We start from the raw sequence: 115019 nt of genomic DNA on the forward strand, positions 1-115019 counted from the left end.
CCGCCGTGCGCTGGTTCATCGGGCCGAGCACCTGCATGGCGGCCTGGCCCCAGCGCAGCATGTTGTCGCGTGTGCGTCCGGTGAAGCCGATCAGGTCCGCGACGACCTCCAGGGGGAAGGCACGGGCGAGGGCGTCGACGGCCTCGAAGGACCCCTTCGCGACGAGATCGGCGACCAGCGCGTCCGCCTTCGCCTCGATCCGGCCCTTCAGGCCGCGCAGGGCGCGCGGTGAGAGGTTCTCGGTGAGCGTGGCACGCAGCCGGGTGTGCACCGGCGGGTCGGAGGCGAGCGAGGTACCGGTCAGCGCCTGGTTGGCCGCCGGGTTGAACGCGATCGACGCCGAGGAGAACGACTCCCAGTCCGCGAGCGCGCGGCGGATGACGTCGTACCGCGTCAGCGCGTAGACGTCGTTCCTCGGCAGGTGGACGACGGGGCCCAGGTCCCGCAGCTCGGCGTGGGCAGGACACGGGTCCAGGACGACCTCGTCGGCGAAGAGGTCGACGTCTGAGGTGGGCGGTGTGCTCATGGCCCCAGTGAAGTGGCCGAGTTTACATCCATCAAGTGAATGATTTACATGGCGTTACATGCACGGCATTCATGCGACATCCCGCTGTGCCTCCGTGCTCTGATCTTCGGCCTGGACGCAACCCTCAGTGCATTGTTTTTTCGTGGTGTTCGTTTCATTGACGTTGTGTAAACCGAATGGTTAGCGTGACGGCAGCCACAGGGTGCGCCGTCGCACCCCACACCGGACACGTGAGGCAGTCATGAGCGTGAACAGCAACACCGTGAACACCGTCCTCGGCCCGGTGCCGGCCGAGGAGTTGGGCGTCGTCTCGGTCCACGAGGCCCTGCTGTCGGTGCTCCCCGGTGCGGAGCACGCCTTCGACATCACCTTCGACCGGGCCGAGATCTTCGAGACACTGGCCGCGAAGCTGCGGGACTTCCGCGCCCACGGCGGCGGCACGATCGTCGACAGCACCGGCATGTTCCACGGACGGGACGTCCGGCTCTACGAAGCCCTGTCCCGTACGACCGGCGTCCACATCGTCGCCTCGACCGGCCAGGGCCCCGAGGAACTCCTCGGCGGGTACTTCCTCACGCCGCAGACCAACCCGCCGACGCCGTGGCCGGCCGACAGGTTCGCCGACCTCTTCACCCGGGAGATCACCGAGGGCATGGTGGTCCCGCGTGTGGAGCGCCGCGCCCCCGCAGGGCTGGTGGCCACCGCGGTGACGCCGACCGGCATGACCGCGACCGACGAGAGCCTCCTGCGCGGCGCGGCCCGCACCGCCCTCGCCACCGGCGTCGCGGTCTCCGTCCACCACGGCGGCGACGCGGTCCACGACCTCGGCACCGTGCTCGACGAGAGACTGCCGGCCGACCGGGTCGTCGTCGGCGGGCTGGACCGCAAGGACGCCGTCGCCGCCGGCGCGCCCGCGAAGGTCGCCGGCCTGGGTGCCTACGTCGCGCTCGACCACGTCGGCACCGAGGACGCCGAGCACATCACCGACGCCGAACGCGCCGGCCTGGTCGCCGACCTCGTGCGGGCCGGCTTCGCCGACCGGATCCTGCTCTCCGCCGGCGCGACCGGAGTGGCGAAGGGCCACCCCGCGAACGACCTCCCGTACAGCCACGTCCTGACCGCCTTCGTGCCGCTGCTGAAGGCACGGGGCCTCGGCGACGACGTGCGGCGGATTCTCGTGGCCAATCCGCGCGACCTGCTCGCGACGCGCTGAACGACCGTCAAGTCTCTTCTCAAAGGTGAGTGTTGTGTCGAGAGTGAACACCGTCCTGGGGCCGATCCCCGCCGACGAGCTGGGGCTCGTGGCGATCCACGAGCACATCGGGTACGGCATGCCCGGCTCGGAGCTGGACACGAAGTGGTGGAAGACGCCCGAGCAGCGCTACGAGGAGACCGTCCCCAAGCTGCGCAGGTTCCACGAACTGGGCGGCGGCACCTTCGTCGACGCGACCGGCATCTGCAACGGCCGCGACGTGGACCACTACAAGTCCCTGTCCGCGAAGACCGGCGTCCACATCGTCGCCTGCACCGGCTTCGTCGGCGGCGACACCGCGCTGCCGCACTTCGCCCGAGCCGACGTCGACTACCTGACCCGGCAGTTCGTCCACGAGATCACCGTCGGCATCGGTACCACCGGCAGCCTCGCCGGCGTCATCAAGGTCGGCGTGAGCCGCGGCGGCCGTATGACGGACCTGGACAAGCGCATCTACCGCGCCGCGGCCCGCGCCTCGCTCACCACGGGCGTGCCGATCCTCACCCACCTCGCGATCGACGCCGAGAACGCGATCGCGATCTTCGAAGAGGAGGGACTGCCCCTCGACCGCGTGCTGTTCGGGCACGTCGACGACGGCGTGAACGCCGACAGGACGCGCGACGTCTGGATCGCGGAACAGGGCGGCCGCATCGGCTTCGACACCTTCGGCTACGAGACCGAGCTGCCGGACCCGCCCTTCTGGGCCCGCCCCCGCAAGGAGCGGCTGGACCACTTCCTGCGGTTCATCGGCGAAGGCCGGCTCGGCCGGGTCCTCGCCTCCGCCGACGCCAACTGCAGCCCCCTGGGCTGGCCCGGCGTCGAAGGACACACCGTCAACTACATCTTCGACGACCTGATCCCCGACCTGCGCGCCGCCGGCCTGGACGAGGCCGCCATCAAGACGATCTTCGTCGACAACCCCGCCGACTTCCTGACCATCCAGAAGTAAGAGAGAACCACCATGCAGTCCTCGGACCTGAGAAACCTGAAGATCGCCGTGGTCGGAGCCGGATACGGCGGCGCCGCGGCAGCCAAGGCCCTGAGCCTGCTCGGCGCCGACGTGAACGTCTACGAGCAGGCGAACCGGATCCGTGAGGTCGGCGCCGGCATCGGTCTGCGTCCCGCCACGATCAACCGGTTCCGCCAGTGGGGCATCTTCGACGCGATCGCGAAGGTCAGTTCCCCCAGCGAGTACTTCGAGATCCTCACCGCCACCGGTGAACCGATCATGAAGGAGGGGTGGCCCGCCGCCGGGGACCAGACCCACACCCATCTGATCCACCGCGGCGACTTCATCGACGCCCTGCTGGGCGTGCTGCCCGAGGGCATGGTGCACCTGGGCCACAGGCTGCGCACCGCCGAGGACAAGGGCGACAGTGCCGTCCTCACCTTCGAGAACGGCAGGACCGTCGAGGCGGACCTGGTCGTCGGCGCCGACGGCATCAAGTCGGTCGTGCGGCACCAGCTGTTCAGCGACAAGGGCCCCGTCTTCTCCGGCGAGCACGCCTACCGCGCCGTCATCTCCGTCGCCGACGCCCATGGCATGGTCGCCGACGACAACCTCCGGATGTACATCGGCAAGGGCACCAAGGTCTACCTGCTGCCGCTGCGGCACCGGGGCCAGGTGTCGTTCGACATCACCGCCCTGTGCCCGGACGACACCTGGACGCCGCGGATCACCAAGGACGACCTGCTGGCGACGGTGCGGGGCTTCGACGAGCGACTCGTCGCCATCACACGCGACCTCGACATGGACAGCGTGAACATCCGCGCGGTGTACGACATCGACCCCGTCGACACCTGGCACTCCCGCTCCGTCGTCCTCGTCGGCGATGCCGCCCACTCGATGCTGCACCACCAGGGCCAGGGCGCGAACTCGGCCATCGAGGACGCCGGGGCGCTCGCCGACGCCCTGCGCGAAGCCGACTCCCCGCAGGAGGCGCTGGCGCTGTACCAGGCCACCCGCAAGCCGGTGACCGACACCTTGCAGGCCGTCTCGCGCCAGGGCTGGACGGAGGACGAGATCAACGACGTCTTCCCCGGCCAGAAGCCCGCGACCGCCGCCGCACCGAAGGAGTGACGTCATGCCGCTGCATCCCGAGATCGCCGAGTTCCTCGCCGGCCTGCCCACCCCGCCCGAGGGCCCGCTCGACCCGGCCGCCCTGCGCGCCGCCGACGAGGCGCACGTCGCGCCCGTCGAGGAACGCCTGCCGCTGCACGCGGTGCGGGACGTCACGGCGCGGACCGCGTCCGGCGACGTCCCGGTGCGGATCTACACGCCGACCGAGGCCGAACGGCACGGCCTGCTGGTGTACTTCCACGGCGGTGCCTTCTTCCTCGGCAGCCTGGAGACGCACGACCACGTCGCGCGCTCGCTGGCCGCGGAGACCGGGCTGAAGGTCGTCTCCGTCGGCTACCGCCTCGCGCCCGAGGCCGCCTTCCCCGCCGGACTCGACGACTGCCACGCCGTCGTACGGTGGGCCGCCGAGGAGGGGGAGGACCTGGGCTGGGACGGTACGACCCTCGCCGTCGCCGGCGACAGCTCCGGCGGCAACCTCGCCGCCGCGGTCGTGGCCCGCGCGCACGACGAGGGCTTCGACCGGATCACCCACCAGATCCTCTACTACCCCTCGCTGGACCTGGACTTCGAGGTCGACCGCTACCCGTCGCTGCGGGAGAACGCGGTCGGCTACGGCCTGGAGACGGCGGGCCTGAAGCCCTTCAACGCCTTCTACCTCGACAGCGGCGCCGACCCCGCGGACCCGCTCGTCTCGCCGGTCAAGCGAGCCGACCTCGCCGGGCTGCCGCCGGCGCTCGTCGTCACCGCCGAGTTCGACCCGATGCGCGACGAGGGCGAACTCTACGGCCGGCGGCTCCAGGAAGCCGGCGTGGCGGCGACGGTGCGCCGCTACGAGGGCGCGAACCACGGATTCGTGCAGCACTTCTCCTGGACCGCGGAGTACCACGAGGTCTTCGCCCTGACCCGCGACTTCCTCGGCCGGCACTGAGCCCACCCAGGTACGAGTTCGAAGAGAGAGCCATGACGCACGCAGTCGACGTCCATCCCCTGGTCTCGCCATGGGGCCGGTTCGGTCTGTACAGCTTCTTCCTCGACGCACCCGAGCCGGCGATCGTGGACACGGGCATCGCCTCGTCGCCCGCCGAAGGGATGGCTCCGGCGCTGGAGGCGATCGGCCGCCGCATCGAGGACGTCCGCTGGATTTTGCTGACGCACGGTCACATCGACCACATCGGCGGGGCGTACGCCCTGTGGGAGCTCACCGGCCGGCGCGCACAGGTGGTCATCCACGAGGCCGACGCACCGCTGCTCCGCTCCAGGAGGGCCCATGTGGAGGAGTACCGCGCGGGCCGCGGCCGCTACCTGCGCGACCCCGAGGGCGAGGCCAGGGTGGCGGCGGCCGCGGAAGCCGTCATCTCCGGCGAGATGGAACCCACCCTGCTCGTCAGGGGCGGCGAGCGGCTCTCCCTGGGCGGCGACGTCACCGTGTCGGTGCACTCGCTCCCCGGCCACACGCCCGGCTCGGTGGCCTACGCCGTCGACGGCCGGCGGTCGGTGTTCGCCGGCGACGCCGTGCAGGTCCACGGTGCCGCCAACGGCTTCCCCGGCTACACGGACCCGGCCGCGTACCGTGCGGGGCTGCGGCACCTGCGCGACGAGGTCGGTCCGCGGAACCTGTACCTCGGGCACCCGTACCGCCGCGCCGACGGCACGCCGTACGGCGTCGAACTCGACGAGGCGCAGGCCCGGGAGGCCCTCACCCAGAGCCTCGCCGCCGAACATCGCGTCGCGACGGCCGCCTGCGCCTGCCTGGAGGCCGGGCTGCGGGAGACGGACTCGCCGTACTCACCCTTCGCCCCCGTCGCCGACGCGCTCGGCTACACCGGCGACCCGGCGCTGGAGCCGTCGCCGTTCTTCACCTCGCTGCACGGCTACCGCGCGCAGCACCACCCGACCGTGTAGTACAGGAGCTTCTCACCATGACCGACCTTCCCACGATCCGGGCGGGCGAGCAGACCATCGCCGTCCGCAAGGACCTGCGCGTGCCGATGCGGGACGGCGTCGAACTCGCCGTGGACGCCTACCACGGCGTGGACGACACGCCGCGGCCGGCGCTGATCGCGATGAGCGCCTACGGAAAGGAACTGCAGGCCCTCGCCCTCACCACACCGCCGCAGCGTCGGCCCAGCCCGATGTGGGACGGCTGCATCGAGGCCGGCGACATCGCCCGCGTCGTCCGCGAGGGCTACGTCCACGTCATCGGCGACATGCGCGGCACCGGCGACTCCGGCGGCGTCATGATCGGCAACTACAACTTCGGCGGAGTGCCCCAGGGACAGGACCTCTACGACCTGATCGAATGGGTCGCCGCCCAGCCGTGGTGCGACGGCAACATCGGCATGATCGGCATCTCGTACTTCGGCTCGATGCAGGTGCTCGCCGCCGCCGAGCGTCCGCCGCACCTGAAGGCGATCTTCGTCAGCGGGGGCCACTACGACTTCTACGAGACGACGTACCACGGCGGGATCATGTGGTTCATGCCGCGCGCCGCCCGCGAGGGACGCGGCGGTGACTCCGGGATCGCCCACACGAACGTCACGTCCCGCATGCAGGCGGTCCACAGCCCCGAAGAGCTGCGAAAGCTCGTCGACGAGCGGCTGGACGACCCGGACGTGGCCGCCTGGCCCAACCTCGTCCACGTGCTCAAGTACCCCAGGAACCGCGAGTTCTGGTTCGACATCGTGATGAACCCCCTCGACGGCGACTGGTACGAGGAGCGCAACCCGGTCAACCTGGCCCGGAACATCGACATCCCCGTCTATCTGCAGATCGACCAGGGCCGGGGCTGGACGGTGGACGGACACATCGAGCTGTTCAACGTGCTCAAGGGCCCCAAGAAGCTGGACATCGGCTCCTACCCGCCGATGCAGTCGCGCCCCTGGATCGAGGAGCACGACAAGATGTTCCGCTGGTACGCGTACTGGCTCAAGGGCGTCGACAACGGGATCATGGACGAGCCGCCCGTGAGCGTCTTCGTGGAGGGCTCGCGCGAGGTGGTCACCGCGGCACAGTGGCCGCCGAAGGAGATCGAGCACCGGAGCCTGTACCTGCGCCCGCGCCACAGGCTCTCCTTCGAGCCGGAGTACATGGGCACCGAACACGCCGCACCCGACGGGTTCTACCAGGCGCCGCTCACCGTCACCGACAAGGTGGAGGTGCTGGGGTGGAGCACCGAGCCGTTCGAGGAGCCCACCGAGTTGATCGGCACCGGCGCGGCCCACCTGTTCGCCTCGATCGACCAGGACGACACCAACTTCATCCTGCGGCTCTGGGACGAGGCCCCCGGCGGCAAGCGGCAGCTGATCACCACCGGCTACCTCAAGGCGTCCCACCGGGAACTCGACGAGGAGCGCACCACCGAGGGCGACCCGTACCACCCGCACACCCGGGCGGTGCCGGTGGAGCCCGGGAAGATCGAGGAGTACGTGCTGCGGCTCTACCCGTTCGCCGCGACCTTCCGGCCGGGGCACCGCCTGGTGGCGGAACTGTCGAACGACGAGCCGTTGGCCGACGCGCACAACGCCCTGCTGCCGCCGGACGCCTTCCACCTGCCGGTGGGCCGCCCCGTCACCCACAAGATCTACCGCGACGCGGCACACCCCTCCCGTCTGGTCCTGCCGTTCACGACGGCCACGGCACCGGACGCGACGCGAGCGGGCGGCGCGTCCCTCCGGGACAGCTCCTGACGAGGCCGACACCGCCCGGGGGACCGCCGTACCCCCGGGCGGCCGGCCTCACCGCGGGGCGCCGGTCCATGGACAGCCGGGAAGAGCGCCCGGGACGGTGAGCGCGGATGCCCGGCCGACCCTAGGCTGAAGGCATGGACGGTGAAGAACACGTCTGCCCCGCCTGCGGGCGGTCCGTGGCGGAGGTCGTCCGGCGGTACAAGACCCTGGGCGTGTGGGTGCCCGTACGGGGACCCGGGCCGTGCCGGAACCCCGAGTGCAGGGATTTCGCCCGCCCTGCTCGGCGGCACCGGACGGAGCGCGTACGGCGGAAAGGCGCGCAGGTCCCGTAGACGTCGTACGGGCCGTGCCGCGGACCGGGTGCCTTCGGGCCCGGAGGCCGGATTCGGGAGGAACGAGGATGACCATCCCCCGGGATGCCGGAACGGTCCCGCACGGACGGCCCACGGCCGCCGGCGAACCGCCCCACGACGGGGCCACGCGGAAGCGGGCACCGGGATGACCTCCGGAGCGGACCCCGCGTCGCCCGGCCTCCTCGCGGCCCTGCCCCCGGAGCACCGGGAGCGGCTCATGAGCCTCGCGCACGAGGTCCGGTACGCCGATGGCGCCCGGGTGTTCGAGGAGGGCGGGGCGGCCGACCGCTTCTGGGTCATCCGCACGGGTACGGTCGCCCTCGACATCCACATTCCCGGACGCGGCCCCGCCGTCGTCGAGACGATCGGGGCGGGCGCACTCCTCGGCTGGTCCTGGTTGTGCCCACCGCGGCAGTGGCATCTCGGAGCCGGGACCCGGAGCCCCGTGACGGCCTGGGAGTTCGACGCCGCCGCGGTCGGTGAACTGTGCGCCGCGCACCCCGATCTCGGCCTCGCACTGGTCACCCTGGTCGCCGGAACGATCGGACACCGTCTGCGCGCGACCCGCACCCGCCTCCTCGACCTGTACGGACCACCACGGACCGGACCGAGGCCATGACCCTCGTGCCCCGGTCCCGCGCGGCCGGTCGTCCGGCGGTCCGGGCGCGCGCCGGACGGCTCCCACCGGGGCCGTTCGACCCCTGACGCCCGGGAAGGTCGACCCCTGCCACCCGGGAAGGAGCGGGTCGAGGCTGGTAGTCAGGGCTCATACCGACAGGAGGGCGTGGGAGTGGTCATCACACGAGTGCGGATGCCGCACCGGCATCCGACGCCGCCCGCCAAACCCGGGCCGTCGGACGAACCGCCCACACCTCCGTCCCGGCAGCCGCAGCCGGCCGGCGGACGGTGGATCTTCTGGTGGGTCCTGCTGACCCTCGTCGTCGTCCTGCTGCTCTCCCGCGCCCGCTCAGGGCCCCACACGACATCGCTCTCCTACAGCGACTTCGTCGGAAAGGTGGGCGCCAGCCAGGTGCAGATGGTCGACATCGACGACAAGGGCGCGATCAGCGGCACGCTGAAGGACGGCACGAAGTTCACCACCCAGATCCCCACCGCGTTGGGCACGGGGGCCCAGCTCCAGCAGCAGCTGACCTCGCACCACGTGCAGATCAAGGCCGGTCAGAGCAGCAGCGGCGGCGGCTCGGCATGGCTGTCCGTGCTGCTCACGTTCCTGCCGTTCCTGCTGCTGGTCGGGTTCTTCGTATGGATGGGACGCCGGGCCGCGGGATCGATGACCGGCGGCCTGAGTGCCATCGGACGCTCGCGCGCGAAGATCATCGAGGCGGAGCGGCCCACCACCGGCTTCGACGACATCGCGGGGTACGACGGGGTCAAGCAGGAGATCAGCGAGGTCGTCGACTTCCTGCGCAATCCCGCCCGGTACACCGCCGCGGGGGCCAAGGGACCCCGTGGCGTGATCATGGTGGGGCCGCCCGGCACCGGCAAGACGCTCTTCGCCCGCGCCGTCGCCGGCGAGGCGGATGTGCCGTTCCTGTCGGTGACCGGCTCCGCGTTCGTGGAGATGTTCGTCGGCGTCGGCGCCTCCCGCGTGCGCGACCTGTTCGAACAGGCCCGCAAACGCGCCCCGTCGATCATCTTCATCGACGAGATCGACGCGCTCGGATCACGGCGCTCCGGCGGATCACGGCTGGGCGGAAACGACGAACGCGAGCAGACACTCAACCAGCTGCTCTCCGAGATGGACGGCTTCGACCAGTCCAGCGGCATCGTCGTCCTCGCCGCCACCAACCGCCCCGACGCCCTCGACCCGGCCCTGCTGCGGCCCGGACGTTTCGACCGCCAGGTCACCGTGCCGCTGCCCAACCAGGCCGAGCGTGCCGCGATCCTCGCCGTCCACACCCGGGACAAGCACCTGGCCCCGGACGTCGACCTGGACGCCGTGGCCCGTGCCACGCCCGGCTTCTCCGGCGCCGACCTGGCCAACCTCGTCAACGAGGGCGCCATCAACGCCGTACGCAGCGACCGCACCCGGATCGAACCGCACGACCTGGACGCCGCCCGCGATCGCGTCCTGCTCGGACGCCGGGAGTCCTCCAACGCCCTGCTGCCCGAGGAACGCCGTTCCGTCGCCGTGCACGAATCGGGTCACGCCCTGGTCGCGGCCCTGTGCGAGCACGCCGACCCCGTGGCGAAGGTGACCATCCTGCCGGCGGGCGTCACCCTCGGTGTCACCGAGCAGCTTCCGGAAGCCGAACGCCACCTGTACAGCGAGAACTACCTGACCGACCTCCTGGCGGTACGCCTGGGCGGGCGCGCGGCCGAGCTCGTGGTCTTCGGCGAGGGATCGACCGGAGCCGCCAACGACCTGGCCGGAGCCACCCAGATCGCCACCCGCATGGTCCGCGAGTTCGGCCTCTCGCCCGAACTCGGACCCGTCGGCTACGCCACGGCCCCCTCGCACTTCCTCGGCGAGACCACCGACGAGCCCGGCCGGCCGCTGTACTCGGAGCAGACCCAACGCGTCGTCGACGAAGAGGTCACCCGGCTGCTGCGCCAGGCCGAACAACGCGCGATCACGCTGCTGCGCGACCACCGGGGCGCCCTGGAACGCCTGGCCGGACAACTGGTCACCCACGAGACCGTCGACGGCTCCGTCGTCCTCGACGCCCTCCGCCGGGAACGCGGCCGAGCGGACGGAAGCGACGACGCCCCCGCCGCCGACGCGACGCCGTCCCCGGGGAACCCGGTGCCGAAGGTGCACACTCCACCCTCATGACCGTCAGGTTCGTCTCCTCGACGAACGGTCTTGTTCAAGGGTCAGGCCGATCCAGCACGCCCAGCCGATCGGCTGGAGCGCCCAGTAGCTGACGACGCGATAGAGGAACGTCGCGGCGATCGCCTGACCGGGCGCCATGCCGTAGACGACGAGCAGCGCCGAGAGGGTCGCTTCGGCGATGCCCAGGTTCCCGGGCGTCAGACGCAGGCTGCCCGCCACCTGTGTGAGCGCGTAACAGAGAAGGAGACCGCGCCACGGCACCCCGATGCCCAGAGCCCACATCCCAGCGGCCAGGCATGCCGCGTCGAACGTCCAGTTGAGAAGGGCGAACAGGACCGGCCACAGCCACGGCAGCAGCCCGGGCTGCACACGGCGGGCCTGGCCGACCAGACGGCCCAGATCCGACTCCATCCGCCGGACCCGCCCGTACCGCGCGCCGCCGTACCTCCAGACACGCCGCAGCAGATGCCGGAAACGCGCCCAGCGCGAGAGGCCCAGGAGGACGAGCCCGACGGCGAAGGCCGCCAGGAGCACGGCGAGTACCGGGCGTACGAAGGCGGCAGGGCCGGCCGGTCCGGCCGTGACCAGGCCGAGGAACAGCAGGAGGAACAGGCTCAGGGCGGAGGCCGTCCCGGCGGCGACCAGGACAGCGAGCGCCAGCACCTGGCCCGCGCCGCGCCGGGACACGTACTGCGACAGCCATGCCGCCGAGAACGCCGCGCCACCCGGCAGCGTGCCCGCCAAGGCGTTGGCGGCCACCGTGGTGCAGGTCATCCTGCGCAGGCTCCACCACACCCCGCCCGTCCGCAGCAGCCAGCGCGGACCGGCGGCGAAACACAGGAGGGACGCCGCCTCAAGTGCCACCGCCGCCGCAAGACCCGGCAGGCGGACACGCGTGATCAGGTGATACGCCTCCGCGAGCTCGCGCCGCCGGAAGAGCGCGACCACAGCCGCGGCGACGAGGACCAGCCCCGAGCACAGCCACCAGAGCCGGCCCGGCCAGGAGCGGAACGCCGGTGACGGGTCGGCGCCCCCGATCCCGGACGTCGGCTCCGTCATCGGTCATCGCTTTCGAGAACAGCGGGGAGGACCGCGGCCCGGTCCCGGCGGCGGTCGTGGACTCCTCCGCGAGCCTTCACTTCTCCGAGCATATGAAACGGGCCCGAGCACTGCGCCTCGTCGCTTTCGCGGCGACCGGGTCCTCCCGGCCGTCCCCACCCCCGCGCCGACCCCTTCGCGCAGGTCCACATGCGCGGTGCGGAGGACCGGGGGATGCTCGAAGGGGAGTTCGTCGCGCCCGGTATACGGGTGACGTCCGGACCGTCCGCACGGTCGGGCTCGTCGCCCGTCGCTCGTTCACCGTCCCCTTCCCCTTCCGACGAGACGGAGGCCGCCGCCTTGCAACCAGCCGTCACCGTGGGCCTCCATGGCTCGCCCGGAAGCGTGGCCGCCGCACGTGCGGCCGAGGCCCAAGGGCGCGAACCTGTCGAGCGCGCCGACGTGGTGCGCGCCGCGCGCCTGGGGCAGGAGAGCCGCCGGCGTCGTACGGGTGCCACGCCCCGCCTCGGTCCGGTGGCGCGGGCCGCCGCCTCGCACGGGCGTCGTTCCTCATGACCGAGCCCGGCCTCCGCGAGCCCCGGGCCGGCGCCTCCGCTGCCGGGCAGGGTGCCCGGCACGACGGTGAGCCGCCGCTCGGCGCGGGCGTGTGCGAGACCCACACCGCGACGCTGTTCTTCGTCGGCGACCGGGCCTACAAGGCGAAGAAGCCGGTCTCTCTCGGATTCCTGGACTACACCACGGTCTCGGCGCGCCGGGCCGCGTGCGAGCGGGAGATCACCCTCAACCGCCGCTTCGCCCCCGACGTCTACGTGGGCCTGGGTGAATTCCACAGCCCGGAGGCGGAAACGCCCGAACCGTTCGTGGTGATGCGCCGCATGCCGGAGGAGCGCCGCCTTTCCCGCCTCGTCCGAGCGGGAGCCCCCGTGGACGACGTCCTGCGAACCGTCGCCCGGCAGCTGGCCGCCTGGCACGCGGTCGCGCCCCGCGGCCGCGACGTGGACGAACAAGGCACGCGAGATGCCCTGTCGGCACGGTGGGAGGCGAGCTTCGCGCAGGTCCACGCCCTGGCCGTGGAGGGCGCCCTCGCCGACGACCTGCCGCGGGTCGAGCAGCTGGTGCGCCGCTATCTCGCCGGTCGCGAGCGGCTGTTCGAGACCCGTATCGAGCAGGGGCGGGTGGTCGACGGCCACGGCGACCTCCTCGCCGAGGACGTCTTCTGCCTCGACGACGGCCCCCGGGTGCTGGACTGCCTGGAGTTCGACGACCGACTCCGCTACGTCGACGGCCTGGACGACGCCGCCTTCCTCGCCATGGACCTCGAACACCTCGGCGCCCCCGACGCCGCCGCGTATTTCCTCGCCCGGTACGGCGAGTATTCGGGGGACCCCGCGCCCCCTTCGCTCTGGCATCACTACGTCGCCTACCGCGCCTTCGTCCGCGCCAAGGTCTCGGTGATCCGGTCCCGTCAGGGCGCCCCCGACGCCGAGCCGGCGGCGCGGCGGCTCGTCTCCATGACGCTGCGCCACCTGCGTACCTCGGCGATCGGCCTCACCCTCGTCGGCGGGCTGCCGGGCAGCGGGAAGTCGACACTCTCCGGAGCCCTGGCCGACCGGCTGGGGGTCACCCTGCTCAGCAGCGACCGCGTCCGCAAGGAGCTGGCGGGGATACCGGCGGAGCAGTCCGCGGCGGCCGGCTACGGCGAGGGGCTGTACACGCCCGAGTGGACGGCCAGGACGTACGCCGCCCTGCTCGACCGCGCGGCCGCCCTGCTCGCCTCCGGCGAATCGGTCGTCCTCGACGCCACCTGGTCCGACGGCGCACAGCGGGACGCCGCGGTCCGTATGGCCGAGCGCGCCGGCGCGGACCTGGTCGCGCTCCACTGCCATGTGCCGGGCGACGTCTCGGCGGCCCGCCTGAGCACACGCGCCCCCGGCGCGTCCGACGCCGGCCCCGAGATCGCCGCCGCCATGGCCGACAGGGAACCGCCGTGGCCCGAAGCCGTCCCGGTCGACACCAGCGGTGCGCTGGACTCCGCCGTCGCCCAGGCGCTGGCCGCGGTACGCCCGTGGGGCACCGGCGAGGCCCCGGTCTTCCGCCGCCCCCGCACGGAACCGGACTGATCTTCGCGGACCCGGTGGGCGGGGTTCGCCCACGGGCGCCGCGGGCGACGGGACCGGTCCACGGCCGGACCGACCGGGTCCGCGGCCGCCGCTCGCCCGAGACGGTGACCGAGCGGACTCCCAGGAGGTGAATCCGCATGGTGCCCCGGCTCCGGCTCACGCTGCTCGGCGTGGGCGCCATGGCGTCGCCGCGCTTCGCACCGGCCGGGCTGCTGGTCGCCTGTGGTGTCCACCGGGTCGCCTTCGACGGCGGCCCCGGGGCGGAGCCGCCGGCGGGGCGGTTGGACGCCTGGCTCGTCACCGACGAGCGGGCCGAGCTGCGTTCCGCCCTGCGACGGCTCGCCGCCGAGCGCGGGCTGGTGCCGCGTATGGCGGACGCGGACGTGGGAGGCTTGCGCATCAGGGCGCTGCCGGTCGCGCACACCTCCCATCCGACGTGCGGTTACCGCATCGAGGCGGGGACGGGGGTGGCGGTGTGGGCCCCGGAGTTCCGGACCTTCCCCGCCTGGGCGGAGGGTGCGGACCTGATGTTCGCGGAAGCCTCGTGCTGGGACCGCCCCATCCGCTTCCGCGGCGGAGCGGGCGGGCACGCCCCCGTGCGGGAGGTCGGCGCGGAGGCGGTCGAACACCGGATCGGACGGCTGGTCTACGCGCACATCGGCCGCCCCTGCCTGCGGGCCATGGACGCCGGCCGGACGCCGGAGTACGGCGAGGGGGGCGGGAGGGGCACACGTACTCCCTCCCACCGCACGGCCGGGCGCGCTGATCGCCCGGGACCGGCGGACCCCGTGGGCGTGCCCGCGGCTCCGTCGGCGCGACGTGGTACGGGAAATGCTGCGATCGTGGGCTCGGGGGACGGCGGTGTTGTGCTGAAGGAGGCCGGTCATGAGTGCCGACGCCGATGTGAACGCCTCCCGGCGGTCCGGGCCCGACGGGCTCGTCATGGGCAAGGACGGACTGGCGGCGCTCGTGGATGTGCTGATCCGGCGCGGTTTCACCGTGGTGGGGCCCACGGCGCGGGACGGCGCGATCGTGCTCGCGGAACTGACCTCGGCCGACGAGCTGCCCTACGGATGGGGCGTCGAGCTGGAGGCGGGGCGGTACCGGCTGCGGGAGCGCTCGGACGGCGCGGCCTTCGCCCATGCGGCAGGCCCCCAGTCGTGGAAGTCGTTCCTGCATCCGTCGCGGGTACGGGAGTGGCGCGCCGACCGGGTGGAGGGCGAACTGGTTCTCACGGCCGACCGGGCCGCGCCGCCTCGGTACGCCTTTCTGGGGGTGCGCCCCTGCGATCTGCGGGCCATCGCGGTCCAGGACCGGGTGCTGACCGGCGGGGCGTACCGCGACCCCGGCTACGAAGGACGACGCTCCGGGGCCCTGCTGATCGTGGTCGAGTGCACCGAGCCCGGTGCCACCTGCTTCTGCGCCTCGATGGGCACCGGACCCGCGGCCGGTCCCGGCCACGACCTGGTGATGACCGAAGTGGTCGACGCGGGCGGCCACCGCTTCTGGGTGCGCGGCGGAAGCCGGGAAGGCGCGGAGATCCTGGCAGAGCTGCCCACTCGTCCGGCCGACCCGGAAACCCGGGAGACGGCTCGGGCGGGTGTCACGGCCGCCGCGGACCGCATGGGACGGTCCATGCCCGAGGCCGACCTGCGGGAGCTGATGGCCGGAACGCTCGACGCACCCCGCTGGGACGACGTCGCCGGGCGGTGCCTGACCTGCGGCAACTGCACCATGGTCTGCCCCACCTGCTTCTGCACCACCACCGAGGACGTCACCGACCTCACCGGCGACCACGCGGAGCGCTGGCGGCTGTGGGACTCCTGCTTCGACCTGGACTTCTCCAACCTCCACGGCGGGCCGGTCCGCGCCTCCACGCGCAGCCGCTACCGGCAGTGGATGACTCACAAACTCGGCACCTGGTACGACCAGTTCGGGTCGTCCGGCTGCGTGGGATGCGGACGCTGCATCGTGTGGTGCCCCGTCGGCATCGACATCACCGAGGAAGCGGCCGCCCTGCACGACTGGACCCGGCCCGAGCGGCCGGCGGCGGAGCCGTCATGAGCACCGTGGTGCCCCCGATGCCGTACCGCGTCGTGGACAGCTGGGCCGAGACCGGCGACACCCGCTCGATCGAGCTGGTACCGGCCGGAGAGGGACTCGCCCCCTTCTCGCCGGGTCAGTTCGCGATGATCTACGCGTTCGGGGTGGGCGACGTGCCCGTCTCGGTCAGTTCCCTGCGCGGCGGCCACGGAGGGCACGTGCACACCGTGCGCGCGGTGGGCGCGGTCTCGACCGCGCTGTACCGGCTGCGCCCCGGCGACACCGTCGGGCTCAGCGGGCCGTACGGCACCGGCTGGGACCTGGGGGCGGCGGTCGGCCACGACGTCCTGGTGATCGCCGGCGGTATCGGGCTGGCTCCGCTGCGGCCGGTCGTCCACGCGGTCCTGGAGCGGCGGGACGCGTACGGCCGGCTCGCGGTCCTGGTCGGCGCCCGTACCCCGGCCGATCTGCTCTACCGGGACGAGATCGGGGGTTGGCGCGACTCGGCGCGGGCGGAGGTGACCGTCGACCGGCCGGCGCCGGGCTGGCAGGGCGCGGTGGGTGTGGTCACCACCCTCCTGGACCACCTCGACCTGCGCCCCGGACGAACCTGTGCGCTGGTGTGCGGACCCGAGGTGATGATGCGTCACACCGCACGCGATCTCGTGGCACGGGGGCTGGCCCCGCACCGTGTCCAGGTGTCCTTGGAGCGGAACATGCACTGTGCCACCGGCCACTGCGGCCACTGCCAGCTCGGCCCGCTGCTGCTGTGCCGTGACGGGCCGGTGGTGGGCTACGACCGCGCGGCACACCTGCTCCTCGTGAGGGAGTTGTGACATGACCACCCAGCCCGTACCGGCCACCGACCCGCGGCCGACGCTCGCCGTGTGGAAGTTCGCCTCCTGCGACGGCTGCCAGCTGACGCTCCTGGACTGCGAGGACGAACTCCTCGGCCTCACCGAACGCGTACGGATCGACCACTTCCTGGAGATGACCCCGGTCGAGGGCGCCGACGGGGGACGCGCGCGGCTGGAGGGCCGGGGACCGTACGACCTCTCCCTGGTCGAAGGGTCGATCACCACCGCCGAGGACGCCGAGCGGATCCGGCACGTCCGCAGCGTCTCCCGGTACCTGGTCACCATCGGAGCCTGCGCCACCGCGGGCGGCATCCAGGCACTGCGCAACTTCGCCGACGTCGACGACTTCCTCGCCGCGGTCTACGCGCGGCCGGAGTACATCTCCACGCTGGCGACCTCGACACCGATCTCGGCCCATGTGCCGGTCGACTTCGAACTGCGCGGCTGTCCCATCGACCGCCGCCAGCTCATCGAGGTCATCACCGCCCACCTGGCCGGACGCAGACCCCGGATCCCCGGCCACAGCGTCTGCTTCGAGTGCAAGCGGCGTGGCACCACCTGCGTCACCGTCGCCCACGGCACCCCCTGCCTGGGCCCGGTCACGCACGCGGGGTGCGGTGCCCTCTGCCCCGCCTTCGGACGCGGCTGCTACGGCTGCTTCGGACCGTCCGACAAGCCCGACCTGCGCTCGATGGTCGCGCAGTTGCGCCGCGACGGGATGAGCGAGCGGGACATCCTGCGTGTCTTCCGCACCTTCAACGCCGCGTCACCGGACTATGCACCCGTACCCGACCTCGCGGCCGAGGAGCGCCGAAATCCTCCGGCCTGAAGGAACCTGACGGACACCCGCCCGGAGAGGCCCGCATGAACCGTCGCGCAACCCGCGTCCTGCGACTGGACGCGCTGGCCAGGGTGGAGGGCGAGGCCGCCCTCCACCTGCGCGTCGAGGGGGACCGGGTCACCGAGACGCGGCTGCGCATCTATGAACCGCCGCGCTTCTTCGAGGCATTCCTGGCCGGCCGGGGCCACGCCGAGCCTCCCGACATCACCGCCCGCATCTGCGGCATCTGCCCGGTCGCCTACCAGATGAGCGCCTGCCAGGCGATCGAGAACGCCTGCGGCGTCACGGTGGACGGCCCCCTCGCGGAACTGCGCCGCCTGCTGTACTGCGGTGAGTGGATCGAGAGTCACGCCCTCCACATCTATCTGCTGCACGCCCCGGACTTCCTCGGGTGCGCCGACGTCGTGGAGCTGGCCCGTGGCCGACGAGCCGCGGTCGAGCGCGGACTGAGACTCAAGCAGACCGGCAACGCGATCCTCGAACAGCTCGGCGGCCGTCCCATCCATCCGGTCAACGTCCGGATCGGCGGTTTCTACCGGACCCCGGCACCGGACGAACTCCGTCCGCTGGCGGAACGGCTGCGGCAGGCCCGGGACGACGCGCTGGAGACCGTCCGCTGGGTGGCGGCGTTCGAGTTTCCCGACGCGGTGTGCGACCACGACCTCTTCGCCCTGCGCGACCCGGGCCGCTACGCCATCGACTCGGGGACACCGGCGGTCATGGCAGCCCATGGCGACGGGCCGGTGCTCCGCCAGTTCCCGCCGTCCGACTTCGAACAGCACGTGCGGGAAGGGCAGGTGCCCCACTCCACCGCCCTGACGGCCCTGCTCGACGGCCGCCGCCACCTCACCGGCCCGCTGGCCCGCTACGCGCTCAACGGTCGATGGCTGCACCCGCCGGCCGCCGAGGCGGCGCGGGACGCCGGCCTCGGCGACCCGGCCACCGGCGCCCGCTGCGACAACCCCTTCCGCAGCATCGTCGTACGGGCCGTCGAAGTGGTGCAGGCCGTCGAGGAGAGCCTGCGGATCATCGACGGATACGAACGCCCTCCCCGGCCGGCCGTCGAGGTCCCGCCGCGCCGGGGCGTCGGTTTCGGAGCCACCGAGGCTCCCCGGGGCCTGCTGTACCACCGCTACGCGCTCACCGAGGACGGCACCGTCACCGAGGCCCGCATCGTCCCGCCCACGGCCCAGAACCAGACGGCCATCGAGGACGATGTGCGCAGGGCCGTGCAGGCCCGCCTGGACAGGGCCGGGCCCGCCGCCGACGACGAGGAGCTCACCCGGCTGTGCGAACGGGCCATCCGCAACCACGACCCCTGCATCTCCTGTGCCGCCCATTTCCTCGACCTGACCGTGGAACGCGCATGAGCGGACGGGTCGTGGTGATCGGTGTGGGGAACCCCCTGCGCGGTGACGACGGAGTCGGTCCGGCGGCGGTGGAGGCCCTGCGCGGCCGTGTCCCCGACGAAACCGTTCTCACGGTCAGCGACGGAGAGCCCGCGCGCGTGCTCGAACTGTGGCGCGGCGCGGACACGGTGGTCGTGGCGGAAGCCCTCCGGGCGAGCCCCGCCCGGCCAGGGAGGCTGCACACACTCACGGCGGCGGAGGCGGCCTCGCGAACGGTGGGCACGGCGAGTACGCACGCGTTCGGCCTGGGGGAGTGCCTCGCCCTGGCGGAGGCCCTGGACCGGTTGCCGCCGAGGCTCGTGGTGCACGCCGTGGAGGTGGCCGACACCGGACTCGGCGCGCGCATGAGCGAAGCGGTGCGATCGGCCCTGCCCGAGCTGATCGACCGGATCGCCGCTTCCGTACGGCAGGCACACGAACGGGACCACGGAGGGTGAGGGGACGGAACATCCCCGGCGCGGGCCGAAAGCCGTCATGGCCGATGGGCCCGGCGCCACGCGGTCCCGCGCCCGACCGCCGGCGGACGCGGCCTCGTCGGCGGCCGGCGCCAGTGCCGTCCGGTGGGCCGGGTCGGGACCGGCGCCCACCACGATCGGCCGGCGGTCACCGGGCCGGGACATCGTCTCCTTAGGTCACCAGATGCCTGATGTACGCGTCGGAGCCGGGGAAGTACAGGGTCACCCGTCCGTTGTCGAGCCAGCGCACGTCGTAGGGCGGGCTGCCGTCCGGACGATGGAGTCCGACGATCTCACCGTCCCGGGCGACGACCCCGGCCGAGGTCCCGCGCACGACGATCTCGTCGCCGACACGGGCGCGCATCGAACTGCCGATCGCTTCGGGTCCGGTTACGGCCCGGCTGCTCTTCCGTGCCGACGCGCGAGCGGACATCACCCCCGCCTCCTCCTGTGCGGCGCGGAGGGACGTCGCCGCCGCCTCCCTGGAAGGCGCCGGCCACCGGGACCTGCCAGGGGCCGCGGGTCCCCGCGCCGCGCCTGCGGCTCCTCCGCCGCGCGGAGCGGGTCGCCGGGCAGGGACCGCCGGCGCGGACGGCTGGTGCACCGGCCTGTCCGGGGGCGCGGCGCGGTGCTCGTGGCGCAGACGGGCTTCGATGTCGGCCCGCACCGAGGCGGTCAGCTCCACAAGGGCCTGGGACGGGACCGGTCGGACCGGCTCGGGATCCCGGATCCGGCGTACCGCGTCGGGCTGACGGGCGATGTCGTCACGGAATCGCTCCCGTGCGTCCTGCCAGTGGCCCGGCGAACAGGTCCGGCGCCCGTGCCGCATGACCGTGCACAGCAGCGGCCGCGCGGAGACCGGTGGCTCCTCCACCGCGAGGGCGATCACGTCGGGCTGTCCGGCGCGGCGGAAGACCTGCTTGCGACCCGGGGCCGTGACCTTGGCCGAGGACAGCTTCATCACCGGACGGCCGTCGTATTCGACGAGCTTGTACGCGGCGTCCAGATACGGGGCGTCCGCCGCCACACCCACCCGCGTCCCCACCGCGTACACATCGATCGGAGCACCTGCCCGTACCAGCCGGTCCACGCCGTACTCGTCCAGTCCGCCGCTCGCCACGATCCGCACGTCGGCCAGCCCGGCGCTGTCCAGGAGGGCGCGTGCCCGGCGCGAGAGTGCGTCGAGGTCGCCGCTGTCCAGGCGGATCGCGCAGCCGGGGCCGCGCCGGAGATCGTTCAGGACGCGGGAGGCGATGCGCACGCCCTCCTCGGTGTCGTAGGTGTCGACGAGGAAGGTGACCGGTCCGGGGTGACAGTGCGCGAAGGCGCGGAACGCCTGCTCCTCACTCGGGAAGGCCTCGACGTAGGAGTGGGCCATGGTGCCCGAGGCGGGAATGCCCAGGGAGGTGGCGGCGGCGACATTGCTGGTGCCGGCGAAGCCCACCATGGCGCCCAGCCGGGCGGCCTGGAGCCCGGCCCCCGGCCCGTGCGTGCGGCGCAGCGAGAAGTCGATGACCGGCTTGCCGGCGGCGGCCAGGACGCATCGTGCGGCCTTGGACGCCACGACCGTCTGGTGGCAGAGCTGGTTCAGCAGGTACGTCTCCACGAGCTGTGCCTGCGGCAACGGGGCGGTCACCTCCAGCAGCGGCTCACCGCCGAACACCACATGCCCTTCCGGAACCGCGCGCACCTCGCCCTCGAAGGCGAGGCCGAGGAGCGGTTCGAGATCCCGGACGGGGCGGTGCAGGGCCTCTGCGAACGCTACGACGTCCTCCCGCTCCACGCGGTAGTGGGCGAGGAACTCCAGCGCCGGCTCCAGACCCGCCGCCACCAGGAAGCCCCGGCCGGGCGGGAGCTCGCGGACGAAGAGGCTGAAGGTGGCCGGAGCCCCCATGTCCTCCCGGAGGTAGGACATGGCCATGGTCACTTCGTAGAGGTCGGTGGTCGTGACGTCGGACATGGTGATCGCCGCCGGATGTGGTGCTCCCTTGGTCTCAGTCTGACCGTGGCCGCACGGGACGGAAAGGACCACGTACTCCTGTCCACGGGCTGTTCGGCCTCGGCGCCACGGGTCCTCGCGTACCGAACGGAGAGGTCCGGGGCACCGCCCTGTGCCGACGGTACGAACCGAACACGGCGAGCAGGAGATCACCGGGCACCTCAGGGACGTCCGCTCGCGAAGCACGTGGAGATCCAGCATGGCACCTGACACCGGCCGGTGACACCGGGGGCCTCAGACCACCACGGGTCACCGCATGGTCGTGGGCCTGCCCAGGGCGGCGGCCGTGCCGGTGAGCCGAGTCTCGACGCCCACCACGCCCTCCACCGCGCGAGTGAGGCGCTCCGCGACCCAGATGAGCGAAGTGTCGTGCACGGGTCCGCGCAGGGTGACGATTCCGTCCCGTACGGACACATGGATGGCGTGGGCGAGGGCGGGGAACAGATAGGAGACCACGGTGCGGCGGACCTCCTCCTCGATGGCCTCGTCCGATCGCAGGAAGACCTTCAGCAGGTCGCCGCGGCTCACGATGCCCCGCAGCCGGTGCTCGTCGTCGACCACGGGAAGCCATGCGACGTGCTCCACGGACATGAGGCGAGCCGCCTGGGCGAGGGTGTCGTCCGGTCTCACCGTGACCACGGGCGTGGTCATCAGCTCCTCGGCCGTCAGCGCCGCTGCCCGCGCCAGGTCGGACCGACGCCTGATCCGTTCGAAGCGGGTGAGCCGGCGGCCGCCGAATTCCTGTTTGGGCAGCAGGTCGGCCTCGGAGACCACACCGACGACGTGCCCGTCATCCCCCAGGACGGGCAGGGCGCTCACGTGCCGCTGCTCCATGTCACGCACGATCTCCTTGAAGCGGGTGTCGCGCCCGACGGCCACCGCGGGCACGGTCATCACATCGCTCACGATGTGCGCAGCGTCAGCCATGTCCCGTTCCTCGCGCGAGCCGGCGGAGCTGGTTCCGCCGTATCGCCTCCAAGCATCACCGCAACCCGGCGCACCGCAATCCCGCCGGGAGCCGGCCCGGTAGGCGAACGTGGGAGAAGTGAGGAACGTGCCGTAGGGGTGCAGGTCCGCGGCCTCTTCATCCCCCTGTCGTACCTCCGGGTGGGCAGGTCGTCAGAATCAGGCGTGAACTGGTATGAGCCACGCACTTCGAGCGGCGAACAACGACGTCGGCATACCGGGAGAAGGCAATGACTGATCCGATCACGATCGGAGTCGACGGCTCCGGGCGAAGTCTGCGAGCCCTGCTGTGGGCCGCCCACGACGCGAAGCTGCGCCAGTGCCCCTTGCGTATCATTCACGTCCTGCCTCAGCTCCACTCGTACGCGACCACCGGAGAGGGACGTGCGTGGGAGGCGAGCAACTGGGACGAGGGCGTCACGACCGAGGCCACCGCCGTCGTGCGGGAAGCCCATCCGGACCTGGACGTCATATCCGCCCTCCCCACCGGCAACCCGGCGGCGGTACTGCTGGCCGAGGCGGAGCGCGCCCATACGATCGTGCTCGGCGCGAAGGGCATGGGCGGCTTCGGGAGTCTGTTCCTCGGTTCGGTCGCCTTGCAGGTGGTCGGGCACGCGGCCTGCCCGGTGGTGATCGTCAACCATCTCACCACCGGCCATGGCCGCGTCGTCGTCGGCGCCGACGGGTCGCCGCACTCCATGGCCGCCCTCGCGTACGCCTTCGAGGAGGCCGCGCTGCGCGGCGCGCAGGTGCAGGCCGTGCATGCCTGGAGCCATCCGGGCCCCCACGCGTACGTCAGCGCCGCCCAGGACGCCGTGGCCAAGGAGCACCTCCAGGCCCTCCAGGGATGGCTGGCACCCCTGCGCGAGGCGCACCCCCAGGTCGAGGTGGTGGAGCAGGTGCCCGACGAACCGCCGGTCGTCGCACTGGCACGGGCCTCGGACCGCGCCGATCTCCTGGTCGTCGGCTCGCGCGGAACGGGCGGCTTCCACGGCCTGGCCCTCGGTTCCGTCAGCCACCACCTCCTGCAGTTCTCCCAGTGCCCGCTGGCGGTCATCCGTCCACGGGAGTGAGATCACCGCTGGACGTCGCATGCCGACCGGGCGAGGTCATGGACCTGGACCGCCTGGAAGAAATCCGCAGGGCCGATTCAGCCGGCGGCGACGGGCGCCGGCGCAGAGAGGCGGACGCAATGCTTGAAAGAGCCCAGGACGTGCCCCCGAACGTCGACGTGGTCAAGGCGATCGGCACGGTGTCGAGGGACGACTACAAGGCGGTGATCGAGCCGCTCGTCGAGGACGCGCGCAGGCAGGGGCGCCGCATCAGGCTCCTGTGGGAGTGCGGCCCCGAGTTCCGGTCGTTCACCCCCGCGGCCGGCTGGGAGGACCTCAAGGTCGGGATCGGCGCGATGCGCCTGTTCGAGGGATGCGCCGTCGTCACCGACATCCGCTGGATCCGGGAGTGGACCCGGCTCGCGAGTTTCCTGATCCCCTGCCCCGTACGCGTCTTCGACGTGGACGATCGTGAGGAGGCCCTGAACTGGCTGGCCTCGCTCCCCGAAGGACCCGGTGTGTCCCACGACCTCCTCTCCGAGTCCGGGGTTCTGGTGGTCGACGTCGAACAGCCCCTGCGCGCCCAGGACTTCGACGCCCTGGCGCAGACCGTCGACAACTGGCTCGAAACCCACGACGCACTGGCCGGCGTCGTGGTGCACGCTCGTGAGTTCCCCGGATGGGAGAACATCGCGGGCCTGCTCGGGCACGTACGTTTCGTCCGTGACCACCACCGAAAGGTGGGGAAGGTCGCGCTGGTGGCCGACGCGAAGCTCGCCGAACTCGTGCCGCACGTCGCGAACCACTTCGTCCGGGCCGAGGTACGGCAGTTCCGGTACGCCGAACTCGACGAAGCCGTCGCCTGGGCCGGGAGCCCGCCGTCGACCCGAACCGACAGCCCATCAGGTCCGTCCGCGTCCTGACGGGAACCGGGTCCCCGACGCACCGAGGCGACCGCGGAAGGTCCCGCGGCTCACGCGGGGTGGTGCGCCCGACGTCTTCTGCGGCTGGGCATCAGCAGGAGGGCCGCCACCGCCACGACGAGCGGCAGGCCGCTCACGGTCAGCATGGTGAGCCGCAGACCGTCGGCGAAGTCGAGCCCGAGGTCCAGTCCCGAAGCCTGTCGGAGCAGGTTCGGGTCGTAGACGGCGCCTCCCGGGTTCTGGGCCATGCCGCTGCGCACGGCGTCCACGGCCTGGGCGGCCTGGGTCACCGTCAGCCCGCGGGTCTTCGCGTCCGCCAGCCACTCCCGCTGGAAGAACTGGTTGAGAAGCATGAGGTACACGGTGGGGCCGAACGCGGAGCCGCTCACCGCGAAGGCCATCTGGACGGAGGCCACCGTGCCGGACTGCCCCGCGGGTGCCTGGGAGAGCACCGTCTCGGACACCGATGCGGAGGCGACGACCGAGCCGAGGTTGCACAGCCACGTGGCGAGCACCAGCAGCCACACCGCCATGGTGGGGCTGGCCGTGCCCGCCGTCAGCAAGCCGCTCGCCGCCATCACGAGCAGGCCGGTGACCATGACCGGCCTCGGGGTGTACTTCCCGACCAGGTGGCCGGCCAGGATCACGGCACCGGCGATCAGCAGTGTCCCGGGCAGGTACAGCAGCCCGATGGCTTCGGGGGACATCGACAGCACGACGCTGCCGAACTGCCCCAGGACGATGCCGAGCCCCGCGATCAGGAAGTTCAGCGTCAGGGTCGCGGCCAGGGCCACGCTGAAGGGCGCGCTGCGGAACAGCGCCAGGTCCACAGCGGGTTCCGGAGCCCGGCGCGCATGGCGTACGAACAGCGCGGCGGCGAGCGCACTGATCGTCAGCGGCACCCAGGTCTCGGGCCGGGAGACACCGTTCTGCGCCGCCGCGAGCCCGACGACGAGGGCCAGCAGGGTCACCCCGACCAGAGCGACACCGGGCACGTCGACGTGACTGCCCCGGCGGACGGGAGACTCCGGGACGTGGCGGGTGGTCAACCAGAGCGAGACCAGGCACAGCAGGGGGGCGATCAGGAACAGGAACCGCCAGCCGACCGCCGTCACCGCCCAGCCCGTGAAGGCGGGTAGCAGCCCGCACAGGACCACGTCCACGGCCATCAGGACACCGATGGCCACCGGTCGTCTCTCCGCCGGCACGGACACCTTCAGCAGAGCCAGCGGCACGCCCAGCAGCGCCGTCATCCCCAGCCCGGCCAGGAAACGCATCGCCATCAGGAAGCCGTAACCGGGGGACAGGGCGGACAGCAGGTCGACGACCGTCACGACGACCAGCCCCAGCCGCAGCAGCCGTTTGAGTCCGACCGTGTCCCCGAGCCTGCCCGCGGCGAGGACGGAGGCGGCCATCACCAGGGTCGCCGCTCCGCCCAGCAGTCCGACCGCCTGCGGCGGCACATGGAGCGCCCGGCTCACCTGCGGCATGTTCAGGTTGAGCACCAGCGGGTCGATGACCGTGACCGTGAAGGCGAGGGCGAGGGCGAGGACGACCGGCAGGGGCACCGAGGCGGAGCGTGACCCTGCTGCCGCCATCACCAGACCTCCCGTACGCCCGCGTCCCGTGCCGTTCGACGGTAACCCGGCCGGCGCGTGGCGCCGTGTTTCCCCGTGCGGACGCGCGCGGAAGACAGACACTCGGCTCAGCGGCCGTTGCGCGCGCGCCGTGCGGGATCGTCACCGCCCCGCCTCCCGGGGGCTTCCACCGGCCCGGAACAGACGAGCAGGCGGCTCGGGGCGGGGCGGTCCACGGGCTGCCGGCGCGTGGCTGCCCGCCGCCCGCGGGCCGGAGCGGAAAGGGGCGCAGCCGCTCTTTCCATGATCAAGATATAGCGCGCCAGGGGGCTTGCGGCAAGCCCCCGGCGGTGCCGCAGAATCGCCCACCCGAGCCGGAAACACGAGACGGGGCCGTCGCCCCCGCCGGCGCGACCTGATCCGTACTCACCTCACTCCCCGAAGAAGGAGCAGCCCTTGCGCAAGCTGACCTACTACGTCGCCGCCACCCTGGACGGCTACATCGCCGGTCCCGACGGTCAGTACGACTTCTTCCCCTTCGGCGGCGAGGAAGCCGCCGCGATCCTGGCGGACTTCCCCGAGACCATGCCCACGCCCGCACGGGAGCCGCTGGGGATCGCCGACCGGGCCGCCCGGCGGTTCGACACGGTCGTCATGGGCCGCGCGACGTACGACCCGGGCCTGAAGGCCGGGCTCACCAGCCCGTACGCCCACCTCCGCCAATACGTCGTCTCCCGTACGCTCGTCAGCCCCGATCCGGCGGTGACCGTGGTCGACGACCCGGTCGCGCTCGTCCGCGAGCTCAAGGCGCAGGACGGCATGGACATCTGGCTGTGCGGCGGCGGCAAACTGGCGGCCGCGCTGCGCGACGAGATCGACGAACTGATCATCAAGCGCAACCCGATCGTGATCGGTTCCGGCATCCCGCTGTTCGACGGCCCCTTCGCCCCGACGGACTTCGCCGTGGCCGGCACGCGGACCTTCGACTCCGGCCTCACCATCACCACCTTCTCCAAGGTGGTGCGCTGAACGCCGCCATGACCGGCCCGGCGGCCCCCGGTCGCGGCAGCACCGGACCCGGCGCCCGGACCGTCGCCTCGTGAGCTCACGGGCGCCCCGCGGCCCCATGGCGCGTGCCCGAACCCGCCTGTGGCGGGCATGAGTCGGCGGGACGGACCGACGAGCCCTCAGCCTCGCTCGTGGCCCGGGGGCTACCGCGCGGGAGTCCGGGCGGCCGGTGCGGCGACCGTGCCGATCGGGCGGGACCGCCCGGCGCGTGATCCGCCACGCGCCGGGCGGTCCCGGTCGTCAGGACGGCGCGGTCGTCACTTCAGCTCGATCACCAGGCCGAAGTCGTTGCCCCGGTGCCAGCCGGTGCTGATCTTCGGGCTGCCGTGCGTGTCGTCGGCCCAGCCGTAGAAGTGCTGCCAGGTCACGTCGTCGCCGTACCAGTGGTTGTAGTCGGTCTCCGCGTACGCCTGCACGGCCTTGCCGTCGCGCTTGGTGTCCCACAGGTAGAAGGCCCCGGAGGCGTACGACGTGCCGTTGACCTTCTTCGTGCACTCCATGTACTTGGCGGCACCGCCCTTGATGTGGATCTCCTTCCAGCCGCTGCACTTGGTGGCGGTGGCGTGGACCTGGCCGGCGCCCGGGGCCGCGATCGCTGCCGAGGGCGCGATGAGCCCGGCTGCCAGAGCAAGTCCGGCGGCGGCGAGGGCGAGACGCTTGCGTGACATCACCTGAACCCTTTCCGTCGGCCGACGGATGACCCCCGAAGAGTCCTGCGAGTCCGTCGGCACGGCATTTCTCTCTCTACTCGTGACGTAAGGAGCAGACAGGTGGTTCCGGGCAAGTCTCCCGATTTCAGCCATGTTTGCTCAGAGTGTGGTGAATCGTTTCATCTCGGTGGCTCGCGTCGCATGGGCCGGGCCGACCCCGGCGGGACCCCGCCACCAGCGCCGATTACCGATCGGCTCGCAGGGGCACGGTACGAGGGGCAAAGGCCCTGGGGGCGCGGGCAGAAGTAGGGAACGGGGCGATATGGACGTCATCTCCACCCGGCCGGCGCGTCCAGCTGACCTGTCCCGGCTGTGCGGGCTTCTGACCGAATGGTGCGGGCCGTCCGCTGTGCCGTCGCCGACGCATCTGGCCCACGCCGTAACGCATGGGCTGGTCCAGGTGGCGGAGGCCGACGAAGCGCTGGTGGGCTGCGCGGCTGCCGAGATTCCCTCGGCCGCACATGTGCGGTTGTTCGTGATAGCGGTCCACCCCGGGAACCGGCGGCGGGGCCTCGCGTCCCGTCTGTTGCGGGAGATCCTGGAACGGGCTCCGGACAGGCCGCAGGAGCGGTCGCTCGTCTCCGCGGTCGCCGGAACCCGGGAACTGGAGGTGATGCGGTTCCTGCTGGCTCGCGGGTTCATAGGGACGCGGACCCTGAGAACGGGTACCGACGCCGAACTGCTCATCCATTACCAGTACAAGTTGCCCGTGGAGTACATCGATCCCGATGCCCGCCACCTCGTGCCGGTCGCGGCATCGGAGCAACTCGTGGACTCTCTCGCACCCGCCGACCAGGCGGTCACCGCGCTGGTGGAACTGGCCGGTCTCCCCGCCTTCGAGATCGCCCGGTTCGAACGCGACGACCCCGCCTCGCTTCAGTCCGGGGAGGCCGCCGCGGGTATCGCCTTCTCGGGATCACTGCTGGCGGCGATCACATTCATCCTGGGTTTCTCCTTCACGTCGAGCCGGTTCCCCGACGACGTGCGCCTCCTCCTCATCGGCGCGACCTTCAGCACCATGCTCTCGCTGATCGTCTACGCGAGCGCGTCCGGAGAACTCGCCCGCATTCGGGCGAACTCCTTCGGGAGGATCATGAAATGGGGAAACGTACTGTCCGAGTACGGCGGTGTACTCCCGTTCCTGATCTCGCTTCCCGTCACCTACGCCGAAGTCAGCCGGAATCCGTGGACGACCATGGTGCTGGCCGCCCTGCTCAGCGGCGCGATCATCGGCTACGAGCGATCCGAGTTCTCCATCGCCCACCGCTTCCGGCACAACAGGGCCGAGGTCGCGCTGATGGCGCTGACCGGGGTCTCCCCGAGCGTCGGCGCGGCCATGGTGGCCGTCGGGACGGTGACCTGGCCCTGGACCGCCGTCCTGGCCGCCACCCTGGCCCTGCGCACCTGGCTGTACCTTGCTCGCCAGGGCGCGGAGGCGGGGATCGCGGAGCACCGTCGACGGTGGCAGATCAGGGCGTGATCCCCATGGCTCGCCGGGCACGTCCCGCGGCCTCCCGCGCACACCCCCAGGAGAGGGTGATCCCGGCGCCGCCGTGACCGTAATTGTGCACGACGAGTGTGCCGCCCCGGGACTCCTCCGTGAAGCGGATCTCCGGGCGCACCGGGCGCAGCCCCACCCGGTGCTCGATCACCCGAGCGCCCGCCAACGCGGGTTCGACTTCGGCGCAGCGCAGCACGATCTGCCGGGCGGCGTCCTCGTCAGGCCTGACATCCCAGCTGCCCGGTTCGGCCGTCCCTCCCAGGACGACCGCGTCCCTGTGCGGATAGATGTACGTGAGGACGTCCGCGTCCGGGGTGTCGTCACAGAAGAACGACCGGACACCGGGGTTCTCCACCACGACCAACTGGCCGCGCACCGCGTCGACCAGGGGGTCGGCGGCAAGCGACCGGGCACCGGCGCCCGCACAGTTGACAACGACGTGGGCCGGCCCGTGCGTCGCCTCGTCGAGCGTCGCGTACCTCCGGTACCGAATGCACCCACCGGCCCGATCGAGCCGCCGGACGAGGTAGGCGAGGTATCGGGGCATGTCGATGACCGGCGCCCGATACCGCCACCCGGTGACGTAACCGGGCCGGAGTTCGTCGGCGGGACACGGGCGCGCCTTGACCAGACGTGTCCAGGCCGGGAGTTCGCGCGGCAGCCGGGACTCGTGCGTGCCCTCCACGAGGCTGACGCCCGTGTCCGTCTCGGCGCTCAACTCGCCCAGTACCGACAGGGTGTCCCGGCTCCAGCGCTCGACCAGCGCGGCGGGCTCCGCGAGATAGGGGTCCCACATGGCGCCGGCGGCGGCCGAGGTGGTCGACCCCGGCCGCCGGTCGCTGATCACCTGGACGTCGACACCGGTTTCCGCCAGGCACACGGCTGTCGTGAGCCCGATCACCCCGGCACCGATCACCACGACACCGCTCACGGCCGCACGTCCTCTCCGCGCGGGCGGGACGCCTTCTCGGGGCGGGGCCGGGCGAGTACGGAGGCCAGGACGGGCAGAGCGATGCCACGGCCGGAGACGACCGCCACCGTGCGGCCGAACGACGGCACTTTCCCTAGGCGCAGGGCGGCGACCGGGACGGCATCGGAGCCCTCGGTGACATGGCCTCGGCCGGCGGCGAGGCAGCGGAGTGCGTGACGGATCTCCGTCCCGGTGACGGTGACCAGCCCGTCGACGTACCGCGCGACCAGGCCGACGGTGGGCGGGCCCGGCTCGACGTCGTCGGCCGGTCCGCCGGCGACGGTGGCGCCGACATCGCCAGGCACCCGCCGACCCGCGGCGACCGGGCGGCGGCGGACCGGCCGCCGGCGTCGGCCCCTGGGCGGCGACCCTCCCGGTCGCGCGTCCGACCCGGTCGGCCGGAGGCACTCCAGCTTCACTGCCGGGTGCCGTGCCGTCCCCCCGCCCGCATCGAGCGGCGCGGGCGGCCGGGCGGCAGCTGCCGGGTCCTGTGTTCCCATGGCGTCGTCCGATCCCCCGGGTTCATCCGACGGTGGTGGTCCCGGGGAACTCAGGTTAGAGGCCACGTGTTCCTGCCTGAAAGAAGGCGGAAGGCCGGCTTCGAAGGCGGACGGCCGCTGCGCGGACACGACGAACAGGGCGATACGGCCGCCATGAGCCCGGGGCGGTGCCACGATGGTGCTCTTCGTCCAGGTACCGGGAGGGACTTGTGAGCGCCGACATCCGCCGAAGGCTGGCCGGGCTCGGGCTGCGACTGCCGGAGGTGAGCGCGCCCAAGGGGGCGTACGTTCCGGCCGTGCGCAGCGGCGCGTACGTCTTCGTCTCCGGCCAGATCCCGTTGACCGACGGGCAGATGACCGCGACCGGGAGGGTCGGGGCGGAGATCTCGCCGCAGCGGGCCCGGGAACTGAGCAGGCAGTGCGCGCTGGCGGCGCTGGCGGCCGCCGACTCGGTGGTACCCCTCGAAAGGGTGGTACAGGTGGTGAAGGTCGTGGGCTACGTGTCCTCGGCCCCCGGGTTCATCCGGCAGGCCGAGGTGGTGGACGGGGCGGGCGACCTGCTCGTCGAGGTGTTCGGCCGGTCGGGTCGGCACGCGCGCAGTGCCGTCGGCATGAACATCCTGCCGCTCGACTCGCCGGTGGAGATCGAGGTACTCCTCCAGGTGTCCGAGGACGACGCCCGGTAGCCGGGACCGTTCAGGAGATGGGGACCGCCGTGCCCGTCACCTCGATGCCGCTGGACGGGTCCGCCGGGATTCCCACCGTCAGGAGGCTCGGGCGGCCCATGTCCACGCCCTGGTGGACGGTCAGTACCGTGGGCGGCGCGACGAGTCCGTTGCCGCGGAGGTATCCGCCGAGGGCCGCGGCCGCCGCACCGGTGGCCGGGTCCTCGACGACGCCGCCCGGCGGGAAGGGGTTGCGGGCGTGGAAGACGGTGTCCGACTCGCGGTGCACGAGGGCGATCGTCGTCCAACCCCGGCGCGCCATGAGGGCGTTGAGCGCCGGCATGTCGTAGTCGAGGTCGGCCAGTCGCGCCCGGTCGGCGGCGGCGATGACCGGGTGCCAGGCGCCGGCGTAGGCGACCTGGGGCGGCAGAGCCGGGTCGAGGTCGGCCGCGGACCAGCGGAGGGCGGCGAGGAGCTCGGCGAGGTCGGCGTCGGAGAGGTCCGTCGTACGGGGCTCGACGCTGACCAGGGTGGCCGTGACGGAACCGTCGGGGGCGGTCGAGGTGGTCACGGGGACGGTGCCCGCCTTGGTGTGCAGCAGCAGGCGGCCGACGCCGTGCCGGGAGGCGTGTGCGACGGCCGTCGCGATGGTGGCGTGGCCGCAGAACGGGACCTCGGTCCGGGGGCTGAAATACCGGATGTCGAGAGACCCGTCGGGGCGCGGGACGGTGAAGGCCGTTTCCGAATAGCCGACTTCGGCCGCGGTGGCGGCCATCGTCGCTTCGTCGATACCGGCGGAGTCCAGCACCACGCCTGCCGGGTTCCCGCCCCGGGGGTCGCTGCTGAAGGCCACATAGCGCAGGATGTCCATCGGCCGAACGTAGTCGCTCCGTCATCGGTGCGTCAAAGCGCTCTGCCACAGCGCGGTCGATACGTCGTGCCGTGCGCCGGCCGTTGCCGGGCGGGCGCCCTCAGGCCCAGGTGACCAGTTGCCCGGACGAGGCGAGTCCCACCGCGAACCCCAGCGCCACCCGGCGGGCGCCCCGACTGGGGCGTACGGCGTGGAAGTAGCGGGGGTCGATCAGCAGGGCCTCACCGACGCACGGGGTGATCTCCAGGGATTCGGCGCCGCGCACGACCGCCTCGTCGTACCCGTAGGAGGCCGGCAGCCGGTACGCCTCGTCCTCCGGTTGCCAGCGGTGCCGCCACAGCACCGTCTCGCCGCCCGAAGGGGGGACGCTGAGATAGAGGTTGAAGGCGAACTGGCCGATCAGCGGAGTGTCGAGCAGGTCCTCGGTGTATTCGCGCGACGCGTCGTCGAAGTGGACGAGGAAGCCCTGGTTGGGTTCCCTGGCCACCCCGTCGCCGAGTTCGCGGCCGCCCCGCCGGCCGACCGCCACGCCGCCGGGCCAGTGCGCGCCCAGTGCCTCCCGGCAGACGGCGAAGGGGTCGAAGGAGAGGTCGAGGGCCCGCCATGCCCGGTCGTGCCCTTCCAGCGCCTCCCAGTAGCTGTCGGCGACCCCGCCGTCCGCCATGTGGTCGCTGATCCCCACACCGAAGCGCATGACCGGCGGCTGGACGCGTGCCGTGCCGTACGAGTCGAACGTCCTGCGTTCCAGGGCGCCGAGGACCTCGTCGCAGCGCTCGGGGGAGAAGAAGCCGGGCACCCGGACGGCCGCGTACCGTCCGGCGGCGAGGCCGGAGAGGAGCCGGTGGGTGAAGGCGGTCGCGGTGGCGACGCGGAAGAACGGATCGTGCGGCGCGACCCGCGGCATGTCCCGAGCGGATGTCCCTGATGTCATTCGTAGCTCCCCCCGACGCTCTGAAAGACAGCGGAAAGCGGTGGCGTTCCGGCCGCTCCTACCAGGGAGGTTCTCCCGTGGTCGCGCGGAACGCGGTCTTCGCGTCGAGTTCGAGCGCCTGGCGTCCGGCCTCAAGCGCCTCCATCGCGATGCGCCGGCCCGCCTCCGCCTGGAGCCCCTCAAGCTCGCTCCCCGGAGCGCCCCACGTCAGGGAATGATCGTCGTAGGTGTCGGTGGGGGGAGCAGCCATCGGTGGACCTCCGCGCGTTCGAGTAAGGGCCGCGTCACACAGGGTGAAGCACCGTCAGGCTACGCGCAAGAGCGTCCGGGGCCGCGCATTTCCGTCAACTTCCTTTGAGGCGCGGGGGTTTCAGGTCGGCATTTCCCGCAACGTCGTCTCCAGGAGGGCTCTGGCCTGGACGGACAGCGGGTGCTTGGAACTGACCACCCGGTCGAGGTCGTGCACAAGCGTACGAAGTTCACTCACCGCTTCGGGCGTGCGCCCGCGTATCCCCAGCAGGACGAGGACGAAGTTGTAGCGCAGCCGCATCACGAGGTTGGAGTCCGAGGGCTGGGAGGCGTCCCGCAGGGCCTCGCGGATCACCTGTTCCGCCTCCTCCGCACGGTTCTGACTCAACAGCGAGTGCGACAGGGTCTCCCTCAGTCGGAGGACCTCGGGGGTGGCCGGCGGCCAGTGGTTGCGCCGGCTGATGTCGAGGATCTGGCGGGCCTCGGCCTCGGCCTCGCGGTGGGCGCCGAGGGCGTCCATGGACCGGGCCAGCGTGTGCCGCACGACGAGGGTGTCGTAGTGCTCGTGGCCGCGCACCTGCTTCTCCGCTTCGACGATGGAGCGCAGCATGTCCTCGGCCTCCTCCTCCCGCCCCGTCTGCTCGTGGATCGCACGGGCCAGTTTGTGCCTGCTGGCGAGTGTGTCCGCGTGATCCTCGCCCAGGATCCGGGCCCGCGCCCGCACCACGAGGCGCAACACCCGCTCGGCCTCGGACAGCTGCTCCTGGTCGAGGTGGATGCGGCCCTGTTCGTGGCGCAGGCCGAGGATCTCGCGGTCGTCCGGGTCGAAGCCGAAGGCGGCACAGCGTTCGATCAGCGGGACGACGAGGTCGTACGCGGGGGTCAGAAGACCGGTGGCGATGAGATAGCGGGCGGTCAGCCGGGCCAGCTCCAGGGCCTCGGTGCGCACGGTGCGGTCCGACAGCGGTAGCTCACCGAGCAGGCACGCCTTGGAGACTTCCAGCGTGTGCGGGGCGAGCACGGCCCACAGGGGCCAGTTGGCGGGGTGATCGGGGTTGCGGTGGTCGGTGGCCGACAGGAGCATGCGCAGCGCGACCCCGTAGAAGTCGGCGGGCCGCGCCCGTACCTCCTCGTCCTCGCGCAGGACGCCGTGCACCACCGGATGCAGGGTCAGCATGCCGGCCAGCTCGCGGTGGGACACGTCGGCGCGCTCGTAGGCGTCCACGAGGCCGAGTTCCTCCAGGCCGGCGAGCGCGGCGTTGGTGCGCTCGGCGGTGGCACCGGGGAAGAGCGGGGACTGGGCGAGCGCGGGTCCGGACAGCAGACAGCGGTAGGGGATCGGGGCGATGCTCAGGCAGGTGAAGACCTTCAGCAGGGTCGGGGCCTGGGGCAGATCGTGCTCGGTGAGCAGGTTCATGCCGATGCCGCAGACCTTCTCCACGATCTCCCGGCCGAGCAGCTCGCTGAGATGCGGTCCGTTCTGGCCCGCGGACGTGTTCACGGTACGGCGGAACGTCTCGAAGTTCCTGATGTCGCTGTCCAGGGAGATCTGGCTCTCGTTGACCGCTTTGATCACGTCGGCGGCGTGGCGCAGGGCGAGCGGCAGGCCGCCCAGTTCACGCGAGAGTCCGCGGGCGTCCTCGTTGGTACCGCCGAGGCCCCCGGTCCGCTCCAGGAGCATGGAGGCGCCGTCGTTCTCGTCCAGCGGCAGCACCTGATGGATGCGGGCCGCCTCGCCCCAGGCGTGCCGGCGGCGCACCCGGCTGGTGACGAGCACGGTGCCCCTGGGGTTCTGCGGTCTGCGCAGCCAGCCGGTCCCGTCGGAGACCGGGCCGTCGGGGGGTCCGAGCCGTTCGGGCTCGTCCGCGTTGTCGAAGATCAGCAGCCAGGGGTCGGGGCATGCGTCGAGGAAGGCCCACACGAGGTCCATGGCCTGGCCGACGAGCCACGCCCGCTCCACGTTGATCGACGGGGCGCCCAGGTCGCGTGCGATCATCCGCATGCGCAGGCTGAGTTCGGGCATGGACACCCACCACACGCGGTGTCCGGCGCGCTGGGCGCGTTCGGCGGTCTCCAGCGCGATCCGGCTCTTTCCCGAACCGCCCAGGCCCGCCACGATGTGCACCTGCCGGCGCGCCTGTTCGGACAGCAGGTAGGCGACGAGTTCCTGCCGGTCCTTCCCCTTCAGCTGACCGTCGCTCAGCTGGCCGTAGGGCGGCGGCGGGTAGGGGGCGAGATCCGGCGCGTCCGACGCGGGTGACGGGACGGAGCCGGTGGTGTCCGCCGTGGTTCCGGGGGCGTGCGGGGCGACGGTGCCTTCCTCCGTCGCCGCCGGAGGAAGGGCTCGTGGTGTCGCCGGTGTGGCAGGCGTGGCCGACGCGGCGTCGGCCACCTCCAGCACCGCGGCGCGCACGGCCAGGTAGGAGGCGGCCGTGCGGTCCGCGGGCTGGACGATGGAGAAGTGGTCCGCGGTGACCACGCCGCCCTTGGGGAAGAGGCCCCGGGCGACGACGGGGGGCACGATGTCGTCGGCGGAGCCGCCGTAGGCGCGCACGGGTATGGGGCATTCCGTGTCGCTGTACGCGCGGGCGTGCACCACGGAGCCCAGGACGGTCCGTTGGGCTTCCGTCACCGCCCGGTCGAAGGGCCTCAGCTGCTTCTCCTGCGGGTTGTTCCAGAGTTTCAGGAACTTGCGCACGGTGAGGAAGAAGCCCGAACCGGTGTTGGGGCAGGCGAACATCGTGAAGTGCTTGATCCGGATCAGCTCGGCGCCTTCGCCGTTCCACAGCTTGCGGGCGAGGAAACGCTGCACGACGAGGCCGCCCTGGCTGTGCGTGACGAGCACGATCCGTTCGGCGTCGGAGAGTTCGGTCTCCAGGAAGGTGCCCAGCTGGTCGGCGATGTCGTCGGTCTCGGCGACCCGGCGGTCGGGCCGGAGCCGGCCGAGCGGGGAGTCGTACTCGAAGAGATGAACGCTGACCCGGCCGGTCAGCTCGGGGTCGCCGGCGATGAGCGTCTCGAACGCCTTCCACACCTTGGCCGAGGAGAACAGCCCGTGCACCAGCACGAGATGGACGCGCGTCGACGCCATCGCGAACCTCCGCAGTCATAAGGGGTGTTGAGGTCGAAGGAATTCGATCGCAGATGAAGTGGCAGTCGGTTCAATGATGCACGAGGGGTGGTCGAGGAGCCATGAAAAGACAGAGGGGAAGAAGGGGTGGCACCGCCCGCCCGCAACGAGGGGGCGTTGCGGAACGTGCCTGTGGCACCTTCCCCGTGTGATCGATCTCGGGCGTGTGCACGAGGGGCCTCCGGTGACCTGCGCGGCGGACACGGTCCGCGCGATCGGTGAAGGGTTCACCGGGCCGGCTGGCGGTGAGCGGGTGGGCGCGCCCTCGGCGGGCGGGAGACCGGCCCGCCACCCCGCGTGGAACACCGACGTTCACCACACCCCGCTGCCGGCCCAGCCCCCAGGCCCTCCTGCGCCTGGGGCCCCTGGGCACACGCCTGCCGCCCGGTCCGCGACTGCGAGTTCTCGCCGTGGGCCTCCGAGACCCTCGACGACCGTCTGGAGAGCGGCAAGGTCACCTACGGGGTGGTGAAGAACTGTCCCACAGGCATGGGGAGTTCCTGGTGACATGTGATTCCCGGGGCGCGCCCGCGCTGGATCCGCTCGTCTCCCTCGGATGGCGGCTGTTCGGCCGCCGCACCCCGCTGCGGTTCTATCGGCGGTGCGGCGCACGCATGCGGCGATTCGTCGAGACAGCGCTGCGCGGCGAGCCCGTCCCGCTCCGTCCGGCGAGGAGGGTCGCCGGCTTGGTGTACGCCCCCTCGGACGCCCGTCGCCTGGACGCACCGGCCGTCCACCGGCCGTCCACCGGCTTTCGCCCGCGCTGAGGGGCGGCGCGGGGCCGACGGCACCCTGTGAGCGGCGGCACCTGCTCACGGTCGCGGCCACGCGTCGTCCTGCCGGCGCCCGAGGTCGGGCGGCTTGGCCGAGGTCAGGACCATCCCAGCTCGGAGTAGGCGCGGCCCGTGAGGATGCCCTCGATCGCGGTGCGCGCGTAGGGGACCAGCTCCCGGGGGAGGTCCGTGGGCGGCCACCACCGCCACTCCACGCACCGGTCGGGCTCAAGGACCTCGGGAACGCCGGTGAAGGACCGGGCACGGAAGACGAGCTGGACCCGCGGGCGTGCCGTGGGCGGGTCGAGGAGGTGGACCACGTGCACGAGATCGACGCCTGCCGGGTCGATGAGGAGCCCGGCCTCTTCCTCGGCTTCCCTCACCAGACAGCCGACCGCGGCCTCCCGTTCGCAGTGCCCGGCCAGGAAGTGCCACGTCTTGCCCGCGTAAGCCGCGTCGGGGTGGCGCAGACCGAGGAGGATCCGGTCGTGCTCGTCCTGGAGGTAGAGATGGACCCCGACGATGTGGAGCTCGGTCCCCGCGGGTGCGTCTTGGCGCGGTCGACGGCCTCGGGCGGGCGGGCCGCCGAGCGCCGGGTGCTCGGCCGCGTGCCGGCGGATCAGGTCGGCCAGGCCGGGGCTCAGGCGCACCCGGTCGAGCGTGTCGACGGTGAACCACCGCAAAAAAACACCTTCTTGAAGGTCCACGGAGTCGGGGTGTCCGTTCCACAGACCGGTGTACACCTGGATCGGAACGGCGAGGCCGTCGACACCGGTCGCCGCATCCACCACGTACGGTGTCAGGGCGGTGGGCTCCAGACCGGGCGCCTCCTCGGCGAGTTCGCGGCGCAGGGTCGCCTCCAGACAGGCGTCATCGGGCTCGCGGCCACCGCCCAGCAGCGCCAGGGACCACGGTTCCCAGATGTCGTCCCGGTGATCTCGTAGATGGAGCAGATAGCGACCGTTCCCGTCGTGGATCAAGGCGGAGGCGTTGACCGGCTCGGGCCGCCCGTCGAGGCCGTCGCGTTCGGCGTCCAGGAGTTTGGCGCGCAGTGTCGGTGACCTGACGTCGGTGAGTGCCAGCCAGGTCGCGCGGGACACCTCCTCGTCCCGCAGCATGAGCCGTGGGGGCCGGGCGGCCGTGAGGTAGAAGACGAAGCGGAAGTCCACGTGCCGGTGCGCGGGCTCGCCCGTGGCCGGGTCGGCGTCGATGTCGTGGACGTCGATGTCGATCGGCATCCCGAGGAACTGCGTCGTCAGGCACAGATCCTCCGGACGAAGGCCGGTTTCCTCGCACACTTCGCGTAGCGCGGCACCCAGGAGGGTCCGGTCCTCCTCGACGTGCCCGCCCGGAGCGAGGAGCCTCCCCGATGCCCTGTGCCCGAGGTGCAGGACGCGTCGATCACGGTCGATGACGACCGCGCTGTACGTGATGTGGCTCGGCAGCGTCGTGCGGCTCGTCGGCTCGTCGGGGCCGTCGACGAGGGCCAGCAGCCCGGCCAGGGCGTCCCGCTCGTGCGGATGCCGGGCCAGGTACGTCTCGGTGGTCGTACGGATGTGGGAGCGGGTGGGCGGCACGTCATCACCTCGGCGGAGCGGGGAGCGGGGAGCGGGGTGTGGGCAGGCTGGGCGGGGCCATGGCGGTGGAAGGGGCGGCAGTGGCGCCGGCGCGCTCACGCGGGTGTCCCGGGCTGCTCCTCGGCGGGTTCGGAGGTGACCTGATAGGAAAGCAACTGCCGGAACATTCCGTCCTGTTGGGACAACTCGTGGTAGGTGCCCTCTTGGGCGATCCTGCCTTCGTCGAGGACCACGATCCGGTCCGCCACGGCCACATTGGTGATGCGGTGCGTGACCAGCAGAACCACGCGGTCCCGGGCGAGGTCCCGCAGGCGCTGGAAGATGCGGTACTCGGCGCGGGGATCGAGGTTCGCGGTCGGTTCGTCGAGGACCAGCAGCCCGGCCTCGCGGAAGAACGCCCTGGCCAGCGCGATGCGCTGCCACTGGCCGCCGCTGAGTTCCTCGCCGTTGAGCCACTCGCGTGCGAGCAGGGTGTCCAGGCCGGCGGCGAGTTGGTCGACGACCTCGTCGGCGCCCGCGGCCTCGCACGCGTCCCGCACCGCGGCGTCACCACGGGTCGTGGGCTGCCCCAGGTTCACGTTCTCGCGCACGGTCAGCGGCCAGTGCGCGTAGTCCTGCGGCACCAGGGCCACCTGCCGCCACAGGGCCTGCGGGTCGGCCTCGCCGACGGGTTTCCCGTCCCACAGCACTTCCCCGGCCGTGGGCAGGTTCAGACCGCTGATCAGCTTGGACAGCGTCGACTTCCCCGACCCGTTGAAACCGACCAGAGCGGTGACCTCCCCGCGGCGCAGGGTCAGCGAGACATCGGACAGGGCGTCGCGGTCCTTGCCCGCGTAGCGGTGCGTGACCGACTTGACCTCGATCGTCTTCGGCGGCTCGGGACGGCGCGAGCCCCGGCGCATACGGAAACCGCCGGCCCGCTCCAGGAAGTCGCTCCAGTCGTCCATGTACAGGCCCGTACGCACGGCTCGCGCGCCGATGGCCACCAGACCGCGGACCGACTGGCCCACCATCTGCAGGGCGAAGACGGCCGTCCCGGCGTGGCCGACGGTGATGTGCCCGCCCGCCAGCAGCAGAACGACCGCCGCCCATACGACGGCCGACCCCAGACCACCGCACAGCGCGCCGACAAGGGACATGCGGGCGCCCTTGTCGGCCGCGGTCCGGTCCTCCCGGTTGATCCGGGCGACCGTTTCCCGGTACCGGCCGGCCAGGAACGGGGCCATGGTCCCGGCGCGGATCTGGTCGGCGGCGTCCCTGTTGTAGATGTGCCAGCGCAGCACCGACAGCATGCGCAGGTCGCCGTTGCTGCGCAGGTTCGCCAGGTACCGCACCCGCGCGGCACTGATCTGGGCCAGGGCCTGCGGCAGGCTCGCCGCGATCAGGAGCGGCAGCAGCAGCCAGTTCACCCCGGTCAGCACGAGCGCGCCGGCGACGAACGAGGCCGCCGAGGCGATCAGGTCCTGCCCCTCGTCGATCAGGTCCCCGGTGACCTGCGCCCCGCGGTCGGCCGCCTCACGCGCCCGGTTGAATTCGGGATCGTCGTAGGCGCACAACTCGGCCTCGGCACAGCCGAGCAGCAGCTGCTGTTCGGCCTCGCGCGACATCAGCGGGCCCAGCCGGGAGGACAGCCAGTTGACGGTGATGCCGAGCAGGGCGCGCATGCCGGCGGCACCGGCGAGCAGGGCCACCGACGGCCAGGCCCGAAGGAGCCGGTCGTAGACGTCCGTGCTGGTGAGCAGCGCGGTGAGGGTGCCGCTGATGGCGACCAGGCCGAGGGCCTGCATGACACCGCCGGCGGCCTGGCACACCAGGAGGCCGATGGTCGCCGGCCGGTCGACCTGCCAGGCCAGGGCCAGTGAGCGGCGCACCAACTGCGGCAGACGCCGCGCCATGTCACGCAGCCGGATCGAGCGGCCGGCCGCCTCGCGGCTGCCGGTCAGGTCGACGTACCGCATCTGCGGCTCGCTGTCGGACTTCGGCGCGATGTCCTGCTCCGCTCCCGGGCGGTCGGAGGCTCTGGGGGACCGGGCCGGTGGGGCGGTGCGCGGTTCGGGGACGCCGTCGGGTGATTCACCGGTGGCCCTGTTCATGCCGCCCACCTCGTATCCGGACATGCCGTAGGGACGGAGCCGACAGCGAGCCGGACCCGCGTCGGCGTGACCGCGGGCGGGGGAGGAGTGGCGGGAGCGGGCGGAAGGACGGTCCGAGGATCGAGCACGCGGAACACGGTGGCCTCCGGGAACGACGGATGGGGCACAGGGATCAACGACACATGCCCCCGTGTCGAACACACGTCTTTCGGACGTACGGGAAGTCCCGGCGGCAGGCGAATACGCGTTCGTGCCGGATACATCGACCCTTGCCCGCGCGGGCCGGCCGTCGGGCACCGTCGTGGCCGAAACGCCGATGGTGGTCGCGCAGGCCGTCGTGCGAGCCGCTCGGCACCGGTGTCCGCGACAGCGCCGAAGACAGGTCAGGTTCGATCATCCAGACAGATCGTCACGGGAGAGCCTTTAGACTCGGCGCCCGTACTAGTCATGATCACCACTGGAAGGGACAACATGTTTCAGGACGCTCCGATCTACCACCAGCTTGTCGCGGAGCGTGGCGATGTCCCTGCGCGCGTACGCGACGCGGCGGGGAGCATACTGCGTGAACTCGAACACGTGATGGGTGCAATGGCGTTGCCCGCTCTCTCGACAAGCCCTCTGCCGATGCGACAGCCCGAAGCCGCTCCGCGAACGGCGCTTCCGCTGCCCAGACCGTAGGCCGCCGCGGGCAGTGGGTGGTACCGGGCGGGTTCCGGTGTCGACCCCCGCACCGCCGCGGTCGCCCACCGCCCCCGCCCCCGCTCTCGCCCGCGCCCGCCGCCGACCGGCCGCTCCACCCTCCGTACCCCGGGTCGTTCGGCAGCGCGTGGCTGTACGAGGCGGCGCAGGCGCCGGTCGGTGACCCCGCCGGGTCGGCCGAGGCGGGGCGGGCGGCGCTGAAGCCGCCGTCGTCTTCTCCGACCTCACGTGCGTGCTGACCGTGGTGAGGAAGAACTCGCCGCGGGCACCGCGCTGTTCGGTCCGCCGGTACGCGGGCATGGCATCGCCCCGACACCCCGTGGTCGGCCTGCGCGCGTGCGAGTGCTGCGCGTGCATGTACGGCGTCCCCGCCGCAGGGACGGGCCAGTGAGCGCCATCGACGAGATATTCCCGGCGGCCCTGGACCAGTGGCCCCCCGAAGACCGGCAGGAGTACCGCCCAGGACTCGTGACGAGACCTGGCTCCGTGTCCGGTTCGGCGGTCGTACTCCAAGACCAGTGGCGGCTTCGCCGCCAGACGACCAGCAGGCCAAAGGCTGTGGTCCCGGCGGCATGTCCGATCCCGCGCAGAGCGCCGTCGCCGAGTTCGCGGCCGCCGCCGGCCACGACGTGCGACCACTTCCCGGTCCCGGGCCGGCCGGAGCCGCACCTCCCCGCGTCTGCCTCTGCGGTGGGAGTGGGGCGGGGGCGGTCGGGCAGCCAGAACGTGCCACCGCGGGCCGTGCCCCGGGCGGCCACAACGCCGGGCCGACGGTGCCGCTGAGCTTGTTGACCACCAGGGCGTGCCCGGCAAGTTCCGCCCAGTGCGGCCGTCTTCGCCGGGCGAGCGGGTGGCGCGGGCCCACGGCCGCGACCCGGTCCTCGGTGCCCAGCTCGACCGTGCGCAGGCGGGTGTTGCCGCCTGGCGCGCCGTAGATCACCGCGGCGTCTGTGTGCCGGGTGGCGACGCCGCCGGTGCGCTCGTCCCGTCGTACGAGGTCGAGCCGGCCCCCGGTGAGCCACGGCACATCGTCATGCCGACAGGGCCTTCAACAGCGCCTTGTCGAACTCCTCGGGGCGTTCGAGGTGGACCGCGTGCCCGGCATCGGCCACGGCGACCTCTCGGACCGTGCCGCCGGCCGCCGCGTAGCGGTCGAGGACGTGACGCGTCTGCGCCAGCATCGGCTGCGCCGGGGTGCCGTCCCAGCCCGGCACCGCGCCGATCGAGCCGAGGTGCGCCAGGTCGAACATCGAGGTGTCCGAGACGATGATGTCGTCCTCGCCGCGGATCCACAGCACCGGCGGCTTGGGGTCGAGCAGATGCAGATCGTCGAGGCGGAAGTGGGTCGGGGCCATGCAGTTGAGGACCCCGCGCGTGCCGGGTGCGATGCCGGGCCAGGCGTCGGACGTCGTGCTGTCGCCGGGGTAGTGGTCGTCGCCGAGTCGTGTGGTGATCATGGACTCGACGTACGCGTCCTCGTGCTCGGTGTGGAACGGCGGCTTGACGTAACAGGTCGTGAGGATGGAGCGCGGAGAGGTCGGGGAGTCGGCGCCGCGGTCTCCTTCGGCGAGCCGCCGGACGAACTCCGGGTTGGCCGTGCCGCCGCCCGATCCGGCCCCGTCCGCCGAGTTGAGGGTTCCGTCCACGTCGTGGGTGCCGCCGAAGCCGTACGGGGAGACGGGGTTGACCAGGGTCAGGGAACGCACCGCGGCCGGACGGTCGCGCAGGTACTGCATGACCACGCCGCCGCCCATGGACCAGCCGACGAGATGGGCCCGGTTGATGTCGAGGGCTTCGAGCAGCGCGGCGAGGTCGTCGGCGTAGTCCCGCAGGCCGCGTGTGGCGTCGACGGGCAGCGGGTCGGTGCCGCCGAAGCCGCGCAGGTCGACGGCGAAGGGGCGGTAGCGGACCGGCAGCGCGGTCATCGTGGTGTGCCAGAACGCGGAGGAGGCGACGTTGCCGTGGACGAAGACGACCGGTTCGCCGGTGTCCCGGACCTCGGTGATCTGCTGGGTCAGTCTGCCGGTGGTGACACGGCGGGTGTGGAGCGTGGTCATGTCCTTCTGGTCCTTCGTCCTCGGGTGCGTCAGGAGAGCCGGGTGGCGACCTGGGCGGTAGCCAAGCTGTGCCAGCCCAGTTCGAGGTGCTTGGCGGTCGCGATGGCCGGCGCTGCGCAGTGGGCTGATGGCGCTGGAGAAGCACTGGCCGCCGTAATACGTCCCGCACCGGTCCTGACCGCCGGCCGGGGCCATCGAGAACTCGGGGTGTGCCGTGTACAGGCCGTGGCAGCTCATGTGGGAGCGCGGGGAGAGGCGTTGCCCTTGCCTCCGCACTCGGACCAGAGGGAGAAGTCGTGGGCCCAGCCGTGGGCGTAGGGGCAGTCGTGGCCGGCGTTCGGACCACCGAGGGCGATCAGCTTCCGGACGTCTCCGGCGCACACCCGTCCCCGACTCGGCTTGAGGGACGACAGGTACGCGCGGGTCGACACCTGGCCCTTGCTCCAGCCGATCAGGTCGACCTTGTCGACGCCGGGCTTCGCCTTGATGACGTCGATCGCGTCGCCCATGATCTGCGCCTGCATGATGCTGTTGCCCTGCTTGTGGGAGAAGCCGACGGCGAAGACGCGGTGGCCACGCTCGGAGAGGCGCCCCATCAACTCGGGGGACGGGCGGGCCAGGGCGCCGCAGCCGCAGCCGCCCGCCCCCACCACCGCGATGACTTGGGCGACGCGCGGTCACCATCGCCGCCCCGGACTCCGCGTGCCAGCCATGTCCCGGCCTTTCCTGCTCATGTGCCCCTGGCGTGTTCGTTCGGTGCTCGTTCAGGCACCGGGTGCGCACACGCTAGGCGGACGGGCAGATGCCGCGGCATGTGGGTGACCCACACAGTGGGATGCGCGTGAATGGTCGGGGACTTCCTTGTCGACTGAGGGCCGGGCGGGCCTCGCGCCCTGCGGTGTGGGAGTCTTCGGGCATGAGCTACGGCCTGACGGCGTGGGGAGGGGAGCGGCTGACGGATGACGAACTGCCGGCCGGCATGGACTCGGCCCCCTTCCGGGGTAGGAAGATCAACAAGGCGTGGACGGACGGGAAGTGCGTTTCGGGATGCTGACGCGGGACACGAAAACCTCGCCCGTCCCCGGCGTGCGCCGGGTGCTGGAGCGGATCGGGCGACTGTTCCTGACCTATTTGGTCCTGTACGCCGTGACATGGATGGTCATCGCCCTCCTCCTGTCCTCGGAGGACTCGTTCACCGACGTCATGCGGTTCGGCTTCGGCATGCTGGCTTTCGTCGGCACACCGACGCTGCTCCTCGCTCTCCTCGCGGGCGTGGCTCACACGCAGATGGACGTCACCACGTTCCGGACGGCGCTGGCCTTCCCGATGATCCTTTTCGCGCTGCCTCTCGCGGGTGCGAGCTGGCCCGAGCCGCTGGTGTTCCAGATCCTGGCTCAGATCGCCTTCGCCGCGTACCTGATGCCCGCACCACTCGTTCCGGAGAACTGGACGCCGCGACCGCAATAGCCTGGTCGGTCTGAGGAAGGTCGGCCGATGCCCCGGCGGAGCGCTCTTCGCGGGTCGCTCCAAGCGGCGGTGCGGACCTCTGGTCAGCGAGCCCGGATGAGAACGGACACCGGCCGTTGTCGGAGGCGCTTGGTCCTTATGCGGCGACAGGCTGGTGGCCGTGGACGACGCGAAGATCCTCAAGCCGACCGACGCGGTCATCCGGACGGCCGTGACCTGCGTGTGCGGCTCGGACCTGTGGCCGTGTCGCGGCGCGGAGCCGACCGAGAGGGCCCACCCCATGGGGCACGAGCACGTCTGCTTCGTCGAAGAAGTCGGGTCCGAGGTCACCTCGGTCAAGCCGGGCCAGTTCGTCGTCGGCTCGTTCGCGACTCGGACAACACCTGCGCGAACTGCCGCAACGGCTTCCAGCCCGGCTGCCTGAACCGCGAGTTCATGAGTACCTGCCAGGCCGAGTACGTCCGCATCCCCAACGCCCAGGGCACCCTGGCCGCCGCCGAGGAGATCCCGGGCGAGGAATTCCGGCCGGGGCTGCCGGCCGTCTTCGACGTCATGGGAACCGGCTGGTGGGCCGCGGACGCCGCCGAGGTGGAGGCCGGCTCCACCGCCGTGGTCGTCGGCGACGGAGCGGCCGGTCTGTGCGCGGTGATCGCGGCCCGGGAGATGGGCGTGGAACGGATCACCGCCATGTCGCGCCACGGGTCCCGTCAGAAGCTCGCCCGCGGATTCGGCGCCACCGACGTCGTCACCGAGCGTGGCGAGGGCGGCGTCGCACGGATCAAGGAGATGACCGGCGGCATCGGCGCGGACAGCGTCCTGGAGTGTGTCGGCACCGCCCGGGCGATGCAGCAGGCCCTGCATTCGGCCCGGCCCGGCGGAAGCGTCGGCTTCGTCGGCGTCCCCCACGGCGTCGCCGTCGTCGGCCAGGAGCTCTTCTTCCCCCACGTCGCCCTGCACGGCGCGGCCCCTGACCGGCTGATGGTCCACCTGGCCGTCAACGAGGCCGACTCCGAGCACGATGTCGTGCACTGGCCGGCCCCCGTCACCGACGAGGAGTACGCCGCCGCCCCGGCCACCGACCGACGCCCGGACGCGGGTGCTGACGTCGTCGCCCCCGTTCTCCCATCGGATCGTTCTCCTCACATCCGAGCGGGCTTCTTCTTGTTGAAGAGCCAGGTGCCGAACAGCTCGGTCAGGTCCTTCCCGGACCTGCTCTCGCACAGGGCGACGAACTGCCGGGTGTCGGCGTTGCCGTGCCGGTGCTGTCGCGTCCAGGTGCGGAGGATGCCGGAGAAGGCTTCGTCGCCCACGGCCTCGCGCACCTTGTGCATGACCATGGCGCCGCGTCCGTAGACGGGCGGGTCGGACACCCGCCCCCCGCCGGGCGGATCGGCGGGCGGGAAGGCCCAGATGCCCTCGGCCTCGGCGTCCGTCCCGTCGTAGAAGTCCTCGAAGATCTCGTCGGTGCTCCGACCGCCCTGATCCTCCTCCCAGAGCCACTCCGCGTAGGTGGCCATCCCCTCGCTGAGCCACATGTCCTTCCAGCCGCGCGGGGTCACGGAGTTGCCGAACCACTGGTGCGCCAGCTCGTGCACGAGCAGTGCCTCGTCCGGAGCTTCCGCGAAGTAGGGCTTGGTCTGGGTTTCCAACGCGTAGTCGAGTCCGGGCAGATGGTCGACGACGGCACCGGTCGAGGAGAAGGGGTAGGGGCCGAAGCGCTCGTCCGCCCAGTCGATGATCTCGGGCACCAGCCTCGCGACGGCGCCGGCGTCTTCGGACTCGTCCGGGTCGATGGCGACGTAGACGGGCAGGTGGCCGTGTGCCCAGCCCTTGTGGATCTCGAAGTGGCCGACGGAGACGTGGGCGAGGTAGCCGGCCATGGGCTCCTCGGTGCGCCAGTGCCGTGTCACCGTTGCGCCCTTGTCCTCCTCCGCGATCAGCTCGCCATTGCTCACCACGTCGTAGAAGTCGCCTTCCTCGTCCTTGGGCACAGTGACCCGTATGTCGTACGTGGCCTTGTCCGAGGGGTGATGGTTGCCCGGGAACCAGGTCATGGAGCCGGTCGGCTCTCCCAGGGCGGTCGAGCCGTCATCGGTCTCGATCCAGCCTTCGAGACCCCCGTCGTCCCCCTCGATCGTTCGCGGGGTGCAGTCGTAGGTGACGATCGTCGTGAAGACCTCGTCGTTCCTCACCGTCCTCGCAGGTGTCACGACCAACTCGTCGCCCGAGCGAGCGACGTGGGCTTTCGCACCGTGCACCGTGGCGGCGCGTACCCGCAGGCCCGACAGGTCGAGGTCGAAGCGGCTCAGGTCCTGGGTGGCCCGCGCCGTGATGACGGCCGTGCCCTTCAGGTGGTTGGTTTCCGGCACGTAATCCAGCGTCAGCCCGTAATGCGTCACGTCGTAGCCGCCATTGCCGAGTGCCGGGAACAGCCGGTCGCCCACTCCGGCCGCGCCGGGCCTCGCGTCGGCGGCGGTGCCGTCTCCCGTTGCGGGACCGGCGCAGGCCGTCGACATGACCAGGCACAGCGCCGCCGCCGAAGCCCAGCCGGACCGAGTGCCCGAGGCCGTCGACCGAGGCCGGTGGTCCGTCGCCGTACGAGGTTTCATCTCATGTCTCCCATCGATCGCGGCACGCGAGACGTCAGAAACCCCGCATCGTCCAATGGTTGCCTCAAGATCGGTAAAAAGATCAGCGATCGGTGTGAGCGCGGGCCGGACCGTCCCCCCGCCGGGAGCGGAGCGCGGGCCGGTGATCAGTTGTCCGGAACGACGGACAGGGCGTCGGCCGCGGGTGCGGGCAGCGTCTGCTCGGCCCAGATGGTCTTGCCGTGGCAGGTGCGCCGGGTGCCCCAGCGATCGGTGAGCTGGGCCACCAGCAGCAGCCCGCGACCGCCTTCGTCGGTGGTCCGCGGGTGGCGCACGTGCGGCGCGGCGCTGCTGCCGTCGGTGACCTCGCAGATCAGTGCGTGGTCCCGGATCAGCCGTACCTGGATGGTGCCCGGCGCGTACCGGATGGCGTTGGTGACCAACTCGCTGACGATCATCTCCGTCGTGAAGACGAGCTCGGACAGCCCCCAGCTGGCGAGCTGCCGCTCGGCCAGGGTGCGGGCGGTGGCCACGATCGCCGGATCGCCGGGGAAGGTCCAGGAGGCCACCTGGTCGTCGTGCAGGGCGCGGGTCCGGGCGAGGATGAGCACGACGTTCTCCTCGGTCCGTCCGGACATCTGCGCGTAGACCACCGCGTCGCACGCCTCCCGCAGGCACGCGTGCTGCTGGGCCAGGACGCGGCGCAGGCGCGCGACACCCGCGCCCTCCTCCGGCGACCCGCGGACGAGCCCCTCGGTGTAGAGGGCGATCAGGCTCCCTTCCGGCAGATCCGTCTCCCATGCCTCGAAGGACAGGCCGTCGCCGCCCAGTGGCGGTCCGCAGGGTGCGTCGGCCGGCGCCACATGCCCGTCCGGGAGGGCGAGCAGCGGCGCGGGATGCCCGGCGCGGGCCACGACCAGGTGCCGGCTCACCGGATCGTAGACCACGTACGCACAGGTGGCCGTGGTGGGTTGGGCGTCCAAGAGGTCGTCGGCGGTGGCCGGGCGGTTCTCCTCGGCGAGTTCCAGCACCAGGTCGCCCAGGTGTGCCAGCACCTCGTCGGGGGCCAGGTCCAGGGCTGCCAGGCTGTGGGTCGCGGCGCGCAGCCGGCCCATGGTGGCCACGGCGCGCATGCCGTGCCCCGCCACGTCGCCGACCACCAGTGCGGTCCGTGCGCCGGACAGCGGGATGACGTCGTACCACGGGCCACCGGCGTGCCCCGGCAGATAGCTGAACGCCACCTCGACGGCGTTCTGGGCGGGGAGACGGCCCGGCAGCAGGCTGTTCTGGAGGACGAGGGCGGCGGTGCGCTCGCGTTTGTAGCGGCGGGCGTTGTCCAGGCCGAGGGCGGTGTGCGCGGCGAGTTCGCCGGCGATGGTCAGATCGTCGTCGTCGAAGGGCGTGGAGGTCACGGACCGGTAGAAGCTCGCCACGCCGAGCACGACCCCGCGGGCGGCCAGCGGCACGACCATCATCGAGTGCACCCGCCCGGCGCGGATGTGGTCGGCGCGGTGCGGATCGTGCGCCAGCCATTCGCCGCCCTCGACCTTCCGGATCAGCCGGGGCCGCAGATCGGCCAGGCACTGGGTGAGCGGTGTCGGGAAGCCGTACGAGGCCTTCTCGCCGATGGCGTAGGCGGGCTGGATTCCGGCGGCGCTGGTCGCGCGGAACGCGGTGCGCCGGAAGGTCACCTCGGAGGAGACCGGACCGGGCTCGGGGGCGTCGCCCTGGTGGACGGAGTCGAGCACGTCCACGCTGATGGCGTCGGCCACGCGGCCCACCGCGGTCTCGGCCAGTTCCTCCGCGGTGCGTGCGAGGTCGAGGGTCGTACCGATGCGCATGCTGGCGTCGTTGAGGAGTTCGAGACGGGCCCGGTACCGGCAGCGCTCCGTGATGTCGATGGCCAGGGTGGCCACCCCGATGGGTTCTCCCGCGGGGTTGCACAGCCGGAAGGCCGACAGGGAGTACATGTGTTCGCCCTGCGGGTCGGCGGGCGGATACCCCGGCTGGATGAAGTCGATGACCGGCTCGCCCGTGCTCAGGACGCTCCGCATCAGGTGCTCGGCGGCGTCGGTCGCCACGGTCGGCGCGACCTCGCGGGCCGGTTTCCCGACGACGCCCTCGGCGGGAACGCCGCGCATGCCGGGCGAGGCGACATTGAATCGCACCAAGCGCAGGTCGGTGTCGAGGACGTGCAGTCCGACCGGTGACTCGGTCAGCAGCGCACCGAGGACCGCCCGGTCGAAGTCGCAGGTGTCCGCGCCGTCCGTGCGGGCGAGGAAGACGGTCCATGTCACCGGGCCCTCGGCGGCCAGGCGGGGACACATCCACCATTCGGCCTCCACCGGCAGTCCGGACCGGTCGCGCAGGCGCACCCGGCAGCCGCCACAGACCGGCGGAGCGTGCGGGACAGCCGCCCCCTCGGTCGGTTCCGGCGGGAGGAGGAGCGACGACAGCGGCCGGCCCACCATCTCCTCGGGCCGGTGGCCGAGGAGCCTCTCGGCCTCCGGGCTCCACTCGGTGATCGTCTCATCGGCGTCCACGAGTATCCGGGCCCGCGGTGTCTCCGGTACGACACCGCCCGTGTCCGCAGTCGTCATGGCTACCCTCCTGTCCCGTAGGAGGTCGGCGTCGCCCGCTCGCCACTCCCTTTCAGGGTGGCAGATGAGCGAGCCGCCCGCGCGGCTGACCACCCCGAAACGCGGCCGTCGCGACGGGCGGCCCGACGATCGAGGGCGCACCCCCGCGTCGGCGGCGGCCGGAGACCTCCGGCCGCCGCGAAGCCGGACCAGCCGACGGACTCTTACGCCGCCGGCCCGGCTCCCTCACGAGCCGCGCCCGCCGGTACGTCACGGGGCAGTCGCACCGCGCCGACGGCGGATCGCGGTGCGGGCACCGACGGTGCCGTTCCCGCTCCGGAGCGCGACTACCGGATCCTCCGGCTCCACGCGGAAACCCTTCGCCCGGTCGCCGGGACCGGACCGGGTACGGACCCCGCACGCGGCAGGCGAGGACACGCGCGCGCACGCTCGCCGCCGAGGTCCATACCTTCGTCGCGAGCGTCGCGGAGGGGCCAGGGCCTGCGGTCCTGTCGGTGGTCCGTCGGTCATTGGTGGGCTGCGAGGGTGTGCGTGAGGGTGGCGAGGGCGCGGTGGGTGTGGGTTTTGACGGTACCGACGGTGACGTCGAGGAGCGTGGCGATTTCGGTCTGTTTGAGGCCATGCCAGTGGCGGAGGATGAGGGCCTGTTTCTGGCGGGTGGGGAGTTGCTGGAGGGCTTGGTGGAGAGTGTGGTGGTCGTGACGCTGGAGAGCGGTGGTTTCAGCCGATAAGACCGTTTCGGTCGGCGTGGTGGTGAGCTGGGTGTGGTACTGCGTGGCGTAGCGGTGGCGGTGGTGTGTGCGGGTGAGGTTGTGGATGGTGGTGCGGAGGTAGGCGGGGGCCGCCTGTTTGTGGCGGAGGTGTTGCCAGCGCTCGTAGAGCTGGTAGTAGGCCTCGGCAACGATGTTTTCGGGGTCGTCGGCGCCGAGGTGTGAGGCGAGGCGGAGGAGGGGGTGGTAGTGGGTTTTGAAGAGCCGGGTGAGTGTTGTCTCCCGGTCGGTTTCGTCCTGGTCCCGGTGGCGTTCCGGGGGCGCGGGGCTGGTGTTGTCCGCGGGCCCGGGTGGTGTGTGGTCCGGCCGGGTTGTCGGGACGACCGGGGTCGTGTCCGGCTTGCGTTCCCTGGTGCTGTCGTCGTCCGTGTCGCCCGCGCCTGAAAGTGGCGCCTTTTCCTGCTGTGCCGACGGGACTTGGGGTGTGTGGTACGGGCGCGCCCCGGTGTTGTCGGCGCTGCTGTGGTCCGTGTGTGCGGCTGCCGGCTCGTCTTGGCGTTGTGCTGCCGGAGCGGCGGGTGCTGTGCGCGGCCGTGGCGCGTGCGTGCCGTCGTCACTGGTCCCGTTGTCCGCGTGCTCCCCGTAGTCCGCGTGTGCCAGTGGTCCGTGCGCGGTGCTTGCGGGCGGTGTGTGTGCGGTGCTGGTCATGCGGTGTTGACATCCCCCTGTTGCATGGCCGCGTCATACCCCCAGCCTGCGCCCCGACTCCGTTCCTCCCTCCCCGTTTCCAGCTCCGTGGTTGTCGAGTTCCGGGCCTACGGGATTCCTGCATTTCGGTACGTGGGGTGTGTGGGTTGGGTGTTGGGGTGTGGTGGGTGGTTGGTGCGACGTTTCGGCCTTTTGCTGTCAATCCGTTGCGTTGTCAGGTTGGTAGCGGGTGTCTGGATTCCCTCCTTCCGGGGTTGGGTTGGTGGGTTCTTGACGGTGTGTTGGGCGGTTGGGGGGTGGAGGTGGATCGAGGCTGGATGTGTTCGGGTCGGTGTGTGGTGGTTTTGGCTCCCGGGCTGTGTCGGGTGCTGCGTGGAAGTGGTCGTTGTGCCTGGTCGGTGGGCTGGTTGTTGGTTATTGGCGGGTGGTGGGTGTTCTGATGTCGTGTTGTGTGGTGGGGCGTGGGGCGCACGTGCGGGTGTGGCCTGTGGCCGGTTTGCGTGTGGGCGTTGTTGTGCTGTGGGTGTGTGTTGGTGGGTTGTTGCCTGGGTGGCGGATCCGGCCGAAAACTTACACCTTCGTGTCAACGTTCCGGGTGGGTTGTGCGACTTGGATGTGTGGGCTCATTCGTTTTGGTCGTGAGGGGGACCGAGTCGTGAGTGTGGGGGAGTCGGGGATGGATGACGGGATGTGGCTGACGACGGAGCAGGCGGCGAGGCGGTTGGGGGTGAAGCGGGAGACGATCTACGCGTATACGAGCAGGGGGTTGTTGCGTAGGGCGAGTGATGGTGCGCGGGGGAGCAGGTTCCGGCGGGATGACATCGAGCGTCTTGCGGCGCGGGGGCGTAAGACGCGGGAGCGGGAGGGGTCGCGGGCGGTTCTGGAGTCGGGTATCGCGTTGATCCGTAATGACCGGTTGTTCTACCGGGGGTATGACGTGTTGTTGTTGTGTGGGGGGATGGGGTTCGAGAACGTGTCGCATCTGTTGTGGGGGGCGAGTGTGGAGGCGTTGGGTGCGGTGCCGCGTCCGTGGGTGTTTCCGGAGGGGTGGCGGGGGGTCGCGGATGCGGGGCGGGGGTGTTCTGTGTTGCCGCTGGACCGGATCGTGTGTGGGTTGGCGGCGTTGTCGGGGACGGGGTGTCGCAGTGTGATCGAGGAGGAGTGCACGGGGGAGGCGGAGCGGCTGATTGCTTTCGCGGTTTACTGTGCGACGGGTTTGCTTGCGGTGGATTCGGGGGGTGTGGCGGGTGCGTTGGCGCGGGGTCTGTTGCCGGTGTCGGGGCGGGGGGTGATGCCGCCGGCTTTGGTGTCGTTGGTGGATGTGGCGTTGAATCTGGCGGCGGAGAACGGGTTGGCGGCGCCGACGGTGTGCAGTCGGATCGTGGCGTCGGTGGGTGGGGACATGAAGGCTGCTGTGCTGGCGGGGTTGTGTGCGATGCGGGGTTCGGCGCCGGGGGCGGCGGCGTATCGGGTGGAGGAGTTGCTGCGTTGTTATTACGAGAGTCCGGGGTGTGCGCGGGTGGCGAAGTTGGTGGCTTCGGATCGGCCGGTGCCGGGGATCGGGCATCTGGCGTTCCGTCAGCGGGATCCGCGGGCGGCGATCCTGTTGGAGCGGATGTCTGCGGAGTGGGCTCCTGATGCTGATCTGCCGTCGGACGGTGCGTTGCGGATGGCGGCGTTGCGTGAGGCGCTCGCGGACATTCGTGAGGCCGGGCTGGTTCCGGTGAACCTTGATTTCGCGGTGAGTGCGTTGTGTTTCGTCGCGGGGATGAGTCCGGGGGCGGGGGAGGCCTTGTTCTCGATAGCGCGGATGTCGGGGTGGGTGGCTCATCTGCTGGAGCAGTTGGGTCAGAACACCAACTTCCGTATGCAGTTCGTGTATACGGGGCCGGTCCTGCGTGGCAGCAACGGCTGATCTGTTGCCTGCCCGGGGGCGCCGCCACCTGTGGCCGGCGGCGCCCCGGGGCGACCGCAGCACCCCGCGCACGGCTCCACCCCCCTGTCCTTGCGGCACCCGGCAGCCCCAGCGCCGTGGGTCACCATCCCGCACCGCACCCCCTCCACCCCCTCCGAAGGGTCCCGCAGCACGGTGCCGCGCCACCGCCGTGCGGCGCCGCGGTGCGACACTCCTGCCTTCCGGCACCGCCCTGCGCCGCCCCCCGACACCGTCGGACGTCTCGCTTCTTTCCGGCGCCGCCTGCGATCACCGCTCGGGCGAACGCTCAGGTGGAGGTACGGACCAACGTGCTCACGACGCCGTGTCCGGAGGCACGCCGGGCGCGGTGGCCCCGCCGCGCCCGGACCTCGCCAACGAGGACCTCGTCCTCTCGCACCTGCGGGACATATGGATGGCGGAGGACGGCCTGAAGAGGCAGTGACATGCCGCTCGCGGCAGCCCTACCGCAGCCGCAGAACCGAAGCACTCCACCCGAGGCCCTCGGGTGGAGTGCCGGCGTGGCCTCTCTCCTTCGCGAGCCATGTCCTGGCCTGCGGTCAACGCTCGCTGATGGTCCGGGTCGCGTGCCAGGACGCGCTTCGCGGTGGCCGTCGTTCACCAAGATGTCGCCTCAGCTACGGCGGTTGCCCTGACACCGATTCGCTTGCTCCGCTTTCGCGGTGCCTTGCTTGAGGCGGAGGAAGGACCGGAGGCAGACCGCGAGACGCATCGAGTTCGTACAACCTTTGCCCGCCGTTGGTGATCTGAGTGGGCGATCGGACTACCGGTCCGCCTCAACGCACATCCGCCGAAGGAGCACCCGTGTCGAGACCTCTGCCCCGCAACACTCTGCGGGCCAGTGCCACCGCCCTCGCGGCAGGCCTGCTGACCCTGGGCGCGCCCACCCCCGGCCAGGCCGCCGAGACCGCGCAGACACTGGAGTTCACGGTCTCCGAGGGCGGCAACCCGCTGCAGGTGCAGCCGTACCAGGACGACTACGCCACCGCCTACCTGCACGCGCGCAACACCGGCTCGCAGGAGCTGACGGACTTCACGGTGACGGTCGACGCCACGGCCGTCGAAGGCCAGATGAGCCTGAAGCCCCCTGCCGCCTGCGTCGAGAAGCAGCAGCTCCTGTACGCGTGCGACGGCGAGAAGCTGAACTACGGCAAACCGCTTCGGCCAGGCGACGTCCTGGATAGCCTCACCCTGCGGTTCAAGACCCTCTCGACAGCGCGACCCGGTTTCACGAGCGACGTCCGGATCTCCGCCGAAGCCGGCGGCACAACGCTCGGCGGGACGACGCTCAAGGCGGAGGTGCCGGACAAGGGCCCGCTCCTCGACCGGAGCACCCCCAGCGACACCTGGTCGAAGACCGGCGAGACGGTGCGTCCCGAACTCGGCTTCACGAACTTCAGTTCCCGGCCCTTGAACGGCGTCTACATCGCCATGCGCGCCAGCCAGGGACTCTCGTTCGGCGAGGAGTTCAGCAACTGCGAGTACGGCCGCATGGGAGACGCCGGCGTCGGGGCTCGCTGCTACGTCGAGACCCCGGTCACCGCGGGCGGCGCCTATGACCTCGACGCCTTCTCGGTGAAGGTCGGCAGCACCGCGAGGCGCGAATCGTGGTCCGTGGCCGTGTACGGCACGGCCGACGGATCCGGCTACCAGCACCTGAATCTGACCGATGTCCACCGCGGCACCGGGCGGGCGTTGAAAGTCACTCCCCGGGCCGACGGCCCCAAGCCGTTCGACCGGAACTACGGGACCGGCTGGGTCGACACGAACAACCCCTTCGACCTCGAAGCGCTGGGGGCCACCGTCCACGGCACGGCCGGCCAGGTGGTGGAGGCGAAGCTGGGCGTGCGGAACAACGGGCCCGCCTCCATCGAGCAGTACGACCGCGGCGAAGGCCCCGGCGACGGCCCGACCTCCGAGGCCCACGTGACGATCCCGCCCGGTACGACGGCGGTGAAGGTCCCGAACCTCTGCCGCTCGGACGACGACTGGCACCAGGGCGAGCCCGGCGCCAGGCATTACACGTGTTTCCAGGACGAGAACGACTCGTACTTCGACGCCGGACAGCTCACGCCGTTCGTGTTCGACCTTCGCATCGACAAGCCGGCCGACCTCGCCCCCGGTTCCATCAAGGTGACGCTGTCGACCCAGGACAGCAACGCCAAGGACAACACCGCGGCGATCACGGTGACCGCCGACGGCTCCCAGGGCCACGGCTCCTCCTCCGGGGGCGGCTCCGGCGGCGGCTCTGGCTCCGGCGGTGGCTCGGCCTCCGGCGGCACCTCCGGCTCCGCTTCGGCCGGCTCCGGCACCGCGGCTTCGGGCCGCACCGGGCAGGGCTCGATGGCCGACACGGGCACCGGCGCGCTGCCCTGGTACGCGGCCGCGGCGGCCGTGGTCGCCCTGATCACGGGCGGCACCCTGTTCGTCGTCGCGCGGCGCCGCAGGAACTGAGACGAGGACGGGGCCCGGACTCGCGAACGATGGTGCAGATGGTTGTAGCCGTAGCCCTTGTCGCCGTGGAGTTTGCCGGGCCTGCGTCGCCGCCGGCCGCGCCGGGACCGTGTCGGCGGTATGCCCTGTACCGGCGGGACGAGGGCCTGGCTGTCGTGCAGGTTCGCGCCGGAGATGCCCCACGGACAGGGGCAGACCGGTCCGCTCGGTGATTGATCGAATGGATCTTCGAGACTCACTTGCTCCGGTCCACAGGATTCGGACCCGTCAGTTCCCCCTTGTCAGGGATCTTTGACGCGTCGTCCACCCGCCCCCTCAGCGACAGGTGACCGATCACGGCCATGCCCACGTCCCTGACCGCAGGGCCTTCGGCCGTCTTGGCCCATGCCCGGGGTCGGCCCCGGGCATGGGGACATGGGTCAGGCCGGGGTCACTCTCCCCAGTTGCATCCGGTCTGGAACGCTTTGCTCGCGTCGTAGGGGACCATGTCGTAGTGCCAGGCTTCCAGGTCCCAGGTCGGACCGCCCCGGTGGCCGCCGCTGCCGTTGGGGTAGGAGTACGACGCATGGCAGTACAGCTGCTCGTAGGTCGAGTGCATCTCGCCCTGCGTGGCGTGCGGGAACATGAGCGTGTTGGACCAGACTTGCTTCCAGTTGTCCGCCGAGTCGCTGGAAGCGGTGTCCGAGCGCGAGGTACTCGCGAACGCGGCGTCGGTCGGGGTGACATGCGTGGAGCGCTTGTTCTGGTCCGCCAGGTTCATGTAGACCTCGGTCTTCTTCACCCACTTCGTGTTGGTGATGCCGCCGTAGCCGATGCATGCGGTGTGGCAGCTTTCGAACGCGTTGGACTGGCCGCCGCTGTACAGGATGTAGCGGCCGGACTGGAAGTTCTGCCGTACGCCCGTGTTGTTGTCCTCGTCGCCTCCGACGTAGTCCTCTTTGTACTCGTCGGACGTCGGGTAGCCGTAGAAGCCGCTCTCGTACCCGTTCTGTCCCCACCACCAGCCGGTGAGGCCGTGGACGGCGTGGGCGCCGCTGTACTGGCTCCAGTAGACGGTGCCGCCCTGGAACTGTTGGCGGACGCCGTAGCCGTCGGGATTCGTGATCTCGTCGGTGAGGGGGTAGCCCAGATAGCCGCGCTCCCAGCCCAGGTCGGCCCAGTGCTGGCGGATCGCGCCCCACACGGCGTGTGCGCCGGTGTCGGGGGTCCAGTAGATCGAGCCGTTGTCGAAGGCCTGGAAGCGGCCGATGCCGTCGGGGGTGCCGAGTTCGTCGGTGGTGGGGCAGCCCAGCGACCGCTGGACGCCGGGAGTCTGGGTGTACTCGGTCCAGATGGCGCCGTCCACGGAGTGGGACCCGCAGAAGACTTCGGCGGACGCGGAGGTGGCACCGATGGTGAAGCCGGCGAAGACCAGGCCGAGGGCGACGACCGGGGCCGCCAGGAGCGTTCCGATACGTCCGAGGGAGGGATGCATCTCTGCTTCCTGCCCCGGCCCCGGGCACACGAACCTACCGCCAGCTGGACGGTCGATGCCCGTGACCGCCTTCGAGCCGAACTTCAACCAGACGACGAGCGGCCCCAGTTCCTCGGCCGCCCCCGGCAGTCGCGGCCCGTCCGTATGCGCCGGCGCAGGTACAGCGCGACGTGCCCGGCGTACGCACGGGTCGTCAGCTCCGCCTGGTCCTTGCCGAACCGCACGTGCTCCAGGCGTTTGCGGTGACTCGCAAGTGATGCTGGGCACGAGCCTGCTGAAGCGAGGCACGGCTGGCGACCAGCGCCGGTGAGGTCGCAGTCGCCCCACCGATCGCAGCGCCCAGAAGTGCCGCTACCCGCAACAGCATGCGCGGCAACTGCTCCCGCCCGCCGGGGCTCGTGGACGTCACCGGGAACCGGCTCGCCGATCCCGGGCTGGTGCCGGCCGGTGGATGACCGCGCACCTGATCGGTGGCCGCCTCGAAGAAACGCCTTGAGCGCTTCCTGGACGGGCTCGGCCAGTCACCGGCCTGCGGCAGCACAGGACCGCGTCAGTCACTGGTCAGCGGCATGTCACGGCGGATCTGTACGGTCCACTGCCACAGAGCCGGCTACACAATCCAAGGACGTGCGATCATGGCGACTCATGCCTGGCTTATGGCCTGCCAGTGCCTGATAGCCGAGCCACGCGAATACGCCGACCTACGGGAGAAGCCACCGGTCAAGGTGGACCTGCCCGACGGGGACGAGACCTTCCTGGTCACCAGTGACGACGACGCCCGCCCCGGCATGCGCGACCCGCGGCTCAGCTCCGACGACGAGATGGGTCGCGCCCGCGCCCAACTGCCCGTCGACCGAGGCCTGAACACGTCCTGGGGAATGGTCGAGCCGGAGCACGGCAGACTCCGCCACCTGGTGATCACGGAATTCACCGCGCGCCGCATCAAGGGCTGGCGCCTCCGCGTCCAAGCCCTCGTGGACGGGCTGTTCGACGGACCTTTGCGTACCGAGCCGCGAGATCCTCGTCCTGGACGAGCCCGAGGAATCATGGGCTGCCTCGGCGAAGATGGACGAGCACATGGAGCGGCTCATCGCGGGAGAGGAGCGGGAGCCGGCGGACGACTTCCCCGAACACATCGGCACTTCGTCGAAAGCGCGCCGCGATTCGGGCCCGTGTCACGAGACAGCGTCCTGCGGATGGTCGACGGGGGCACGGAGTTCGCCAGGGTCAACTCCGTGTGGGCTCACGCGCTGGCCCTGGGCATCCCCGCCGCCGACCACGACGAGCGCGTCTTCCCCAACCCGGGCAGTTCGACGTGGACCGCGGCGAGAACCGGCAACGTTCGGCCTCGGCCAGGGCACACACCTGTGTGCCGGCGCCGCACTGGCCCCCTGGGAGGAGGAGACAGACGAAGAACGGGGCACTCACCCGGCCGAACCCCTTACCGATCGACTCGGACCCCGCCGCACCTGCACCCTGCCGCAACATGAGCGGCACTGATAAGAGATGGATGGAAATTGACTTCATGACGACCCAGGACAACACATCAGGTACCGTGCCGGGCGCACGGCCGCGCGAGGCCTCACCAGGCGCGGTGGGAGGCGACCTGAACGCCTACGTCATCGCCCGGCTGACGTTCCCCGCACAGCCCCAAGAGGACTTGGCCGAATACATGGAACGGCTGCTGCCGACGATGACGCCGTTCGGAGGCCACATCCTCTCCCACGGCAAGGCCGTCCAGCCCCTCGAAGGCGTGTGGGACGGCTACGCCGTCATCCTGGGCTTCCCGGACGCGGCCTGTGCCCACGGCTGGTACAACTCCGCGGAGTACCAGAAGATCATTCAGCTGCGACGCCGCCATGTCGACGGGGAACTGATCGTGGTCGAGGGCAACCCTCCCGGCTACGACGCCACAGGCGCGGCGGCCGCGATGCGCAAGAGAATACTGGCAGGCGCCCCGGGAACCCCCAAGGCCTAACCTGGCACCAGTGGCATGTGCCGTAGCTGGTGTGCTCCCTCAAGACGCCGGACAGCGGAGGGAGCTGCTGCGGGGGTGGCTTCTCCGCCAGTACGCGGCCACCAGCAGGACCCGGTCCTCCAACGACAGGCTCCACGGTCAGTCCTTGCGGACCGGGTCCGCGCCCTCCCGTCGCAACGCGGCGCGCGGCTGCGCGACCTGGCCTGGGGCTCAGCCCGTGAACGGGGCTGTCCAGGAATGCTGTTCGCCGACCGCGGCTACGACTACGACGACGACAAGTACCGTCGGCTCTTCCGCGCTCGTGACATCACGCCGAAGATCGCCCGCAAGGGCACCGCCCACGGATCCGGCCTGGGCAGGACCAGGTGGGTCGTCGAGTGTACCTTCGCCTGGCTCCACCAGTTCAAACGCCTGCGGACCCGCTACGAGACACGCGCCGACATCCACCTCGGAGTTCTCCGACTCGCCTACAGCGTCTGCTGCTGGCTGGTACCAGGAGTCCGCAGGACGCTGTCGAGTTGATCGTCCGGGACTACCTGGCACGCGGTCACCGCACCGAGGCTCGTACCGGTGACGTCGCCGACGGTGGTTGAGGGTCCTTCTGGACAGAGTCCGGCTGGTGTCCATTGAGCTTGTTTACGACGACTTGTGAGAGCCGATGCTCCACCGCTGCCAGACTCCGGCCTCCGCCGGGCCCGTTGGGTCGTAGAGCGCACCTTCGCCTGGCTCCATCAGTTCAAGCGACTCCGTGTCGCTACGAGCAACGAGCCGACCTCCACCAGGGACTACGCGAACTCGCTTGCAGCGTCATCTGCCTTCGGCGGCTCCGCAGGTCATTCTGAAATGATCAGTAGGCGGGTGGCGACGTGCTAGTCGTGCTTGATGTGGGTGAGGAAGAAGTCCCGGACGTCCTGGGCGAGCAGCTCGGGCACTTCCATCGCGGCGAAGTGGCCGCCGCGCTCGAACTCCGACCAGTGCCTGATGTCGTACAGCCGCTCGGCCAGCGGTCGCACCGACTGCGTGATGTCGTGCGCGAACACCGCCACGCCCACCGGGACCGGGCACGGCTCGATCCGCCGCGGCGCCTCGCGGTGCAGCCGCGCCGAGGAAGCGGCGGTGGCGGTCAGCCAGTACAGGGAGATGTCGGTGAGTATCCGCTCGTCGCTGATCTGCGAGCGAGGGTCGGTCCAGTGTGCGAAGCGCTCGGCGATCCAGGCCAGTTGGCCGACCGGCGAGTCGGTCAGCGCGTAGCCGATGGTCTGCGGCGTGGTGGCCTGCAGGGCCTGGTACGGCGGGCGATTCGCCATGAGCTGCCGGACCTTGTCCAGCCGGGCTTCGTCCGCTTCGGACAGTTCGAGGCCGGCATCAGGGTCCGGCCGGGTCGGCAGGTAGTTGACGTGGACCCCGACGACCTGCTCGGGTGCCACCGCGCCGAGCGCCAGGGAGATGCCTGAGCCGAAGTCGCCGCCCTGCGCGCCGTAGCGCTCGTACCCGAGACGGCGCATCAGCTCGGCCCAGGCCCGCGCGACATGGACGATGTCCCAGCCGCGCTGGTGGGTCGGCCCCGAGAAGCCGTAACCCGGGATGGACGGAATGACCAGGTGGAAGTCGCGCGACAGCGGCTCGATCACGTCGAGGAACTCCAGGAACGAACCGGGCCAGCCGTGGGTGAGGATCAGCGCGAGCGCGTCCGGCTTCGCGGACCGGACGTGGACGAAGTGGATGTTCTGGCCGTCGATCTCGGTGGTGAAGTGCGGAAGCTCGTTGAGCTTGGCCTCGTGCGCACGCCAGTCGTAACCGGTGCGCCAACGCTCGGCAAGCTCCTTCAGCCGCGCCAGCGGGAAGCCGTAGTCCCACCCGGCGCCGGCGACCTCGTTGGGCCAACGAGTGCGGGAGAGGCGGTCGGCCAGGTCGTCGAGGTCGGCCTGGGGGATGTCGATGCGGAACGGCTTGATCACGGTCTTCACTCCAGGGAGATTCGTTCGAAGCCCAAACGTTCGTGGCACTAACGAAGCTAGACTGTTAGTGGCACTAACACAAGAGGTGAAGGATTCCCCCATGAGCCCGACCCCCGAACCCACCCCGGCCCGGCTGCGCGCCATCCCCAGCCGCCTGCTCGCCGGGGCCGCGGTCGTCGCCGACCGGCTCGTCAGCGAGCGCCTGGCCGCCGAAGGCGCTCGCAAGTGGCACTTCGCCGTGCTGGTCGCGCTCGCCGAGGCCGGCGCCGCCAGCCAGGCCGAACTCAGCCGACGCACCGGTATCTACCGCAGCGACATGGTCGCCGTCCTCAATGAGCTTGCCGACGCCGAATGCATCCGCCGCGAACCCGACCCCGCCGACCGCCGCCGCAACGTCATCACCCTCACTCCTGCCGGCCGCCGCCGCCTGGAGCGCCTCGATACGCTCATCGCCGACGCCCAGCGTGAACTCCTCGCCCCCCTCACGCCCGGCCAGCAGGACGAACTCACCCGCCTGCTCACCGTCCTGACCGAGCACCACCACCCCCCGCACCCCCGCCCGCACGATGCGCAATAGCCCATCTACCCGCGACGTCCCGAGCCTCGTCCCCACCGCCGACGGCCCCTCGGGGCGGTTCTCGCTCGTGCCCGGGGCGATCCTTCCCGGCCAAGGCCCAGCCTCGCCAAGTCCGCCGGGAGGAGGGCAGGGCAGAGGCCGCACCCGCCGGGCAGCCTCTCGTCGGGATGCCCTGGGCCGCTGCCCGGACGCTTCCGCATGATCACCCGATCTGGATCACGCCCCAGGTCGGGCACTCGCGGGGAGCAGTGGCCCGCCCGCGCTCCGGGCCGCCGCGCATGTCCCTCGATTCGGCCGGCGGGTCGGCGGTCGGGACTGGGACAGGGTCACCAGGGGAGGGTGCCGCAGCGGTCGACGAACTGTCCGGTGGGGCCGTCCGGGCCGATCGTCGCGAGGGCCACGATGGATTCGGCGCCCTCGGCGACACTGTGCCCGATGCCTCCGGTGAAGTCGGTGGCGGTCTGGCCGGGGTCGGCGGCGTTGACCTTCACGTCCTTGAGTTCCCTGGCGTACTGCGTCGTGAGCATGGTGACCGCTGCCTTCGACGCGGCGTAGAGGGGCAGGGCGTACCGCGACTCGACCCGGGCCGGGTCCTGGGTCATGGTGAAGGAGCCCATTCCGCTGGACACGTTGACGATGACAGGGTGCGACGACTTGCGCAGCAGCGGCAGGAAGGCGTGCGTGACGCGCACGACGCCGACGACGTTCACGTCGAGTACGGCGCTCATGTCGGCCCCGGTGTAATCCTCGACGGGCCCGACCCGGCCGAGAACGCCGGCGTTGTTGACCAGGACGTCGATGGCCCCTTCGTGCGCGGCGACGTCGGCCGCGGCGGCCTCGACCGAGGCGTCGTCGGTCACGTCGATCTGGACGAACCGGGCGCCCAGCGACGCGGCCGCGGCCCGGCCGCGCTCGGGATCACGGGCGCCGACGACAACGGTGTGCCCCGCCTCGATGAGACGACGGGCGGTCTCCAGACCGAGGGACTTGTTGGCTCCGGTGATGAACGTGGTGGTCATGCTGGGATCTCCGCTCCGAACAGCACCGTGGTGCGCTGTTCACGGAGTCGATGCTGCGCCCCCGGGAGCCTGACCGGGAGCCACGGCACTTCCTGGTACGGCGCGTACCACCCACAGGAGCGGGCCCCTCACCGCTGAAGGGACATCTTCTGGACGCCGACGGCGGTGAGCAGATCGAGTTTGCCGCGGGCGTCGGTGCCCGGCTGCGGTGTGTACACCACGAGACGGAGATCGCCCTGGGTGGTCAGCACATCGGAGACCAGGGCGATGTCTCCGACCTCGGGGTGTTCGGCGAACTTGCGCGCACTCTCGTGACCGCCCACCGACCGGCGGCTCCACAACTCACGGAACCGTGGGCTGCGGCTCAGCCTCTCGATCAGCGCGGGCAGTTCGGGATCGTCGGGGTACCGGCTGGTCGTCGCGCGCAGGTCGGCGATGAGCGACTCCTCGAACGCCGCCCGCTCGGACGCCGTCTGCCGCACCCGCGGCAGCTCACCCAGGAACACCCACACCAGGACGTTGCGCTCCTTGGACTCACGGACAGCGAGCTCACCGAACGTGGCCGCGAACAGCGGATTCCAGTACAGCAGCTGCCAGGTGGCGTCGTAGAGCGCCAACGGATTGGCGGCGAGCTGGTCCATGATCCGGTACAGGTTCGCCGGGACCACGCGCGGGACCCGGCGGGGGTCTGCGACGTGGCCGGCCATGCGCAAGAGGTGCGCGTGCTCGTCGTCGGACAGCTGCAGGGCGCGGGCCAGCGCGGAGCACACCTGCGCCGAGGGCGTCTGCACCCGCCCCTGCTCAAGCCGGACCACATACTCGACCGAGATGCCGGCCAGCATGGCGAGCTCCGCACGCCGCAGACCAGGAACCCGACGGGCTGACCCGTGCGCCCACCCCACCTGCGCGGGATCCAGCCGATCCCGCCACGCCCGCAACGCGTCACCGAGTTGATTCATGCACACCATCATCTGTCACCCCGTCGCACAGCCGGATGGTACGCGGTGTACCAGGGAGCCCCGTAGCTTCTGGCGACGCTCTCCGGGACGCAGGATCGCGTCCATGCGCAGCGCAGAGGGTACTGTTGCGGGAAGCCAGAAGGAAGTCAGCAGGGGAGCGGACCCGCCGATGTGAACGCCTCCGCTGCCCGCGGCCTCCGCCGGTCGGGTGCCGGTGCCGGTGCCGGTGCGGTAGCCGACGTGGGCCGGAGACCCTTCCCGCGCCGGTCGCCTGGTGGCTGCAACCGGCCAAGTGTCAGCGCCACCACGCAGAGTGAACGATGGTTGCATGGGCCAAGCGTCAGTCGCGGACCGCTGCGCCTCTCTCGGCGGTCAAACGTGATCTACGCAACTTCCGTTGGTTTCTTAAGGTAACTATCAGTCGACGGTGTCCGCGCGTCAGAAGGACGGCAGGCAAACTTCGCGTGAGGCGGAGGCTGCCGACGGATGGCTGGAAACTTTCACTCGCCTGGCCGGCGGCGGGGGCGCCTGTTGACGTAGAGGCGGAAGTGATCCTTTCCTTTATCTGCCTCGCCGGTTCCGGGCGGGGCGCTTTCTGACGGAGAAAAAGCGCGGTGGGCCACCCGCTGTGCGGAGTTCCGCTTCCGCATGCTCGCGGGCGCCCCGTGCTTCCATCGCTGTCAGTATTCGCTCCCGGCCAGAGATGAAGAGCATTCGTCGACAGGGGACAGAGTGAGTATTTCCACCATAGGCAACGAGACCCGTTTGGCGGCGCTTCGGGATTCTTTCGCCCGAGGAAATCCCGTGCGCATCGTCGAGGTGCACAGTCCGCTGGCCGCTGTCATCGCGGAACATGCCCAGGGGAAGGGCCCGGACAAGAGGGAGTTTCACGGGTTCTGGTCGAGTTCGCTGACCGACTCGGCCCTGCGCGGACTCCCGGACATCGAACTGCTCGACATGGAAATGCGGCTGTCCTGGATCGACCAGATCTTCTCCGTGAGCACGCTGCCCCTGGTCATGGACGGGGACACCGGAGGACAGCCGCTCCACTTCGAACACACGGTCAAGGTGATGGAACGCCGTGGCGTCTCGGCCGTGGTGATCGAGGACAAGAGCGGGGAGAAGCGAAACTCCCTGCTGCCGGGTGACGGGCTGCACACGATGGCCCCGGTCGACGAGTTCTGCGAGAAGATCTCCCGCGGGAAGGCCGCGCAGTCCTCCACCGACTTCATGATCATCGCGCGGCTGGAGGGGCTCATCACCGGCCTGCCGAGACAGGAGATCCTGGATCGTGCCGGCGCCTATGTGGCGGCCGGAGCCGACGGTCTGGTGCTGCACAGCCGCAGCTCGGACGAGGCACCCCTGCTCGACCTGGCCCGCGAACTCCGCAGGCGGCACCCGGGCACCCCCCTGGTGGCGATCCCCACGGCCTACCCCTCCGTGACCGAGGAAGAACTGCACGCGGCGGGCTTCAGCCTGATCATCTACGCCAACCAGATGCTGCGCGCGGCGACCAGGGCGATGGAGGAGGTCAGCCACCGCATCCTCGACCACGGCCGGGCCCTGGAAGCCGGGGAGATGTGCATCGAGACCTCCAAGCTCCTCTCGATGCCCGACGACAAGAGGCCCATCGTGCGTGCCCCGCGCAACTGACCAACGGAGCCCACCAGATGCCCGCACAGCGCAGGGAACAAATGGTCATGGGTGCCTACGTGTCGTACGGCACCGGCCACCACGCCGCCTCGTGGCGGCATCCCGTAAGCGACACCACCGCCACACGCAATCTCGACCATTACGTCGAGGTGACCCGCCTCGCCGAGCGCCACCTGTTCGACACGCTGTTCCTTTCCGACGCCCCGGCCGTGTTCAACGACGACCGAGCCGGCTTCGGCGGACGGGTGACCTTCTTCGAACCGCTCACGCTGATGAGTGCGCTGGCCATGGTCAGCCGGGACATAGGCCTGGTGGCGACGTCCTCGACGACGTACAAGGAGCCTTACAACCTCGCCCGCGAGTACGCCAGCCTCGACATCATCTCGCGGGGGCGCGCCGCCTGGAACCTGGTGACCACGTCGAAGCTCGCGGCGGCCGCGAACTTCGGGATGCCGGCCCACCCCGCGCACACCGAGCGTTACCGGCGGGCGGACGAGTTCATCGACATCGTCCGCGGGCTCTGGGACACCTGGGAGGACGACGCGTTCCCCGCCGACAAGGCGAACGGTCGGTTCTACGACCCCGCCAAACGGCACAGACTCCGTCATCGCGGCCGGGTCTTCTCGCTGGACGCGGAGCTCAACGTCTCGCGGCCGCCACAGGGTCACCCGGTCATCGTCCAGGCCGGATCGTCCGAGGCCGGCCGTGAACTGGCCGCGCGGACCGCCGAGATGGTCTTCACGGCCCAGTCGGACCTGGATTCCGCCGTCGTGTTCGCGAAGGACCTCGACCGGCGTGCGTCCCGTTACCCGAGGCTGAACCCGGGCGTCATCATTCTTCCCGGCCTCACCGTCTACGCGGGCGAGACCGGGACGGAGGCCCAGGAGAAGGTCGAGGAGTTGCAGTCGCTCATCCGGCCGGAGTTCGGTCTGAGCATGCTCTCGGACCTCGTCGGCGGATTCGACCTGTCCGGGTGCGACATCGAAGGACCGCTGCCGGAGCTGCCGCCGAGCAATGCGAACACGAGCCGCCGCGCGCTCATAGAGAAACTCGCCTACGAGGACGGCCTGAACATACGTCAGCTGTACGAGAGGATGACCACCTCCCGTGGCCACATGACTCTCATCGGCAGCTATGAAACGGTCACCGACGAAATCGTCCGGTGGTTCGAGAACGGTGCCGCCGACGGATTCAACATCATGCCGCCGCTGCTTCCGGAAAGCCTCGTCGACTTTTCCGAGAACATTCTTCCCCGGCTCCAGCACAGGGGAGTCTTCAAGCGCCGGTACCGGCCCGGCACCCTGCGCGACAAGCTGGGGCTGCGGCGCCCCGAGAACCAGTCACGCGACCGAGAACTTCACCACTCCTGAAAAGGAAGACCACCATGCGCGATGACCTGATCCTTGAGGACACCACCCTGCGCGACGGCGAGCAGACCCCCGGGGTGGCCCTGTCGGCGGAGAAGAAGGTCAAGATCTTCAACGCCCTCGTCGACGCCGGCGTGCGCTGGATCGAACCCGGCATCCCCACGATGGGCGGCGAGGAGGTCAAGGCCCTCAAGGAAATGCTCGAACGGCGCGACGAGGTCACCCTCATCGGCTGGAACCGCGGAGTGCGCGGTGACGTGCAGAAGAGCATCGACCTGGGCTTCCAGGCCGTGCACATCGGTCTGCCCACCTCCGACAACCACCTGAAGAACTCGGTGCGCAGGGACCGTGCGTGGCTGCTGTCCACCGCGCAGGACATGGTCAAGATGGCCAAGGACCAGGGCTGCTTCGTCAGCATCAGCGCGGAGGACATAGGGCGGACCGAGCCCGAGTTCCTCAAGGAGTACGCCGTCGCCGTCGCCGAGGCGGGGGCGGACCGGCTGCGCCTGTCCGACACGATCGGCATCCTGTCGCCCAGCCAGTACGCCGAACGGGTCCGATCCATCACGGAGGTCTGCGACATCGACCTCCAGGCGCACTGCCACAACGACTTCGGGATGGCGGTGGCCAACACGCTGGCCGCCATCGAGGCCGGGGTGCGGTACTTCCACGTGACGGTCAACGGCATCGGCGAGCGGGCCGGCATGGCCGACCTCGCCCAGGTGGTGATGAGCCTGCTCCAGTGGTACGACGTCGACCTCGGTATCGACACCAGCCGGCTCACCGCACTGTCCCGCCTGGTCTCCCAGGCCTGCGGCTTCCCCTCCTCGCCGTGGCAGCCGATCGTGGGACCCAACGTCTTCGCGCACGAGTCGGGCATCCACACCACCGGCATGCTCCGGGACTCCTCGACGTTCGAGCCCTTTTCCCCGGACCGGGTCGGCGGCGAGCGCAAGCTGCTCGTGGGCAAGCACTCCGGCCGTGGTGTGATCGCCCACGCTCTCGGCGAGGAAGGCGCCGGTCTGGAGGCGGACGTGCTGGACGAACTGCTGCGGGAGGTGCGGGCCGAGGCCATCGCCACCGGTGGGACCGTCCCGGCGCACCGTCTGCGCGAGATGGCCGGCAAGGCCCGCGCCGCACAGCACTGAGGGCCGGGATGACGAGCAAACTCATAGACGGCGTCCCGCTGGTCGAACAGATCATCGCCGGCCACCTGGTCGGCGAGGAGGGCCCGGTCGCGCCGGGCCGGCTGGTCACCGTCCGTCCCGACCGGGTCTACGTGCAGGACGGCAACGCGCCCACCGTCGCCAAACTGTACGAACAGCACGGCTTCACGACGGTCTTCGACCCGGAGCGGGTGAGCTTCGTCTTCGACCACTCCGTTCTCGTGGCCGACGTCGACATGGCCGACCGGATGAAGGACGCGGACCGGTTCGCGGCACGTCTCGGGGTGGACGTACGCGCACGCGGACAGGGAATCAGCCACGTCCTCGCCGCCGAGGTCGGCTGGTTCTCCCCGGGCGCCCTGGTCCTGGGCTCCGACTCGCACACCTGTGTGGGCGGTGCCTTCGGGGCGCTGGGGCTCGGCATGGGTGCCTCGGACATCGTCGCCGCGATGGTGACGGGGACCACCTGGCTGCGGGTCCCCGAGACCGTCGAGGTGAGGTTCACCGGCACACCGGCCCGGGCCACCCGGCCGCGGGACGTCCTCCTCAGCCTGTTGCGGGACAAGGGCCAAGAACCCTTCCTGTACCGGTCGGTGGAGTTCACCGGCGAGTGGGCGCGTGCGCTTTCCCGTGACGCGTCCGCCAGCCTGGCCAGCCTCGGCGTCGAACTCGGTGCGAAGTGCGTGTTCGTCCCCGACGAGCAGGAAACCGTCCCCACCGGGACGGCCCCGGGACTCGCCCGGGTCGACTTCGACATCAGCGGTCTTCAGCCGACAGTCGCGCTCCCGCACCTCCCGGCCCGGACCGTGCCGCTCGACGAGGCGGCGGGCACCCCGATCTCGTACGTCTTCCTGGGCAGCTGCACCAACAGCCGGCTGGAGGACATCGCCGAGGCGGCCGCAGTCGTGCGGGGCCACCGGGTGCCCGCAGGAGTCCAGTTCGTCGTGACCCCGGGCTCGAACGCCGTGTACCGGGACGCCATGCGCGCCGGCTACATCGACACCCTGCTGACCGCGGGAGCCGTGGTCACCCCGGCCGGTTGCGGCGCCTGCGTGGGCACCCAGGGCCCGCTGCCCGCCCGGGGCGAGAACGTGCTTTCCACCATGAACCGCAACTTCCGCGGTCGGATGGGCAATCCCGAGGCCGACATCTACCTGTCCTCGCCTGTCGTGGCCGCCGCGACCGCGTTGTCCGGTGCGATTCCCCGCGTGGAGGACCTGCCGTGATGCACACATCGACCCACCGGGTACGCCGAGTCGCGGGTATGGTCTCGACCGACGACATCATCCCCGCCCGGTACAAGCACATGCACACCGATCCGAAGCTGCTCGCACCGCATCTGTTCGAGGCGTACCTCCCCGGGTTCGTCGACACCCTCCAGCCGGGGGACGCGATCGTCGGCGACTCCGTCTTCGGCATCGGCAGCTCCCGGGAACAGGCCGTCTCCACGCTCCTGGCCAACGGGATCGGCCTGGTGATCGCGCCTCGCTTCGGGCGGATCCTCTTCCGTAACTGCTGGAACCTGGCCCTGCCGGCCATCGAGACCGGCACCGACCGACTGACCGAGGGGATGACCATATCCCTCGATCTCGGACGTGGGGAGATCCGTTGCGAGGGGACGACGCTCGCCACCTTTCCGAAACCGCCGCCCCTCCTCCTGGAGATGATCAGCCAGGGCGGACTCCTGTCCCGTGTGAAGTCCCGAGTTTCCGGAGAGTAAGCCACTTGTCCACTTCCGAAGCCAAGTTCGACGGACTGGCCAACAACTACGATCAGGCGCGGCCGCGCTACCCGGCCGAACTGTTCCAGCACCTCGGCGAGTACCTCAAGAAGGCCGGCCGGCTGAGGGTCGTCGACGCCGGGGCCGGCACCGGTATCGCCCTGGAGGGACTGCTACCGCGGCTGCCCGCCGACGCGGAGGTGCACGCGGTCGACGTGTCGACGGACATGATCCGTGTCGGACGTGAGAAGTTCCCGCAGGTCGTATGGCATGAAGGCACGGCCGAGGACTACCTCGCCTCGTGCCCGTCCGCCACCTACGACCTCGTGGTCGCCGCCCAGTCCTACCAGTGGATGGACCGGGCCGCCTACGTGCGGGAGGCCGCCAGGTGCCTGAGCCCCACCGGGGTGTGCCTGGTCATCCAGAACAACCGCAACCACGCTGCCGGCGGATTCGCCTCCGCGTACGAGGACCTGCTGGAGGAACTCTCGCCGGGCTACAGCCGCTCCTACCGCAGCTTCGACGTCGCCGCCGAACTGAGCGGGGCGTTCACGCAGGTGGAGCGCCGGGCGGCCGACTGGACCCAGACGCTGACGGTCGAGGAATTCGTCACCATGAGTTCCTCCTCCACCCAGGCCCAGCGGGCCGTAGCCGCGGTCGGGCCGGTCTTCTACGCCCGGGTGCGCCGGCTGTGCGCGCAGCACGAGGACCGTGGGCGAGTGGAGGTCCCCTACGTCAGTGAGGCGTTCTACGCCGTCCGACCGCGATGATCACCGTCCGGATCCGGCAGGCGCGTGCCGCCGACGCGACGTCCGTGGCGGACCTGGTCCAGGAGGTCTACCGGCCTTTCGCGGCGGGGTTCCGGCCGACCGCTCTGAAATGGTCCGACAGGACCGTCCGGGCCTGCGCCTCCTCCTGGCTGATGGCGCACACGGAGGACGGACTCGTGGGCGTGGTGCACCAGACGCCGGATCCGGAGGGACACACCCTGGACGCGCTGTCCGTCACCGCCCCCTGGCGCCGGCGCGGCATAGGGACGCGACTGGTCGCCGCCGTTGAGGAGCGGGCCCTCGACCTGGGAACACGCCGTATGGTCGTCGCCCTGCGCGACAGCCTCGGCGCCAACATCGAGTTCTTCACCTCCCTGGGGTACCGGCGAACGCGACCGTTCCCCCCGGCCCACCACCTATACGTCAAAGAGATCGGTGCACGAGAGTGACTGTTGTCTGTCTGGGGTATCGAGCAGGGTTCGTCGAGGCGGCTCGGCGACGGAACCTGGATCTGCACTTCGTCGTCGACAAGCTCAAGCCCGGCCTGAGCGGCCTGTCGTACACGAGGGTCGCCGACCTCGCCGACGCCGAGGAGGTCCTGCGTGCCGTCACGGAGTACCCGGGCGGCGGCATCAGCGCGGTCGTCACCGGCCACGAACACCCCATGTTCGCGGCTACGGTGGTGCGCTCGGTGTTCGGGCTGCCCGGCGACACCGACCCGGCGCGGTGCCTGAGGTTCCGCGACAAACGGATCCAGAAGCGCGCTGTGTCCCCGGCCGTTCCGACGGCCGACTGCGTGTACGTGAAACCCTCCGATCCCGACTACGCGGCGCTGGCGGAGCGCCTGGGCGCGACCTTCGTGGTCAAGCCGGCGGACGGCTTCGGCTCCCAGGCCACGGAGGCCGTCCACGACCAGGCCGAACTCGACGACTATCTGCGCCGCCATCCGTTCGTGTCCGACGTCCGGACGGTTGCCGAGTCGTTCGTCGAAGGCCGCGAGATCCACGTCGACGGCGTGTGGTGGGACGGCCGCCCCATGTGGGCGGCGGTGTCGAGCTACCTCGACCCGCTGATGGGCTGGACCCGGGGGAAGGCGGTCGCCGACGCGCCCCTCGGCCCTGCCGAGAGCGAACTGGCCGACCGCGCCACCCGGTTCGCGGCCGACGTGCTGCGCGAGCTGGCCGCCCCCGACACCGTCTTCCACCTTGAGGCGTTCATCAGGCCCGACGGGGAACTGGTCCTGGGCGAGGTGGGAGCGCGGCCGGCCGGCGCCCTGACGCCCGAGGTGCTGCGCATGACGCACGGGGTCGATCTGTACGGTGCCACGATCGACGTGGCCCTCCGCCGGGTGCCCGAGGTACCCGCTCAGGCGAGCGAGCCTGCCGACCTGTTCGGCTGGATCTACCTCGTCCGCAGCCCCGACCCGGACCTGACGGAGGACTCCTTCCGCGACCGCTTCGAGGTGGTCGAGCTGGACTACCCCGCGCCGGAGAACGGCCGGCAGGGCATCTACGGTCGCTGCGGACACGCCATCGTCAAGGCGGCGACCCACAAGGAACTGGTGCGCGAACTGCGTGCGATAGCTGACTTCAACCGGAGCGCCTAAGTGTCGGAATCCAGGGCCCGCGTGCTCGTGCTCGGGCGCGACAAGGAATGGGCCCGCCGGGCCATGGACACCTTTTCGGACACCCACGAGTTCGTCCGTCTTCCCGCCGACGCGGAGCGGCACGGCGGGCTACCGGGACCCGAACTCCTGCGGGCCGCCGACGAGCTGATGGCCCGTCGGCCGTTCGCCGCAGTGGTGGCGACGAGCGAGAGCACCATGCTCGCCGCCGGGTTCCTGCGCAGCCAGTACGGCCTGCCGGGACTCGACTACGCGCAGAGCCTGCTGGTGACGAACAAGTGGCGGATGCGCGGCAGGCTGGGCCCCGTCGTGCCTTCCCCCCGCGCCTGGCTGTCCGGACGGTTCCTGGCCGACGGGCCGCAGGACGGCGCCGACGTCACCGAGGTGGTCGTGAAGCCGATCGCTTCCTCGGCATCACGCGACGTACGCCGGATGCCGGCCGGCCAGGCCCGCGCCTGGCTCGCGGGCCAGGACGGCCTGTGGCTGGTCGAGGAGGCCGTCGCGGTCGAGCGTGAGTTCCACTGCGACGGTGCCTTCCACGACGGCCGGGTCTCCTGGCTGGTGATCTCCGAGTACGACCGGCCGGCGTTGCAGACCGCCGGCACCTGGGGCACGTCGTTCCTGCGCCGCGACGATCCGCTGCGGCCCCGGCTGACCGAACTCGCGCACCGGGTGATCGAGGAACTCGACGCCGGCGACGGCGTCTTCCACGTGGAGTTCCTGTACGACGGTGCCCGCCTGTCCTTCGGCGAGGTCGGTCTGCGTCCGGCCGGTGCCGGCTGGGGGGAACTGCTGCGCGTCACGACCGGAGCGGACATCTGGGGCGCCTTCGTGGCCGCGCAGCTCGGTATGGACGGTCTCGGGTTCGCACCGCTGCGTCCGGCGGCCGAGATCAGCGGGATGCTCTGGGCCCGCCCCAACCCTGACGGCACCCTGCCGCTGCCCGCGGCGCAGGCCAGCCGGTTGCCCGGCGTCGTCCTCATCGGCGAAGGGAACAGGGCCCGGGGCGCCGATCCGACGAACTCCTGCGACTTCGAGTACCGCGCCTACTTCGAGGGCCTGACCGCCGAGGGGGCCGACCGGCTGCGCGCCGCCGTCATGACCCCGAGCGGTGCCGCGTCGGTGACCACGGGAATCGGCACGGCCGAATGAAGCAGGAGGCAACCTCTCGGTCGGCGCGCAGCGGCAGGTGGCTGCTCGCCTTCTTCTGCACGAGCAGTGTCGCCGAGACACTCCAGGCGGTCACCATCATGTGGGCCTCCTACCGCCTGAGCCACAACGCGGTGGTGACCGGGGCGATGAACGCCGCGGCGTACCTGCCGGGCGTCGTCCTGGGGCTGATCGTCCGCAAGCGGGCCGACTCCGGAGACGCGGTTCACCGGCTGTCCATGACGAACTGGGTGCTGTTCGCCGGGTCCGTGCTGCTCACCCTGGTGTGGACGGCCGGCTCGCCCCCGGGGCCGGCTCTGGGCGCGTTCGCCGCCGTGCAGTGCAGCCTGAGCTTCGTGAAGACGATGAACAAGGCGCACGCGGGGCGGTTCATCCGCCAAGGGTACGCAGCGGCCGACGCCGTACGGCTGCGCCAGCGCTCCACCTCGCTGGCGCAGGCGGGCGGGGCGGTCGGCGGCGGGGCCGCGGGCGTGCTGCTGGGGTTCGGCGCGGTCGGCTGGTGTTTCGCCACCACGGCCCTGCTCTACCTGGCCGGACTCATGGCGGTGCGGCGCGCCGCACCGCCGCCGCCGCGCGGGGCCGAGGACCCGCCGGTGGCCGCGGCGCGCGACACCGGGCCGGTCGCGGCGCCGAGTCGGGAGGAGCGAGCGAGGAGCCCGCTGGCCGGTTCGCGGGTCCTGCGTACGATCCTTCTGTACTCGTTCCCCAGCAGTGGCGCACTGCCCTTCATATCGACCGTCGCCGTTCCGCTGGCGCAGACGGTGTCGCCCGGGTCCGGCGACTTCTACGCGGTGCTCAGCGTGGCCGGCATGAGCGGCGGATTCCTCGCGGGTACGGCACTGTCCAGCGGGCGGCTGTCGTCGGACCTCGTCCTGCGGACCGCGTTCCTCGCCGGAGCCGCGTTGGCCGTCGGCATCGCCGCCACCCGCTGGCCGGCCGCCGTCGTCATGCTCTTCCTCGTGCTCAGCGCCGTCGTCACCACCCATGTGATGGTGATGCAGGTGCTGACCAACCAGGCGCCTCCGGAGGACCAGGTGGGCCGGTTCACGGTGGTGCGCAACGCCGTCGCGGGGGTCGCCAAGTGCGGTGGCGCACTCGTGGCCGGCTGGCTCGTCGAAGCACTCGGCCTCACCGCCGCCTGGTTCGCGCTCGCCCTCGTGCTGGGCGCGGCCGGGTTCAGCTGGTGGGGCGTGGGACGGAGCAGGGAGATGGAGGAACTGGTCGGTGCGAACTAAGACGGCGTTCATCGACTACGTACGGCGCAGGCGCCTGGACCTGGTCCGCGCGGACGCTCCGGCCGCGGCGACCGACGAAGCCCTGGCCCTGCTGGGTCTCGACGACACCGCGCTGGACCGGTGGGCGGCGAGCGAGTCCGTCCTGGTGTCGCTGCCGCACGCCAGCCCCAATGTGTTCGACCCGCGCACGCGGGTCTGCTGGTACGCGGGAAGCGTCCAGCGGCGGGCCGCGAACCCGGCCCACCACGTGCGCGTCGTCCTTACCCACGTCAACTTCTCCGATCTCGGCTGGCGGCCCTACGCCTGGTGGTATATGGGCGAGGACGAGAAGGTGCGCTGCCACCGCCAGTTCTCCCGGAACAAGAAGCGCAAGCACGTGATCGTCGCCGGCCGGCCGCCGATGGACGTCGTGCCCGAGGGAGCGTCCCGGACCGACCTCGACGCGTCCCGCGCCGCACGGTGGGGAGCGGACCTGGCCGTCTCCTACATGCTGCTCGGCTCGGTGGTCGAGCGGGCGGCCGGCATGGTGTCCGGGCGGACGGTGACCTACCTGCCGCTCTCCCTGCTCGTCTCCTTCGTGCGGGAGCAGGCGGCCGACCCGTCGTCCGCGACCGACGAGCAACTGCTCGACTGGTGCCGTCTGCTCACCGACCAGGCGCAGGGACGGCGGACCGGTCCCGACGGCGTGCTCGTGGAATGCCCGGCGCGACAGGCGACCGTGTTCGACAACTACAGCAACCTGGCGACGCTCGCGCTGCTGGGCGACTGCCACGTGCTGGGCGGCGCCAAGATGGCCGGCTACTGGCCGCATGTCGAGCACCGCCTCGGCGCCCTGCGGCAGGCCGCCGCCGAGGACATGCGCGACCCGAGGGTCACGGTGGTCCCGGATGTCGACCTGCTTCGGTTCGTCGGGCCGTCACCGGCGGTCGCGGTGCAACTGGAGCGCCAGGGCGTGCCGTACAGCCAGGGGCTCGCGGTCGCCGAGCACGGGGACTTCGCGAAGCGGATCGACCCGTTCGAGCACGCCGGGCCGGTTGCCGGGTGACCGGGAGAAGTGGCGGGGCCGGTGGCGAAGCGTGCTGTGACGAGCCGGTGGGCGGGCACCGCGGCGGTCCCCGCGGTGATTGCGGACGGTGGTTACCTCGGGAGGAGAAGAAGGTGCGTGGTGTCGGTGACGGCGGCGGCCGGGTCCTGCTGCTCGGCGCGAAGCCGGACGAGGCCGTGGCGGCACTGGGGGAGCGGGGGGCACGGATCACCTGCGTCGCCACGCCCCGGCACGCGGCCTCGCTGTCGGGGCGTGGCCTGGTCGAGCGGATCGTGGTGGTCGAGGACCCGATGGACGCCGAGCAGGTCCTGCTGGGACTGGCCCGTGACGGGATCGGGCCCGGCGAGTTCGACGTGGTCACCAGCGCCCTGGAGCACGGTCTGGTGCCGGCCGCGCTGATCGGGGCGTCCTGCGCGGCGCGTGCGCTGCCGCTGTCCACAGCGGTGCTGTTGCGCGACAAGCAGGCCCAGAAGACGGCACTGCGCCGCGTCGGCGTGCCGTTGGCACGGTCCGCGGTCTTCGCCCGGCCGGGAGAACTGGCGCAGGCCGTGGCCGAGGTGGGCGGGCTGCCGGTCGTGGTCAAGCCGCCGTCGGGGGCGGGGGCGCAGGACACCATGGCGCTGCGCTCCGCGGCCGACGTCGCCCTCTGGCAGCGTGAGCACGGTGCGGGTCCCTGGCTGTGCGAGGAGTTCGTGCCGGGCGACGAACTGCACATCGACGGTGCGATCAGGGACGGGCAGGTGGTCGAGATCTGCGTGTCCCGGTACTTCAAGAACCAGATCACCGCCCTGGACGGCGCGCTCAACGGCTCGGTCGCGCTGCGGGCCGCGGAGGAGGAACCGCGCTACACCCGGGCCCGGCACCTGGTCCGGCAGACGGCCGACGCCCTGGGCTTCGCCGACGGGGTGTACCACCTGGAGGCTTTCGAGCAGGCGGACGGCACGCTCGTCTTCGGCGAGTGCGGCGGCCGTATCGCGGGCGGACGCATCGACCGGACCGTCCTGCTGACCACCGGCGTCGATCTGCACCGGCACTGGGCGGCGGCGGTGATGGGTGCCGCCCCGCCCGTACGAACCGGTGGGCCGCTCGGCGGGGGGCTGTTCGGCTGGGTCACCCTGAGCGCTCCGCCGGGAAGGGTGCTCTGCATGCCCTCGGTCGAGGACATCCGGGCCAGGGCCGGCGTGGTCGACGCGGAGCTGAAGCTCGCGGTGGGCTCGGTCATGACGAGCCCCCGGACCACCACCACCCGCGCCGGCCGCGCCGTGGTGCGGGGAACCAGCGTCGCGGACGTGGAATCGACCGCGGCGGACGTCGCCGCCTGGTTCACGGCCGCCGCACGTTCCGCCGCCGCGTCCTGACGGCGGCGGCCGTCTCCTGCGGCGGGAACGACTCGTTCACCCCGCATCGGAGCATCGGAGCATCGGAGCTCGCCGCCGTCCTCGTGGCCACGGCCCGGCGTTCGAGACGGTCGATCCCGCACTCGACCGCGTGCCGCTCGCGGGAGCCGGCCTCGTCGAACGTCGGTGGCCGATCGCCTCGGGAGCCGGGCTTCTGGCGGTTGCGGACAGTGGCTTCCGTCCCTGCTCGACGGCGAGGTGGATCTTTGTGCTCAGCCCGCCTCGGAAGCGTCCGAGCCCGTGGTGGGCCGGCCGGACGGCAGTGCCGCCGGGCGGTTCCCGCCCGCCCCGGCGGCGTGCTGATGGGCCCGGCAGACGGTGGAGTCGACACTCACGTCCCCGGTGATCAGACCTTTCCCGTCGGCCCGAGCCTGGAGCTGACGGATGCCCCTGGCCCAGGTGCCGTCGCGCTGCCCCGTCCACACCGGCGGACGGCCCGGCTCGATGCCTCGCGGCAACAACGGCTCCAGCCGGACCCGCTGGCCATTGAATGCGAGCGGAGAGCCACCGCAGGCTCAGGCGCCTACCGCGCCTGCACCACCTGCGGCGGCCTCCTGGCCGGAAGCTGGGCCGGAGCCGGAACCCGGCGAAGCACGGTCAGCCGGCGAGCAGCGCCTCCACCGTCGAGACCGGATCCCACTCGGGGTCGAGGCCGGTCAGCCGCTCGGCGACCCGGCGCCAGGCCACCGGGTCCGTGCCGAGTCCGGAGCGCACGAGGTCCGCGAGGATGGTACGGGACTCGGCGGCCTCGGGTGGGGCGTCCGTGCGGCGTGCGGCGCCGCCCAGGTAGGCGAGCAGCCGCGCGGCCGGTGCCGCGAGGCGCACCAGGTCCGCGCCGTCGAGGAGCCCCGCCGTGAGCAGCCCGTCTATCTGGGTGGACGGCGCGCAGTGGAAGTGGCCGCCCAGACCGTGCCGGGCCCGCTCCCTGGTGAGCCGCGCGCTGCCGGGCAGGCCGTCGGGGCCCGGCTCGGGCAGCAGCGCCGCGTGCCGCAGCCGTACGTCCTCGGGGACGCCGTCCAGGCGGACGATGTCCTGCCAGTACGGGAGCGGTTCCTGGGCATGGGCGGCTTCGAGAGCGGCCCAGTCCACGGGCTCGCCCGGCGGGAGGGATTCGACGATGTCACGTGCGCGCCAGGCGTGCTGGGCGCGCCGCAGCTTCCGGACGAGCTTGTCCGGCGCGATTTCGCGGTCGAGCCGGGCGCGGATGACGGCGGCGGGGTCGGCGGACGCCAGGGCCTTCGCGCATACGGTTGCGGCGGAGGGTCCCAGCAGGTTCCGCCCCGCGAGCCGCGCCAGCCGGTCGGCACCACCGTGCTCGAACAGGCTTAGGCAGCCGAGTAGTTGATGCCCAAGGCCAAGTCGCAGGCCCTCTCTTTCGAGCAACTCCGCCACGAGGTCGGGTTCGGCGGAGCACAGCCACATCAGACCGCCGGCCGGCCAGGCGGAGCCCTCGGCACGCCAGTCGGCCAGCACCCGGGCGCCCAGGGACGGCCGCCCGGCGCCGGGCCGCGACCGGGTCACGATCCGGTGGACGGCGGGACGGGGTGTCCAGTGCCGCAGCAGGGCGAGGTCGACCTCGGGATCGTCGAGGTCGACGAGGTGCTCCACCGCGCCGCTTTGCTCCAACCAGCGGGACTGGGCGGCGAGGACGCGCAGCGCGTCGTGGTCGCGGTCCGCGAGCAGCCGGCCGAGGGCGACGCGCGGTGTACGGTCGTAGCGCAGCAGGTACGCGGCGAGCAGCCAGGGTCCGTCGGGGCCGAGCCGGGGCAGTACGGCGTCGACCACCTCCGCGTCGGCGAGGCAGAGCAGGGTGCCCTCCGGCCAGGCCCACAGATGGTCACCGCGCTCCAGGAGCTTGATCGCCTCGTCGGGGGTGCCCGGCCTGGTGCTGCCGATGGACGTTCCCGCGCTCGCCGCCGGGCCGGCCCCGGACCGCGCGCGCTCCAACAACTCCGCCCAGGTCAGCCCCTCCGAGGCGGTTTCGGACGCCGTCACGGTCGCGGCCAGGCGGAGCCAGGCGTCGGGGTCGGTGCCGAGTTCGGCGTGCAGCCGACGGGCGAGGGCGGTCCGCCAGGCGTCGGCGAACGCGAGTCGCCGCCAGTCGTGAGGCAGCAGGAGAAGGCGCCGCGCGGGCAGCAGGGTGAGCAGTTCGTCGGAGGACAACACGCCCTGTGCGTAAGCGCGTTCGGTGTGCTGCGCGCCGGATTCGTACGTCTCGGGGAGCCGTGCACGCACCTGCGCGAGGCCGGGCGCCTCGCACGCGAGGCCGTTGCCGGGCACGGGGATGTCGTGGAGGGCGCAGGCGACGGCGAACCAGCGGGGGACGGCGAGGCCGGGCGCGGTCGCCGGCTCGTACCCGGCCAGCGCGCGCAGCACCTCGGGATCCTTCGGCCGGGGCGCATCGTCCGGGCCGAGGGAGTACAGCAGGTCGAGCGCAGCCAGAGCGTGCACACGGTCGCGCCGGTGGAGGACCCCCCGGGACGCGGGTTCCGGGGCCGGTGTCACGGGCTCGGCCGGCGGTTCGGGCTCGGCGACGGCCTCAGCCGCGGCCTTGCCCGCCTCGGCTATCAGCTCCGCGATCGTTCCCCGGTGTTCGGGCAGCAGGACATCGAGCGCCGCCCAGGCACGCCCCCGTTCGTCCAGATGCGCCTCCGTCAACGCGCGCAGCTCGGCGGCCGCCGCCGCGCCCAGCAGATCCCGTTCCGCGAGGCGAGCGAGCGCGGCCAGGGCGCGGGCGGCGGGGCGCGCGGTGCCGATCAGCTCGACCGGGTCGAGAAGCCCCGCCGCCGCCATGCCCTCCGCCCAGACGGCGGCGCTCTCGTCGAGTTCCTCCTCCGCGAGGCGCTGTGCGGGTGGGGTGCTGTTGCCCGCACGACGGCCCCCGGCCCGCCACGGCTCGTTGAGGACACTCAGCCGGAACGCGTGGCGCTGCGCGTCACTCGCCGCCTCGTGGCGGGCCAGCTCCTCGCAGGCCTTGGGCATGAACGGGGTCGCGGCATGGGCCGCGGCGAGGGCGCCGAGATCATGGGTGTACGGCTCGGACAGCAGCTGGCTCAGGGTGCTGGTGCCCCGGGCGGTGGCGAGCAGCGCGGGCAGCCGGGCGGGGTCCGCGTACGGCTCGCCCTGCGCGCGCAGTCGGCGCAGCCCGTCGTCGTCCGGGGCGGCCAGGGCCGCGATGACCGTATCCACGACGGACCGGCTGAGCCAGGAGGCTGCGGCGGGGTCGTCGAGCAGGGCGTGTACGGCGTCCGGGCCGGTCCGCTCCCAGATTCTCAGCAGGGCGTACTGCTGGGCGACTTGGCGCACGCCCCACCTCAGTGCCGGCACCACGAGCTGCGGGTCGCCCGAGCCGAGCAGCGGGGCGAGCCAGGTGCGCGGGACCTGGCCGTGCGGCGCCGTCAGCTCGGCGCGCAACGCGTCGTCCAGCGGCACGGTGTCGAGCCGCTCCACGATGGTGCGGCGCAGGGACTGGGTGGTGCGCGGGTTGCGATAGACCGCCGCGGCGACCTGGGCGTCGCCGACAGCGGCCAGCCGGGCGAGGACGCGGGCGTCGAGCCGGGGATGGCGGGCCAGGGCTGCCCGGGTGCGCGTGTCACCGTGGTCGACGACGGCGGTGAGGAGGGCGTCCCCCGGCGCGGTCCCGCCGGCAAGCAGCTCCGTCGTCACCCGCTCCGGCAGGGCGGCGAACGCGGCGGCGGCATGCTGCGGCTCCGCGTGCTCAAGGAGCAGGCCAAGCGTGCGGTGGACACTGCGGGGCGCGGGAGGACGGAGCGTGTCGTCGGCCATCGGGGGCGTCGGTGGCATCGGCGGCGCGGCGAGCAGCTCGGGCAGATCGCCGCGGTGCCCGGCCAGCGCGTCGTGCAGCCCGCGCCAACGGCCCGCGTCCGCACCGAGATGGCGCCTCGTCAACTCGCTGAGCAAGGAGGCCGTCTCGTCGTCGACTCCGCCCGCGGCGGCGACCTTGGCCGCCACCGAGCGCGCGGGGCGAGCCCGCTCCACCGCCCGCAGCGCGGCACCATCTCTCGGGCCCGCGCCCTTCGCGTCCCGACCGGCCGCGGCCATCTCGCGCAGCAGCCGCCCGGCCGCCCCCACCTGCGTTTTCGTCATGGTCGCCATGGTAGGCACGGCACTGACGTCAGCCTCGGGGGTTCGCGTTCAGAACGGCCGGCAGGCCGCGGTCGACGAGCCGCCGTACCACGACGGCTCGGCGCGGCGACCGGCATGATGATGACGAGGGCGGCATGATCGCCGCGGTCGGCTGCTGCGGATTTCTCGCGGACACGCGTCCGGGGCGGGCGGGCCGCAGATGACCGGAGCGCGCGTCGGCGCGGTGCGTCGCCTGCTGATGCGGCCAGGTTCACATGCGTACCAGCGGTGACTTGTCCAGGATGACGATGCCGGTCACGGCCAGGGCCGTGCCGAGGATCTGGATGGCGAGGTACCCGGACGTGGCCAGGCGTTCGTGGAAGACCGCGGCTCCGATCAGGACGGCACCGATCGGCTCGATGGTGTCGATGAGGGGAAGGCTGACCGCCAGCGATCCTGCCTGGAAGGAGCTCTGTGCCAGCAGCAACCCCGCTCCGCCGACGAGGAGCAGGGAGTACGGCTCCCAGTGGCCCAGCGCGGCCAGGCCCCGGTCCCGGAAGAGGCCTGCCGCGCTCTTCGTCAGCGCGTCCAGCAGCGCGAAGAGCAGCCCGGCGGCCGCTGCGTACACACCCGCGCGCACCCGGCCGGAGGTCCGGAGCCCGGCGGGCACGAGCACGGTGACACAGGCCGCGACGACCGCCAGGAGCGGCAGCCAGTCCCACAAGCCGGGCCGGCCCTCGCCCGCGGAGTAGGGCAGCACGGCCAGGAAGGCGGCCACGCCGCCGGCGGTGCACACCGCGCCTGTCACGTCCCTCCGGGTGAGACGCCTGCGCCTGCGCCAGGCGATGAGCGGCAGGGCGAAGAGGAGGTCTGTCGAGGCCAGCGGCAGCACGAGCACCAGTGGGCCGAAGGCGAGTGCCGCGCCCTGGATGACGAAGGAGAAGGCCGACAGGGCGATGCCGGCGAGCCACTGCGGCCGGTGGACCAGAGCCCGGAGCAGCCCCAGCCGGAGGGACTCCTTCTCGGGTACGGCCGCGGCGGCCTCCTGCTGCAGTACGGCCGCCACGGCGAAACAGCAGGCGGCCAGGAGCGCGGCCGGTACGGCAACGGCGATGGCCATGATCACAGGATGCTCGCCGACCGGCGAAGCCGCACACCAGCGGGAGTCGGTCGGCGGCGCGGGCGTTTGTTCGCGGCGACGAGGAGGTGGTTCGTGGCCGGGAGGTGGATGAGGGCGAGTCGTCCGGCCGCCCGGGTGAGGACGCCGCCGTGATCCACCGGTCGGTGAACAGGCCGAGGTGCCATGCCGAGCGGGTCGGGGAGCGGCGGCTGAAGAGGTTGACGGGCGGACTCACCCGTCAACGCCCACTCGTCCACACGCGGGTCGTCGGCCCTGACCAGCCGGACATCGGCAGGAACCTCGTCACCCGCCTCCGCCGGCACCAGATCCCCGGGAACCGGATCGGCGGAAGGCACCTGACGTCGCGGGCCCGCGGCGCACCAGCCGCAGCAGGCCGCCGCCGGCCGCCGGGAGAGGCCCCCCGGCAGCCTCACTGCCGGTCGCCGGAACCTCGGACGACCGCGACCGGGCAGTGCGCGTGATGCAGAACCGCCTGACTGACGGAGCCGAGGAGCAGGCCGGTGAACCCGCCGCGCCCGCGGGCACCGACGACAAGCAGCCCGGCCCTCGCACTCGCCCCGATCAGCGCCTCGCGGGCACCGTCCCTCACCACCGTCTGCACGACCGGGACATCCGGGTACCGTTCCTGCTGGCCGGCGACCGCTTCCGCCAGCAGGCGCCTTTCGCCGTCCGCGAGCATGCCCGGAGCCAGCGCATAGGGCTCCGACGGATCCGGCGACGGAGGAACCGGCACGCTCCACGGTGTCCACGCGTGCAAGGCCTCGACGCCGGCGCCGCGCAGGGCGGCTTCCGCGAAGGCGAACTCCACGGCGGCTTCAGCGGCCGGTGAGCCGTCGACGCCGAGGAGGACCGGGCCGGTGTCGTCGGCACGCTCACGCACCACCAGGACCGGGCAGCGCGCGTGCGCGGCCAGATGGACCGCGGTCGACCCCAGCATCAACCCCGCGAAGCCTCCCAGCCCCCGACTGCCGACCACCACCAGTGCCGCCGTGCGCGACTGGGCCTCCAGCACCGTCAGCGGCCCACCCGCCACCACCGAGTCACCGACCTCGACGTCAGGGGCCACAGAACGGGCATGTTCCACCGCCCGGGCCACCAGACGTCCGGCCACCTCCCGCAGCGCCTCCTCGGCCGACGCCGCCGACCACGGACCGAGCGGTGCATGCACGGCAGGCCAGAAGAACGCGTTGACCACCTTCAACGCGCACCCGCGAAGCCGCGCCTCATGCGCCGCTACCGTCACAGCCTCCAGGCTCGACGGCGAGCCGTCGACCCCGACCACGACCGGCGGACTCATGGTGCGTTCCCCGTCCACCGACGCGTCGCGCGTGCCGGCCATCGGCCGCGGTCGGTCCGTCCCGGGCACCTGGGGCCGTCCGGAAGGAAACGCCGAGGCCACACGGCCCGGGGCTTGGTAGTCATCATGGGCAGAACCCTCCTCACATCCCACTGTCTCCCAGGATCCGGCGACGGTCCTGCCCACCTGGAATGCGTACGGGGCGCGGAGGGCGACGGCATGGCATGCAAGCCCACGTTCATGGAGCGCACGCTCATGGAGCGCACGATCGGGGACCGGTTACGTCCGAAACGGTCCTTGAGGGCCGTCGGACAGCGGTGTGAGCGAGCGGTGGCCACCATGGCCGCCGTGGCCGCTCGGGCCACCGGCGAGCCGGGCCGTGACCGTGCGGCACGGTGGCTGGTCGCTGCGGGGTCACCCTCGCCCGATTGCCCGCTGTGTTTGCCTCGACCGAACACCCGCGGTGAGACTGCTGGTGCAGCGAGCGACCATGCCCGAGGGTGCCGACCATGGTTCGGACCTGGCTGCGGCAGCACCCACGTCATCGAACCGCCGGAAGGGATGATCATGGGCCACGTCGCGCCGAGGGTCTGGTATTCGCTGATGTGCGTGATGCTGCTCGCCGTGGCCGGGTGCGGTCGGCACCAGCCCGGAGCGGGGGAAGACACGGCCGGTGACGCGATGACGACCGGGCTGGTCGCCGACCTGCAGAAGAACGGGTTCCGGGTCAATCCCGGATACGCGAGGCTGTACACCCAGCAGGACTGCAAGGACTTCACCTACCCGCGGATGAGGAACTGCTACGCGAACAACCCTGCGGCCCCCTACGTGACACCCGTCGTGAAGACCTGGCCGAACGAGTACGTGGATCCCGCCGTGGTGAACGCCTTCGGTTCCATGCGGCCCGGCTACACCTCCACCTACCGACTCGACCCGCGGGACGCGGTGGTGATGTACGGGAAGATGCCTCCGCCTGGTCGCTACATGGGGCTGCAGACGTGGGAATTCAGCCAGGACGGTCACTGGAAGGCCAGTGACCGCCGCAAGTGGGAGCAGAAGCCCGATCAGCCCGTGCCCCTGCAGTACCTCTTCGACACGATCCCACCCGACGCCCCGCGGTCGGAGCGGACCCAGAGCGCGTCCGCGCTCGGAGACATCGTCAACAACGTCGTCATGGAACGGCAGTCCGGTCAGCCCTTCGACAAGAACCGGTACTTCATCATCACCCCCAGCGCCACCACCGACCACGCCGTACGTCGCGCACTGCACGCCCAGGGGGTTCCCGACGAGGACATCTTCACCGAGCAGATCCCCGCCCGTGACAACCTCGGCCCGATCGGGCCGCTGGGCATGGGAAAGAACGCCATCGACTTCTTCACCACGTTCCGGTACGCCGTCCCCGCCCCGGACCAGCAGCAGGCCGCGGACAAATGGCGGAAGAATCCCCCGCTGACGGTGATGCGAGTACGCGCCCCTGCCTCCGTGGGCCCCGTCCAGCGCTACGGGGCACTGACCTTCGCGAAGCGAACCGCGAACAACGAGGCGTACCTGGCGGATGACATGCGAAACCTGGTCGCAGCGGTGTGCGACCGCGTCAGCACCGCGGCGCGCCTGCGCACCCGCGACTGCGGGCAGCAGCAGTCGGCATCCGCCCCGCTGCCCGACCTGGTACGGGACTTCGGGTGGACCGGACCGTACTGCCGCAAGATCGGCATGAACTGCCTGGGCGACCAGCAGGACGCGGCCTACTTCCTCTCCCGGCCGCTGCCGATCGACTCCGGGCAGGTCTACGCGGTGGTCGACACCCTCGCCACCGAGACCGGAAACGCCACGTACACCGCCCTCTCCGCCAACGACGCCTCGCTGATGGCCGGCGTGGCGAACGTCCTGGACACCGGTCTCAAGGGTTCCGCGGAGGACTACGCCAAAACGGTCGAGCACAGCGACAAGTTCTTCGTGCACTACTTCAGCCGGGACTGTTCGGTACTGCGGGGCGTGCCCGACTGGCCGAAGAACTGCACCGAGATCACCACCGGCATGCTGCCGCCACGCGCGGGCACCGCCGGGGAGGGCGACCCGGCTCTGCACGGCATGTTCATGGCCTCGCTGCGTGACTACGTCAAGCCGGGAACCGAACGCGGACCTGACTCCACCAAGCTCCTGACACCGAGGATCCTCACGTTCACCCAGTCGGCGAAGTAGCGCGCCGAGCCGCAACCATGTGGGTGCTGGTGTTGCTTGGGGATCTGTCGAGATCGGCCGTTCCTCGGTCGGGTCGGCTGGTGGAGACCGGCGACCGGTACGAGCCCTACCGGCTCGTCGACGCCGACGGCGCGGCCGTGGTTCCGATCGCGGTGTTCTTCCAGGAGTTACTCGCAGCCGGGAAGGCGGCGGCGACCGTCCGCTCCTATGGCATGGACCTGCTGCGGTGGTGGCGGTTCCTGCACGCGGTTGCGCAGAGCCGTCGCGCCCAAGGCCGCAGGGCACCTGACCTGGGCCGAGGAGACCTCGACCGGGCGGCGGCGGAACCTCACCTTCGAGGAGACCGAAGCCTTCTGGGCCTTCGCCGCGATCGAGGTCCTGCGCCTGACCGGCATCCGCAACGAGGTTCGCGCAGGTTGCGGTGAAGTCACGGCGGACCAGGTCGTCGTGCACCGGCGGGCCGGCCTCCTTGCCCTTGCCGCGCTTCTTGCCGAACACGCTCCACCAGCGGTTGTCCCGGCAGATCCGCCATGCAGTCCGGTCCGCCATCACGGCCCCGGCGCCACGCGCTTCGTCGGCGAGGAAGCGGTAGCCGAACTCCGGGTCGTCACGGTGCGCGTCGAACAGTGCGTTCGCGCGATACGCCTCCTCCAGCATGGCATCGGTCACCGGCTGGTCCAGCCAGCGGTAGTAGGGCTGTCTGGCGAGCTTCAGCACCCGGCACGCAACCGTGACGGGCACCCCGTCCCCGGCCAGCTCCCTCACGAGCGGGTAGATCCTTTTCCCGGAAGGTGTGCCTGCGACAGGTAGGCCGCGGCCCGGCGCAGGACCTCGTTCTCCTGCTCCAGCAGCTTGATCCGCCGACGCGCTTGCCGAAGCTCGGCGCTCTCCTGGCTGGTCGTTCCGGGCTTGCTCCCGTCGTCGATGTCCGCGCGGCGCATCCACTTCCACAACGTCATCGGATGGACTCCGAAGTCGGTGGCCACCTGCTCGACCGTCACACCCGGCCCGCGGTTCCTCGCGACCCGCACGACGTCCTGGCGGAACTCTTCCGGATAAGGCTTGGGCACAGCGACATCCTTCCCACTCGCCCCACAGGGCAAGCCAGTTCAGACGTCACCCGATCGTGCAGCAGACCCCTCGATCAGGTCCACCGGTACGTCCCTGGTCGGCATGGAGGACGTGGACGTCGTACGGCAGATCACCGCGGCCTTCGGTGCCCGCCGACGAACGACTCGGCGGCGGGCACGGCCTGACCACAGGCACCGTGTACCTCGCCGACACCGCCGCCCCCATGCTGCGAGGACGCTTCCCCAACGAAGCCTTACGCCGGGACGCCTTCGGCGCCGTCGCCGGGCATCTGCTGGTGGACCTCGACGGCCCGTTGTGCGGTCACTCCACGGTGTTGAGGATGTAGTCACCGAGAAGATCGGTGTTTACGTCGATGGCGGTGGAGCCGGCGTTGTACAGGTCGATCTCGCCGTCCGTGCCCACCTTGACCAGCGCGGCGCCAGCGGCGGGTTGTCCGCTGGTGTAGTCGGCAGTGTGCACGTCCGGCCGGGTGGTGCCGTCGGCGTAGGCGACCAGGTAGCCGCTGCCGGTCGGCGAGGGCACCGTGAGATTGAGGTCTACCGCGCTCACTCCGTTCGCCGGTACCCCGTGGGCGCCGGTGACTTTGAGTTTGAGCGTGGCGTGAGCGCCGAGTTTGGCGATCTTCCCGCCGGTCCCCGTACGGGTGTTGAGGATCCGTACCGGGCTGACCGGCTGGAACGTCGTCCCGGTCGCGGTGGGGCCGTACCAGCCGACCACGTCCGCGATGAGGTGCGCCGAGGACTTGCTGTTATTGCGGAATACCACCTTTCCGTTGATCAGCGGGGCCATGGGCACGACGATCTGGGCGGAGGCGGTCTGTCCCGTGGTCCAGTACGGGCCGCTCACGCCGGGATTGACGGTGCTGTCGGGGGATACGGTGAGGCTGCCGGACCCCTTGGTTGTGGTCGCCACCACGTTGAGTACCACGGCGTCGGCGTCGGCCGGGACGCCGTGGGCGCCTGAGACGGTCAGGGTGACCGAGTGACCGCCGGCAACCGCGCCGGTGTGGCCGCCGGTGCCGCTGCGGGTGTCGAGCAGGCGGATCGGTGCAGCGGGGTGGTAGGTACGGCCGAACTGCGCGTGCGACTGGAGGCCGAGAGTGGCGACGTTGACGGTCACCGGGCCGGTGCTGCTGTTGTAGAGGTCGATCACACCGGTGGGAGTGACCTTCACCGTGGCTTCGTTGCTGACCGTCCGGCCGGCTCCGAAACTGACGGTCGAGGTGCCCGGCCGGGTGGTGCCGTCGGTGTAGAGGGTGAGAGTGCCGCTCGCCTTGGCACCGCTGGTGACGATCCGCAGGCGCGCCGCGTCGACGCCGTCGGAGTCGGCGTGCACGGTGGCCGCGGAGAGCTTCAGCACCCCGTGGGCGGGGATGGTCCTCTCGGCGTCGTACCGAGCTGCGACGGGCAGGAAGGCGTCTGCGGCGTGCACGGTCACCCTGGCGGTGGTGGTGCGGCCGAGCAGGTCGGTCTGCGTCAGCGTGGCGGTGTACGAGCCCGCTGCCGGATACTGGTGCTCGATCTTCCGGGGGCCGTCGGCCAGGTTCTCCTGGTCGCCGTCACCGAACGCCAGGACCCGGTAGGCGACTTCCCAGGCGTTCGCCGGTTGCGGAACGGTGAACAACGCGTCCCCGGCGTCGACCTTCCCGTCGGCAGTGGTGACCAGGGCGCCGGACAGCGAGGTGGCCGGCGCCGCGGTCGTACCCGCGTCGACGGCGGGGGACCGGACGGTGCGGCTCGACCCGTCAGCGTCGGTCACCGTGACGGCCGGGCTATACACGCCCGGCGTGGCGTAGCTGTGCGTGATCGGGGCGCCCGGTGCCTGGGTGACCGGGGCGCTGCCGTCCCCGAAGTCGACCGAGTACGTCGCGATGGGCTTGCCCCACGACGTGGTGGCGTCGTCGGTTTTCACCGAGGTGACGACCGGCGCGACGCCCCTCGACGGCGACGGCATGTCGTCGCTGGGAATGATGATGGAGTCCTGCCGTTCGATGGCGCCTCGGTCGGGGCGGGCCGTCGAGCCGGTGCCGGTGTCGGCGACGAGCGGATCGTCCACGAGCGGGGCGCCATCGACGTCGGTGGTGAGCTCGCCCGGTGCGTGGGCATCGGCGGAGTCGATGAGCGCTGAGTGCTCGGGCGGCGCAGTGGTGGAGGGCAGGTTGAGGCCGTCGATGTCGTGCGCGCCCTGGCCGGTCGCGTCGTGCAGCGACACGGCGGTGGTGTAGGGGGCGTCGGCCCAGGCGTACTCGGGGCGCGGCCGGGCGGAGGTACCGGAACCGTTCGCCGCCGCGTTGTAGTCGCTGGTGACCTGATCCGCGGATTGGGCAGACACGAAGTAGAGCGGAGCCGTGGGCGCCGGGCAGCTGTCGGTCTGCTTCGCCGACGCGGAGGCGACCACGTTGTTCTCCACGGTCCCGGAACTCGCGCCGTCCAGCGAGATTCCGGTGGCGCACGGAGCGGTGACTGTGTTGCTGGTCACGGCCGCACCGGAGGTCCCCGTCATCACGATCCCACCCCGCCGCGGGGTGGTCACCACGTTGGTGGTCACCGTGACCTGTGAGGCTCCCGACTGCGCTCGCACGCCGTAGGCGTACCCATCCGGAATCCAGTTGCGCGAGACGGTCACGCCCGAGGAGGCGCCGTCCACACCGATCGCGGTACCGGTGCCACCGGTCGACGGCACTGGGCGACGGAAGGACAACCGGTCGAGGGTGATGCCCGTGGAGCCCGTCACCGCTACCGCGTCCGCGCCCGGGTATCCGATCCCCAGCGACTGGATGCGTACGTCGTGCACCGCCTTGAGTGTCAGCGCGGGAGCGGAACCCTTCGGCGTGAGGATCGGCGGCGAGCCGCTGGGGGCGAGGGCGGCGCCGGTGAATGTGATGGGGGCGTCCTCGGTGCCGGACCGGGTCAGGGTCACGGACTCGACGTAGGGCAGATCGTCGGGCGACTCAAGACGAACCGTCTGCCCGGGCAACACCACGTCCGCCGCCGCCTGCACCGTGCAGAAGGGCATGCTCGCCGAGCCCGTTCCCGTGTCGCTGCAGGCTCCGTCGTGATTCACATACAGCGTTCCGGCCGGGCTCGGGTCCGCCGCCGCCTCACCGGTTCCCCAGCAGCTCACCACCCCGGCCACCACGAGAACGGCCACGGACACACCGGATACGGGGCGAGGTCTTCGCATATGAACTCCAAGGAGGGTCGACGGTGCGGATGACGGCACCGGGGCCTGGTGTGCGGGTCATCGACCCACAGCCCGTGTGGCGACGATGTGGTGGGGGCAAGCGCCCAGTCGCAAGCACGCTGCCGGTCCCGGACGGTGCCGCTCGGCAGCTACAGGCAGCCTTCATGATCTCAGCCCCACTCCAAAGGAACAGCCACGGACCGACCTTGTCTTCCTCAAGTCACCAGCGTTTCAAGGCCAATTGCACGGAAGCCGAAGTCGCGGCGAGCTGCTGGGGCCCGTCTCTTTGGACCCTTCCGCCAACACACCCGCCTACGTGTCCGCAGCGCACGTCCCGCGTGCTGCCGTCCGCACCGCCTGTTCACCACCGGGGCAGGGCAGCGCCAGCTGCAACTGAGCTGCGCGACGGATGGCGGCCCACAGCGACCCGGACGTTCGGCGCCTGCACCGTCTACACGTTGATCGAGCGGACGCGAGCGGCTGCCGCGGCCGTGGGCGCGCGTCCGGCCGATGGTGTAGACGGTTAGTCAGGACTCCTAATGAGATGATCTCCAAGGTGGTTGGGTCATTCCGGGACTGATGATGAGGCGTGCGGGGCGGTTCGGCCGAAGCCCTGGCAAGGCGACAACGAGTTGTAGGCGGTGCACGCTGACCCGCGGAGAACTTAAATGCGTCGACAGCGCCCCTCGGCACCCGGCACAGTGGCCACCCGTGACGAGCAGTGAACTGTGGACCCGCGCGACCGCCGACCGCTACGACGCCGAGGAAGCCGAATCGTCCTCGGCTGCCGTTCTCGGACCGGCTCTCGCCTTCCTCGCCGAACTCGCCGGAGACGGCCGGGCACTGGAGTTCGCCATCGGAACCGGACGAGTGGGCGTCCCGCTCCGGGAACGCGGCGTGCCCGTTGCGGGCATCGAACTGTCCGAGCACATGGCAGCGGTCCTGCGGCGCAAGATCGACGAGGACATGCTCCCCGTCGTCATCGGAGACATGGCCACGACCGTCGTCCCCGGCGAGTTCACCCTGGTCTATCTCGTCTACAACACGATCACGAACCTCCTCACGCAGGACGAGCAGGTCGAGTGCTTCCGCAACGCCGCACGTCACCTGACGCCTGGCGGCCGATTCGTCATCGAGCTGGGCGTGCCGCCACTGCGATTCCTGCCGCCCGGGCAGGTCGCGGTGCCGTTCGATGTCTCCGACCGGCATCTTGGCTTCGACACCTTCGACCTGGTCGAGCAGATTCTCGTCTCGCACCATCTCACCCGCGACGGCGAAGACGGCCGCTACCGCCGTGGCAACTCCCGGCACCGGTACGCGTGGCCGGCGGAGCTCGACCTGATGGCGCGGATCGCTGGGCTCGAACTGGAACGTCGCGTTGCGGACTGGGACGGGTCTCCGTTCACCCAGGACTCCGCGAAGCACATCTCTGTGTGGCGCAAGCCGGCCTGAGGTCGGTACCAGGCCATCAACGTTGGCCGTGCCTGTCTTGAACTTCTGTCGGAAGTTCAGGCGTCGCCAGCAGATCAGTGCGCATCCGAGGACGAGGAAGGCTTCGTGGATGTCGTCGCGGATCTCCCAGTGGATCCGCAGGCGGAACCAGTGCAGGTGGGCGAATGTTCGCTCCACGACCCCGCGTTGCGTGCCCAGGCCCGAGCCGTGCTCGGTGCCCCGGCGAGCGATCAGCGGCTTCACGCCGAGATCCCGGACGCGGCGGCGGTACTTGTCGTGGTCGTAGCCGCGGTCGCCCAGCACCACGTCCGGGCGGCGCCGGGGCCGGCCTCGCTTGCCCCTCACCGGCGGCACCGCCTGAAGCAGCGGGATCAGCTGGGTGACGTCGTTGCGGTTGCCGCCGGTCAAGGTGGCGGCGAGCGGGATACCGGTGGCGTCGGTGATCAGGTGATGCTTGCTGCCCGTCCTGCCCTGGCCAACAGGGCTTCGTCCCGTCTTGGATCCCCCTTTCAATGCCCGTATGTGGGAGCAGCCGCTGCCGAGGCCGCCCGCCTCCAGGCCGCTGCATCACCCGAGCCGGAGGACGACCAGGAGCCGGACCGGGGCCGCGGCTGGTTCCGCCGGAGGCCCTGACGGACCGGCGTCGTCGGCGCTACCCCGAGCCCGCCGACCGCTGACGTCCGGGCTGGGCAAGCCCTTCCGTGCGAGGGGGGCTTGCCCGGCGCCCGGCGACCTGGCTACGCCATGGCGGCGGCCACGGTTTCCAGGGCGGCGCGCTGCTGCGGGTCGACCGGGACGTCCATCTGGCGCAGCGAGCGCAGCGTGGTGCCTTCGGCGCACAGCCTGCACAGCCTGATCACCGGCATCGGCCCGGCGCCGATCAGGGTGTGCGAGGAAGAGCTCTCGTAGACGGGCCGGTAGCAGCCGGGGCACAGGCGGCAGTCCTCGAGTTCGTCCGCCGGCGGCGCGTCCGGTCCGAGCAGCGGGACGATCCGCAGGAGGTTCTCCCCGGCTTCGGCCCACAGTCCCATCGGACGTTCTGCGCTCCGTTCGAAGACGACGTAGGCGTCCGGGCCTTCGCTGGTGCGGACCTGGGCCGGCGTGCCGACGCCGTTCTCGGGGCGGTCGGTCATGAACGCCAGGACGGTCCTGTGCCCTGGCCCCTCGCTCACGCCGAAGACGTGGCCGCGCCCGGCAGCGAGGGCCGTGCCCACCTCGTTCAGCCCCTGGCCGTCGTCGTCGTTGCGCAGGCGCAGCGGCCATGAGGCCGGGACGCCGTCGATCTCGGCAGGGGAGGAGGTGATCAGGACGCCGTTGCCGGACTGGCGGACGTCCAGGTGCTGCATCCCCTCGGTGGAGTGGAACGCGGTGCCGAACCACTCCTTCGCCGATTGCCCGCTCTCGCCCCGTGGGCGGTGCGGCTTGTGCTGCTTGTGACGTCCCATGCTGTTCCTCGCAGACGTGACCCCGTGCGTGCGCGGGCCGATCGGTCCGCTGAATCCACTGAAGCGATCCCGGGTCGGCCAGCTCCCTCGCTCCGATGTCGTGGGTCCTACCCGCATCGGGCCACACGCTCTGCGGCCAGGCAGGTACGGACCATCGCTACCCGGACCGTCGGGCCGCCTATGCCGCACTTGATGACGTAGAAGAGGAAGATGTTGGTCGAGGTGACGGCGAACGCGTACACGTAGACGTCATGAAGGATCTGCATGTAGAGGCAGGCGCCGATGGTCAGCACGGCCGTGGCGTAGAAGAGCGAGGTCGGTACCCACTGGGCGAGCGCGGAGAGCCCGGTGATCTTGTCGTCGTCGCTGGGTAGCGTACTGAGACCGAGCTGGCGGGACCGCGCGATGACCGCTCGGACGTAGGCGAGGGTCAGGAAGTTTGCGAGCCAGGTCAGGCACTGCCCGATCGCGGAGTTGAGCGGCCACCAGCGGGGTTCGACCAGAGTGATCGCCAGTACGAGCAGGCAGGGCACGACGGCCATGATCCGCATGACCACCTCGGTCGCCAAGGCCAGTCGGCTCAGCGCGCCAGCCCGCCACCCGATGGCGAGCGGTGTGAGGCCGGAGAACAGTGTCTGGTAGTACTTCGGCGCCGCGATGGCGTAGGAGAGCCCGACCATCCGGGCAGGGAGGTTGGCTCGCCAGTCCGGCAGTCGGTAGTCGCCGTGCCGCCACGAGTCGACGATCGGGAAGCCCTTGGAACCGCCGTCGAGGTGCTGCACCAGCTCCACCAGCTTGTTGCCCCAGTCGAGGTCGAAGTCCCGCAGCAGCCAGGTGGTGACGGTGGAGTTCGTCACCGCCCAGATCAGCGCCGACACCAGCGACCAGGCGAGCAGCCAGTTGGTGAAGGGCCTGCGGTACCCCTCCGGGCGGCCGCTCTGCTGGCGGTGCATCCGCCACAGCCGCCACTCCCGGCCTGGATCCCCGGCCAGCGGGCGCAGCAGCTCGCGCAGCGCCCGCCAACCGGTCTCGACCCGCAGGTCGGACTCGCCCTGCTCGGCAGCCTTCACCGTCTTCAGCTCCGAGAGAAACCCGCTCTTCAGTTCACCGAAGGAGAAGGCATGTTCCGTACCGGTGCCGAAGAGGAGCAGCCGTCTCGCCGGATCGGCGTCGATCAGATCCTCGATGAAGCGCGCCAGTTGCACTGCGCGCATGTAGAAGATGTCCGGGACCACACCGTCGGTGCTCGCTCGTCCGGTGCCGAAGAGGATCAGCAGTCGGTCGAGCGAGTAGAGGTCGGCCCGGGCGATCTCGGTGTCGCCGGACTTGACCTCCGGGGCGATGTAGGAGGACTCGGCACCCGATGTTCCGGTGATGGTGTGGGTGTAGAGATAATTGCGTCCGAGGTCGATGAGTTTGAAGGCGCCGTCAGCGTCGGACACGATGATGTTGGATGGCGAGAGGTCGGCGTGTACGCCTTTGATCCGGCCGTGCACGGGGGTGTCCCGGGCGAGGCGCTGCAGGTCCTCCAGCGCCTCGAAGAGCAGCACCCCCTTTTCCCTCAGGCGGTCGAGGCGGAGGGAGAGTGCGCCAGCGCCGGCAGCCTCCGGCTCCCATTCCTCGCGGACGAGTTCCGCGAGTGTCCTGCCCGCGATGAAGTCCATCAGGATCCAGCTGTCGAAGCTGGCCCAGACGCGTACCAGATGCCGGGAACCGGTGGCGGCGGTGTCGTACGTCTCGGCGTAGTCGCGCGTGGCCTGGGTGAGGGTCCTGATCCTGGTGAACGGGTACAGGATCAGCTTAAGGGCGAACTCCGGGCGGGTGCCGTGCACGGTGCTCGCGGTGCTGCCGCGCAGGATCATCGAGGTGCTGCCGTGCCGGTGGAACCGCAAGTTGCCCTGCATTGCCCGCCATTCGCGCTCGGCGGGCCCCACAGCCGCGTCTGCGCGACGCCGGCCGGGCCGCGGCTGCGGGTGGTAGATCTCAGCGATGACTTCCGCGACCGCGTCCTCCGCGAGGAGTACGTCGCAGACGGCGCCGCAGTCATGGGTCAGCGCCCTGCCACCGTGGTCGGGGGAGGGCTGCGAGAGCGAGCGCTGTGCCTCGGATTCGGCGAGACCGAGCAGGGTCAGCAGATACAGGCTGACGAACCCGAACAGCGCGGCCAGGCTTGTCCGGCGCCGTTCGCTCCGGGCGCGGTATCCCAGGCACCAGTCGGTCAGGCGGGTGACCGTGGCCTGTCGGCCGACGAGTCCGAACCGGCTGTCGAAGGTCCGCTCGTCCGGCGGTATGTCCTGCAGCAGGCGCCGCCATGACGTGAGACGGCGGGTCCGCTGACGGGCGGTCTCCGGCCCGCCGTCAGCGGTCAGTTCCAACAGCTCCCTTAGTTCCGCAAGGTGCCGGTCGCTATACCCCCTCAGTTCGCCCAGTGTCGCGAGCAGCAGGTCTGGCGTCGCGCCTCGGTTCTCCATTCGCGGTGTCCACCACCATCAGTCTCGGCATGGCACGGATGCTTCCCTGGCGGATCAGTTCGGACGGCCTGCCCTCGGTGGCACAGAAGGCGATTCCGTACGCCAGCCGCGCGCTGTCGAGGAGCCTGCGCTGGTCCAGCTCGTGTCGCTTGAGTTCGGGCATCCAGGGCAGTGGAGCCAGGTCGAGGACGTACGGGGCACCGGCCGTGGGGGACGTACGCATCTGGCGCAGCCAGTCCTGGTCTCGGTGTTTCTGACGGATCGCCGCCAGGTAGCCGCTGCCGAGACCGGGGCGCATCCGCTCGAGGTGGAGGTAGGCGTAGCGGTGCAGCAAGGAGAGCCCGCTATCCGCCGACCGCATCGGGCGTGTGCTGAGGGAGAGGATGTGTGTGCAGCCGTCGTCGACCGCAAGCCGGAACGGCAAGGCGGTGAGCACTCCGCCGTCGACCGCACGCCGCCCGTCGGGCGTCGGGACCGTACCGGGCAGGGCGATGGGCAGCCAGGCGGAGGCACGCAGCGCAGCCTTCAGGTCTTGGCGGGAGGCGAAGTCCCGCAGTACGACAGTCCGCAGGGCATCGACATCCGTGACCGGGACGGCCAACGGTATCGCCGACCCGAGAACCGCCTCGTAGTCGAGGGGTTTGACCTGTTCCATGATGTGGTCGAAGGAGTACCCCAGGTCCAGGATCGGGCGTCGGCGCAGCGCCCGGGAGAAGTCGACGAACTGCTTGGTCGCCAGGTCGTCGTAGTAGATCGACAGTGGGTACCAGGTCTCCCCGGCGAGAAAGTAAGCCCCATTGATGCCACCGGCGGAGCAGCCGTACACCACGTCGAAGGCGTTCTTGAAGCCGTAGTCCTCAAGCTGGGACAGCATCGCCGCAGAGATCACCCCCCGCATGCCGCCGCCCTCTACGGCAAGGGCCACGGTCGCTCCGTCCTTGCGCTGGCCCGGTAAGCTTCCGGAGTCCCGTCGGGCACGCAGGATCGCTAATACAGGATGCGCCGCATCCCAGTGTTCAAGCCCGTTCTTGGCATCACCGGCCTGCACGGCACCCCCCGCAGGATCAGGCCCCTGTTCTCCCATCACCACACGCCGGGTCACACCCTCCCAGACGCGAGGTATCTCCGGGAAGCCCTCGCGTCCATCAATGACCTTCGGGGTGGTGATGCGGGAGTGGCGAGGCGAGGGCATCGAGCGGGACTGGGTAGCGCGGACGGGCTGTTGGAGCCACACCGAGCGGGTGCTGCTGACCTACGACCAGGTCCGCGCCTACGAGCTGCCCGCGACCGAGGGCAAGCAGGGCGCCCCGAGATGGCCGGCCTTCGCCGACCGCTACGGCTTCGACCCCCGCTGGCCGAACTCCGACGTCTTGTCCTCGCGCCCTCGACCCGTGCATCGACGTCTTAGCGCGGGTCAGGTTGGGGCGGGTGTCTGGATTCTTCCGTTCCAGGGGTGGGGTGGTGGGGTTTTGGTGTTACGTGCGTGCTGGATCCGGCCGAAAACTTGCGCCTTCGTGTCAACGTTCCGGGTGGGTTGTGCGACTTGGATGTGTGGGCTCATTCGTTTTGGTCGTGAGGGGGACTGAGTCGTGAGTGTGGGGGAGTCGGGGATGGATGACGGGATGTGGCTGACGACGGAGCAGGCGGCGAGGCGGTTGGGGGTGAAGCGGGAGACGATCTACGCGTATACGAGCAGGGGGTTGTTGCGTAGGGCGAGTGATGGTGCGCGGGGGAGCAGGTTCCGGCGGGATGACATCGAGCGTCTTGCGGCGCGGGGGCGTAAGACGCGGGAGCGGGAGGGGTCGCGGGCGGTTCTGGAGTCGGGTATCGCGTTGATCCGTAATGACCGGTTGTTCTACCGGGGGTATGACGTGTTGTTGTTGTGTGGGGGGATGGGGTTCGAGAACGTGTCGCATCTGTTGTGGGGGGCGAGTGTGGAGGCGTTGGGTGCGGTGCCGCGTCCGTGGGTGTTTCCGGAGGGGTGGCGGGGGGTCGCGGATGCGGGGCGGGGGTGTTCTGTGTTGCCGCTGGACCGGATCGTGTGTGGGTTGGCGGCGTTGTCGGGGACGGGGTGTCGCAGTGTGATCGAGGAGGAGTGCACGGGGGAGGCGGAGCGGCTGATTGCTTTCGCGGTTTACTGTGCGACGGGTTTGCTTGCGGTGGATTCGGGGGGTGTGGCGGGTGCGTTGGCGCGGGGTCTGTTGCCGGTGTCGGGGCGGGGGGTGATGCCGCCGGCTTTGGTGTCGTTGGTGGATGTGGCGTTGAATCTGGCGGCGGAGAACGGGTTGGCGGCGCCGACGGTGTGCAGTCGGATCGTGGCGTCGGTGGGTGGGGACATGAAGGCTGCTGTGCTGGCGGGGTTGTGTGCGATGCGGGGTTCGGCGCCGGGGGCGGCGGCGTATCGGGTGGAGGAGTTGCTGCGTTGTTATTACGAGAGTCCGGGGTGTGCGCGGGTGGCGAAGTTGGTGGCTTCGGATCGGCCGGTGCCGGGGATCGGGCATCTGGCGTTCCGTCAGCGGGATCCGCGGGCGGCGATCCTGTTGGAGCGGATGTCTGCGGAGTGGGCTCCTGATGCTGATCTGCCGTCGGACGGTGCGTTGCGGATGGCGGCGTTGCGTGAGGCGCTCGCGGACATTCGTGAGGCCGGGCTGGTTCCGGTGAACCTTGATTTCGCGGTGAGTGCGTTGTGTTTCGTCGCGGGGATGAGTCCGGGGGCGGGGGAGGCCTTGTTCTCGATAGCGCGGATGTCGGGGTGGGTGGCTCATCTGCTGGAGCAGTTGGGTCAGAACACCAACTTCCGTATGCAGTTCGTGTATACGGGGCCGGTCCTGCGTGGCAGCAACGGCTGATCTGTTGCCTGCCCGGGGGCGCCGCCACCTGTGGCCGGCGGCGCCCCGGGGCGACCGCAGCACCCCGCGCACGGCTCCACCACCCCTGTCCTTGCGATACCCCCGCAGCCCCAGCGTCGTGGAGGCGGCGCGTGTCCTGCCGTAGCGGTGTCGCGTGCCCTCACCAGCGCAAGCCGCCGTTCACCTCCAGCACATGGCCGTTGACGTAGGAGGCGTCCGGGCTGATCAGATAGCGGACCGCGGCGGCGACCTCGTCGCCGGTGCCCAGGCGGGGCGTGGCCAGTTTGGCCTCGTAGGCGGGCCAGACCGCGGTGTTGGCGCTCAGCCGGCGACCCATACCCGCGTCGATGAAACCGGGGGAGACGCAGTTGGCGGTGATGCCCTGGGCGGCCACCTCCAGAGCGAGGACCCGGGTGAACATCTCCAGGGCGGCCTTGGAGGCCGCGTACGAGGAGGCACCGGGGGCCGGGCGTACCGCCAGCGCGGAGGACAGGGTGATGATCCGGCCCTGGGGGGACTTCTCCAGATGGGGGAGGGCTGCGGAGACACAGGAGAAGGTGCCGGTGAGGTTGGTGTCGATCACCGTCGTCCAGTCGTCGTGGGAGAGCGCCCGTACCGGCCCGGGGCGGCTGGTGCCCGCGTTGGCCACCAGGATGTCGATGCCGCCGAAGCGGTCGGCTGCGGCCGCCATCAGCGTGTGCACCGAGTCCGGGTCCCGTACGTCCAGCGGATGGAAGTGCGCTCCCGGCAGAGGGGACCCGGCCGGTTTGCGGGCCGCGTACATCACTTGGCAGCCGTCGTTCACCAGCGCCTTCGCCACGGCCAGGCCGAGGCCCGTCGTACCGCCCGTGACCACTGCGGACTTCCCGTTCGGCTTCATGGACACGACGCTAGGGAGCACCGCAAGAGGTCCGCTGGAGCGGGCTCGTGCCGGGCTCCAGCGGGGGCGGTCATCCTCGGGTGATGATCCTTGTGACTGGGGCCTCCGGAACGGTGGGCCGTGCACTGGTGGCACAACTGCTGCGGGACGGGCGGAAGGTGCGCGTCCTGACCCGGAATCCGGGACGGGTGTCCTTCCCGGACGGTGTCGAGATCGTCCAGGGGGACCTAGGGATTCCCTCGACGCTGACGGCCGCCGTCGCCGGCGTCACGTCCGTGTTCCTGTCCGGTGTGGGGCACCAACGCGCCGTCCACGACCGGAACGTGGTGACGGCGGCGCGCGGTGCCGCGGTCGAGCACGTCGTTCAGCTGTCGTCCCTCGCGGTCGAGGAGGACCACACGGGAGCCGAGGCCGCCCGGGTGCTCGCCGGCTGGCATGCCGCCGGGGAGGCCGCCCTGACGGACTCCGGCCTGCCCTGGACGATCCTGCGGCCCAACGGCTTCATGTCCAACGCGCTGCAGTGGGCCCGTCCGATCGCCGCCGGTGAGACCGTGATCCGAGCCCCCTTCGGCCGGCTCGCCTCGACGCCGGTCGATCCGCGTGACCTCGCGGCCGTCGCCGCGGTGGCCCTGGCCCGGCCGGGGCGGGGCGAGATCCACCGGGTGACCGGGCCGGAGCCCATCACGCCGGCCGGACAGGTGCGGGTGCTCGGTGAACTCCTCGGACTGCCGCTGCGGTTCGCCGAGCAGCCCCTCGACGAGGCCCGGCGGGCCCTGGCGCGCGTGATGCCGGCGGACACGGCCGACGCGGTCCTGGCGGCCCGTGCCCACGCCGACCTCGCGGTCCGTACAGCCGTGCATCCGACGGTCGCCGAACTCACCGGGCGGCCCGCCCGTTCGTTCGCCGAGTGGGCCGCCGATCACGCGGCGTCGTTCCGCTGAGCCCGTTCCGGTTCAGGCCAGGCAGCGCAGGGGGCGGCCCCCGTTGTACTCCACCATCTCCCGGAAGACCGGCGCCGACGGCAGATGGGCGCCGAGGACACCGCCCGCCGCCTCCTGGAACGCCCGGTGCAGGTTCGCCACGAGGCGTTCGGGATCGCGCAGCCCGGCATACGGGCCGGGGCCGGCCTCCCGGGCGGCCTCCAGCGGGGACAGCCCCGACTTCACGGCCTCGGCGGCGACCTCGCGCGTCCACAGCAGGCAGGCCTCGGTCTGCGCGAACACCTCCGGGCCGGTCACCTCCCCGTGACCGCCGACCACCGTCCGCGGTTCGAGGGCCCGCAGCCGGCGCAGGGCCCGCAGCGTGCCCTCCAGCGAACCCATGAGGACGAACGGCGCGCACCCCGGCATCACCACGTCCCCGGTGAACAGCACCCGGGCGTCCGGCAGCCAGCCGATCACGTCGTTCGTGGTGTGGGCCGGGCCGACGTGCCGCAACTGAAGCGGCCGGTCCGCCACATGGACGGTGAGCCGGTCCTCGAAGGTGAGCGACGGCAGCACCAGGTCCAGGTCGCCCCAGTCCACCTCGGGCCACACCGCGCGCAGCGCCGCTCCCCTCGTCTCCATCTCGCCGCGAGCCTCTCGATGGGCCACCACGGTGGCGCCCGGGAAGGCGGCGTTGCCGAACGTGTGGTCGCCGTGGTGGTGGGTGTTGACGACGATGTCGGGCGCCGCGGCGACCGAGGTGACGGCGGCGTGCAGGGCCCGCGCGCGTGCTTCGGTGGCGGCGGTGTCGATCACCGCCGTACGGCCCGCGGAGCTGACGACGCCCGCGTTGCTGACGCACCAGCCCCCGTCCGGCTGCACATACGCGTACACCCCGTCCGCGACCTCACGCAGATACGGTTCAGCCGGCATGGTCCGCCACCACCGCGCACAGGTGCGGGTCGCCGGTGGAGACCTTCCCGACCCGCACGGCCGAGCGGAACTCCTCCTTGGCGGTGGCGGCACGGAAGGCGGCCTCGTCCTGCCACTCGGCGATGTTGAAATACACCGCGGGATCGTCCGTGGACCGCACCAGGCGGTAGCCGATGAAGCCGGGCTGCGCCGCGAAGTGCGCGGCGACCCGCGCGTAGATGGCCTCCAACTCCTCGGGCCGGCCGTGCAGATGGAGCTTGTTCACGAAAACAACCATGGCGCTCAGAGTCGGCCGCGAGGTTGGAGTCCCCCTATAGCCCGGGTGGAGGCGGCTCTGGTCGGTCTCGGGTGGGTCTCCAGACCGCGTTGCCAGCATGGCTGGCGACCGGGCAGGCAGAGGAAGGACCGGCAGAGATGACCAGTTCACGTCGGAGGGTTGTGGTCACCGGGATGGAGGTGATCGCACCCGGCCAGAGCGGCACCAAGGCGTTCTGGCAACTTCTCACCGAGGGACGCACCGCGACCCGGCTCATCACCGGTTTCGATCCCTCTCCGTTCAGGTCGAGGGTGGCCGCGGAGTGCGACTTCGATCCCGCCGCGCACGGCCTCACCCCGCGGGAGATCCGCCGGATGGACAGGGCCGCGCAGTTCGCCGTGGTGGCCGCCCGCGGAGCGGTCGCCGAGTCCGGCGTAGGCCTCGACACCGAGGACCCGGCACGGATCGGGGCGGTCGTCGGCAGCGCGGTGGGCTGCACCATGAGCCTGGAGCGCGAGTACGTGGTGGTCAGCGACACCGGCCGGGAGTGGCTGGTGGACCCGGAGTACGCGGTGCGCCATCTCTACGACTATCTGGTCCCCAGCTCGCTGGCGGCCGAGGTCGCCTGGGCGGTGGGCGCCGAGGGGCCGGTCACGGTGGTCTCCACCGGCTGCACCTCCGGCATCGACGCGGTGGGCCACGCCGTCGACCTCGTCCGCGAGGGCTCGGCCGACGTGATGGTCGCCGGGGCCTGCGACGCCCCGATCTCCCCGATCACCCTGGCCTGCTTCGACGCGATCAAGGCCACCACCCCGCGCAACGACGACCCCGAGCACGCCTCGCGCCCCTTCGACCGCTCACGCGACGGATTCGTCCTCGGGGAGGGCGCGGCGATGTTCGTGCTGGAGGAGCGCGGACACGCGCTGCGCCGCGGCGCACCCGTGCTGGCGGAGATCAGCGGGTACGCCTCCCGGTGCAACGCCTACCACATGACCGGACTGCGCCCGGACGGGAAGGAGATGTCCGAGGCGATCCGCGCCGCCCTCGACGAGGGCCGAGTCCCGGTGGAATCCATCGACTACGTCAACGCGCACGGGTCGGGAACCCGGCAGAACGACCGTCACGAGACCGCCGCCATCAAACGCGCCCTGGGCGAGCACGCCCGGCGCGTACCGGTCAGCTCCATCAAGTCGATGATCGGGCACTCGCTGGGTGCGATCGGCTCGATAGAGATCGCGGCGAGCGTGCTGGCCCTCCAGCATCACGTGGTGCCGCCCACGGCCAATCTGCACACGGCCGACCCGGAGTGTGATCTGGACTACGTACCGCTGACCGCGCGCGATCACCGCACCGACACCGTGCTCACCGTCGGCAGCGGTTTCGGCGGCTTCCAGAGCGCCATGGTCCTCACCACGCCGGAGGCGGCATGAGGCCGGTCGTCGACGGGCTGGGCATCGTCTCGCCCAACGGCCTGGGCACCGAGAACTACTGGGCGGCCACGCTGGAGGGCAGGAGCGGCATCCGACGCGTCACCCGCTTCGACCCCGGACGCTATCCGGCGCGGCTGGCGGGCGAGGTGCGGGGCTTCGACCCCGCCGAGCACCTGTCCTCCCGGCTCCTGCCGCAGACCGACCAGATGACGCGACTCGCCCTCGTGGCCTCCGACTGGGCGCTCGCCGACGCCGGTGTGGATCCGGCCGAGCTGCCCGAGTACGGGGCCGGTGTGCTCACCGCGAGCGCATCGGGCGGCTTCGACTTCGGCCAGCGCGAGTTGGAGAAGCTGTGGAGCAAGGGCAGCGAGCATGTCAGCGCGTACCAGTCCTTCGCCTGGTTCTACGCCGTCAACACCGGCCAGATCTCCATCAGGCACGGGCTGCGTGGCGCCGGGGGTGTGCTGGTCGGCGACCAGGCCGGCGGTCTGGACGCGGTGGCCCAGGCGCGGCGCAACCTGCGCAAGGGCGCGGTCGCGATGCTCACCGGGGGTGTCGACTCGGCACTGTGCCCCTGGGGCTGGGTGGCGCAGCTCGCCAGCCGCGAGCTGTCCACCGTGCAGCGTCCGCGGGCAGCGTTCCTGCCCTTCGACGTGGCGGCCTGTGGCCACGTACCGGGAGAGGGCGGAGCGATCCTCTACCTGACCACCGCCGAGCGGGCCCGGCACCCGTACGGGGAGATCGCCGGGTACGGCACGGCCTTCGACCCGCCGCCGGACAGCGGCCGCCCGTCCGCCCTGGGGCGCGCCGTTCGACTCGCCCTGGCGGACGCGGAGATCACGCCCGCCGACGTGGACGTCGTCTTCGCCGACGGGGCGGGGCGGGCGGAGGCCGACGCGGCGGAGGCCGCGGCCGTCAACGCGGTCTTCGGACCGGGCGCGGTGCCGGTGACCGTGCCGAAGACCATGACCGGCCGCCTGTACTCCGGCGGCGCGGCCCTCGACCTGGCGACCGCGCTGCTCGCCCTGCGCGACCAGGTGATCCCCCCGACCATCAACGTCACCCGACCCGACCCCCGGCACCGGCTCGACCTGGTCACCGGCGGACCCCGGCAGGCGCGGCTGCGTGTCGCACTGGTGCTGGCGCGCGGCCACGGCGGTTTCAACTCCGCCATGGTCGTGCGACGAGTAGAAGGAAACCACTGATGCGTGAAGTGACGATCGACGACCTCAGGCAACTGCTGCGCACGGCCGCCGGGGAGAGCGAGGCGGACCTCGACGGGGACATCCTCGACATGGAGTTCGAGAACCTCGGCTACGACTCGCTGGCCCTGCTGGAGACCGCCAGCCTCATCGAACGCCACCACGGCGTGAAGGTGGCCGACGACATCGCCGGCGCACGTACTCCCCGGGAGTTCCTCGGTCGCGTCAACCAGCCCCTGGCCGACGCGCCGTGACGGGCATCGGCACCGTCCCCGACCGGGCGGATCAGGCGGTCACCCGGGGGAAGACGGCCGGTCGGCTGCGCCGTGCCGGCCGCCGGGCCCCGGTCCACGGCCCCCGACGGGAGCGGGCGCGGCAGGCGGACCCCGGGTGCGGGCACCGTCACCGGCCGACGACGCTGGTCGGCGGCGGCTCGTCCGGCCCCGTCGCCCGGCCGGTGCGCGAGCCGGGCCCACGGGAGTTCGGCGACGTGCCGGCCCGCTCCGAGCGGCCGGCCCGGGCGCGGGCCGCCACCGGTCCGGACGAGGCGGTGCCGGCCGGGTCGGCGGAGACCGGCGGCCGGCCCGTGGTCGTGGCCGTGACGGACCTCGGCTTCCCCCGGGCGATCGGCGAGGCAACGGGCCCCCGCCCGTGCCGCCCCCCGGCGCGCTGGTCCGCGGACGCCACGAACGCGTTTTCGCCGACGGGGTGTGATCGCCGGTGAGTGACCGTGATGACGGACTGCGCCGCTTGGCGCGGGAGCTGGCCGAGCTGGTCGCCGAGCTGGCGGCCGGGGTACCGGGGCCGATAGCGAGGGGGGCACCGCGGACCGGCGAGCAGGCGGGCGGGGTGACGTGGGCCCGCGCCGTCGGGGGCGTGGGCGCCACGGACCGTCCGGCCGTCGCCGTGCGGCAGGCCGCGGCCAAGGCGGCGACCCCTTCCGCGCACGAGGTCACCGCCCCGATCTTCGGCACCTTCCACGGCGCCGCGGGCCCGGGGGTGCCGCCGTTCGTCAAGGTCGGCGAACGGGTGGAGAAGGACCAGCAGATCGGCGTCGTCGAGGCGATGAGGCTCACCGCCCCCGTGCTGTCCCCCTGGCCCGGAGAGGTCGCCGCGGTGGTGGCCGCCGACGGCGAGAGCGTGGAGTTCGGCCAGGTGCTGGTGCTGATACGGGCACATCAAGTGGAGGGCGCATGACGTTCCGCAAGGTGCCCATCGCCCATCGCGGGAAGGTTGCCCCGCAAATGGTCCTCGACCGTGGATCACCGGAGGTCGTCCATGCCGACGGGGTGGTGCACGCCGCCCAGCCCCGCCGCGGCCGTCCGCACGCGGCGCCACGCACCGGCGCCGACGCGCTCCGGCCCGGCCGCGGACTCCGGAGGACGTCCGGCGAAAAGGCCGCGCCCCGCTCCCCGGCCGCGGCGTCCGGACTCCCCGTACCGCCGGGCGGCGACGGCGCCGTCAGCGGTCCCGCCCTGGCCGGGTTCGGGGTCGCGCGCACCGGCGTGACGGCCACCGTCCCGCTGCCGGGCCGACTGCCGGGCCGCCCCGCCTTCGGGGCCGGGGAGCGCACCACCCAGTTCGTCACGGACCTGCTGACCCACGATCGGGCGGCCTGACGCGAGGAGACCCATGAATCCGACACAGTCCCGCACGGCCCTGGTGACCGGTGCCACCAGCGGTATCGGGCTCGCCATCACCAAGACGCTCGCCGAGCAGGGCCACCGCGTGTACGTGTGCGCCCGCGGCGGGGGCGACGTCGACCGCACGGTCAAGGAACTGCGCGCCGCCGGCCACGACGTGGACGGCACCGGCTGCGACGTCCGCGAGCCGGAGGAGGTACGCGCACTCGTCGCGGCGGCCGTCGCCCGCTTCGGCCCGGTGGAGATCGCCGTCAACAACGCCGGGCGCAGCGGGGGCGGGATCACCGCCGAGATCCCCGACGAGCTCTGGAGCGACGTCATGCGCACCAATCTGGACAGCGTGTTCTTCACGACCAAGGCCGTCCTGGCCGACGGCGGCATGCGGGAGAACGGCTGGGGGCGGCTCATCAACATCGCCTCCACCGGAGGCAAGCAGGGCGTCGTGCTCGGCGCCCCGTACTCGGCGTCCAAGCACGGCGTCGTGGGCTTCAGCAAGGCGCTCGGCCTGGAGCTGGCCAAGACCGGCATCACCGTCAACGCGGTCTGCCCCGGCTATGTGGAGACCCCTATGGCGGCGCGGGTCCGCGAGGGCTACGCCGCGGCCTGGGACACCACCGAGGACGACGTGCTGCGACGCTTCGAGGCGAAGATCCCGCTCGGCCGCTACTCCACTCCCGAGGAGGTGGCGGGCCTGGTCGGCTATCTGACCACCGACGCGGCCGCCCCCATCACAGCCCAGGCGATCAACGTCTGCGGCGGTCTCGGCACCTACTGATCGGACGGGAGACGTCATGGCAGCACCCCGAGTGCACCACACCCTGCACGAGACGGAGGTCGCGGCGCCCGCCGAACTCGTCTACGCCCTGGTCGCCGACGTGACGGCCTGGCCGCGGATCTTCCCGCCGACCGTGCACGCCGAGGTCGCGGAGCGGACCGGCGGGCAGCAGCGCATCCTCATCTGGGCGACGGCAGGCGAGACGGTCAAGCACTGGACCTCGCGCCGCATCCTCGATCCGGGCGCGCTCCGCGTGGAGTTCCGGCAGGAGGTCTCCCAGCATCCGGTCGCCTCCATGGGCGGTGCCTGGGAGATCACTGCCACGGGCGACGGCACCAGCAGGGTGGCGCTCGCGCACGACTACACGGCGGTCGGTGGCACCCCGGACAACGAGGCGTGGATCGCGGCCGCGGTCGAACGCAACAGCACCGCGGAACTCGCCGCGCTCAAGGCGAATGCCGAATCCGAGTCCGCCGCCGGCCTGGTCCTGTCGTTCCAGGACGAGCTGGCCGTACACGGCCAGGCCAAGGATCTCTTCGACTTCGTCGACCAGGCGGGACTGTGGGCCGAACGTCTGCCGCACGTCGACCGGGTCGCCCTCGTCGAGGAGGCCCCCGGTGTCCAGCGCCTGAGCATGGACACCCTGACCGCCGACGGTGCCACCCACACCACCGAGTCGGTCCGGCTCTGCTTCCCGCACGAGCGGATCGTCTACAAGCAGCTCAAGGTACCCGCGCTGATGAAGGTGCACACCGGCGCGTGGACCTTCACCGACACGGGGGACGGAGCCGTCATCACCTCCGCCCACACCGTCGTACTGAATCCGGACGCCGTCCCCAGGGTGCTCGGCGCCGACGCCACCCTGTCCGACGCCCGGGACTTCGTGCGCGCGGCGCTCGGCCGCAACAGCACCACCACCATGCGCCATGCCAAGGACTACGCGGAAGGGAACGCCTCGACATGACCGAGACCCGGACACCGCCACCCGCCACCCGCACCCCCGCCACACCCGAACAGTTCGTCTCCGTCCAGCACTTCCTCAACCGGCAGATGCAGTTGCTCGACGACGGCCGCGCCGCGGACTGGGCCGCCACCTTCACCGAGGACGGCGTCTTCGCCCAGGACACCCGGCCGGAGGGCAGGCGCGGCCGCGCGGTCCTCGCCGAACGCATGGAGCACCACGCGGGCGTGCTCGCCGCGCGTGGGCTGACACGGCGTCACTGGATCGGCATGCTGAGCGTCGAGCGGAGCGAGGACGGCGAGGACCAGGGCCAGGTGCGGGCCCGCTACTACGCGATCGTCGTCGACACCCCCGCGGACGGCGAGGCTGCCCTGCACCTGAGTACCGTCTGCGACGACGTGCTGGTCCCGGACGGCGACGGCTGGCTGGTCGCGCACCGCTACATCCACCATGACAATCACCGGCCCTGAACTCGGCCTGCGGCTGCGGGAGTTCTACACCCGTCAGTACGGGCTGATCGACAGCGGCGCGGCCGAGGAGTGTGCCGCGACCTTCGCTGCCGACGCCACGCTGGTCCGCAACGCGGGGTCCGCGCGCATGCGGGCCGCGGAAGCCTCCCCGGTCCACCGGGGCCGCGACGGCATCGCCCGGGCTCTGGCGCGCACCGTGCGGCGCCGGGCCCGCGCGGGCGTCGTCCGCCGCCACTTCGTGGGCCCTCTCACGTACGAGCGCACCGATGCCGCCACCGTGCGCACCCGCTACTACCTGCTGGTCGTCGACACCGGCGCGGACGGTCCGCACCTGCGCAGCAGCTGTGTGGTGCGAGATGTGCTGACCGGACCCGACGGCCGCTGGCTGACCCGCCACCGCACCATCGACCACGACGAAACAGCCGCCCTCGCGACGAAAGGCAATCAGAGATGACTTCCAGCCCGGGGCCGGAGGCGGTCCTGCGGATCGCGTCCGGCGTGCGCCAGGCCCAGGTCCTGTTCACCTCTCTCGAACTCGGCGTCTTCGACGTGCTCGCCGAAGGGCCGCTGTCCGCCGACGAGTTGGCGGAGCGGCGCAGCCTGCACCCGCGGGCGGTACGGGACCTGCTGGCGGCGCTGCACGCGCTCGGCCTGCTGGAGCGTGACTTCGGCGGGTACCGCCTCGCCCCGGCCGCCGACACCTACCTGGTCCGCGGCCGCCCGGCCCATCTGGGCGGCTTCCTCGCCTTCCTCGACGGGGTGCTGCACCCGGCCTGGCGGGGGCTCACCCAGAGCGTGCGTACCGGACAGGCGGTGCGGACCGGTGATCCCTACGACGGCCTGTACGACTCCGCAGCCGACCGGGACGGGTTCCTCGACGCGATGGACGTGCTCAACTCCCCGCTCGCCGCCCAGCTCGCGGAGTACGACTGGCACTGCTACCGCTCGTTCGTCGACGTGGGCGGCGCGCGCGGCAACCTGGCCGCGCAGATCGCCAAGGCCCACCCGAACCTGGACGCCCAGGTCTTCGATCTGCCGGGACTGAGCCCCGCGTTCGACCGGCACATGGCCGCGCTGGGGCTCACCGGCGCCGTGTCGTTCACCGCCGGCGACTTCTTCGCCGATCCGCTGCCCGCGGCCGACGTGGTGATCTTCGGGCATGTGCTGCACAACTGGCCCGAGGAGCGGCGGGACGTGCTTCTGGCCAAGGCGTACGAGGCGGTCAGCGCCGGGGGAGCGGTGCTGGTCTACGACCCCATGATCGACGAGCATCGGCCCCAGCTTCCCAACGTGCTGGCCAGCCTCAACATGCTCGTCTGGTCCGAGGGAGGGTCGGAGTACCCGGTCGGGGACCTGCGCGCCCGCCTGTTCGCCGCCGGGTTCGCCACCGTCACCGCGAGCCCGATCGGTGCGACGGGCACGCTGGTCGCCGCCCGGAAGGCCGCCTGATGGGCGACGTCGGCACGGACCGGTTCCGGGAGATCTTCCGGGCCTTTCCCACCGGGCTCACCGTCGTCACCTGCGTGGACGAGAACGCGGTGCCGCACGGGATGACCTGCAACGCGGTGAGCGCCGTATCGCTGCGCCCGGCGCTGCTGCTGGTCTGCCTCGACGAACGTGCCCGCACCCTGGGCGCCATTCGCGGCTCGGGTGCCTTCGCGGTGAACTTCCTGGCGGAGGGCGCCGAGGCCATCGCCGAACTGTTCGCGGGCAAGGGCGACGCCAAGTTCGCGGGCCTGTCCTGGGACATGGGGCCGGCCATGAGTCCGATCCTCCCGGAGTGGACCGCGGCCTATGCGGCCTGCCGGGTGGTGCGGGAGATCGAGGCGGGCGACCACTCCGTGCTGCTCGGCCGGGTCGTGGCGGGCGCGGCGTCCGGCCGTCCGCCGCTGCTCTACAACTCAGCAGCCTCTCTGCCGACCGAAAGGACCACCTCATGAAATTCGGAATCAATATCTTTCCCACCGCGGGTCCCGAGGACAAGAGTGCCGCCAGTCATTTCGCCGACAGCCTCCGGTTGGCGGAACTCGCGGAGGAGCTGGAATTCGATCACGTGAAGACCGTCGAGCACTATTTCGCCCGATACGGCGGGTACAGTCCTGACCCGGTCACCTTTCTCGCTGCGGTTGCGGCCCGCACCAGGCGAATCCGTCTGGTCACGGGTGCGGTCATCCCCGCATTCACCCACCCGGTGAAACTCGCGGGCAAGCTCGCCATGCTCGACAACATCTCCCAGGGCCGCCTGGACGTCGGTTTCGGGCGGGCCTTCCTCCCTGAGGAATTCGCGGCGTTCGGGATTCCGCTCGACGAGAGCAGGCCCAGGTTCGAGGAAGGCGTCGAGGCCTGCCGCCGGCTGTGGGCGCAGGAGAACGTGACCTGGAAGGGGCGCTTCCACAGCTTCGGCCCCGTCACCCTGCTGCCCAGGCCGTACCAGCGCCCGCACCCGCCGATCCTGGTCGCCACGGCGGTTTCGCCGGAGTCGTGCGCTGCCGCGGGCCGCGCCGGACACGGCCTCATGATGGTGCCGTCGATCAACAGCGCCGACAAGGTGCGCGAGATGCTCGCGCTCTACCGCAAGGCGTGGTCGGACGCGGGGCACGGCCCGTCCGAGGGCGCGGTGCACATGACCTACAACTGCTACGTCGCCGAGGACCGGGCGGAGGCGGTACGGCTCGGCAGGGCCTACAGCGAGTTCACCGGTCGCGCGCTGGCGGAGGCGGTGGCTTCCTGGAGCACCACGCGCAGCTCCGGCTACCAGGGGTACGAGAAGATCCCCGAACGGGCGGGCCGCGCGGACTTCGACCGCCAGCTCGCCGAGCACAAGGTCCTGGTCGGCGACCCCGATCAGGTGCTGGAGTCGCTCGGACAGATCAAAGCCCTGTTCGGGGACGTCACGATCAGTCTTCAGGTCATCTCCGGGAACCAGCCGGCGGCGGAATCGGAGCGGACGATGCGCCTGTTCGCCGAGCATGTCACGCCGTACGCCCCCTGACCCGGCGGCCTGCCTCGCCCCTTGTAATAGACACCCAAAGGGTTAGACTTCGGAGTCCAACAGGCGATCCAGGGGCGAGGAGCACCGTGGGCGAAGCGACCGTGCCGCGCGGACTACCGGCCAAGCGGGCTGCCGTCATGGCGGCGGCCGAGGAGGCGTTCATCCAGGACGGTTTCAGTGGTGCGAGCCTGGACAAGATCGCCGCCAGCGCGGGCGTCTCCAAGCAGACGATCTACAACCACTTCAGCGACAAGCGGGGCCTGTTCCTCGCGGTCGTCGAGGCCGCGAGAATCGAGGTCGACGCCCAGTCCTCGGTGGACGACTCGCTGCTGCGTACACCGGACCGCCTGGAGGAAGACCTCACCGCCGTGGGGCGGCAACTGCTCCAGGTGCTGCTCGACGAGCGGCTGTCCGCGCTGCGCCGCCTGCTGATCACGGAGGTGGCTCGCCATCCCGAACTCGGCGACCGCTGCGGAGGGTCGGGCGGCGGCACGGTCCCCCGGGCGGTCGAGTGGCTGACCCTGCGCCTGGCGGTGCTCACCGTGAGCGGTGTCCTGGCCGTGGCGGATCCGGAGGAGGCGGCTTCTCAATTCGTGGCGCTCCTCTCCTTTCCGGGACAGCAGCTTACTTCTTACGGAACCAGGCGGCTGAGCGATGAAGAGATCGAAAAGCTGGCCACCTCGGCAGCCACATTCTTCCTGCGCGCCTACCGGGCCGCTCCGGTGGATTAATGCCTCCGGCATAGGCCCGAATGCTTGGCGAAGCGTTATGCGTAATCGATAGCTGCTTCACCGGACCGTAACCTCCAGGAGGCTTGACACCCCACTGGAAATATTGCTCCCATTGGCTCACGGACGTTTCAGTGCTGGGCTTCCGATGGGGGATAGCATGCGCTACGGAATACTCGGTCCGCTCCATGTCTCATCTCGTGAGGCGATTCACGTTCCAACGGCTCCCAAGCAGCGAAAACTCCTCTCCCTGCTGTTACTCAACGCGGGGCGGATGGTTCCGGTTTCCGACTGCGTGGAAGAGCTCTGGGGGTATTCGCCGCCGAGTAGCGCGGTGCCCACACTGCAGACGTATGTGATGCAGTTACGCCGGCTGCTGAAAGAGGGGGCCGATCCACGCCTGCCGGCCGCCGAGCGGCTGGTCACCCGTGACCGCGGATACGAACTGGTCATGGAGGAGGATGAGCTCGACCGGCTGGTCTTCCGCAAGCTGCGGGCTCGGGGCCTGGCCGCCCTGGACGCCGGCGACGACTGTGCGGCCTCCCGCCTGCTCGGCGAGGCGCTGGCGCTGTGGCGGGGGCCCGCGCTCAGCGACGTGCAGCACGGTCCGCTTCTTGCCGTCCAGACCACCGGCATGAACGAGTGCCGCCTCCAGGTGACCCAGCAGCGCATCGAGGCGGATCTGCGCCTCGGGCGCCACCATGACCTCATCAGCGAGCTGAGCGTGCTGACCGGCGCGCATCCGGTGAACGAGAACCTCTACTACCTGTTCATGGTCGCCCTGTACCAGGTGGGCCGGAAGGTGGACGCCCTCGGCGTCTACCACCAACTGCGCCGCATCCTGAGCGACGAACTCGGCCTCGGCCCGTCCCCGCAGATCGGCAGGCTGCACGAGCTGTTGCTCGCGGACAAGTTCGAGCTGAATCGGGCCGGCCGCCTCCCCGTGCGCTGAGGCCTGCTCCTCGTCCCGCTCCCCATGGGCCGCGAGCCCATGGAGCGGGTTGTCATGTGCGCGTCCAATCGCGAATGGGCTAACCCGGTTGACTTGATGGACTGAGCTGCCCAATACTTTGGACCCACAGTCCAAAAGATTGGGAGACTTTGGTGACTTCTCCGTCGGCCCCATCGTTACGAGCCCCTGGCTGGGCCGTGCTGAGCCTGTTGTGCCTCGGCCAGCTCATGGTCGTCGTCGACGTCTCGATCGTGAACGTCGCGCTGCCCGCCATCCGCTCCGACCTCGGCTTCAGCCAGGTCGGGCTGCAGTGGGTGGTCAATTCCTACGCTCTGACCTACTCGGGCTTCCTGCTGCTGGGCGGGCGCGCGGCCGACCTCTTCGGCCGCCGTCGCGTCTTCGTCGCCGGACTCGCCCTCTTCGTCCTCGCCTCTCTCGCCGGTGCCGTCGCCCAGGACCCGACGATGCTGGTCATCGCCCGTTCGGTGCAGGGCCTGGGAGGCGCGATCCTCTCCCCGGCGACCCTGACCCTCGTCACCACGACCTTCGTCGGGCCGGCGCGGCCCAAGGCGATGGCGGCATGGAGCGCGGTCGCGGGCGGCGGCGCCGCCGTCGGCTCGGTGCTCGGCGGCGTCCTGACCCAACTCGTCGACTGGCGCTGGATCCTGTGGGTCAACATCCCGATCGGTCTGCTGACCATCGTCGGCGCCTACACCCTGCTGCACGAGAGCCGCGCCGACGCGGCCAAGTCGCGGCTCGACGTGTTCGGCTCCCTGCTGGTCACCGCCGGCCTGATGGCCATGGTCTACGGCACGGTCCAGTCCCCGACCAAGGGCTGGGGGGCGATCGAGACCCTGGCGCCGCTCATCGGCGGCGCGGTACTCCTGGTCTGGTTCGTCGTGCACGAGGCACGGGTGGCCGCCGAACCCCTCATGCCGCTGGGCTTCTTCAAGGTCCGCCCGGTCACGGTCGCCAACCTCACCATGCTGTGGCTGGGGTGCGCGGTGATCGCCCACTTCTTCTTCCTGTCCCTCTACATGCAGAACGTGCTGAAGTACGGGGCGCTGGACGCGGGCCTGGCCTTCCTGCCGGGATCCGCGGCCATGACCATCGGCGCCTACAGCGGTCCGGCCCTGATGAAGCGCGTCGACCCCCGGCTGCTCATCGCGGGCGGCCCGGTGCTCGTCGTCGCCGGCCTGGTCTGGCTGTCGTTCATCCCCGCCGACGGCACCTATCTCACGAACCTGTTCGTGCCGATGCTGCTGGTCACCTTCGGAACCGGGGTGGCGATGATGCCGATCAGCTTCTCCGCGATGACCGGCATCGCGCCGGAGGAAGCGGGGCTGGCCTCTGGCGTCATCAACACCACCCGGCAGGTGGGCGGCGCGATCGGGCTGGCGGTCCTGGCCACCGTCGCGGCGTCCCAGACCGTCGGCGCCGGCACCGCGGGCCTCGTCAAGGGCTACCAGGCGGCGTTCCTCACCGGGGCGTTCTTCGCCGTCCTGGCCGTGCTGACGGCCCTGTTCATGCCGAAGGCCCAGGCGCCGTCCGCGCCGCCCGCGGCCGAACCCGCGAAGAGTGCCGATGCCGGTACCGCAACAGCGTGACCCGGATGTGACCCGGGAGCGGTTGCGGACGTGGCTGGCCGCCAGACTGCCCGGGAGCAGTGACCTGGAGATCGCCGAACTCACCGTTCCGCGCTCCGGATTCTCCACCGAGACACTGCTCTTCCGGGCGGCCTGGCGCACCGGCCGCGCCGCGGCCGAGGGCCGCTTCGCCGCCCGCGTCGCGAGCCGGTCGTACCGGCTGTATCCCGAACCCCGCCTCGGCATGCAGTGCCGGCTCCAGCGCATCCTGTACGGCACGGGGGCGGTGCCGGTGCCCCGCGTCCACTGGTTCGAACGCGACCCGGCCGTGCTCGGGGCCCCCTTCTACGTGATGGAACAGGTGGCCGGGCAGGTCCCTGGTGATCTGCCGTCGTACCATCGCGCGGGCTGGGTGACGGAGCTGGACGAGCCGGGACGGGCCCGCCTGTGGAACGGCGGGATCGAGGCGCTCAGCCGGCTGCACGCCCTCGATGCCCACGCCCTCAACCTCCACTTCACGGCTCTCACCGGCAGCCGGACCCCGCGCCCCGGGAGCCATCTCGACCAGCAACTCACCTACTATGAGCGGCACTTGGCGCATTTCGGCCGGGCCGAGGACCCGCTGGCGCTGCGCACCCTGGCCTGGCTGCGCGCCCACCGGCCACCGGAGCCCGCCCGCCCCAGCCTG

At 71.1% G+C, this 115019-nt stretch carries 95 protein-coding genes and 8 pseudogenes (2 of these 103 cut by a window edge); 64 read left to right on the top strand and 39 right to left on the bottom strand.

The annotated features are described in order from the left end of the window. A protein-coding gene (locus ACWDD7_RS19305) for a cytochrome P450 (RefSeq protein ID WP_351870912.1) crosses the window boundary here: on the bottom strand, positions 1–526 show its beginning. 647 nt of this gene lie to the left of the window's left edge; 526 of the gene's 1173 nt are visible here — the first part of the coding sequence; it begins with the start codon at positions 524–526; its stop codon lies off the left edge, out of view. Between the two features lie 241 nt (positions 527–767). Here ACWDD7_RS19305 and ACWDD7_RS19310 point away from each other — a divergent pair, with 241 nt between their 5' ends. The 8 genes from ACWDD7_RS19310 to ftsH all read left to right on the top strand — a co-directional run bounded on the left by ACWDD7_RS19310 (position 768) and on the right by ftsH (position 10694). Next, a complete protein-coding gene (locus ACWDD7_RS19310) occupies positions 768–1739 on the top strand; it encodes a phosphotriesterase family protein (RefSeq protein WP_450458200.1) in 972 nt (323 codons plus the stop codon). Between the two features lie 34 nt (positions 1740–1773). Continuing rightward, positions 1774–2727 carry a phosphotriesterase family protein gene (locus ACWDD7_RS19315; protein WP_351870917.1) on the top strand — a complete coding sequence of 318 codons (954 nt, stop codon included), beginning with the start codon at positions 1774–1776 and terminating at the stop codon, positions 2725–2727. Between the two features lie 12 nt (positions 2728–2739). Then, positions 2740–3858, top strand: a complete 1119-nt coding sequence (locus ACWDD7_RS19320; RefSeq protein WP_450458201.1) for an FAD-dependent oxidoreductase — start codon at positions 2740–2742, stop codon at positions 3856–3858. A 4-nt stretch (positions 3859–3862) separates the two neighbouring features. After that, positions 3863–4786, top strand: a complete 924-nt coding sequence (locus ACWDD7_RS19325; RefSeq protein ID WP_450458202.1) for an alpha/beta hydrolase — start codon at positions 3863–3865, stop codon at positions 4784–4786. Between the two features lie 32 nt (positions 4787–4818). Further along, the gene (locus ACWDD7_RS19330; RefSeq protein WP_450458203.1) at positions 4819–5760 is read left to right on the top strand and encodes an MBL fold metallo-hydrolase; all 942 of its coding nucleotides are present in this window, start codon (positions 4819–4821) and stop codon (positions 5758–5760) included. Between the two features lie 17 nt (positions 5761–5777). Continuing rightward, entirely contained in the window at positions 5778–7544 is a 1767-nt protein-coding gene (locus ACWDD7_RS19335; RefSeq protein WP_450458204.1) for a CocE/NonD family hydrolase, read from the top strand. Positions 7545–8042: 498 nt separating this feature from the next. Then, on the top strand, positions 8043–8516 hold the full coding sequence (locus ACWDD7_RS19340; protein WP_351870930.1) for a cyclic nucleotide-binding domain-containing protein: 474 nt from the start codon (positions 8043–8045) through the stop codon (positions 8514–8516). Positions 8517–8687: 171 nt separating this feature from the next. Beyond that, positions 8688–10694, top strand: coding sequence for an ATP-dependent zinc metalloprotease FtsH (gene ftsH, locus ACWDD7_RS19345; RefSeq protein ID WP_450458205.1), 2007 nt, complete (start codon positions 8688–8690; stop codon positions 10692–10694). Positions 10695–10697: 3 nt separating this feature from the next. On the opposite strand, the gene ACWDD7_RS19350 is transcribed toward ftsH, so the two are convergent. Next, positions 10698–11753 carry a lysylphosphatidylglycerol synthase transmembrane domain-containing protein gene (locus tag ACWDD7_RS19350; protein WP_450458206.1) on the bottom strand — a complete coding sequence of 352 codons (1056 nt, stop codon included), beginning with the start codon at positions 11751–11753 and terminating at the stop codon, positions 10698–10700. Between the two features lie 644 nt (positions 11754–12397). Between ACWDD7_RS19350 and ACWDD7_RS19355 the strand changes: the two genes are divergently transcribed. The 6 genes from ACWDD7_RS19355 to ACWDD7_RS19380 all read left to right on the top strand — a co-directional run bounded on the left by ACWDD7_RS19355 (position 12398) and on the right by ACWDD7_RS19380 (position 19460). Further along, positions 12398–13873 (top strand): bifunctional aminoglycoside phosphotransferase/ATP-binding protein, encoded by a 1476-nt coding sequence (locus ACWDD7_RS19355; protein WP_450458271.1) that lies wholly within the window; start codon positions 12398–12400, stop codon positions 13871–13873. A gap of 885 nt (positions 13874–14758) precedes the next feature. After that, positions 14759–15937: a 4Fe-4S dicluster domain-containing protein gene (locus ACWDD7_RS19360; RefSeq protein ID WP_351870940.1), complete on the top strand. Its 1179-nt coding sequence runs from the start codon at positions 14759–14761 to the stop codon at positions 15935–15937. Further along, positions 15934–16752 (top strand): FAD/NAD(P)-binding protein, encoded by an 819-nt coding sequence (locus ACWDD7_RS19365; RefSeq protein WP_450458207.1) that lies wholly within the window; start codon positions 15934–15936, stop codon positions 16750–16752. Before ACWDD7_RS19360 ends, ACWDD7_RS19365 begins: the two co-directional genes overlap by 4 nt. Position 16753: 1 nt before the next feature. Beyond that, positions 16754–17602 carry an NADH-quinone oxidoreductase subunit B family protein gene (locus ACWDD7_RS19370; protein ID WP_450458208.1) on the top strand — a complete coding sequence of 283 codons (849 nt, stop codon included), beginning with the start codon at positions 16754–16756 and terminating at the stop codon, positions 17600–17602. Positions 17603–17637: 35 nt separating this feature from the next. Then, the gene (locus ACWDD7_RS19375) at positions 17638–18984 is read left to right on the top strand and encodes a Ni/Fe hydrogenase subunit alpha (RefSeq protein WP_450458209.1); all 1347 of its coding nucleotides are present in this window, start codon (positions 17638–17640) and stop codon (positions 18982–18984) included. Continuing rightward, the gene (locus tag ACWDD7_RS19380; RefSeq protein ID WP_450458210.1) at positions 18981–19460 is read left to right on the top strand and encodes a hydrogenase maturation protease; all 480 of its coding nucleotides are present in this window, start codon (positions 18981–18983) and stop codon (positions 19458–19460) included. The genes ACWDD7_RS19375 and ACWDD7_RS19380 overlap by 4 nt, the downstream gene beginning before the upstream one ends. Positions 19461–19650: 190 nt before the next feature. Here ACWDD7_RS19380 and ACWDD7_RS19385 read toward each other — a convergent pair whose 3' ends face one another. From ACWDD7_RS19385 to ACWDD7_RS19395, 3 genes and pseudogenes are all read right to left on the bottom strand, one after another. Then, positions 19651–19911: a DUF1918 domain-containing protein gene (locus ACWDD7_RS19385; RefSeq protein WP_450458272.1), complete on the bottom strand. Its 261-nt coding sequence runs from the start codon at positions 19909–19911 to the stop codon at positions 19651–19653. A gap of 204 nt (positions 19912–20115) precedes the next feature. Beyond that, a pseudogene (locus ACWDD7_RS19390) lies at positions 20116–21438 on the bottom strand (nicotinate phosphoribosyltransferase); the annotation flags it as partial. A 288-nt stretch (positions 21439–21726) separates the two neighbouring features. Then, the gene (locus ACWDD7_RS19395; RefSeq protein ID WP_351870953.1) at positions 21727–22404 is read right to left on the bottom strand and encodes a CBS domain-containing protein; all 678 of its coding nucleotides are present in this window, start codon (positions 22402–22404) and stop codon (positions 21727–21729) included. Between the two features lie 269 nt (positions 22405–22673). On the opposite strand from ACWDD7_RS19395, the gene ACWDD7_RS19400 reads away from it, so the two are divergent. Beyond that, on the top strand, positions 22674–23516 hold the full coding sequence (locus ACWDD7_RS19400) for a universal stress protein (protein WP_450458211.1): 843 nt from the start codon (positions 22674–22676) through the stop codon (positions 23514–23516). Between the two features lie 119 nt (positions 23517–23635). Beyond that, positions 23636–24418: an STAS/SEC14 domain-containing protein gene (locus ACWDD7_RS19405; protein WP_450458212.1), complete on the top strand. Its 783-nt coding sequence runs from the start codon at positions 23636–23638 to the stop codon at positions 24416–24418. Positions 24419–24468: 50 nt separating this feature from the next. On the opposite strand, the gene ACWDD7_RS19410 is transcribed toward ACWDD7_RS19405, so the two are convergent. Next, on the bottom strand, positions 24469–26016 hold the full coding sequence (locus ACWDD7_RS19410) for an MFS transporter (RefSeq protein ID WP_450458213.1): 1548 nt from the start codon (positions 26014–26016) through the stop codon (positions 24469–24471). Positions 26017–26451: 435 nt separating this feature from the next. Between ACWDD7_RS19410 and ACWDD7_RS19415 the strand changes: the two genes are divergently transcribed. Next, positions 26452–27024: a dihydrofolate reductase family protein gene (locus ACWDD7_RS19415; RefSeq protein WP_450458214.1), complete on the top strand. Its 573-nt coding sequence runs from the start codon at positions 26452–26454 to the stop codon at positions 27022–27024. A 296-nt stretch (positions 27025–27320) separates the two neighbouring features. Here ACWDD7_RS19415 and ACWDD7_RS19420 read toward each other — a convergent pair whose 3' ends face one another. Further along, positions 27321–27731: a hypothetical protein gene (locus ACWDD7_RS19420; protein ID WP_450458215.1), complete on the bottom strand. Its 411-nt coding sequence runs from the start codon at positions 27729–27731 to the stop codon at positions 27321–27323. A 442-nt stretch (positions 27732–28173) separates the two neighbouring features. Here ACWDD7_RS19420 and ACWDD7_RS19425 point away from each other — a divergent pair, with 442 nt between their 5' ends. Next, positions 28174–29253 (top strand): GNAT family N-acetyltransferase, encoded by a 1080-nt coding sequence (locus ACWDD7_RS19425; RefSeq protein ID WP_450458217.1) that lies wholly within the window; start codon positions 28174–28176, stop codon positions 29251–29253. Here the strand turns inward: ACWDD7_RS19425 and ACWDD7_RS19430 are convergent. After that, the gene (locus ACWDD7_RS19430) at positions 29243–30205 is read right to left on the bottom strand and encodes an FAD-dependent oxidoreductase (protein WP_450458218.1); all 963 of its coding nucleotides are present in this window, start codon (positions 30203–30205) and stop codon (positions 29243–29245) included. The genes ACWDD7_RS19425 and ACWDD7_RS19430 overlap by 11 nt on opposite strands. Then, on the bottom strand, positions 30202–30549 hold the full coding sequence (locus tag ACWDD7_RS19435) for a hypothetical protein (RefSeq protein WP_450458219.1): 348 nt from the start codon (positions 30547–30549) through the stop codon (positions 30202–30204). Before ACWDD7_RS19435 ends, ACWDD7_RS19430 begins: the two co-directional genes overlap by 4 nt. A gap of 404 nt (positions 30550–30953) precedes the next feature. On the opposite strand from ACWDD7_RS19435, the gene ACWDD7_RS19440 reads away from it, so the two are divergent. Continuing rightward, positions 30954–31430, top strand: coding sequence for a RidA family protein (locus ACWDD7_RS19440; protein ID WP_392216551.1), 477 nt, complete (start codon positions 30954–30956; stop codon positions 31428–31430). Between the two features lie 10 nt (positions 31431–31440). Here the strand turns inward: ACWDD7_RS19440 and ACWDD7_RS19445 are convergent, their stop codons facing one another. The 9 genes from ACWDD7_RS19445 to ACWDD7_RS19485 form a co-directional block, all read right to left on the bottom strand. Further along, the gene (locus ACWDD7_RS19445) at positions 31441–32280 is read right to left on the bottom strand and encodes a PhzF family phenazine biosynthesis protein (RefSeq protein ID WP_351870981.1); all 840 of its coding nucleotides are present in this window, start codon (positions 32278–32280) and stop codon (positions 31441–31443) included. A 100-nt stretch (positions 32281–32380) separates the two neighbouring features. Then, positions 32381–33184, bottom strand: a complete 804-nt coding sequence (locus ACWDD7_RS19450) for a 2OG-Fe(II) oxygenase family protein (protein WP_351870984.1) — start codon at positions 33182–33184, stop codon at positions 32381–32383. Between the two features lie 85 nt (positions 33185–33269). Then, complete coding sequence (locus tag ACWDD7_RS19455) at positions 33270–33461, bottom strand: hypothetical protein (protein WP_450458220.1); 192 nt, start codon at positions 33459–33461, stop codon at positions 33270–33272. A 120-nt stretch (positions 33462–33581) separates the two neighbouring features. Further along, positions 33582–36551: an alpha/beta fold hydrolase gene (locus ACWDD7_RS19460; RefSeq protein ID WP_450458221.1), complete on the bottom strand. Its 2970-nt coding sequence runs from the start codon at positions 36549–36551 to the stop codon at positions 33582–33584. 910 nt (positions 36552–37461) lie between these two features. After that, positions 37462–38940 (bottom strand): NUDIX domain-containing protein, encoded by a 1479-nt coding sequence (locus ACWDD7_RS19465; RefSeq protein ID WP_450458222.1) that lies wholly within the window; start codon positions 38938–38940, stop codon positions 37462–37464. A 95-nt stretch (positions 38941–39035) separates the two neighbouring features. Then, positions 39036–40898 (bottom strand): ABC transporter ATP-binding protein, encoded by a 1863-nt coding sequence (locus ACWDD7_RS19470; protein ID WP_450458273.1) that lies wholly within the window; start codon positions 40896–40898, stop codon positions 39036–39038. A 586-nt stretch (positions 40899–41484) separates the two neighbouring features. Continuing rightward, a complete protein-coding gene (locus tag ACWDD7_RS19475) occupies positions 41485–42759 on the bottom strand; it encodes a LysR family transcriptional regulator substrate-binding protein (RefSeq protein ID WP_450458223.1) in 1275 nt (424 codons plus the stop codon). A 4-nt stretch (positions 42760–42763) separates the two neighbouring features. After that, a complete protein-coding gene (locus ACWDD7_RS19480) occupies positions 42764–43789 on the bottom strand; it encodes an alpha/beta hydrolase (protein ID WP_450458224.1) in 1026 nt (341 codons plus the stop codon). A gap of 233 nt (positions 43790–44022) precedes the next feature. Continuing rightward, on the bottom strand, positions 44023–44442 hold the full coding sequence (locus ACWDD7_RS19485) for an esterase/lipase family protein (protein WP_450458225.1): 420 nt from the start codon (positions 44440–44442) through the stop codon (positions 44023–44025). 367 nt (positions 44443–44809) lie between these two features. Here ACWDD7_RS19485 and ACWDD7_RS19490 point away from each other — a divergent pair, with 367 nt between their 5' ends. After that, positions 44810–45256, top strand: a complete 447-nt coding sequence (locus ACWDD7_RS19490) for a hypothetical protein (RefSeq protein WP_450458226.1) — start codon at positions 44810–44812, stop codon at positions 45254–45256. Between the two features lie 151 nt (positions 45257–45407). Then, positions 45408–46231, top strand: a pseudogene (locus ACWDD7_RS19495) (zinc-binding dehydrogenase); the annotation flags it as partial. Positions 46232–46395: 164 nt separating this feature from the next. Here ACWDD7_RS19495 and ACWDD7_RS19500 read toward each other — a convergent pair. The 3 genes from ACWDD7_RS19500 to ACWDD7_RS19510 form a co-directional block, all read right to left on the bottom strand. After that, complete coding sequence (locus tag ACWDD7_RS19500; RefSeq protein WP_450458227.1) at positions 46396–47865, bottom strand: M1 family metallopeptidase; 1470 nt, start codon at positions 47863–47865, stop codon at positions 46396–46398. 146 nt (positions 47866–48011) lie between these two features. Then, positions 48012–50444 carry a SpoIIE family protein phosphatase gene (locus tag ACWDD7_RS19505; RefSeq protein WP_450458228.1) on the bottom strand — a complete coding sequence of 811 codons (2433 nt, stop codon included), beginning with the start codon at positions 50442–50444 and terminating at the stop codon, positions 48012–48014. Positions 50445–50950: 506 nt separating this feature from the next. After that, entirely contained in the window at positions 50951–51862 is a 912-nt protein-coding gene (locus ACWDD7_RS19510; protein ID WP_450458229.1) for an RNA polymerase sigma factor, read from the bottom strand. A gap of 688 nt (positions 51863–52550) precedes the next feature. Between ACWDD7_RS19510 and ACWDD7_RS19515 the strand changes: the two are divergent. The 3 genes and pseudogenes from ACWDD7_RS19515 to ACWDD7_RS19525 form a co-directional block, all read left to right on the top strand. Further along, a pseudogene (locus ACWDD7_RS19515) lies at positions 52551–52694 on the top strand (helix-turn-helix domain-containing protein); the annotation flags it as partial. A 315-nt stretch (positions 52695–53009) separates the two neighbouring features. Beyond that, positions 53010–53777, top strand: a complete 768-nt coding sequence (locus ACWDD7_RS19520; protein ID WP_450458274.1) for a citrate/2-methylcitrate synthase — start codon at positions 53010–53012, stop codon at positions 53775–53777. Positions 53778–54620: 843 nt separating this feature from the next. Beyond that, positions 54621–56270 (top strand): hypothetical protein, encoded by a 1650-nt coding sequence (locus tag ACWDD7_RS19525; protein ID WP_450458230.1) that lies wholly within the window; start codon positions 54621–54623, stop codon positions 56268–56270. A 430-nt stretch (positions 56271–56700) separates the two neighbouring features. On the opposite strand, the gene ACWDD7_RS19530 is transcribed toward ACWDD7_RS19525, so the two are convergent. Continuing rightward, entirely contained in the window at positions 56701–57744 is a 1044-nt protein-coding gene (locus tag ACWDD7_RS19530) for an LGFP repeat-containing protein (RefSeq protein WP_450458231.1), read from the bottom strand. 1525 nt (positions 57745–59269) lie between these two features. Here ACWDD7_RS19530 and ACWDD7_RS19535 point away from each other — a divergent pair. The 3 genes and pseudogenes from ACWDD7_RS19535 to ACWDD7_RS19545 form a co-directional block, all read left to right on the top strand. Beyond that, complete coding sequence (locus ACWDD7_RS19535) at positions 59270–59722, top strand: DUF1330 domain-containing protein (RefSeq protein WP_351875551.1); 453 nt, start codon at positions 59270–59272, stop codon at positions 59720–59722. A 156-nt stretch (positions 59723–59878) separates the two neighbouring features. Continuing rightward, positions 59879–60244: pseudogene (locus tag ACWDD7_RS19540) on the top strand (transposase); the annotation flags it as partial. Positions 60245–60400: 156 nt separating this feature from the next. Continuing rightward, positions 60401–60564: pseudogene (locus ACWDD7_RS19545) on the top strand (transposase); the annotation flags it as partial. A gap of 27 nt (positions 60565–60591) precedes the next feature. Here ACWDD7_RS19545 and ACWDD7_RS19550 read toward each other — a convergent pair. After that, complete coding sequence (locus ACWDD7_RS19550) at positions 60592–61680, bottom strand: epoxide hydrolase family protein (RefSeq protein ID WP_450458275.1); 1089 nt, start codon at positions 61678–61680, stop codon at positions 60592–60594. Between the two features lie 100 nt (positions 61681–61780). On the opposite strand from ACWDD7_RS19550, the gene ACWDD7_RS19555 reads away from it, so the two are divergent. Further along, positions 61781–62257, top strand: coding sequence for a MarR family winged helix-turn-helix transcriptional regulator (locus ACWDD7_RS19555; RefSeq protein ID WP_450458232.1), 477 nt, complete (start codon positions 61781–61783; stop codon positions 62255–62257). A 326-nt stretch (positions 62258–62583) separates the two neighbouring features. Here the strand turns inward: ACWDD7_RS19555 and ACWDD7_RS19560 are convergent, their stop codons facing one another. Then, positions 62584–63276 (bottom strand): SDR family NAD(P)-dependent oxidoreductase, encoded by a 693-nt coding sequence (locus ACWDD7_RS19560; RefSeq protein ID WP_450458233.1) that lies wholly within the window; start codon positions 63274–63276, stop codon positions 62584–62586. Positions 63277–63404: 128 nt separating this feature from the next. Next, positions 63405–64247, bottom strand: coding sequence for a helix-turn-helix domain-containing protein (locus ACWDD7_RS19565; RefSeq protein WP_450458234.1), 843 nt, complete (start codon positions 64245–64247; stop codon positions 63405–63407). 792 nt (positions 64248–65039) lie between these two features. On the opposite strand from ACWDD7_RS19565, the gene ACWDD7_RS19570 reads away from it, so the two are divergent. From ACWDD7_RS19570 to ACWDD7_RS19625, 12 genes are all read left to right on the top strand, one after another. After that, positions 65040–65888, top strand: a complete 849-nt coding sequence (locus ACWDD7_RS19570; RefSeq protein ID WP_351875564.1) for an isocitrate lyase/phosphoenolpyruvate mutase family protein — start codon at positions 65040–65042, stop codon at positions 65886–65888. Between the two features lie 17 nt (positions 65889–65905). Then, entirely contained in the window at positions 65906–67258 is a 1353-nt protein-coding gene (locus tag ACWDD7_RS19575; protein ID WP_450458235.1) for an LLM class flavin-dependent oxidoreductase, read from the top strand. Positions 67259–67272: 14 nt separating this feature from the next. After that, complete coding sequence (locus tag ACWDD7_RS19580) at positions 67273–68403, top strand: homocitrate synthase/isopropylmalate synthase family protein (RefSeq protein WP_351875569.1); 1131 nt, start codon at positions 67273–67275, stop codon at positions 68401–68403. 8 nt (positions 68404–68411) lie between these two features. Further along, a complete protein-coding gene (locus ACWDD7_RS19585) occupies positions 68412–69647 on the top strand; it encodes a 3-isopropylmalate dehydratase large subunit (RefSeq protein ID WP_450458236.1) in 1236 nt (411 codons plus the stop codon). Next, positions 69647–70141, top strand: coding sequence for a LeuD/DmdB family oxidoreductase small subunit (locus ACWDD7_RS19590; protein WP_351875574.1), 495 nt, complete (start codon positions 69647–69649; stop codon positions 70139–70141). The genes ACWDD7_RS19585 and ACWDD7_RS19590 overlap by 1 nt, the downstream gene beginning before the upstream one ends. A gap of 5 nt (positions 70142–70146) precedes the next feature. Further along, positions 70147–70911, top strand: a complete 765-nt coding sequence (locus ACWDD7_RS19595) for a class I SAM-dependent methyltransferase (protein ID WP_450458237.1) — start codon at positions 70147–70149, stop codon at positions 70909–70911. Beyond that, positions 70908–71360 (top strand): N-acetyltransferase family protein, encoded by a 453-nt coding sequence (locus ACWDD7_RS19600; RefSeq protein WP_450458239.1) that lies wholly within the window; start codon positions 70908–70910, stop codon positions 71358–71360. Before ACWDD7_RS19595 ends, ACWDD7_RS19600 begins: the two co-directional genes overlap by 4 nt. After that, a complete protein-coding gene (locus ACWDD7_RS19605) occupies positions 71357–72517 on the top strand; it encodes an ATP-grasp domain-containing protein (RefSeq protein WP_450458240.1) in 1161 nt (386 codons plus the stop codon). The genes ACWDD7_RS19600 and ACWDD7_RS19605 overlap by 4 nt, the downstream gene beginning before the upstream one ends. Continuing rightward, the gene (locus ACWDD7_RS19610) at positions 72518–73687 is read left to right on the top strand and encodes an ATP-grasp domain-containing protein (RefSeq protein ID WP_450458241.1); all 1170 of its coding nucleotides are present in this window, start codon (positions 72518–72520) and stop codon (positions 73685–73687) included. After that, complete coding sequence (locus tag ACWDD7_RS19615) at positions 73684–74940, top strand: MFS transporter (protein WP_351875588.1); 1257 nt, start codon at positions 73684–73686, stop codon at positions 74938–74940. The genes ACWDD7_RS19610 and ACWDD7_RS19615 overlap by 4 nt, the downstream gene beginning before the upstream one ends. After that, entirely contained in the window at positions 74930–75985 is a 1056-nt protein-coding gene (locus tag ACWDD7_RS19620) for a hypothetical protein (RefSeq protein ID WP_450458242.1), read from the top strand. Before ACWDD7_RS19615 ends, ACWDD7_RS19620 begins: the two co-directional genes overlap by 11 nt. Positions 75986–76098: 113 nt before the next feature. Then, positions 76099–77343 carry an ATP-grasp domain-containing protein gene (locus ACWDD7_RS19625; RefSeq protein WP_450458243.1) on the top strand — a complete coding sequence of 415 codons (1245 nt, stop codon included), beginning with the start codon at positions 76099–76101 and terminating at the stop codon, positions 77341–77343. A 251-nt stretch (positions 77344–77594) separates the two neighbouring features. Here ACWDD7_RS19625 and ACWDD7_RS19630 read toward each other — a convergent pair whose 3' ends face one another. From ACWDD7_RS19630 to ACWDD7_RS19650, 5 genes are all read right to left on the bottom strand, one after another. Further along, the gene (locus ACWDD7_RS19630; protein WP_392218549.1) at positions 77595–77840 is read right to left on the bottom strand and encodes a hypothetical protein; all 246 of its coding nucleotides are present in this window, start codon (positions 77838–77840) and stop codon (positions 77595–77597) included. A gap of 139 nt (positions 77841–77979) precedes the next feature. Further along, a complete protein-coding gene (locus ACWDD7_RS19635) occupies positions 77980–81489 on the bottom strand; it encodes a hypothetical protein (RefSeq protein WP_450458244.1) in 3510 nt (1169 codons plus the stop codon). 250 nt (positions 81490–81739) lie between these two features. Beyond that, the gene (locus ACWDD7_RS19640) at positions 81740–82588 is read right to left on the bottom strand and encodes a DMT family transporter (protein ID WP_450458245.1); all 849 of its coding nucleotides are present in this window, start codon (positions 82586–82588) and stop codon (positions 81740–81742) included. Positions 82589–82590: 2 nt separating this feature from the next. Continuing rightward, positions 82591–83022 (bottom strand): P-type ATPase, encoded by a 432-nt coding sequence (locus tag ACWDD7_RS19645; protein WP_450458246.1) that lies wholly within the window; start codon positions 83020–83022, stop codon positions 82591–82593. Next, positions 83019–83906, bottom strand: coding sequence for a universal stress protein (locus tag ACWDD7_RS19650; protein WP_450458276.1), 888 nt, complete (start codon positions 83904–83906; stop codon positions 83019–83021). The genes ACWDD7_RS19645 and ACWDD7_RS19650 overlap by 4 nt, the downstream gene beginning before the upstream one ends. A gap of 567 nt (positions 83907–84473) precedes the next feature. On the opposite strand from ACWDD7_RS19650, the gene ACWDD7_RS19655 reads away from it, so the two are divergent. Continuing rightward, the gene (locus tag ACWDD7_RS19655) at positions 84474–86108 is read left to right on the top strand and encodes a hypothetical protein (RefSeq protein ID WP_450458247.1); all 1635 of its coding nucleotides are present in this window, start codon (positions 84474–84476) and stop codon (positions 86106–86108) included. 207 nt (positions 86109–86315) lie between these two features. Beyond that, entirely contained in the window at positions 86316–86918 is a 603-nt protein-coding gene (locus ACWDD7_RS19660; RefSeq protein WP_450458248.1) for a hypothetical protein, read from the top strand. Here ACWDD7_RS19660 and ACWDD7_RS19665 read toward each other — a convergent pair. Then, entirely contained in the window at positions 86870–87178 is a 309-nt protein-coding gene (locus ACWDD7_RS19665) for a transposase (RefSeq protein WP_210976713.1), read from the bottom strand. The two genes, ACWDD7_RS19660 and ACWDD7_RS19665, sit on opposite strands and share 49 nt — an antisense overlap. Positions 87179–87281: 103 nt before the next feature. Here ACWDD7_RS19665 and ACWDD7_RS19670 point away from each other — a divergent pair. Further along, a pseudogene (locus ACWDD7_RS19670) lies at positions 87282–87462 on the top strand (tetratricopeptide repeat protein); the annotation flags it as partial. A 38-nt stretch (positions 87463–87500) separates the two neighbouring features. Here the strand turns inward: ACWDD7_RS19670 and ACWDD7_RS19675 are convergent. Further along, a complete protein-coding gene (locus ACWDD7_RS19675) occupies positions 87501–90215 on the bottom strand; it encodes a PKD domain-containing protein (protein ID WP_450458249.1) in 2715 nt (904 codons plus the stop codon). A gap of 879 nt (positions 90216–91094) precedes the next feature. Here ACWDD7_RS19675 and ACWDD7_RS19680 point away from each other — a divergent pair. Next, on the top strand, positions 91095–91835 hold the full coding sequence (locus ACWDD7_RS19680; protein ID WP_450458250.1) for a class I SAM-dependent DNA methyltransferase: 741 nt from the start codon (positions 91095–91097) through the stop codon (positions 91833–91835). 57 nt (positions 91836–91892) lie between these two features. On the opposite strand, the pseudogene ACWDD7_RS19685 reads toward ACWDD7_RS19680, so the two are convergent. The 4 genes and pseudogenes from ACWDD7_RS19685 to ACWDD7_RS19700 form a co-directional block, all read right to left on the bottom strand. Beyond that, a pseudogene (locus ACWDD7_RS19685) lies at positions 91893–92363 on the bottom strand (IS5 family transposase); the annotation flags it as partial. A 209-nt stretch (positions 92364–92572) separates the two neighbouring features. After that, positions 92573–93280, bottom strand: coding sequence for a hypothetical protein (locus ACWDD7_RS19690; RefSeq protein WP_450458251.1), 708 nt, complete (start codon positions 93278–93280; stop codon positions 92573–92575). Positions 93281–93387: 107 nt separating this feature from the next. Then, positions 93388–95655 carry a hypothetical protein gene (locus ACWDD7_RS19695; RefSeq protein ID WP_450458252.1) on the bottom strand — a complete coding sequence of 756 codons (2268 nt, stop codon included), beginning with the start codon at positions 95653–95655 and terminating at the stop codon, positions 93388–93390. A gap of 31 nt (positions 95656–95686) precedes the next feature. Next, positions 95687–96676: a patatin-like phospholipase family protein gene (locus ACWDD7_RS19700; protein WP_450458253.1), complete on the bottom strand. Its 990-nt coding sequence runs from the start codon at positions 96674–96676 to the stop codon at positions 95687–95689. A gap of 697 nt (positions 96677–97373) precedes the next feature. Here ACWDD7_RS19700 and ACWDD7_RS19705 point away from each other — a divergent pair. Then, a pseudogene (locus ACWDD7_RS19705) lies at positions 97374–97517 on the top strand (helix-turn-helix domain-containing protein); the annotation flags it as partial. A 315-nt stretch (positions 97518–97832) separates the two neighbouring features. Next, on the top strand, positions 97833–98600 hold the full coding sequence (locus ACWDD7_RS19710; protein ID WP_450458274.1) for a citrate/2-methylcitrate synthase: 768 nt from the start codon (positions 97833–97835) through the stop codon (positions 98598–98600). A 160-nt stretch (positions 98601–98760) separates the two neighbouring features. Here the strand turns inward: ACWDD7_RS19710 and ACWDD7_RS19715 are convergent, their stop codons facing one another. Further along, positions 98761–99480, bottom strand: a complete 720-nt coding sequence (locus ACWDD7_RS19715; protein ID WP_351872834.1) for an SDR family NAD(P)-dependent oxidoreductase — start codon at positions 99478–99480, stop codon at positions 98761–98763. Positions 99481–99563: 83 nt separating this feature from the next. Here ACWDD7_RS19715 and ACWDD7_RS19720 point away from each other — a divergent pair, with 83 nt between their 5' ends. After that, the gene (locus ACWDD7_RS19720; protein ID WP_450458254.1) at positions 99564–100421 is read left to right on the top strand and encodes an NAD(P)H-binding protein; all 858 of its coding nucleotides are present in this window, start codon (positions 99564–99566) and stop codon (positions 100419–100421) included. Positions 100422–100433: 12 nt separating this feature from the next. Here ACWDD7_RS19720 and ACWDD7_RS19725 read toward each other — a convergent pair whose 3' ends face one another. Both ACWDD7_RS19725 and ACWDD7_RS19730 read right to left on the bottom strand, forming a co-directional pair. Then, complete coding sequence (locus ACWDD7_RS19725) at positions 100434–101336, bottom strand: MBL fold metallo-hydrolase (protein WP_351872829.1); 903 nt, start codon at positions 101334–101336, stop codon at positions 100434–100436. Continuing rightward, complete coding sequence (locus tag ACWDD7_RS19730; RefSeq protein ID WP_351872826.1) at positions 101326–101613, bottom strand: antibiotic biosynthesis monooxygenase family protein; 288 nt, start codon at positions 101611–101613, stop codon at positions 101326–101328. The genes ACWDD7_RS19725 and ACWDD7_RS19730 overlap by 11 nt, the downstream gene beginning before the upstream one ends. Before the next feature lie 137 nt (positions 101614–101750). Between ACWDD7_RS19730 and ACWDD7_RS19735 the strand changes: the two genes are divergently transcribed. The 17 genes from ACWDD7_RS19735 to ACWDD7_RS19815 form a co-directional block, all read left to right on the top strand. After that, positions 101751–103022, top strand: coding sequence for a beta-ketoacyl-[acyl-carrier-protein] synthase family protein (locus ACWDD7_RS19735; protein ID WP_392218939.1), 1272 nt, complete (start codon positions 101751–101753; stop codon positions 103020–103022). Further along, a complete protein-coding gene (locus ACWDD7_RS19740) occupies positions 103019–104227 on the top strand; it encodes a ketosynthase chain-length factor (protein ID WP_450458255.1) in 1209 nt (402 codons plus the stop codon). The genes ACWDD7_RS19735 and ACWDD7_RS19740 overlap by 4 nt, the downstream gene beginning before the upstream one ends. Next, the gene (locus tag ACWDD7_RS19745) at positions 104227–104478 is read left to right on the top strand and encodes an acyl carrier protein (protein WP_351872817.1); all 252 of its coding nucleotides are present in this window, start codon (positions 104227–104229) and stop codon (positions 104476–104478) included. Before ACWDD7_RS19740 ends, ACWDD7_RS19745 begins: the two co-directional genes overlap by 1 nt. Continuing rightward, entirely contained in the window at positions 104475–104948 is a 474-nt protein-coding gene (locus tag ACWDD7_RS19750) for a hypothetical protein (protein ID WP_450458256.1), read from the top strand. The genes ACWDD7_RS19745 and ACWDD7_RS19750 overlap by 4 nt, the downstream gene beginning before the upstream one ends. Beyond that, complete coding sequence (locus ACWDD7_RS19755; RefSeq protein ID WP_450458257.1) at positions 104945–105421, top strand: acetyl-CoA carboxylase biotin carboxyl carrier protein; 477 nt, start codon at positions 104945–104947, stop codon at positions 105419–105421. The genes ACWDD7_RS19750 and ACWDD7_RS19755 overlap by 4 nt, the downstream gene beginning before the upstream one ends. Next, positions 105418–105843: a hypothetical protein gene (locus ACWDD7_RS19760; RefSeq protein ID WP_450458258.1), complete on the top strand. Its 426-nt coding sequence runs from the start codon at positions 105418–105420 to the stop codon at positions 105841–105843. Before ACWDD7_RS19755 ends, ACWDD7_RS19760 begins: the two co-directional genes overlap by 4 nt. 13 nt (positions 105844–105856) lie before the next feature. Continuing rightward, complete coding sequence (locus ACWDD7_RS19765) at positions 105857–106642, top strand: SDR family NAD(P)-dependent oxidoreductase (RefSeq protein ID WP_392218933.1); 786 nt, start codon at positions 105857–105859, stop codon at positions 106640–106642. A gap of 16 nt (positions 106643–106658) precedes the next feature. Then, positions 106659–107606, top strand: coding sequence for an aromatase/cyclase (locus ACWDD7_RS19770; protein WP_450458259.1), 948 nt, complete (start codon positions 106659–106661; stop codon positions 107604–107606). Further along, a complete protein-coding gene (locus tag ACWDD7_RS19775; protein ID WP_450458260.1) occupies positions 107603–108073 on the top strand; it encodes a nuclear transport factor 2 family protein in 471 nt (156 codons plus the stop codon). Before ACWDD7_RS19770 ends, ACWDD7_RS19775 begins: the two co-directional genes overlap by 4 nt. Next, positions 108054–108527: a nuclear transport factor 2 family protein gene (locus tag ACWDD7_RS19780; protein WP_351872798.1), complete on the top strand. Its 474-nt coding sequence runs from the start codon at positions 108054–108056 to the stop codon at positions 108525–108527. Before ACWDD7_RS19775 ends, ACWDD7_RS19780 begins: the two co-directional genes overlap by 20 nt. Further along, entirely contained in the window at positions 108524–109522 is a 999-nt protein-coding gene (locus ACWDD7_RS19785; protein WP_450458261.1) for a methyltransferase, read from the top strand. The genes ACWDD7_RS19780 and ACWDD7_RS19785 overlap by 4 nt, the downstream gene beginning before the upstream one ends. Next, positions 109522–110013 carry a flavin reductase family protein gene (locus ACWDD7_RS19790; protein WP_351872794.1) on the top strand — a complete coding sequence of 164 codons (492 nt, stop codon included), beginning with the start codon at positions 109522–109524 and terminating at the stop codon, positions 110011–110013. The genes ACWDD7_RS19785 and ACWDD7_RS19790 overlap by 1 nt, the downstream gene beginning before the upstream one ends. Next, positions 110010–111065 (top strand): LLM class flavin-dependent oxidoreductase, encoded by a 1056-nt coding sequence (locus ACWDD7_RS19795; RefSeq protein ID WP_450458262.1) that lies wholly within the window; start codon positions 110010–110012, stop codon positions 111063–111065. Before ACWDD7_RS19790 ends, ACWDD7_RS19795 begins: the two co-directional genes overlap by 4 nt. A gap of 86 nt (positions 111066–111151) precedes the next feature. Then, positions 111152–111796, top strand: a complete 645-nt coding sequence (locus ACWDD7_RS19800; protein WP_351872789.1) for a TetR/AcrR family transcriptional regulator — start codon at positions 111152–111154, stop codon at positions 111794–111796. A gap of 157 nt (positions 111797–111953) precedes the next feature. After that, positions 111954–112745 (top strand): AfsR/SARP family transcriptional regulator, encoded by a 792-nt coding sequence (locus ACWDD7_RS19805; RefSeq protein WP_450458263.1) that lies wholly within the window; start codon positions 111954–111956, stop codon positions 112743–112745. A 197-nt stretch (positions 112746–112942) separates the two neighbouring features. Continuing rightward, positions 112943–114352 carry an MFS transporter gene (locus ACWDD7_RS19810; protein WP_450458264.1) on the top strand — a complete coding sequence of 470 codons (1410 nt, stop codon included), beginning with the start codon at positions 112943–112945 and terminating at the stop codon, positions 114350–114352. Then, positions 114330–115019: the 5' portion of a phosphotransferase family protein gene (locus tag ACWDD7_RS19815; RefSeq protein WP_351872781.1), read on the top strand. The gene runs 399 nt beyond the window's last position; 690 of the gene's 1089 nt are visible here — the first part of the coding sequence; it begins with the start codon at positions 114330–114332; the stop codon falls past the right edge of the window. Before ACWDD7_RS19810 ends, ACWDD7_RS19815 begins: the two co-directional genes overlap by 23 nt.

It is taken from the genome of Streptomyces sp. NPDC001056 (assembly GCF_053598955.1).

What these genes read in the sequence shown, in the direction of transcription:
- ACWDD7_RS19310 (WP_450458200.1), top strand. Translation starts at nt 768, where the DNA reads ATGAGCGTGAACAGCAACACCGTGAACACCGTCCTCGGCCCGGTGCCG.
- ACWDD7_RS19320 (WP_450458201.1), top strand. Translation starts at nt 2,740, where the DNA reads ATGCAGTCCTCGGACCTGAGAAACCTGAAGATCGCCGTGGTCGGAGCC.
- ACWDD7_RS19325 (WP_450458202.1), top strand. Translation starts at nt 3,863, where the DNA reads ATGCCGCTGCATCCCGAGATCGCCGAGTTCCTCGCCGGCCTGCCCACC.
- ACWDD7_RS19330 (WP_450458203.1), top strand. Translation starts at nt 4,819, where the DNA reads ATGACGCACGCAGTCGACGTCCATCCCCTGGTCTCGCCATGGGGCCGG.
- ACWDD7_RS19335 (WP_450458204.1), top strand. Translation starts at nt 5,778, where the DNA reads ATGACCGACCTTCCCACGATCCGGGCGGGCGAGCAGACCATCGCCGTC.
- ACWDD7_RS19340 (WP_351870930.1), top strand. Translation starts at nt 8,043, where the DNA reads ATGACCTCCGGAGCGGACCCCGCGTCGCCCGGCCTCCTCGCGGCCCTG.
- ACWDD7_RS19350 (WP_450458206.1), bottom strand. Translation starts at nt 11,753, where the DNA reads ATGACGGAGCCGACGTCCGGGATCGGGGGCGCCGACCCGTCACCGGCG.
- ACWDD7_RS19360 (WP_351870940.1), top strand. Translation starts at nt 14,759, where the DNA reads ATGAGTGCCGACGCCGATGTGAACGCCTCCCGGCGGTCCGGGCCCGAC.
- ACWDD7_RS19365 (WP_450458207.1), top strand. Translation starts at nt 15,934, where the DNA reads ATGAGCACCGTGGTGCCCCCGATGCCGTACCGCGTCGTGGACAGCTGG.
- ACWDD7_RS19370 (WP_450458208.1), top strand. Translation starts at nt 16,754, where the DNA reads ATGACCACCCAGCCCGTACCGGCCACCGACCCGCGGCCGACGCTCGCC.
- ACWDD7_RS19375 (WP_450458209.1), top strand. Translation starts at nt 17,638, where the DNA reads ATGAACCGTCGCGCAACCCGCGTCCTGCGACTGGACGCGCTGGCCAGG.
- ACWDD7_RS19380 (WP_450458210.1), top strand. Translation starts at nt 18,981, where the DNA reads ATGAGCGGACGGGTCGTGGTGATCGGTGTGGGGAACCCCCTGCGCGGT.
- ACWDD7_RS19385 (WP_450458272.1), bottom strand. Translation starts at nt 19,911, where the DNA reads ATGTCCGCTCGCGCGTCGGCACGGAAGAGCAGCCGGGCCGTAACCGGA.
- ACWDD7_RS19395 (WP_351870953.1), bottom strand. Translation starts at nt 22,404, where the DNA reads ATGGCTGACGCTGCGCACATCGTGAGCGATGTGATGACCGTGCCCGCG.
- ACWDD7_RS19400 (WP_450458211.1), top strand. Translation starts at nt 22,674, where the DNA reads ATGACTGATCCGATCACGATCGGAGTCGACGGCTCCGGGCGAAGTCTG.
- ACWDD7_RS19405 (WP_450458212.1), top strand. Translation starts at nt 23,636, where the DNA reads ATGCTTGAAAGAGCCCAGGACGTGCCCCCGAACGTCGACGTGGTCAAG.
- ACWDD7_RS19410 (WP_450458213.1), bottom strand. Translation starts at nt 26,016, where the DNA reads ATGGCGGCAGCAGGGTCACGCTCCGCCTCGGTGCCCCTGCCGGTCGTC.
- ACWDD7_RS19420 (WP_450458215.1), bottom strand. Translation starts at nt 27,731, where the DNA reads ATGTCACGCAAGCGTCTCGCCCTCGCCGCCGCCGGACTTGCTCTGGCA.
- ACWDD7_RS19445 (WP_351870981.1), bottom strand. Translation starts at nt 32,280, where the DNA reads ATGGACATCCTGCGCTATGTGGCCTTCAGCAGCGACCCCCGGGGCGGG.
- ACWDD7_RS19450 (WP_351870984.1), bottom strand. Translation starts at nt 33,184, where the DNA reads ATGCCGCGGGTCGCGCCGCACGATCCGTTCTTCCGCGTCGCCACCGCG.
- ACWDD7_RS19455 (WP_450458220.1), bottom strand. Translation starts at nt 33,461, where the DNA reads ATGGCTGCTCCCCCCACCGACACCTACGACGATCATTCCCTGACGTGG.
- ACWDD7_RS19460 (WP_450458221.1), bottom strand. Translation starts at nt 36,551, where the DNA reads ATGGCGTCGACGCGCGTCCATCTCGTGCTGGTGCACGGGCTGTTCTCC.
- ACWDD7_RS19470 (WP_450458273.1), bottom strand. Translation starts at nt 40,898, where the DNA reads ATGCGGTACGTCGACCTGACCGGCAGCCGCGAGGCGGCCGGCCGCTCG.
- ACWDD7_RS19480 (WP_450458224.1), bottom strand. Translation starts at nt 43,789, where the DNA reads ATGACCACGCTCCACACCCGCCGTGTCACCACCGGCAGACTGACCCAG.
- ACWDD7_RS19500 (WP_450458227.1), bottom strand. Translation starts at nt 47,865, where the DNA reads ATGAAACCTCGTACGGCGACGGACCACCGGCCTCGGTCGACGGCCTCG.
- ACWDD7_RS19505 (WP_450458228.1), bottom strand. Translation starts at nt 50,444, where the DNA reads ATGACGACTGCGGACACGGGCGGTGTCGTACCGGAGACACCGCGGGCC.
- ACWDD7_RS19510 (WP_450458229.1), bottom strand. Translation starts at nt 51,862, where the DNA reads ATGACCAGCACCGCACACACACCGCCCGCAAGCACCGCGCACGGACCA.
- ACWDD7_RS19530 (WP_450458231.1), bottom strand. Translation starts at nt 57,744, where the DNA reads ATGCATCCCTCCCTCGGACGTATCGGAACGCTCCTGGCGGCCCCGGTC.
- ACWDD7_RS19535 (WP_351875551.1), top strand. Translation starts at nt 59,270, where the DNA reads ATGACGACCCAGGACAACACATCAGGTACCGTGCCGGGCGCACGGCCG.
- ACWDD7_RS19555 (WP_450458232.1), top strand. Translation starts at nt 61,781, where the DNA reads ATGAGCCCGACCCCCGAACCCACCCCGGCCCGGCTGCGCGCCATCCCC.
- ACWDD7_RS19560 (WP_450458233.1), bottom strand. Translation starts at nt 63,276, where the DNA reads ATGACCACCACGTTCATCACCGGAGCCAACAAGTCCCTCGGTCTGGAG.
- ACWDD7_RS19565 (WP_450458234.1), bottom strand. Translation starts at nt 64,247, where the DNA reads ATGATGGTGTGCATGAATCAACTCGGTGACGCGTTGCGGGCGTGGCGG.
- ACWDD7_RS19575 (WP_450458235.1), top strand. Translation starts at nt 65,906, where the DNA reads ATGCCCGCACAGCGCAGGGAACAAATGGTCATGGGTGCCTACGTGTCG.
- ACWDD7_RS19580 (WP_351875569.1), top strand. Translation starts at nt 67,273, where the DNA reads ATGCGCGATGACCTGATCCTTGAGGACACCACCCTGCGCGACGGCGAG.
- ACWDD7_RS19585 (WP_450458236.1), top strand. Translation starts at nt 68,412, where the DNA reads ATGACGAGCAAACTCATAGACGGCGTCCCGCTGGTCGAACAGATCATC.
- ACWDD7_RS19590 (WP_351875574.1), top strand. Translation starts at nt 69,647, where the DNA reads ATGCACACATCGACCCACCGGGTACGCCGAGTCGCGGGTATGGTCTCG.
- ACWDD7_RS19600 (WP_450458239.1), top strand. Translation starts at nt 70,908, where the DNA reads ATGATCACCGTCCGGATCCGGCAGGCGCGTGCCGCCGACGCGACGTCC.
- ACWDD7_RS19615 (WP_351875588.1), top strand. Translation starts at nt 73,684, where the DNA reads ATGAAGCAGGAGGCAACCTCTCGGTCGGCGCGCAGCGGCAGGTGGCTG.
- ACWDD7_RS19635 (WP_450458244.1), bottom strand. Translation starts at nt 81,489, where the DNA reads ATGACGAAAACGCAGGTGGGGGCGGCCGGGCGGCTGCTGCGCGAGATG.
- ACWDD7_RS19640 (WP_450458245.1), bottom strand. Translation starts at nt 82,588, where the DNA reads ATGGCCATCGCCGTTGCCGTACCGGCCGCGCTCCTGGCCGCCTGCTGT.
- ACWDD7_RS19650 (WP_450458276.1), bottom strand. Translation starts at nt 83,906, where the DNA reads ATGAGTCCGCCGGTCGTGGTCGGGGTCGACGGCTCGCCGTCGAGCCTG.
- ACWDD7_RS19655 (WP_450458247.1), top strand. Translation starts at nt 84,474, where the DNA reads ATGGGCCACGTCGCGCCGAGGGTCTGGTATTCGCTGATGTGCGTGATG.
- ACWDD7_RS19660 (WP_450458248.1), top strand. Translation starts at nt 86,316, where the DNA reads ATGGCATGGACCTGCTGCGGTGGTGGCGGTTCCTGCACGCGGTTGCGC.
- ACWDD7_RS19675 (WP_450458249.1), bottom strand. Translation starts at nt 90,215, where the DNA reads ATGCCCTTCTGCACGGTGCAGGCGGCGGCGGACGTGGTGTTGCCCGGG.
- ACWDD7_RS19690 (WP_450458251.1), bottom strand. Translation starts at nt 93,280, where the DNA reads ATGGGACGTCACAAGCAGCACAAGCCGCACCGCCCACGGGGCGAGAGC.
- ACWDD7_RS19715 (WP_351872834.1), bottom strand. Translation starts at nt 99,480, where the DNA reads ATGAAGCCGAACGGGAAGTCCGCAGTGGTCACGGGCGGTACGACGGGC.
- ACWDD7_RS19720 (WP_450458254.1), top strand. Translation starts at nt 99,564, where the DNA reads ATGATCCTTGTGACTGGGGCCTCCGGAACGGTGGGCCGTGCACTGGTG.
- ACWDD7_RS19725 (WP_351872829.1), bottom strand. Translation starts at nt 101,336, where the DNA reads ATGCCGGCTGAACCGTATCTGCGTGAGGTCGCGGACGGGGTGTACGCG.
- ACWDD7_RS19730 (WP_351872826.1), bottom strand. Translation starts at nt 101,613, where the DNA reads ATGGTTGTTTTCGTGAACAAGCTCCATCTGCACGGCCGGCCCGAGGAG.
- ACWDD7_RS19735 (WP_392218939.1), top strand. Translation starts at nt 101,751, where the DNA reads ATGACCAGTTCACGTCGGAGGGTTGTGGTCACCGGGATGGAGGTGATC.
- ACWDD7_RS19740 (WP_450458255.1), top strand. Translation starts at nt 103,019, where the DNA reads ATGAGGCCGGTCGTCGACGGGCTGGGCATCGTCTCGCCCAACGGCCTG.
- ACWDD7_RS19745 (WP_351872817.1), top strand. Translation starts at nt 104,227, where the DNA reads ATGCGTGAAGTGACGATCGACGACCTCAGGCAACTGCTGCGCACGGCC.
- ACWDD7_RS19760 (WP_450458258.1), top strand. Translation starts at nt 105,418, where the DNA reads ATGACGTTCCGCAAGGTGCCCATCGCCCATCGCGGGAAGGTTGCCCCG.
- ACWDD7_RS19765 (WP_392218933.1), top strand. Translation starts at nt 105,857, where the DNA reads ATGAATCCGACACAGTCCCGCACGGCCCTGGTGACCGGTGCCACCAGC.
- ACWDD7_RS19770 (WP_450458259.1), top strand. Translation starts at nt 106,659, where the DNA reads ATGGCAGCACCCCGAGTGCACCACACCCTGCACGAGACGGAGGTCGCG.
- ACWDD7_RS19775 (WP_450458260.1), top strand. Translation starts at nt 107,603, where the DNA reads ATGACCGAGACCCGGACACCGCCACCCGCCACCCGCACCCCCGCCACA.
- ACWDD7_RS19780 (WP_351872798.1), top strand. Translation starts at nt 108,054, where the DNA reads ATGACAATCACCGGCCCTGAACTCGGCCTGCGGCTGCGGGAGTTCTAC.
- ACWDD7_RS19785 (WP_450458261.1), top strand. Translation starts at nt 108,524, where the DNA reads ATGACTTCCAGCCCGGGGCCGGAGGCGGTCCTGCGGATCGCGTCCGGC.
- ACWDD7_RS19790 (WP_351872794.1), top strand. Translation starts at nt 109,522, where the DNA reads ATGGGCGACGTCGGCACGGACCGGTTCCGGGAGATCTTCCGGGCCTTT.
- ACWDD7_RS19795 (WP_450458262.1), top strand. Translation starts at nt 110,010, where the DNA reads ATGAAATTCGGAATCAATATCTTTCCCACCGCGGGTCCCGAGGACAAG.
- ACWDD7_RS19805 (WP_450458263.1), top strand. Translation starts at nt 111,954, where the DNA reads ATGCGCTACGGAATACTCGGTCCGCTCCATGTCTCATCTCGTGAGGCG.